Consider the following 92,995-nt stretch of genomic DNA (forward strand, 5'->3'; position numbering starts at 1 on the left):
TGGGGTGGCTCATCAATCTGCTGAGCCCTTGGCTGTTCAGCGGATTCTGACAAGGAGAGAGACCATGAAGACGATCGAAGTTCTGGGCACCGGCTGCAAGAAATGCACGACCACCGCCGAGCAGATGGAGGCCGTGGCCCGCGAGCTGGGCATCGAGGTCGACGTGAAAAAGGTCACTGATCCGACCGCCATCATGGAGTATCAGGTGATGTCGACCCCGGCCGTGGCGATCGACGGCAAGCTCGTGCACAGCGGCAGCGTACCGGACCGCGGCAAGATCGAGACGCTGCTGAAAGCCTAGAGGCTGATTAACACCCCGCCGCCGGCCAGCAGAATCACCACGGCCCAGGCGGGCAGCTTCCATACGCTGAGCAGCAGGAAGCCGGTCAGCGCCAGGGCGAATTCCCGCGGGCCTAGGATGGCGCTGGTCCACACCGGCTGGTAAAGCGCAGCGCCGAGGATGCCCACTACCGCGGCGTTGGCCCCGCGCATCAACGCCTGAGCGCTATCCCAGCGCCGGAAGCGGTTCCAGAACGGCAGCACGGCAACCAGTAGCAGCAGGCCAGGCAGGAAGATCATCACCAAAGCCAGGGCGGCGCCGGCCAGCGGCAGGCCGAGCGGTGTCATCACCGTGCCCAGGTAGGCAGAGAAGGTGAACAGCGGCCCCGGCACCGCCTGGGCCGCGCCGTAGCCGGCCAGGAAATCATCGGCGCCGACCCAGCCCGACTGCACCACTTCCGCCTCCAGCAGCGGCAGCACCACGTGGCCGCCGCCAAACACCAGGGCACCGGCACGATAGAAGGCGTCCATCACGGCCAGGGTGGCGGAAGGAATAAGCCAGACCAGCAGCGGCAGGCCGACCAGCAACCCCGCAAAACCGAAGCCCGCGAGCCACCCCGCCCGAGACGAGACGGGGAAGTACATCGCACGCCGCTCGGGCTCGGTGTGGGCGCGACACAGCAGCAAGCCTGCGGCGACACCGACCAGGATGGCGGCTACCTGCCCCAGCGGGCCGCCCACCAACACCACGGTGATCACGGCGGCCAGGGCGATGCCGGCGCGACGCCGGTCGGGACACAGGTTGCGGGCCATGCCCCAGACAGCGTGGGCGACGATAGCCACCGCCACTACCTTGAGCCCGTGGATCAGCCCCTGACTGAGCGGCCCGTCGAACGCCGCGGCGCCCAAGGCGAAGAGCACCAGCAGCAGAGCCGATGGCAGCGTGAAGGCCGTCCAGCCGGCTGCCGCCCCCCAGGGGCCTGCCCGCATCAGGCCCAGGGCGAAACCCGCCTGGCTGCTGGCCGGCCCCGGCAGGAACTGGCATAGCGCCACCAGGTCGGCATAATCCTGCTCCGACAGCCAGGCCCGACGCGTGACGAACTCGGCGCGGAAGTAGCCCAGGTGGGCGATGGGGCCGCCGAAGGATGTCAAGCCCAGCAGCAGGAAGGCACGAAATACCTCCAGGACACGCCCTGCCGAGCGAGCGGCATCGGTCATGCGGTAATCTCCCGAATCGGACAACTCAGCTCGCGATGGTAACCGGTGAGACGTGACGCGCCCATGTCAACGGCCGCCAGCGCCGCGCATCGGGTCGAAGGTCGCTCTTGCCAGCCGGCGGCGGCCCGGCGACCATGCGCGGATGACCGAACTCCTGCGACGCCATCCACTCCTGCTTATCGTACTGGCCCAGCTGTGCGGCACCTCCCTTTGGTTCTCCGTCAACGGTGTAGGGCTATCGCTCTCCCGCGATCTCGGTTTCAGTGAGGCCGATCTCGGCCGCCTCACGCTCACCGTGCAGGCGGGCTTCATTCTCGGCACCCTGGCCATCGCCACCACCGGCCTGGCCGACCGTTTCCGCGCCAGCCGTATCTTTGCCGCCGCCTGCTTGGCCGGTGCACTGGCCAATGCCGGCTTCGTGCTGGTGGCCGAGCAGATACCCCTGGCGCTCACGCTGCGTTTTTTGACCGGACTGTGTCTCGCCGGCATCTACCCGCTGGGCATGAAGCTCGTCATCGGCTGGACGCCCAAGCATACCGGCGCGGCACTCGCCTGGCTGGTGGGCATGCTGACCCTGGGCACCGCCCTGCCCCACCTGCTGCGCGGCACTACCCTGGGCATGGCCTGGGAGTGGCCGCTGCTCGGCGCCTCGCTACTGGCCCTGGCCGGCGGCGCCATGATCCTGGCCCTGGGCGACGGGCCACACCTGCCGCCGTCGAGCGGCAAGGCGCGGCTGCGCGACGGACTGGCCGCCCTGCGCGAGGCACGCTTTCGCGCCGTAGCCGGGGGCTACTTCGGCCACTGTTGGGAGCTCTACGCCTTCTGGACGCTCACTCCCTTTCTCGTGGCCCACGAGGTGCAGCGGCTGGAGGAGTCGAGCGACTGGATTCCCTGGCTGTCGTTCGGCGTCATCGCCCTGGGCTTCGCGGGCTGCGTGGGCGGCGGAGCCCTGAGCCGACGGCTCGGCAGCCTGTGGGTGGCACGTCGGGCGCTGGCCGCCTCCGGGCTGATCTGCCTCGCCTACCCGCTGCTGCCCTGGATGTCGCCAGCCTTATTGCTGGTGCTTCTGGCCCTGTGGGGCTTGACCGTGATTGCCGACTCCCCGCAGTTCTCGGCACTGGCCGCCGCCACCGCCCCGCGTGAACGCATCGGCTCTACCCTGGCGGTGATGAACGCCGTGGGCTTTGCACTGACCATTCCCGCCATCTCGCTGACCGCCTCACTATGGTCGCTGCAGGGCGCCTGGGTGGTGTGGTGGCTGCTGCCCGGCCCGCTGCTCGGGCTGTGGGTGATGCGGGGCCTGCCAGAGCGTGACGCCCAAGCGCTACCCCAAGCATTGGCCAAGACCCGGAAGCCATGATCTCGATCAGCCCGACGAGCCGGCAGGCCCACTTCCCTCGACGCCAAACGCCTCGCTCAGCGAGCCCTGGAACGACCAACCCTCCGGCGCACGGAGTTCATGGGACTGGCTGCCAGCATGTCGACAGATTGCCACGCAGGGTGGCGTGCCGCCGATGCCAATGTTGACGGTTTCGAAGGCCACCCAATCGCAGGGCGTGATCAGGCCACGCTTCTGGTCGGCAAAGGCGATGTCCTTATAAGGCCCCTCCCAATCGAAACGCAGCCCCGCCGCGACCAGGCGCTCGACAAATGGCGCGATCGCATCCGGACTCTGCAGCAAAACGCTGACCAGTTCGTCATCGGAGCAGAACTGATCCGTCGGCAGACAGTCGCGAAACGCCCGCCAGCCCCCCGTGATGCGTTGCTCGATCACGACGGCTCGTACAATGACCGCCGTTGCCTCCACCAGTACCGGCATTAGCCCCCTAAAATTGATCTGAGACAAACTGTCGCATCCACAGCATTCCACTTTCGGCGAATTTCCCTGAAGGGCGGCTGGCGAGATTCCCACCAATCTGCAAGCCTCTTAGATATACACTAATTCGCATATAACCATAACAATGACCACTAGCGACTCATCATGCAATCCCAGGCTCCCGACAACTCAAGGCTGACACCGTCAACCAATCCGCAGCCGGTGCATCCCGCGATGCCTAGCATCAGCTGGCTGGCATCGCGCTGCCTGGAAGCACCGCCACACCCGCTCGCCTGCGATCGCTGCCAGGCAGCCTGCCCGGCTCACGCCCTGGCCTTCATCGAGGATGCGACCAGCACGAATGGCGGCCCGCGCCTGCTCGCCAGCGACGCCTGCCATGGCTGTGCCCAGTGTATCGCGGCCTGTCCCACCGAGGCCTTGATCAGCCACGATTTCGAAACGCTAACCAATGCAGTAAAGGCGCACGACAGGGACCAACCGCTCAGCCTGGCCTGCCACCGCGTCGCCAGCGAGGACGTCGACCACCAGCGCCATTGCCTGCGCGCATTGGGATCCGACAGCCTGACCTGGCTGAAGGCCCGGGTGGCACCGACCGAGCTCATCCTGCGCCTGCCCGAGGGTTGCGCCGACTGCCCGGCCAAACCGGACACCGCAAACCAGCCTGACGCCTGGCTCGACGAGGCGTGCAGAGCTGCCCGCCTCGTCTCTGCTGAGGCGGGCGCTTTCGCTCCCGCCATGACGCCATCGGTGAGTCGACGCCGCTTCCTGCTCGGGCAGCCGGCCGCCACCCTGCCCAGTATTCCGGCCGATGACGCCGCGCCCCGGGCACGGCGGCTGCAGCGCAGGATCACAGCGGCCCAGACGCTGCATGAGCCCGTGGCGATACCAAGCCTGTCGCTGAACGTCTCGGCCTGCCAGGCCCATGGGGTCTGTGTCCGTGTCTGCCCGACCCCGGCTCTCCAGGAAAGCGACACCGGCGAACTGCGCTTCGCCCCCCTGGCCTGCCTGGATTGCGGTCACTGCCTTTCGGCGTGTCCGGAGGGGGCTCTGGAGATGGCCAGCAGCACCGACACGACACCCCGCACACTGCGCGAGAGCCGAACGGCCCACTGTTTCGACTGTGGTCGCTCCTTCACACCCGAGCCGCAGGCGATACGCCAACCATCCCCCCGATGCCCGGCCTGCCGGCGCGACAAGGCCTTGCTACAGGAGAGCTTTCACGACCTGTTCGGATGACCACGTCATGCCCGACTCACATCGCCACAGCCCGACAACAACACGGATCGGCTGACCACCGATCCACGACCGACGCGACCAGCACCCCGAGGGAGACCCATGAACCTGTTCCAGACTCTAATTAACCGGCGCCGCTTCCTGCAGTCATCCGCGGCCGTGGGCGCCTCAGCCGGCGCCGTGACGGCCGGCATCTCCGGCCTGACCGGCCTGGCCCCCACCAAGGAGGCGCGCGCTCAGTCGCCGCGTGGCGACACCGTGGTAACCAAGAACGTCTGCGCCCAGTGCCCGGCGCGTTGCGGTATCGATGTCTACACCACTGACGGTCGCGTGCACGCCATCTACGGCACCAGCGACAACCCCATCGCCAACGGCAAGTTGTGCCCCAAGGGCCACCTGGGCACCTACTTCCTCTACGACCCGGACCGCTTCAAGGGGCCGATGAAGCGCACCAACCCCAACAAGGGGCGCGACGAGGATCCCGGCTTCGTGCCGATCTCCTGGGAGGAGGCGCTGGACACCGTGGCCGAGCGCCTCAACGACCTGCGCCGTCGAGAGGAGTCGCATCGCTTCGCGATGTTCTACGGGCGCGGCTGGGGGGCGTCGGATGCCGGTATCCAGTACCCCTTCGGCGAGCTCTACGGCACCCCCAACGCGGCCATCGGCCACTCCTCGATGTGTGCCGACGGTTCCAAGAAGGCCAAGCACGTCACCGACGGCAACAACTCCTACAGTTCCTACGATTACGCCAATACCAACTACCTGCTGATCATGGGGGCGAGCTTTCTCGAAGCCTTCCGACCCTATAACTATGTGATGCAGCAGTGGGGGCACATGCGCACCAAGAGCCCCAAGACCCGTGTCACCACCGTCGATGTGCGCATGAGCCCCACCATGGCCGCCTCGGATCGCGCACTCTACATCAAGCCCGGCACCGACGGCGCCTTCGCCCTCGCCGTGGCTCACGTGATCCTCACCGAAGGACTCTGGGACCGTGAATTCGTCGGCGACTTCGAACACGACGGGCAGCGTTTCGTGGCTGGCCGACGTATCGGTGCCAGCGCCTTCGACGAGAAATGGGTGCATGGACTGACCGACTGGTGGAACGAGGAGCTCAAGGATCGCACCCCGGAGTGGGCAGAAGACGTCACCGGCATCAAGGCCGCCGACATTCGCCGCACCGCCATGGAATTCGGCAGCACGCGGCCGGCCATTGCGCTGTTCGAGCGCGGCGCTACCGGCCACTCCAATGGTACCTACAATGGCATGGCGATTCACAGCCTCAACGCTCTGGTCGGGTCGCTGTTCGCCGAAGGGGGACTCGGCTATCAGGTCGGCCCCTCCTACGGCGAGCTGCCCGTCAAGGTGGAGGACTACGCTCGCAATGGCGCCTGGAAGGACCAGCCGCGCCTCGACATGAAGGGCACCGACAAGTGGCCGATGGCGGGCAACATGATGCAGGAGTGTGCTCAGAACCATCTCGACGCCGATCCCTACACCCTGGATACGGCGATGTTCTACTACACCAACCCCATCTGGACGGCGCCCAACCCCCAGGTCTGGGAGGAGGCTCTCAAGGACGTCTTCGTCATCGACACCTCGCCCTTCCCCGGCGAGACGGCCATGTACGCCGACATCGTGCTGCCCGACTGCACCTACCTGGAGCGCACCCAGGACGTGCCCACCTACCCCTTCGAAGGCTGGCCCATGGCCGAGCTGCGCGTCCCCGCCGTCGAGCCGATCTACGACACCAAGATGTACGGCGACGTGATCATCGAGCTGGGCAAACGCATCGAAGGCCCCATGGGGGACTACTACCGTGAACTCGGCAACCTGGAGAACTATATCCGCCATTTGGCGGCGGGCTTCGCCGATGACCCGGGCGACAACGGTGTCGACGGCTTCGATAGCTGGAAGGAGAAGGGCGTCTGGTACAAGAAGCCCTACCGCTGGCGCCTGATCCGCGGCGAGTTCTATGAATGGGACGGCGAGCGCTACGGGCGTCAGATGAGCGAGGAGGAGGTCAAGGAGCACCTGTTCAAGACGCCTTCCGGCAAGTTCGAGGTCAACTCGGGCTACCTGCAGGAACACGCCGAGTACATCGAGCGCGAGCTGGGCATCCCCCGCGATCGCGTCGGCCTGGTGCAGTGGGTCGAGCCGGTGCACACCGGCGGCGACGGCGACTTGCACCTGGTCACCCCCAAGACGCCGATGCATGCCGAGGGTCGCGGCGCCAACCTGCCGCACAACATCGCCATTCACCAGCCCATCGTAGGCGGCAGCGGCACCGTCTACCTGGAAGTCCATCCGCAGACGGCTCGCGAACGCGGCATTGGCAACGGCGACCGCGTTCGCATCGTGTCCGATATCGGCAGCATCGAGGCGGAGTGCCGCTTCGTCGCCGCCCACCGTCCCGACACCCTGGTGTTGCCCTTCGAGTTCGGCCACTGGGCCCAGGGGCGCTGGGCCAAGGGCCGCGGTCCGGGTAACTCTAGCGAGGTCACTGCCAACCGCTCAGACCCCATCTCGGGGCTGGCGAGCTACTACACCGGCAAGGTCAGGCTCGAGCGCGCCTGAACGGAACCCTGACTGAACGACAAGGCTGAGGACAACGACTATGGCAAAGTGGGGAATGGTCATCGACCTGGATAAGTGCACCGGCTGCCAGGCCTGCACGACCGCCTGCTCGATGGAGAACAACACCCTGCCCGGGGAGAGCTGGCAGGACGTGCTCTACTATGTGGAGGGTGAGAACCCCAGCGGCCAGATGAAGTGGCTGCCGCGTCCCTGCATGCAGTGCGAGAACCCCTCCTGCGTGCACGTCTGCCCGACCCGGGCCACCTACAAGGACGAGGACGCCGGCGGCATCGTCTTCGTCGACTGGAACCGCTGCATCGGCTGCAAGTACTGCATGATCGCCTGCCCCTACGGCGTGCGCTTCTACGCCGACGAGAAACCGCTGGTCGAGCCTGATATCCGCGAGGCCTTCCCGGGCGAGAACGGCCAGCTGTGGAGCCCGCCCTACCAGAACCCCGAGGAGGACTATCGCCGCGGCATCGGCATCCAGCCGGCGGGCGTGGTCTCCAAGTGCACCTTCTGCTACCACAAGGTGCGCCATGCGCCGGAAGGCATCGCCGACCTCGACGAGGAGGATCCCGATCTCAAGGAGTACGTCCCCGCCTGCGTGCGCACCTGTGCACCCAAGGCACGCTACTTCGGCGACTTGGACAACCCCGAGAGCCGGGTCAACCAGTTGATCGGCGACAAGCACGGAGTACGCCTCAAGGACCACACCGGCAACAAGCCGCAGGTCTACTATCTCGGCGCCGGCGCCGGCGTACCGGCCTTCACGCCCGCTGACAGGGAGACTGACGCATGATCACTTCAAACTCTCGTCCCAACGCCCTGCAGGGCACGCTCGGCTGGCTGCTGCTGGTCGTGGCCGCCGCGGTCTTGGTAGCCAGCCTCGGCTACGCCTTCTCGCAGCTGGCCGCCGAAGGCCACGCCTCCTTCAATACCAGCTCGCGACTGCCCTGGGGTCAACCCATCGCCACCTACCTTTACTTCGCTCTGGCCTCCTCGGGGCTGGGTCTGGTCGCCTCGCTGCCGCTGGTGTTCGGTTTCAAGCAGTACTACCCCATCGCCAAGCGCTGCATCTTCCTCGCCTTCATCGTGCTGATCTCGGGGATGACGGTACTCGCCATGGAGCTCGGCCACGTCTTCCGCATGCTGTGGGCCATTCCCACCGGCCTGCAGACCCAGTCGGCAATGTTCTGGATGGGCGTCTTCTATGCCCTGGACCTGCTCTTCCTGCTGTGGAAGTTCAGCAAGCTGCAGGGTGGCGAGTGGGACAGCAAGACCAGCAAGCAACTGGGCATCGCCTCCTTCATCGGCGTGCTGCTGGCCAGCGGCAACCTGGCGCTGATCTTCGGCATGATGAGCATGCGCCCTTTCTGGTTCGATGCGCTGATGCCGATCTACTTCTACTTCACCGGCGTGACCAGCGGGGTGGCCGCCCTGGTGTTCTTCGTCTACCTGGCCCACGGCTTCCGGCGTGACGCCATGCCCTCTGCCCTGCAGTCGCTGCTCACGGGCGCGCTGCCCAAGCTCTTCGCGGCGCTCATCGGTGGCACCCTGCTGTTCATCGCGGTGCGCGCCATCACCGGGTTGTACAGCAACAACCCGGAAGTGAATCTGGTGTGGACGGACTACCTGTTCGCCTCGCCACTCTACATTGCCGCCCTGCTGCTCGGGCTGCTGCTGCCGTTCGCTCTACTGCTCAGCAGCTCGATACGCAACCGGGTCGACATTCAGGTACTGACCGCCTGCCTGGTGTTCCTGGGGCTCTTCGCCGAGCGCTTTTATTTCGTGGTCGGCGGCCAGGTAGTCCCGCTGTTCAAAGGCACTTGGGCTCCCGACCTGATCGAGTATGCGCCCTCGACCACCGAATGGGCGTTGACGCTCAGCGGCGTCTCGCTGTGCTTCGTGCTCTACCTACTGGGGGAGAAGCTCCTGAATCTCGGCGACATGCCTCGGCAAGAACCAGATCAGCGACAGACCGAGCAGCCGGCAGTGGCCACCTGAGGCAAAGCGCCTTGGCAAATATCCTTCACGGCCTGTCGAAAGGCAGGCCCTGTTCAATGGAGCGGCCATGACTTCCGATCGCACGCCCCTGGCCTCGGCCGAGCTCTACCTCTGCCTGTCGAGGGCCTTTCTCACGCCGGTGAGACACGTTACGCGGGAGGAACTCCGCGACGCCCTGTTGCCCGACCTGCGCGAGCTGGCCGGGCAACTGCCGGCCATCAGCGACGACTGGCTGGCCCGCTTCACGGCCACGCTCGACGCCGTCGATTCCTCCCAGCAGCTACTGCTGGGCTACAGCAAGCTCTTCCTGACACCGCCTGCCCCGGCGCCCCTGAACCTGGGCGCCCACCTGGACGGGGCCATCCAGGGCCGGAGCGCCCTGCGGATCGAAGCGCTCTATCGGCGCCACGGGCTGGAACGGGCAACCGACTTCCACGACCTGCCCGACCACCTGGCCCTGAACCTGCAATGGCTGGCCTGGATGCTCAGCCGGTGGCTCGAGGCACACCCCAACGGCTCGCCTGCGCCCGACAGCGACACGGCCCCCGAGAGCCGCGACATCGTCCACGACCTGCACGCCATGCTCCAAGAGATCACCCACCCAGGCGTCGCCCGGCTTCGGCAGGCGATCGCCGTAGCCGTGGACGCCAGCCGCCCGGAGCAACAGCTCTGGCAGTGGCTGGTCGAGCTGACGCAGCACCAGTTGGCCCATGACATGGCCTGGCTGTCACCGCTCGCCGTGGCGCAGGCGATGCCGGCCTCTTCACAGGCCCGAGTCGACAAGCAGCCGGTGGCCGACAATGAGCCGACAGACGACAATGCCTATGGCCGGTGCGTCGTCTCTGCCACCGCGATGGACTGTCGAGTGTGCGGGGAACGCTTCCCCCCTGATGCCGTACTGAGCGAAATGCATGAGCGACTGACAACGGCCGGGCTCGATGCCGCCCACCTGGCGCTGTGCTCGCAGTGCCGTGAGGTCGATACCGCCAGCCCTGCCATGACACCGCCAAGCCACGAACAGAGCCCTGCCCGCTCGGCAATGCGGGGGAAAAGCGGATGACGATTCATGACTTGTGCGAGGTGAGGGCCGCCTACCGCATCACCGATGCCGACAGCGGAGAGACCCTTGCCCAGTCCACTCCGGGAACGCCGCTACGCTACGTCCAGGGTACCGGCCAACTGCTACCGGCGCTGGAAGCCGCCCTGCTCGGTCACGAAGCCGGTGATACCCTAAGCATGACATTGCCGCCCGAACAGACCTATGGCCCCCATCGTCCGGAGCTGGTGTTCGAAGCGGTGCGCGAGAACCTGCCCCCGGACCGGGAGATCCGCATCGGCATGACGCTGACGCCGGGCGGGCAGCGTGGCAAGTTCTCGCTGAAAGTGGTGGGACTGACCGAGCGCGGCGCCATGCTCGACGGCAACCATCCACTGGCCGGCAAGACGGTCACCTGGGAACTCGAGGTGCTCGACATCAGGCCGGGACACCCGCCCGTGCAGAGCGAATTCGACTATCAGCCGATCCGCTGGGTGGTCGAGGACTGAGTCGTGGAGAAAGAGTCGCGAGCAGGAGAACCCATGGTTCCTGAATGCAGGGCCTCAGCACATTTCGAGCTGCCGTTCGGGTCGGTTCCCCATCGCTGCCAGGCGCGCCTGCAGAGCGGCAAGCCGCGACGCCTCTGCCGCAGTCGCGGCATCCAGGATGGCGGTCACCCAGTCGGGAAGCGTGGAGGCGAGTCCATAGTAGACCCACTGGCCCTCGCGGCGATCGTTGAGCAGTCCACAGTTGCGTAGCTGGGCGAGGTGGCGCGATACCTTGGGCTGCGACTCTTCCAAGGTATGGGTCATCTCGCACACGCAGAGCTCGCCCTCGTGACGAATCATCAGCATCAGCAGCAGACGTGTCTCGTCACCCAGGCACTTGAAGACCCGGATGGCATCCAATGGCATCAAGGCACTATCCATCCCAATCAACGCGAAGATGACTCGCATTCTACCCTAATGGTCTCGCCGGCACATCACGCGCCGTATCGCCCCCTTCATGGGCTCTGCCGAGGCAGTGCAAAGGCCATCGCCGCGCTGGCCGCCACCAGCGCCGCCGACACCCATAGGCAGGCACTGAGCCCGTAGACCTGATAGATCCAGCCCGAGAGTACCGTGCCGGCGAGGCGCCCCATGGCGTTGGCCATGTAGTAGAAACCCACGTCCATGGAGACGCCGTCGGCTCGGGCGTAGTGCACGATCAGATAGCTGTGCCAGCTGGAATTGATGGCGAACAGCACGCCGAAGGCCAGCAGCCCCGCCACCAACCAGCCGACTTCCGCCAGCGGCAACAGTGCCAGCAGCGCCGGTAGGCCGGCCAGGGCCAGCGCCCAGAATACGGTAATGCCGCGTGCACCGCCCTGGATCAGTCCGGTCAGCCGCGGCGCCTGGGTCTGTACGCCGCCGTAGCCGATCACCCAGACCGCGAGCAGACCGCCCACCGTCCAGTGGCTCCAGCCGTGCTGGTCGTAGAGGAACACCGGCAAGGCCACCACGAACCACACGTCGCGCGCTGCGAACAAGCACAGCCGCGCGGCGGAAAGCACATTGATGGCTCGCGACTTGGAGAACGCCTCCGAGAACTTCGGCTTGCGCTTCTGGCGCCCCAGATCGGCCTTGAGCCTCGCCAACGAGAGCGCCAGCACGCCGGCAAGCATGACGGCCATGACGATCACCGCGCCACGGAAGCCAATCAGCGTGAGCAGCAGCCCACCGAGGAAGAAGCCGGCCCCCTTCAGCGCATTCTTGGAGCCGGTGAGGATCGCCACCCAGCGGTAGAGCGCGCTCTGTGCCGTAGCGCTCTCCTTGGGCACCAGCACCTTGACCGCGCTCTTGGCGCTCATCTTGTTGAGGTCCTTAGCGATGCCGGAGAGCGCCTGAGCCGCCATCACCCAAGGCACGGTCAACGCCACCGCCGGCACCATGAGCATGGCCAGGGCGACGATCTGCAGCCCAAGCCCCACGTTCATGGTGCGGTTGAGCCCCAGGCGCGCGCCCAGCCAGCCCCCCACCAAGTTGGTGACCACGCCGAATGCCTCGTAGAAGAGGAACAGCATGGCCACTTCCAGGGGGCTGTAACCCAACTGGTGAAAGTGCAGCACCACCAGCATGCGCAGGGCGCCGTCGGTCAGCGTGAAGGCCCAGTAGTTGCCGGTGATCAGCAGGTACTGGCGCACCTCGAAGGGAAGCCGTCTAATCCTCTCCGCAAGCGACATCGCTTCAGCCACGGCCCACCTGCGCATTCCCCACCTTCAAGGCCAGCTCGGCGGTGCGGTTGGCATAGCCCCACTCGTTGTCGTACCAGGCGTAGAGCTTGAGCTGGGTGCCATTGACCACCATGGTCGAAAGCGCATCGATGATCGAACTGCGCGGATCGGTACGGTAGTCGATGGAGACCAGCGGGCGCGCCTCATAGCCCAGGATGTCGGCCAGTTCACCCTCGGCGGCGGCCTCGAGCGCCGCATTGACTTCCTCAACGGTGACCTCGCGCTCCAGCTCGAAGACCATGTCGGTGAGCGAGGCGTTGGCCAGTGGCACGCGAATAGCATGGCCGTTGAGCTTGCCGGTGAGCTCCGGGAAGATCGCGGTGATCGCCTTGGCCGAGCCGGTGGTGGTGGGAATCAGGCTCATGCCGCAGGCCCGGGCGCGCCTTAGGTCCTTGTGGGGAGCGTCGAGGATGGTCTGCGTGTTGGTGATGTCGTGTACCGTGGTCATGGAGCCGTGGCGGATCCCGAAGGTCTCGTGGATCACCTTGACCACCGGTGCCAGGCAGTTGGTGGTGCAGCTCGCCGCGGTGACGATGCGGTGCGTCTCAGGATCGTACTTGTCGTCGTTGACCCCCACCACCACGTTGAGCACGCCCTCCTCCTTGACCGGAGCGCTGACCACCACCCGCTCGACGCCCTGGTCCAGATAGGCCTGGAGCTTGGTCTTGGTCTTCATCTTGCCGGAGCACTCGATGGCCACGTCGCAGGCCGACCAGTCACTGTCGGCCAGCTCGCGATTGGCGCTGAAGGGGATGCGCCGGCCGTCGACCACGATGGCCTCGCCCTCGGCACGGATGCCCTGCCCCGGCGCCCAGTGGCCGTGGACGGAATCGAACTCCAGCAGATGCGCGAAGGTCGCCGCATCACCGCCCGGGTCGTTGAGGCGCACCACCTCGACGTCGCCCCGCTGGATGTGAGACCACAGGCCGCGAAACGTCAGTCGCCCCATGCGACCGAAGCCGTTGATGCCGATACGCAAGGTCATGAATGCTCTCCTGAAAAGTGCGGCGCTGTGCCGAGCATGAAGTCGTCGACGTCATTGTATATGGAATTCCATATATAAACGAACCGCGCACTCGATCATGGGCATCGCATGACACACGCGGTGCGACCGCTCAACAGGCCGCCAGCGTATCGCGGCGTGTCGTGCGATGCTTCGGATCTCGGTCGAAAGACTCGCTGTCGGAGAGCGCCAAGGTGAGCCAGGGTGAGGCATCGACGTCGGCGGGCAATGGTGGCCTCTCATTCCCGCTTTCCGCCACGGCCAGCGAGAAACGCCGCGCATAGTCATGCATGCGCTGGGCTTCATCGGCGAGTTCCGCGGCATTGCCGGCCGCGCCCTCCACCAGCCGCGCGCTATCCTGGGTGGCGACTTCCATCTGCCCCATCGCCTGGTTGACCTGTTCGATGCCATATCGCTGTTCGCTCGAGGCCCGGGAGATGTCGTCCATCAGCACGCTGACCCGTTCGATGGCGGTGAGAATCGCTCGAGTGTGCTCCGCCGCTTCGCGCGAGAGCGCATCGCCCTGCTCCACGCTCGTGCGCGACGCCTGGATGCGGTGGCGAATCTCCCGGGCGGCGTCGGCACTGCGTGTGGCCAGGTCGCGCACCTCCGTGGCCACCACGGCGAAGCCGCGGCCCTGGTCGCTGGCGCGGGCGGCTTCCACCGAGGCGTTGAGGGCCAGAATGTTGGTCTGGAAGGCGATGCTTTCGATCAGGGCGATGATGGACTGGATCTCGTCGGAATGGCCATGGATCGCTTCCATGGTGGTGAGGAACTGCTGGATCACCGCATCGCCCTCACGCGCCTTGTCCGACGCATCGTTGACCGACCGGTTCACGTCATGAGCCCGCTCGGCATTCTGCGCCACGGTCGCGGTGAGCTCCTCCAGGCTCGCTGCCGTCTGTTCCAGGGCCGACGCCTGCTGCTGGGTCTGGCTCGACAACGATCGATTGCCTTCGGCCAGGGCCTGGCTGCCGTGCTGAACCCGCTCGCTGCTGGCCAGCACACGGCCGACGGTATCGGTCAGCGATTGCTGCATGGTGGAGAGTTCGGCGAACAGCTGGCCGATCTCGTTGTTGCCGCGACGTTCCACCGGCGTGGCAAGGTCGCCGGCGGCGATACGCTGGAAGTGTTCGACGACGCGGCTCAAGGGCTTCAGCACGTTGACGCGCACGCCCCACACCACGACGGCGATCAACGCCAGCGCCGCCAGCAGGGTGCCGACCACGCCCCCGTTCAACCAGTCCGAGGTCCGTCCGAAACGCTCGGCGAGGTGCTGGCCCAACTGCTGGTTACGCGCGAAGAACGCATCGATAGTCTCGATGAAGCGCTCGCTGCTCTGAGTCACTCGCGACTGTCCGGAAAGATAGCCGGTGACGTCGGCGTCCTGCAGCAAACCCAGCTGCAAGCGCAGATTGTTGTCATGCAACGAGCGGAAGCGCTCTTCCAGCGTCTCGACCAATGCCTGCTGCTCGGGCTCGTGAGATGCCTCGAGAAAGTGTTGGAATGCCTGGTTGGCGTCGTCCAGCAGCGCATCGGCCGATTCGATGATCGGCCCCGGACGGTCGAAGGAAGGAGTTCGCAGCAGTTCGGCAGCGCGATCCATCTCGACGCGCGCGCGCAGCAGGTCGTTATAGGCCGCATTGAGGTCACGCTCCTGGCGCACGTTGGTCTCGTTCAGCATGGCAAAGGCCTCGCGCCCCACCTGATTGGCGGCGAGCCCCAATCCGCCGATGACCAGGATCAGCGCACTGAACGCCACCAGCACGAGGGTCCAGCTCGTCCTGACGGTCATGTTGTCGAGCAGTTTCATGGCGTCTCTCTCTTCGACGGGGTGGGGAACGGCCAGGCCGGCTAACGACGCGCCAGCAGCCACAGCTGAAGTCGGCGGCGTATTTCCTGGAGCGCCTGTTCGTAGGCATCGGTCTTGCCGATCAGGCGCGGGTCGCGAATGTCCCAGTAGAGCCTTTCCTCGGCACTCCCCTGCCAATCGCGGCAGGCCTGCTGAGCCTTGTCGCAGAGCACGATCACCGCATCGAAATGCTCATCGGCGAAATCGTCCAGCGACTGGCTGGCCAGCCCCTCGCAGGAGATGCCCTGTTTGCGCAGGGCCGCCAGGGTGAATTCGTGCGGGTGATCCGGCTCCGTTCCGGCACTGAAAGCCTCGAACCGGTCACCGGCAAGATGGCGAAGCAGCGCTTCGCCCATGAGGGAGCGTGCCGAGTTGGCATTGCAGAGAAAGAGAACGCGCTGGCGCGACATGGGACTCTCCTTATGGTTCATTGCCCAGAGAGTATCGAGCCAGTGTGACGATAGGATTGCAGTCGTCCGCCAGGCGGCGTCGAACCATTCACCAAAAAAACGCGGCAGCGGGTCTCGCCCGCCGCCGCGCGGCTTCCTTCCGGCGGGATCAGCCGTACCGGCCGGTGATGTAGTCTTCAGCCTTCTTGGTGGCGGGGCTCGAGAACATCACCTGGGTATCGTTGTATTCGATGATCTCCCCCAGGTGGAAGAACGCCGTGTAGTCCGCCACCCGGGCCGCCTGCTGCATGTTGTGGGTCACCGTGATGATGGTGAACTGCTGCTTGAGCTTGTCCATCAGGTCTTCGATGGTCGCCGTAGAGATGGGGTCCAGGGCCGAGGTGGGTTCGTCCATCAGGATCACGTCGGGCTGCACGGCAATGGCCCGGGCGATGCACAGGCGTTGCTGCTGACCGCCGGAGAGCGAAGTCCCCGGCTGCTGCAGCTTGTCCTTGACCTCCTCCCACAGGCCGGCATCGCGCAGCGCCTTCTCCACCAGCTCATCCTGGTCGGCCTTGCGGCTCACCAGGTCGTGCATGCGCGGGGCGTAGGCCACGTTCTCGTAGATCGACTTGGGGAAAGGGTTGGGCTTCTGGAACACCATGCCTACCCGGCGGCGCAGGGCCACCTCGTCCATCTTCACGGCGTTGACGTCGCGACCATCCATCTCCACCAGACCGCGGATCGTCACGCCGGGAATCAGGTCGTTCATGCGGTTGAGGCAACGCAGGAAGGTAGACTTGCCACACCCCGAGGGTCCGATCAGCGCCGTGACGTTCTTCTGGAAGATATCGATGTTGAGATTCTTGAGCGCCTGCGACTCGCCATACCACAGGCTGAGATCACGCACGCGAATGCTCAGATCGTGGCAGGCATGCTCGTTGCGCACGTAGGGCTGCCCCAGCTCTGGCTCGGGCGGGTTGACGGCCGCGGTGGGTGTCGTGGTCTGCAGGGAAGTCATGACAATGTCCTCTATCACGGGCTGGCGATTACCAGCGACGCTCGAATTTCTTGCGCAGGATGACGGCGGTGGCGTTGAGGAAGATGAGGATCGCCAACAACACCAGAATGCCGCCGGCCGTCTTCTCGACGAAGGCCCGCTCGGGCTCGCCCGCCCAGGTGAAGACCTGCGCCGGCAACACGGTGGCCGCTTGGGTGAACGATGCCGAGACATCGGGAATGAAAGCCACCATGCCGACGATGATCAGCGGCGCGGTCTCGCCCATGGCTTGGGCCAGGCCGATGATCGAGCCGGTCATGATGCCGGGCATGGCCAGCGGGAGTACGTGGTCGCGCACCACCTGCCAACGCGAGCAGCCCACCCCGAAGGCGGCGTGGCGAATGGAGTCCGGCACGCTGCGCAGCGCCGTGCGGGTGGCGATGATGATCACCGGCAACGTCATCAGCGCCAGCGTCATGCCGCCCACCAGCGGCGAAGAGCGCGGCACCCCGAAGAAGTTGATGAAGATCGCCAGACCCAGCAGACCGAACAGGATCGAGGGGATCGCCGCCAGATTGTTGATGTTGATTTCGATGATCTGGGTGAGCCGGTTGTCCGGGGCGAACTCCTCCAGGTAGACCGCCGTCATCACACCGATGGGGAAGGCGATGGCCAGGGTCACCAGCATGGTCATCACCGTACCCACGACGGCCGCCATGATGCCGGCGCGCTCTGCCATCTTGGAATCGCCCTGAGTGAAGAAGGTGGTGTTGAACTTCAAGGCCACCTGCCCATTCTCGACTTTCTCGTCGACCGCCTGACGCTCGGCGTCGCTGAGCTTGCTGCGATGCCCTTTCAGGTACTGATCCACCTCCCCGTTGGCCAGCTCCCAGCGGGTTTCGGTGGTCCCCAACAGGGCCGGATCGTCACGGATCATACCCGGGATCAGACGTTCGAAGCTACGGCTGACGATTTTGGCATCCTCGGGTTCCATGGCCGCGCGGCCCATCCGCTGCGCATCCTCGTTGTACTCGAGTTCGACCTGCACATAGGCCTGCTGAAAGGCCGGCAGCCCCTTGTTAAGCATGTCGGCGAAGAACAGCACCAGAAACAGGCCAGCCAGGCCCAAAGCACCCATGGAGATCCACTTCAGGCGCGCCGACCGCCGGTGGCGGCCGCGCAACTGGGCGCTGATGTCGTCGAAGGTTTGACTCATCTCGGCGATTCCTCGGCGTTACAGATTGTTGACGCGATACTTTTCGCGGAAGCGGCGAATCATCAGCACCGATACCAGATTGAGGCTCAACGTCACCGCGAAGAGCACCAGTCCCAGGGCGAAGGCAGAGAGTGTCTCGGCGCTCTCGAACTCCAGATCGCCGGTCAGCGCAGCGACGATGCGCACCGTCACCGTGGTCATGTCCTCGAGCGGGTTGGCGGTGAGGTTGGGCCGCATGCCGGCGGCCATCACCACGATCATGGTCTCGCCCAGCGCCCGGGAAACTGCCAGCAGCGAGGCGGAGATGATACCCGGCAGGGCCGCGGGAATGACCACGTCGCGGATCGTCTCTCCCTTGGTCATGCCCAGCGCCAGGGAGCCCTGACGCATGCTGTCGGGCACCGAGTTGATCACGTCGTCGGAGAGCGAGGAGATGAAGGGGATGATCATGATGCCCATCACCACACCCGGCGCCACGGCGTTGTTGAAGGAGGCATCCAGGCCGAAGAAGCCGGCTACGCTGACGATGATCGGGGCGACCGTGATGGCGGCGAAGAAGCCATAGACCACGGTGGGAATGCCGGCCAGCACCTCCAGGGTCGGCTTGGCCAGGGTGCGCACCCGCTGCGGGGCGAACTCGGACATGTAGATGGCGGCTAGCAATCCGATGGGAATCGCCACCAGCATGGCGATCGCAGTGATCATGAAGGTACCGGCGAACAGCGGCACCGAGCCGAACTGCGCAGCGCTGCCCCCTTCCTCCGCGCGTCCGGCCGCAGCCAGGAAGCTGGCCCCGGGGTTCCACACCGTGCCGGTCACGAAATCCCAGAAACTGTGCATCTGGAAGAAACGCAGCGCCTCGAAGACGATGGAGAACAGGATCCCGAAGGTGGTGAAGATCGAGATCAGCGCCGCCGCAACGAGCACCCACCGAATCACCCGCTCGATAGCTCGCCGTGCGTGAAAATCGGGGCGTACCTGAGCAATGCCCACCGTCAGGCCGCCGGCCGCCACGACCAGGCTGGCGGCGAGCAGGTAGGGCACTGGAATCGCCGCCCCCAGCAACAGCATGATGAAAGCGCCCAGGGCGCTGACGAGCAGTGCTGGCCCGGCGGTGGACAGCACGGTGAACCAGGCGTACTGGTCGGGCTGCGCATGCATGGCCATGCCGGCAGCGCGCACCCGTGCGGCCTTGGCGCGCCCCATGAAGAAGGCCACCAGCCCCAGCGCCAGCAGGACGCCGCTGAACAGGGCAAGGAGTTGGTTGGTCTGCATCGGTCTCTCTCAGTCTCTGTCGACGGCAGGCGGTCTGCCGGAACGTGCGACGGCCGGCAGACTGAGGCTGCCGGCCGGATCAGGCTTCCGTGCCTGGTGCTGCCTTACAGGTCGGAGACCTGCAGCTGGGCACGATCGGCCACCTTCTGGCGAGTCTGCTCACGCTCGGCCTCGGGCAGCGGGATCAGGCCGATGTCCATCAGGTAACCGCCCTCGCCGATCATGGTCTCGGAGACGAACATGTCGACGTAGTCGTACAGCGGCGGCACATCGTCGGTGTGCTGATTCTTCACGTAGAAGAACAGCGAGCGGGCGATCGGGTACTCGCCGGCGCTGATCGCCTCGGCCTCGGGCTCGACGCCATCGATAGCGGTGCCGATCAGTGCATCCGGGTTTTCCACCAGGAAAGAGTAGCCGAAGATGCCGAAGGCCTTGGTGTCCTCGGTGAGGCGCTGAACGATCAGGTTGTCGTTCTCGCCGGCATCGATGTAGACACCATCGGCACGGATCTCGGTATAGGCTTCACCGCCATAGGCTTCCATTTCTTCGGAGGGCACTTCCATGGCGAGTTCTTCGAAGGCGTCACGGGTGCCCGAGGTGCTGGGCGGGCCGTAGATGGAGATCTCGCGGTCCGGCAGGGAAGCGTCGATGTCGCTCCAGTTGGTGTAGGGGTTGTCGACCAGCTCGCCACCCACCGGCACCTGGGCGGCCACCGCCAGGAACAGCTGCTCGAGAGTGATGTCCATCGCCTCGTTGGTGCTGGACTGGGCGAAGACGATGCCGTCGGAACCGATCTTGACCTCGGTGACGTCGGTGACGTCGTTCTCTACGCAGCGCTCCAGTTCGGAAGCCTTGATGCGGCGCGAAGCGTTGGAGATGTCCGGCGTTCCTTCACCCACACCGTTGCAGAACAGGCGGATGCCACCGCCGGAACCGGTGGACTCGATGACCGGCGTCGGATACTCGGTGACGGCGCCGAACTCCTCGGTCACGTAGCTGGCGAACGGATAGACGGTGCTGGAACCGACGATGCGAATCTGATCGCGAGCATGGGCTGCAGTGGCGGCACCCATGACCGCAGCGGCGATCACGGTCGTCTTGAAGGTACGGGACTTGAGGATGCGGTTCATGCAAGTCACTCCTGTCAGTGAGGGAATTCATCCTGCGCACGGCATACGTTGCCGCAGGCAGATGACAGCTTCGTGACAGGCGGTGAAATTTTTCAGCGCACTGGAGTGAGGCGGCGCAGCGCCACATTGCCGAACAGCGAGACGATCAACATGGTGGCCACCATGGGCCAGATGCTCTCGATCTCGAAGGCCCCGACCATGAAACCGGCCAGCGCCCCGCTCGAGAACTGGATGCCCCCCAGCAGCGCCGTCGCGGTGGCGCTGATGTGGCTGAAATGCTCGAGCAGCGAAGAGATGGCGTTGGGCGTGATCAGGCCGATCATGCCGGTGAACAGCATCACCAGCGGCACCACCGTGACCAGCGAGGCCGCACCGCTGGCGGCCACCACGGCCAGCCCAGTGGCCGCGATCAGTTGGATGGCCAGCCCCAGGCGCAGATTCTGCTGGGGGGTACGCCAGCGCAACAAATGAATGTTGACGCGGTTGGAGCCGGCGATGACCACCACGTTGACGCCGAACACCACCGGGTACATGGCCGGGCTCAGCCCGAAATGCTCGATGTAGAGAAACGGTGAGGCGGTGACGAAGGCGAATAGTCCGGCAAAGGAGGTCGCCACGGCGCACACGTAGCCCATCCCCTCGCGATGGGTGAGCACGCTGGCGTAGTTGGCCAGTACCTGACGAAACGAGGCGGTGGGTTGGCCGGGCGCGCGGGTTTCCGGCAGTTTCGTCCCCATCAGCCACAGCAGGAAGGCGGCATAACCCGCCAGGAAGACGAAGATCAGCCACCAGTCGGCCAGATAGAGCAACCCACTGCCCACCGCCGGGGCCACCAGCGGTGCCAGCATCATGATCATCGCCATGGTCGACATCACCCGTGCCGCCTCACGACCGCTGAAGCAGTCGCGCACGATGGCCGCCGAATTGACCACGCAGGCACCGCCGCCGAGCGCCTGCAGGAAACGCCAGATCAACAATGCGGCCAACGAGTCGACCGCGGTGATGGCCAGGCTCGCCAGCAGGAAGGCCACCAGGCCCGAGAGTAGCACCGGCTTGCGACCCAGGCGGTCGGAGAGCGGCCCGAACAGCAGCTGCCCCAGGGCGAAGCCGATGAGAAAGGCGCTGATCGACAGCTCCGTATGGTGAATGCTCGCTCCCACCGATGCTGCCAACGCCGGCATGGCCGGCAAATAGGCATCGATGGCGAAGGGCGCCAGCGCCGTATTGGCGGCTACCAGCAGGGCGACGCGTCGTGGATCGAGGCTCAAGGGCCCTCCCTCTTTGCATGATTAGATAGGCCGCTAATGATAGCCGTTTCCGCACCAACTGTCGTGCCCGCGGCTGTTGCACCGCCAGACCGCTTGTTACAGTGTTCAGCCTATTCGATTCCACGGAGTTCCCCATGGCCAGAGACCTGCTGTCCCAACTCAAGGCGATGACCACCGTGGTCGCCGATACCGGCGACCTCGAGGCCATTCGGCGCTTCGCCCCCCACGATGCCACCACCAACCCATCGCTGATTCTGCAAGCGGCGCAGACGGAAGCATGGCGTGCCCGGCTGGCCGGTATCGCGCGGCACAGCACCGACATCGACGATGCCCTGGACGCGGTCGCCGTGGAGATTGGCAGTGAAGTGAGCGAGCTGATACCCGGCTACGTCTCCACCGAAGTGAGCGCCAGGCTGTCGTTCGACACCGACGCCACCCTGGCCCGGGCTCGCTCGCTGATCGAACGCTACGCCCGCCACGGCGTCGGACCGGAGCGCATTCTGATCAAGGTCGCCGCCACCTGGGAAGGCATTCGCGCTGCCCAGCAGTTGGAGCGCGAAGGCATTCGCACCAACCTCACGCTGCTGTTCAGCTTCACCCAGGCCCGTGCCTGCGCCGATGCGGGCGTCACCCTGGTCTCACCTTTCGTCGGCCGTATTCTCGACTGGTACAAAGCCCAGGAGCCGGAAGCCGACTTCAGCGACGACAACGATCCCGGCGTGCAGTCGGTCAAGCGCATCTACGACCACTTCAAGGGCCACGGCTATCGCACCGTGGTGATGGGGGCCAGTTTCCGCAACATGGGCGAGATCCTGGCCCTGGCAGGCTGTGACCGGCTGACCATTTCTCCGGCGCTGCTGGGCGAGTTGGCCGCCAGTGAAGGCGACCTGGAGCGTCGGCTGAGCCCCTCGGATGCCGAAACCTCGCCCCCCGAACCCCAGGACGAAGCGGAATTCCGCTGGGCGTTGAACGAAGACGCCATGGCCACGGAAAAGCTGGCCGAGGGCATTCGCAAGTTCACCGCCGACCAACGCAAGCTGGAAGCCCTGCTCGGAGAACTCCGCCAAGGCTGACAGGACAGTCAACGGCAACGAATCGGACGCCTTTCTGCAAAGGGCGTCCGGTTCGTCGGGGGAAATGGGTTACGCAACCTCAGTCATGAGACGAAGCGGTTTCCTGGGACTCGAGCATCTCGACCAACGGTTGGAACTCTTCGCGATTGTGCTCGTTCATGCGCATCAGAATGCGATGCGCCTCGAGAATGCGCTGACGAGTGGCTTCCAGATCTGCGGGCACTTCGGGAAGATCGTCGCACAACTCGCATACCTCGGTGACCGGCGCCGCCATCATGGTGAAGAACTGAGCGAACCCCATCACTTCGAGCATGCGCTGCACATCGGGGTTGTCCACCACGATGGTGGGCTTGTGGTCGATCTTGTCCTGCACGGCCATGGCCACCTTGGCCAGAAAGCCAAGCGCCGTAGAATCCACGTTGGTCGCCTCACGCAGGTCGATGACCAGCGCCTGGAGCCCCGGCGTTTCGGCCAACTGCTGGGCCTGGGTGTCCAGGGTGGCACACAGGGTCAGTCGCACGTCACCACACAGCTTGAGCACGAAGACACCGGCGTCGAACGCCGCCTTGACGCGACCCTCATTCATGATCATCGGTAAACCCGCTCAGCAACATGATGGTTACATCGTCCAGCAGTTCTTCACCCTCGACTCCCCCTTCGACATCACTTTCCAGGGAAGTGCTCAGAGCCAGGCCATCGCGCAACTGCACCAGCGTCGTACAGGACACGATGCGTCGTTCCAGCTCCTGGAGCCGCGCATCGAGCGTTTCGCCAGGCAGGCACTCCAGAACGCCGTCCGAGCACAGCCATAGGCGGAAATGCGCCGGCAGATCGTATTGCAGGCATGGGTACGTCACGTTCGGAAAAAGCCCTACCGGCATGCCTTCACCGGGCAGCTCGACGGCCTGCTCCTCGCTCACCAGAAGCGGTTTGGGGAGTTGGGCGCCGAGTGAATAGTGAAGAGTCTGGTCGTGATGGTCAATGACCCCGACGAACAGGGTGGCGTGCTTGCCGATACTGGTATCGAGCAGCTCACGGTTGAGCCGGGCCAGCCAACGTGCCGGCAACGCTTCCGGACTCGTCCCGTCCCACTCGGACAGCCAGCGGTTGCACAGCGACTTGAGCAGCACCGTGACGAACGCCGACGAGGCCCCATGTCCGGAAACATCGGCAAAGTAGAACAGCGTAAAGCGCTCATCGAAGCGCTGGAAGTCGAGAAAATCCCCCGACAGGTAGAGCGAGGGCGCCATCCAGTAATCGCAGGTCACGCCGCCCAAAGTCTGTTCGTTGGGCGGTAGCAGCTTGCGTTGGATCTGCCCGCCGGCCTGCTGATCGAGACGCAGCATGCCCAGGTGAGTTTCCAGGCTTTCGTTGAGCTCCTCGAGGTGTTCGTTGAGCTGGGCGAGCCGCTCGCGGTCATGGGCACGCTCGTCTTCCAGACGATGCAGCTCGATGGCCTTGCGAATCATGCGCCGCAGCAGTTGACCATGACGCAGGGGCTCGATCACATAGTCGACCAGCCCCACGTCCACGGCGGTGAGCAGATCCTCATCGAGCCGCGAATCGCTCACCACCAGCGTGGGCAGGCGCTCGGTGAGACGCGACCACTCCAAGCTCGGTACCGCGCGGGCGTGCACCACCACCAGTGCGGTATCCGCTGGCAGGTCGTCGAGGGTTTCCACTGCCATGACTACCAAACCGTCCCGAGCGATGGTATCGGCCAGGGCATCACGGTAGGCGCCGGGCGCGTCGAGCACGCCAATCAGCGGCTTGGCTGCATCCATGGGACCTGCCTCAGTCGGCGAAATCGGCATCGTCGAAATCGGAGTCATTGAATTCGAAGTCGTCGCTGGCGAAGGGGTCGTCGCCCTGCTCGCCATCGCTGACTTCGAAGCGACGCTGCTGTAGATAGGCATCGCGAATGAAGCTGTAGCGATCGCCGCGGATCAGCGACTCCTGATCCAGCAGTCCGGCTCGTGCGTCGACGATGCGCAGCGCAGTCAGGCCGATGCGCGTGGGGTCATCCTCGATGTAGGTCGTGGGATAGGCGTACATGTCCGCCGGCAGAGCCCCGGTGTCACGCACCGTACTCGCTCCCAGCAAGGGCAGCACCAGATAGGGCCCCTCCCCGACGCCCCATACCCCCAGGGTCTGGCCGAAATCCTCCTCGCGGCCGGTAATCTCCATGTGAGTGGCAAAATCCCACAGCCCGCCGATACCCACCGTGGTGTTGATCACGAAGCGCGCGCCGGCGATGCCGGCATTGCCCGGCTTGCCCTGCAAAAGGCTGTTGAGCAGCGTGCGCAGCTCGCCCAGGTTGGAGAAGAAGTTGCCCACGCCGGTCTGCACCGGCTCCGGCGTCACGGTGCGATAACCCTGAGCCACCGGCTTGAGGGCATAGCGATCCACCACCTCGTTGAAGGCGAACACGCGCCGATTGAAGCCCTCCCAGGGGTCGTCGGGGTTGCGCTCTTCAGGAGCCGGCGTGCTGGCACATCCCGCCAGCAGCCCCAGCGCTAGCAGAGCGCCGACTGGGACTTTTCCCTTGCGCCGCTCACCCATTCCGCTGCCTCTCTGCATGTCCCGCCTCCGCTCGCGCCTCATTGTCGGCGCACCACGACACTGCCGGCACTGTAGCCGGCACCGAAGGAACAGACCACCCCCAGCGCACCGGATGTCAGATCGTCGCGGTGCAGGTGGAAGGCGATGATCGATCCCGCCGAACTGGTGTTGGCATAGCGATCGAGGATCACCGGCGCCTCGCGCACCGTCGGCTCACGACCCAGCACGCGCCGGGCGATCAGGTCATTCATGTGACGATTGGCCTGATGCAGCCACAGCCGAGAGAGGTCGTCACCCGACAGCGACAGGCTGGCCAGGTGATCGGTAATCAACGACGACACCAGGGGACACACCTCCTTGAACACCCGCCGGCCCTCCTGCACGAAGAGCTTGTCGACCGCCAACGGGTCGCTGTCGGTCACGCGATTGAGGAAGCCGGCATTGTTGCGTATGGCATTGGAGAAACGGGTCGTGAGCCGAGTCCCCAGTATGCCGAAACGAGCCTCGGCCGTCGTCAGATCGTCGCGCTCGACCACGATGGCCGTGCAGGCATCGCCAAAGATGAAGTGGCTGTCGCGATCGCGGAAGTTGAGGTGGGCCGAGCAGATTTCCGGATTGACCACCAGTGCGCGGCGAGCATTGCCGGCGCGAATGGCGTTGGCCGCGGTCTCGATGGCGAAGGTGGCCGACGAACAGGCCACGTTCATGTCGAAGGCGTAGCCTCCGGCACCCAGCGCCGATTGCATCTCCACGGCCACTGCCGGGTAAGGGCGCTCCAGATTGGAGCAGCCCACGATCACCAGGTCGATGTCGCCAGCCGCCACGCCGGCCGTCTGCAAAGCGTCGCCGGCAGCGGCCAGGCCCATTTCGCACTGGATGGAGGGCTCGTCGTTGCGCCGCTCACGCAGTCGCGGGCGCATCCGCTCGGGGTCCAGGATGCCCTCGGCATCGAGCACGTAGCGGCTGTGGATGCCCGATGCCTTGACGATGAACTCGCTGCTGGAGTGCGCCAAGGGCTCGCGTTCACCGGCGGCAATGGCCTCGGCATTGCGTGCGTTCTCGGCATCCACCCAGGCGTTGAACGCCGTCACCAGTGACGCGTTGTCGATGGCGTGCTCCGGTGTGTAAAGTCCCGTGCCGGTGATCACGACCTCTGTCATGTCTGTCTTCTCCTAACTGGCTCCAGGCCTGGTCCGCAGACCGGCTACGCTCGCCGACGGCTCCGACGGGCCCAAACCCGCGACTTGGCACCGACCGTGCGGTGCTCGTGTTCTGTTCACGCTCGACGCTCATCCGCCGTGGCCGATGAGCTCTGCCCAACGCTTTTCGAGACGCTTGGCGGAAACGGGAAACGCCGTTCCCAGCTGCTGAGCGAAGTGCGACACGCGCAACTCCTCGATCCACCAGCGAAATTCGACCAGCGCCGGCTCCCCGTGCCCGCCGCGGCGCTGGCTCTCACGGCGAGCCGCCAGGCGCTCTTCGAAGGCCTGGACCTCCTGCATGTGCATCTGATCGCGCATGCGCTCCCGCGGCGCCTTCTCCAGACGAATCAGCGCTGCCTCCATGTAGCGCGGGTACTCGGCCAGCCAGACGCCGGCCTCAGTGACGAAGCCGGGGTACACCAGCCGCGCCATCTGGGCCTTCAGATCACTGTATACCAGCGCCAGGGCCAGGTTCAGGTTGCCCTTCAACGCCTTGGTGACCGCAAGGTGACCCTCCAGAGCGCGCTTCAGGTTGGCCACCAACGCCTCGGCGCAAGGCACGAGCTCGGCCCGCGTCGCCGCCAGGCGTGACTCCAGGTCGGATGCCGAACGCGGCAACGGCTCCACCGCCACCACCTGCTGGAAGACGGCGCCGATCACGTCATCGACGAGCTGGCGCTTGCTGCCCACCTTGGCGAACAGCAAGGCACAGGTCTCGAGTTGCTTGATCCGCTCGATCTCGCGTGCCGAATCGGCCAGGCGCTGCCGAGCCAGCTGTACGATTCCCTGGCGATGTGCCGCACTCGCCTTGTCGGGATGGTCGAAGAGCTCGACCCGAAAGCGCTCCCCCTCGGGAACCAGGGCGGGATAGGCTTCCACGCGGATGCCGGCCTGGGAGGTGACCCGCGACTCGGGCAGCGGCGTCTCAGGCAGTGTCTCCACCGGCGCGGCAAGGCGCGCCTCTTCGGCGAGTGCCCGCGTGCCCTGCCCCGCCGCCTGTTCGAAGCGACGCTCCAGTTCGCCAACGTCCCGGCCCTGCCCCAGCGTGCGGCCCTCGTGGTCCACCACGCGCACGTTCATCACCAGGTGCGGTTCGAGCTGGTCCAGACGCCAGTCGTCGGCATGCAGACGCATGCCGGTCTTGCGCCGCAGGAACTCGCCCAGCGCTTCGGTGAGCGGCACGTCGTCGGGCGTGAGAGCCTCCAGCGCCGCATCCACCCAGTCGGGAATCGGCACCACCTGGCGACGCACCGACTTGGGCAACGACTTCATCAGGGCAATGCACTTCTCGCGCCGCAGGCCGGGCACCAGCCATTCGAGGCGGGCGGTGGGCAGTTGCGGAAGCATGGCCGCCGGCACGGTGAGGGTGACGCCATCGTCGGGCGCGCCCGGCTCGAAGCGATAGCCGAGCGGATAGCGCACGCCGTTCAGCACCAGCTCATCGGGATAGTCCGAGGCGGTGACTTCCTCGGCCTCCCGCGCCTGCAGTGCCGCACGGTCGAACTTGAGGATATCGGGGTCGGCGGCTTCGGCCTTCTTGCGCCATGCCTCGAATCCCCTGCCGCTATGGATGTCACCGGGAAGGCGCGCGTCGTAGAAAGCGAACAGTGTCTCCTCGTCGACCAGGATATCGCGCTTGCGGGCCCGGTCCTCGAGCTCCTCGACCTCGGCGACCAAGGCCCGGTTGTGGGCGAAGAACTCACCCTGGGTGCGAAACTCGCCCTCCACCAGAGCGCGGCGGATGAACAGCTCCCGGGCCTCGCCAGGGGCGATGGGCCCATAATGCACCTTGCGCCCGCTGACGATGGGCAGGCCAAACAGGGTCACCTGCTCCTTGGCCACGACCTGACCACGCTTCATCTCCCAGTGCGGCTCGGCGTAGCTGCGCTTGACCAGGTGCCCGGCCACGGGCTCGATCCACTGCGGGTCAATCCTGGCCACGGTACGCCCGAACAGACGGCTGGTCTCGACCAGTTCGAAGGCCATCAGCCACTTGGGCGCTTTCTTGGCCAGGCCCGATCCGGGATGAATGAAGAACTTTCGGTTGCGCGCTCCGAGGTACTCACGATTCTCGGTGAGCAGGCCGAGATGCGACAGGAGCCCCGGCAACAGCGCCCGGTGCAACTGGATGGCATTGTGGCGACGCGCCTGGGCACGGGCCTCGTCGCTCGACTCCCCGTCTGTCGCGGACTCGGGCAACGGCGGCGGCACTTCGATGGCCATGTCGCGCAGCAGCTGGCGCAGCTGGCGGAAGGTATCGTGCCATTCGCGCATGCGCAGATAATTGATGTAGCGCTCCCGGCACCAGCGCCGCAGCTGGTTGCCCGAGAGCGTCTCGCGGGCCGCCTCGAAGCCTTGCCACAGATTGAGCAGCGCGACGAAGTCGGATTCCGGATCCTGCCAGCGGCGGTGCGCCTGGTCGGCGGCCTCACGCTTGTCCGCCGGGCGGTCACGGGGATCCTGCACCGCCAGGCCGGCCACCGCGATCAGCACTTGGCGCAACCCGCCCTGCTCGGCACCGGCCAGCACCATGCGTGCCAGGCGCGGGTCGATGGGCAGCCGCGCCAATTTGCGCCCCATGTCGGTGAGTCGTTGGCTGGCGTCGACCGCGCCCAGCTCGAAGAGCAGCTTGAAGCCATCGGTGACGAAGCGCGAATCCGGCGGATCGACGAAGGGAAAACGCTCGATGTCACCCAGACCCAGCGACAGCATGGAGAGAATCACCGAGGCCAGGTTGGTGCGGCGGATCTCTGGGTCGGTGAATTCGGGCCGGGCGAGGAAATCCTCCTCGTCATAGAGACGAATGCACACGCCCTCGGCCACGCGGCCGCAGCGCCCCTTGCGCTGGTTGGCGCTGGCCTGGCTGATCGGCTCCACCGGCAGGCGCTGGATCTTGGCACGATAGCTGTAGCGGCTGATGCGCACCAGGCCCGGGTCGATCACGTAGCGAATGCCCGGTACGGTCAGTGACGTTTCGGCCACGTTGGTGGAAAGCACGATGCGCCGCCCCTTGTGCGAGGCGAAAACCCGGTTTTGCTCGGCGTTGGAGAGCCGTGCATAGAGCGGCAGGATCTCGGTACCCTTGAGATCGGCGCGGCGCAGGGTATCCGCGGTTTCGCGGATTTCGCGCTCGCCGGGCAGGAACACCAGGATGTCACGCGGGCCATGGAACCAGCGCTTATCGCGCTCGATGCGCTCGATCTCCTCCACGGCGTGGAGAATGCCTTCCTGAAGGGTCCGGTCGGCCTCGTTGTCGGCCTCGCGCACCAGCGGCCGATAACGCACCTCCACCGGATGAGTGCGGCCCGACACCTCCACTACCGGCGCGGGCTCCGGCTCGCCCGTGTCGGCTTCCGTGCCACCACCGGACAATGCAAAGTGTGCGGCGAAGCGCTCCACGTCGATGGTCGCCGAGGTGATGATCACCTTCAGGTCGGGGCGACGCGGCAACAGCCGCTTGAGGTAGCCGAGCAGGAAGTCGATGTTGAGGCTGCGTTCGTGGGCCTCGTCGATGATGATCGCCTCATAGCGACCCAGGTCCGGATCGTGGCGCGTCTCCGCCAGCAGGATGCCGTCGGTCATCAGCTTGACCAGGGTGTCGTCGCCGCTCTGGTCGGTGAAACGCACCTGGTAGCCCACCTGTTCGCCCAGCGGTGTCTCGAGCTCTTCGGCGAGACGCGCTGCCACCGAACGCGCCGCCAGACGCCGCGGCTGAGTATGCCCCACCAGGCCACGCCGCCCGAGCCCCAGTTCCAGGCACAACTTGGGCAGCTGGGTGGTCTTGCCGGAGCCCGTTTCACCGGCCACCACCACCACCTGATGATCCCGCAGAGCGGCGAGGATATCCTCGCGGCGCTCGGCCACCGGCAGGTCGGGCGGGTAGTTCAGGGTGACTGGAAGTGCATGGCGACGTGCCGCCTGCGCCCGGGACGTCTCGATCGCCTCGGCCACCCGGGGAAGTCCGCGATCGACCGGTTTGCCTTCTTTCAGCCGGCGCGCCAGACCACCCAAGCGTTTCTCCAGAGTCGGCCGGTCGCGCAGCATGACGCCGTCGAGCGCCTGCTTCAGGCGCTCGATCTGCACGGTATCCGTAGGCGCGGTAACGGAGCGGGGACGAGTTGTGGTGGTCACGACATCCTCAGGCGCTGAAACGAGCTGCCCGCCCCGGCATGGCCGGTGCGGGCAGCTCATTGTAACGCCGGCAGCGCACCGGCGGCCAATTTCCGCGATTGTCGTTGTCTATCAAACGATCGATCACCGGCTATCGGCGAGATCAGGTTTCGGTCCCTTCGTCATCACGCAGCTGACGGCGCAGCACCTTACCCACATTGGTTTTGGGAAGCTCATCGCGGAACTCCACCGTCTTGGGTACCTTGTAGGCGGTCAGTTCCTTCTTGCACCACTCGCGCAGCGCCTTCTCGTCGAGGCTGTCATCCTTGGCGACCACGAAGAGCTTGATGGCCTCGCCGCTCGCCTCGTCGGGCACCCCCACCGCGGCGGACTCCACCACGCCGGGGTGGGTGGCCACCACGTCCTCGATTTCGTTGGGGTAGACGTTGAAGCCCGAGACGAGAATCATGTCCTTCTTGCGATCGACGATGCGGATGTAGCCGTCGTCCTGCAACACGGCGATATCGCCAGTGCGGAACCAGCCATCCTCGCTCAATACCTGGGCCGTCTCCTCCTCGCAGTTCCAGTACCCCTTCATTACCTGGGGCCCCTTGACGCACAGCTCTCCCGGCTCGCCGAAGGGCAGGTCGTTGCCGTCGACATCCACCACCTTGACCTGAGTACCCGCCACCGGCTTACCGATGGTTCCGAGCTGGATGGCGTCGATGGGGTTGAAGCTGACGATGGGAGAGGTTTCGGTGAGGCCATACCCCTCGGCGACCGCGCAGCCGGTGATCGTTTCCCAACGCTCGGCAACGGCACGGGTGAGTGCCATGCCGCCCGAGATGGTCAGATGCAGTCGCGAAAAGTCGAGCTGTCGGAAGTCTTCTCGGTTGCACAACGCATTGAACAGCGTATTGAGACCGATGAAGCCGGTGAACGGCATCTCCTTCAGTTCCTTGACGAAACCGTCCAGGTCACGAGGGTTGGTAATCAGCACCGAATGATTGCCCGTCTCCATCAGGAACAGGCAGTTAACGGTGAAGGTATAGATGTGATAGACGGGCAGCGGTGCCACCACCAGCTCCCGCCCCTCGTCGAGCCCGGGGCCGATCGCCTGTCGCGCCTGGAGCATGTTGGCCACCAGGTTGCGATGAGTGAGCATGGTGCCCTTGGCCAGGCCCGTGGTGCCTCCGGTGTACTGCAACGCCGCGATGTCGTCCGGCTCGCGTGCCACCTCGCGATGGCTCCGCCCGGCCCCCAACTGCAACACACGGCGCAAGGGCACCGCACCGGGCAGCCGATACGCCGGCACCATCTTCTTGACGTACTTGACCACGGCATTGATCAGTTGCCGCTTGGGGAAGTCGTGCAGGTCCGCCAGCTCAGTGACCACCACATGGCGAATCTCGGTGCGGTCGAGAATGCGCTCGAGCTTGTCGGCCATGTTGGCCAGAATGACGATGGCCTTGGCGCCGGAATCCTTGAACTGGTGGGCCATTTCCCGTTCGGTGTAGAGTGGATTGGTGTTCACCACCACCAGGCCGGCGCGCATGGCTCCGAAAACGGCCACCGGGAACTGCAGCAGATTGGGAAGCTGAATGGCGATGCGGTCCCCCGGCTCGAGCTCGGTCTCGGCCTGCAGCCAGGCAGCGAAGTCGCCGGACAAACGGTCGAGGTCGGCAAAGCTGAGCGTACGACCCATGCAACTGAAAGCGGGATTGTCTGCGTAGCGCCCCACCGCAGCATGGAAGACCTCCATTACCGAACGGTACTCCTCCATGCCATCGATATCGGGACCGACGAGGATCGGGGCTGTGGCGTGCTCACTCATGGCGTCTCTCCGCGGCATCGTCGATCCGACACGGCCGTCGACAATCGACTGTTCTTCTTGTGAAGGTCTGGTCATGCTGGCCACACGATATACCAGGCGGCGCCAGGCTGTAAAACGATCGATTGAAACTTGCGTTTAATCGCTCATCGTGGCGTCGTATCGGGCGACGATCTCGCCCAGCCGCCACACCAGCAGTTCTCCGGGACGCATGGCAACCCACGATTCGTTGCGGGTCAGCGGTTCGGTCGCCACCACGGAAACGATATCGTTCGGCGTGGTGTGCTCGGCGAAATTCACCGTCAGTTCGGCATCGGAGAGTGCCGCCTTGCCGAATGGCGCCCGTCGGGTGATGTGAGCCAGCTTGGTGGCGCAGAAAGTGTAGAGGTAGTCGCCGTCGGCCAGCAGCAGATTGAAAACCCCGAGACCGCGCAGCCGTTCGCAAAGCCGATGCAGCAACCGCCATAGATCCCGCCATGCGTCGTCGCCGACTGGCCGCTCGGGACATCGTTGCCGCAACTGGTCCAGCAGCCAGCAGAAGGCATGTTCGCTGTCGGTGTCGCCTACCGGCCGATAGACACCCAGCGGCAACGTCTCCCAGCCGGTCAGCTGACCATTGTGGGCATAGCACCAGGTCCGCCCCCACATCTCGCGGGTAAAGGGGTGGGTGTTGGCCAACCGCACCTCACCGACATTGGCCTGGCGGATATGACTGATGGCGATGTGCGACTTGATCGGGTAGTCACAGATCAGCCGCGCGATGGGCGAACGCACCGACGGATGGGGGTCGCGAAAATCGCGATACCCGCCCGCCTCGTAGAAAGCGATTCCCCAGCCATCACGATGCGGGCCGGTCCCCCCGCCACGATGCAAGAAACCGGTGAAGCTGAAGCAGATGTCGGTGGGCACGTTGGCGCTCATGGCCAAAAGCTCACACATGTGGCTCCTCCCGGTAATCGGCGCGCGCCCGCCGGCGGCGCTGACGCCACGCCCGCATCATCACGACCAGAATGACCACTCCCATCAGGCCCGCCCAGAACCGGGGGTCTCGCCCATGCGCCTGCACCCAGCGCGTCAGCACCGGCTGCCAGGTTTCCCAGTGCCCCTGCGCCAGCTGCGGCAGCCGATCGAGCAGAGCGATGAAGCGGGCTACGCCGTCGGGGCCGGTATCGGCCGAGGAGGGGCTGGCCGGATCGGGGGCTTCGTGGAAGCGCTCCACCGCCAAGTCCGGACGAACCTCGGCAACGTCGACTCCGGTATCGCCCTCGGGAAACAGCAGCAATCGCGGCAAGCGAAGCTCGCGAGCACGCCCCTCGAGGGTGATCTGCCCGCGCAGCATGAGCGGCTGTGTGAGGCTCTCGTCGAGCACCGGCAAGTTGATCTCCCAGCGCTGGTCATCCAACGCTTGGGCTTCCAGCCGCTGCCCCTGAAGCTCGGCATGCAAGCGAGTGTTACCGTGATGCAATGCCGGGTGCTCGGCGCGCAACACCACCCTGCCACCCTGCACATCGTGTTCTACGGTCACCGCGGGCTGTACGTTCACGGCCTGCACTCGCTGACGGCGGAACCCCCGGCCATCGGCACGCACGGCCAACTGAGCCGTGCCGGTGAGAGCCGGGGCCGGCAACTCGCCGATGAACCGCTGCCCGCGAGCGCCAAGCTCCGTGGCAGCCTGAATGTCGCCCTCCGCATCGCGCAATTCGGCGCTCATGCTCAAGTGGTCCGGCCACTCCTCCTCGGGCAGGACTTCGCCATGGCGAGACAGCCAGGCTTCCACGGGTACGCCGAAGCCGAGGTAGAGCGTCCCCGGCAGCGGTGCCGTCTGCAGCGTCAGCGGCGACACCAGGGTGACGCGACTCTCGCGGCCCACCTCGCCTTCGAGACGCCACTGGCCGGGCTCCGGGTCCGGCACCTGAATCAGGTCGTAACGCTCCTCATGACGCCAGCGGGCGCTTTCGGGCGGACTCTCGCCGGTATAGCGCCGACCATCGGGCCCTACCAGTACCGCCGGCGGCTCCGACGGATCGCGAAACAGCAGGGCACTGAAGCCTTCGAGTCCCGGCTCGATGACGAAGCCACCGTCGCGCAGCGGCGCACGGTCGCTGGGGAAGATTCGATCGACGATATCGAGGAAGGCCCCCATCAGGGCTTCAGGCGTTCTGACCGGTGCCGATAGACCGCCGGTCTGCTGGGAGAGGCGCTCCACCAGCGAGAGGTCCGCTTCGTCGGAAAAGGCGATGGCGTGCACCGTCACTTCCGAGCGCGCCAGACGCGGAGCCAGTTCGTCAAGCAGCTCGCGACGCGAGGCGTCGTCGATCGCCGGCTTGTCGCCCCGCCAGGGAGGCAGGTCGATCATGCCGTCGGTGAGCAGTACCAGGTGCTGTTCGCCGGACGCTTCGGGTGCCACTGTCTCGCGCACGGCAGCCTCGATATCGGTGAAGGGATCGCGCCCTTCCAGACGGGGAGTCAGCGCCATGGCCCGCTCACGCCAGTTGGCATCGACCGAACCCAGCGGCAGGGGGTTCGACACGCCCTCACCGAAGGTCCAGACACCGGCTTGCGTGCCACTCGGCAACAGCGTGACCAGCAGTTCCAGCGCATCGGCGGCCAGTTGGTCGGGATCGTTGTCACGCATGCTTCCCGACACGTCGACGATGACTCGCACCTGCGGCGGCGTCTCCTCCTGGGCAGCCGCCGGCTGGGCTGCACACAGCAGCAGAAAGCCGAGCACTACGACCAGCCGCTGGGTCATACTTCGCGATGCCCTGCCCATGGGTGGCTCCCTAGCCGATCATCGGCTCACGACGTCCTTGCCCCGCCGAGGCGGCCCCGCTGCCATCCTGTCTGGTGCGCGTTTGCGACGCCGCTGGCGCTTCCTCGGAGCGCCGCCAAGCCCACCACTGCAGAAGGCCCAGCGCCACGCCCAGACCGGCGCCGGCCCCCACCAACAGACCAGAGGAAAGCAGTACCTCGGCATTCCTTTCCAGAAACGCGACGCTGGCCACTACCACCGCCGGCGCCATGCCGGTATAGAACTCCCCCTCATCGAGCAGCGGCAGACGAAAACGCGTAGGAATCCACAGCACGCCGGCCACCGCCCAGGTGATCGGCAAGCGCAGCAAGCGCGGCAAAAAGGCCAGGCCCAGATAACCGGTCAGTAGCACGACCAGCGACAAACCCAAATAGGTCAGCCATAGTAGGGTCATCGAATCCGACGTCAGCATCGACACCTCTTTCTTCCTCCACTTCGGTACATCACGGCTCGCCCGATCCCGCGTTGCCGTGCAGTATGGAACTTGCTAATACTCGGTCTCAGTATGGTACACCTGCCACCATGAAAGCACAGCCGCCGCAGCACTCGAGTGCCAACGCTCCCATCTCCCGCTTCCACCGTCCCGACGATCCCGCCTGGCACTGGCTGGAAAACCGCGACGATCCGGATGTCACTGCCTTTCTGGAAGCCGCCAATCGGGAATCCACCGCTTGGTTCGCCCCCTTGGAAAGCCTGGTGGAACGTCTCTATCACGGCCACCTGGCGCGCCGCGAGCTGGCCGTGTCCGGCCTACGCACGCCACTCGACCACCATACCTACTGGAGCGAGACGGCCGCCGACGCCGACTACCCGGTGTGGTGGCGCCACCCCAACGATCAGCCGCAGGCGACCGAACGCTTCCTGGACCTCCAGGCCCGAGCAGCCGCCCATGACTTCTTCGAGGTCGGCGACATGGCGTTGTCGCCCGATGAGGGCTGGCTGGCCTGGACGGAAGACACCCGCGGCGACGAGACCTTCACGCTCTATCTGAAGGCGCTGCCCGATGGCACGCCTCGCGCCCTGCTCGAGGAGATCGGCCCGGAACTCGTCTGGGCCGAGGACGACGCCACGCTGTTGTTCACCCGCTATGACGCCACGCAACGTCCCGAAAGCATCTGGCGGCTGCCGCTGAACGATGGCAATGCCGCTGAGCCAACGCAAGTGCTTCACGAGGCCGATTCGGAATTCTGGCTTGGACTGGGCAAGACACGCTCGCGCGAGTGGCTGGTGCTGGAAAGCGCCTCCAAGGACACTAGCGAGTGCTACTTGATTCCCGCCCGGCAGCCAGCAACGCCGCCCCGCTGCTTCCGGCCACGGGAAGCCGGCATGGAGTATTCCCTGGACCACCGCCCGGGTTACTTCTACGTGCTGCACAACCGCCAGGCCACGCATTTCCGTCTCGACTGGGTGGCAGAGCCGGCATTCGATGCCTCCCCGCAAACGGCACCATGGCACACGCTGACCGGCCATCGCGAGAGCGTGACGCTGGAAGGGGCGGATGCCTTCCATTGGGGCCTGGTGATCACCGAACGGGATCACCACGAGGCTCAGGTCAACCTGCGCGTGATCGAGCTCGATGACGGCCACGCCGTGACCCGTGACGAATTCCTGCCGCTACCCGAGACACCCTGCAGCCTGGCACTGGGTGACATGCCGCACTTCGCCAGCCGCCGACTCTGGTTGCGGGAGGAGTCATTCGTGATGCCGGCCAGCTGGTTCGAACATGACCTGGACAGCGGCGAACGCCGCCTGCTCAAGCGCCAGCCGATTCACGGCGACCTCCGGCCCGAGAACCTCGCCTGCGAGCGGCTATGGGCCACCGCCCATGACGGCGAGCGAATTCCCGTCTCGGTAGTGATGCACGCCGACCGAGTCGGGCACCCGATGCCCACTCTGCTCTACGGCTACGGCGCCTATGGCGAGGTGCTCGACCCCTGGTTTTCGGCCGCCCGCCTGGAACTGCTGGCGCGCGGCGTGGCCTTTGCCGTAGCCCACGTTCGGGGCGGCGGCGACCGCGGCGAACCCTGGTACCTAGCCGGCAAGCTAGAACACAAGGAAAACAGCTTTCACGACTTCCTGGCGGCCCGCGATGCGCTGGCCACTTCCGGCATCAGCGACGGCGATCGTATCGCTGCCTACGGGGCCAGCGCCGGCGGACTGCTGGTGGGAGCAAGCCTCAACCTGGCGCCCGCAGCCTTTTGTGCCGCCGTGCTCGACGTCCCCTTCGTCGACGTGCTGCGTACCATGGAAAACCCCGACCTTCCGCTGACCACGGCCGAATACACCGAGTGGGGCAACCCCCACGAACCCGATGCCCGGCGACGGATTCAGGCCTACTCGCCACTGGACAACTTGACCGCTCAGCCGTGGCCCAGCGTCTTCCTGCAGGGGAGCTGGCACGACACACGGGTACCGTACTGGGAGCCCGCCAAGCTCTATGCCCGACTCACCGAACTGGGCAGCGCGCGTGGCCCGGTGCTGCTCAGAACGGACATGACCGCCGGTCACGGCGGTGCTTCCGGGCGCTTCAAAGCGTGGCACGATAACGCGCGGCAAGACGCCTTCCTGCTCTGGGCACTCGGCTTGGTAGAGCGCGAAACCTAGGCTCACGACCGTCCACACGCGAACGCCCCGGCATCCAGTCGGGGCGTTCGTCGCCTCACTAGCGGACTCGCTCGTGCTCAGTTGCCACCGCCGGTGCCGCCCCCAGTGCCCCCGCCGGCACCGCCGCCGGAACCCGAGCCGCTGCCGCCAGCGGAGCCGCCGCTACCTCCGCTACCGCCAGTGCCACCACCGGAGCCGGATCCGCTACCGCCGCCGGAACCGCCGCCGGAACCACCGCCGGAGCCTCCTCCACCGGAGCCACCACCACTGCCGCCTGCCCCACCTCCACCATTACCGTCACCGCCGCCACCGTTGCCGCCGCCGTTGCCGCCGCCACCGTTGTCGCCGCCGCCGTTGTCGCCGCCGCCGTTGTCGCCGCCGCCGTTGTCGCCGCCGCCGTTATCGCCGCCGCCGTTATCGCCGCCGCCGTTATCGCCGCCGCCGCCGTTGTCGCCTCCACCCGGCGAATCATCGACCACGGCCACCAGGCCGCCGCCATCGCCACCGCCGCCACCGGTACCCGCCTCCGTACCCCCTGCACCACCAGCCGCCGGTGGATTGCGTAGCAGCAGCTGCTCGAGATCTTCACGGGTAGCCAGCCACTCGAGCAGCAAGCTGACCTCGGCCCGATTCAACACCGCTCCGTTGTTCATCAAATCGTCGTAGATCTGCGCCAACTCGCCCTCGCTGAGCGGATCGGACCGCCAAGCGGACGCCTGTGTGGTCGACTGCCCCCAGGCCACCGACGATGCCAAGGCACTGATGGCCGCCGCCAAAACCAGCTTATGCAAAACGTTCATACTGTTTCTCCCAGCGCACTGCGCTCGTCAGCCGTCAACCACCGCAACGTCTCGCCAACATTTCGTTACAGTTCAGCATCAAGCATTGCACGTGCAACGCCCGGCGCCATGGGGCAGGAGAATGATTCGCAGGATGAAAACCGTCAGTCGTCGATCGGTAGAATGGCAATGATATGCTCCTCAAGCTCAGTCTCAGGCACGTCATGCTGGGATATGGCAAAACTGCGCACGCTGATGCCCTTGCGATGCACACGCTCGGGATCGCCGGACAGCAGCGGGTGCCAGCGTGCCAGCTTGCGTCCTTCGGCAAGCCGCCGATAAGCACAGGAGTGGGGAAGCCAATGGAATTCGGCGATGCGCTCGGGTTTGAGTTGGGTGCAGTCCGGCACCCGGGCGAAGCGGTTTTCGTAGTCGCTACAACGGCAGCTGGAAATGTCCAGCAGCTCGCAGGCAACGCCGAGCACCGCCAGCTGGCCGGTATCGTCGTCCTGGAACTTGAGCAGGCAGCACTGGCCGCAGCCGTCGCAGAGCGCTTCCCACTCCTCGGTGGTGAGCTCCTCCAGGGGAAAGCGCTCCCAGAAGCGTTCTCTCATGATTCTCCAGGGCAATCGGTTTGGGCATCGAGCTTCGGGCTTCGGGCTTCGGGCTTCGGGCTTCGGGCTTCGGGCTTCGGGCTTCGGGCTTCGGGCTTCGGGCTTCGGGCTTCGGGCTTCGGGCTTCGGGCTTCGGGCTTCGGGCTTCGGGCTTCGGCAGCATGATGCGCCGGCGCCGCCATCTTGCAACTTCCCGCTCGTGGCTCGTAGCTCGCAGCCCGTGGCTCGCGGCTCTCCCTCAATATTTCGCTTGCGTCGGCGTACGATACAGGTCGAGAAGATACTCCTCCTTGGCCGGGGGCATCTGCAGGTAGTAACCCTTGTCGCGAATCGCCGCCATGACGTCACCGGCCCGGGCACGAGCCAGCCGCTTGTCCGCCGTCAAGATCATCGTCATCGTGGAAACCGGCTTGCCGAAGCGCTCGAGCAAAACTTCCGGCACGTCGACGAGGCCACGTCGCTTGTCCACGTAGAGATACATTTCCTCGTTACGGGCGCTCTTGAATATTTCGCAAAGCAGCTTGTCGTCGGTCATCGGTCGCTCACCTCGCCAAGGGCTCGGGTCAGGTCGGCGGTCAGCCGCTCGCCACGCCAACCGGTGGGCAACGGCAAGGCCTGGTCGGCCAAGTCGGCCACCACCAGGGCTTCCAGGTCACGGCGGCGCAGCAACACCTCGGGAGCCAGACCGAGCCGCTCAGCCTCGGCATTGACCACTCGCTTGAGCGCCTTGAGACGCTGCTTGAAGGCCGGCGTCATGGGCGAAGGCAGCGCCGCCGGCAGCGACTCGGCATCGCGCTGCCGAGCTTCCTGGACCAGAGCCAGCAACGTATCGCCGTCACGCTTGATCAGGCTCGGCTTGATGTCATCCACCTCGGCCAGCTGGTGCCGGTTCTCGGGCAGCCGCTCGGCCACGCTGTAGAGTACCCGGTCGTTGACCAGCCAACCACGCGGCAGGTTGCGCCGCCGCGCCTCACCTTCTCGCCAGGTGGTCAGCAGCCGATACGCTTCGATGCCCCGCGGCGGCAGGCGCCACAGCTGGCGGTGACGGCGGTACCACTGGCCATCGGCGGCGTCGCTGCGCAGCGCTTGGGCGACCAGCTCACGGCAGTCCTCGAGGAGCCAGGCGAAACGCCCCAGCCGCTCCAGCTCCGCGCGCTGCCGCTCCCATACTTGCAGCAGAAAGGTCACGTCCAGGGCCGCATACAGGCGCTGCGACTCGGAAAGCGGGCGCGCCAGCCAGTCCGAACGGGTCTCGTCCTTGGGCAGGTTCATTCCGGTCCAGTGCTCTACCAGCCGCTGGTAGCCCATGGCCGGGTCGTCGCCGAGCAGCGCCTGCGCCACCTGGGTATCCACCAGCGGAGCCACACTGACGCCGGCCCAGTGCGCCAGCACTTCGAGGTCTTCGCTGGAGGCGTGCAGCAGCTTGAGCGGCCCCTCGGCAAGCAGATCGCGAAACGCTCTCGTGCACTCGACGTCGAGCGGGTCGACCAGATAGGCAAGGCCACCCGCGGAGAACTGGATCAGTGCCGGAACCGGATGGAATGTCTTCTCGCGAAAGAACTCAGTATCCAGTGCCAGGGGCGAAGCGTCGGCCACGTCGGCGCAGGCGGCATCGAGTGCCTCGGGGGTGTCGATCCAGCGTATCTCGGGGGTCAGAGTCATGCATCAATCCGGCAGGAAGAAATAAAGACGGCGTCACTCGCCACGAAACGGCAGGCGACCGCTGAAAGCGCGGGTCAGGGTACCACCATCGACGTACTCGAGCTCGCCGCCCATGGGCACGCCATAGGCGAGCCGCGATAGCCGTACGCCGTAGGTCTCGAGCTGGGCAGCGATATAGTGTGCCGTGGCTTCGCCCTCCACCGTCGGATTGGTGGCCAGTATCACCTCTTCCACCCCATCCTGGCTGACCCGGGCCTCGAGCTGATCGAGGCCGATGTCCTCGGGACCGATGCCGTCCAGCGGCGAAAGGTGACCGTGCAGCACGAAGTAGCGGCCGCGATAGCCGCCCGCTTCCTCGATGGCCAGCTGGTCGGCAGGGGATTCCACCACGCACAGCACGCTGTCGTCGCGCCGTGCGCTCGCGCACAGCGTACACAGCGGCTCTTCGGTGAGGGTGCGGCACCGCTCGCAATAGCCGACCCGTTCCAGCGCCGCGCCCAGCACCTCGGTCAGCCGCCGACCGCCATCGCGATCACGTTCGAGCAGATGCAAGGCCATGCGCTGGGCGGTCTTGGGGCCGACGCCGGGCAACACCCGCAACGACTCCATCAATTTCTCGACGAGGGGAGAAAAACTCATAAACGGTCTCTGGCCGGCTCGTACTGAAACGCCACTACGCCCTTTGCTCGAGCGCAGCCGGTTTCAGTCGAGTCAGAAGGGCATCTTGAAGCCGGGCGGCAGAGTCAACCCCGCGGTGGCTTCTTCCATCCGCTCCTTGGTGTTGGCCTCGACCTTGCGCACGGCATCGTTCACCGCCGCGGCCAGCAGATCCTCGAGCAGCTCCTTGTCCTCTTCCATGACGCTGGGATCGATGTCGACCTTGCTGACGTCATGGCGACCGTTCATGGTCACCTTGATCATGCCGGCACCGGCTTCGCCGGTCACTTCTGCGCGGGCGACTTCTTCCTGCGCCTGCTGCACCTTTTCCTGCATTTCCTGGGCCTGCTTCATCAGGTTGCCCATTCCACCCTTCATCATGGTGATTCCTCTTGGGTTGGGGTCGTTACCGTCAGTGACCGGCGGTCACGTCGAGAGGTTTGACCGTTGACTCGATCAGGCGTGCACCGAAGACCTGCTTCAGCTGCTGCACGTGAGGGTCGCCACTGAGCGCCTCGACCGCCTCGGCATGGCGCGCGGCCGCCAGGCGGTCGGCTCGTTGGCGCGGCGTCTCGACATCGGCCGGCAGCTCACCGGGCTCCAGCGCCAGGCGGCGCTCGACTCCCTGGGCAGCCAGCGCTTCCTGAATCCGGCGCACGTGGACCTCGGCGTTCATCGCCGACTGGGAAGGATCGAGTCGCAGCACGAGCCGCTCGCCATCGTCGCTTTCGACCACGCAATGGGCGGCCAGGTTGCGTGTCAGCCCGCCCAGCCCCAGCGCATCGAAGCGTTCCAGCCAGTCGGCATGGGCAAGGCGCTGGCCCGCGGCACTCTCGCTGGGAATCTCGCCGACGGCGGAATCCGGGGCACCGGGCGCGGGCGTTTCCGCCGCTTGCGGTGCCGCAGATGCGGCAGGGGGAGGCTCGTCCGCCGGTCGAGGCCTCGTCGCGCCAGCCGACGCCGGGGCGTCGGCGGAATCCCCCGAAGCCATCGGCTCGGCAGCAGCGGCATCCGGCAGCGGCTCCCAGGGCGGCGGTTCTGCTCGGGGCGGTTCATCGACCGCAGGCGGGGTCTCCGACACCGGCGCCACGGGTGGCGAGTCGGGCGAATCCAGGCTGGCGGCCGAAGGCGCTTCCGCGGCCGGCGTAGAGGCAGGCCCAGCGCCGCCGGTCGGCGGCGAACGCTGCGACTCGTTCGAACTCCCCTGCGCACCGGGGTCGCCGCGCATGGGCAGCGGGGTCTGCGGCGGCTTGGGGACGCCCTGGGGGCGGAAGGCCAGCATGCGCAGCAGCGTCATTTCCAACGCCGTGCGCAAATCCGGCGCATGGACCATGTCGCCCCGTCCCTGGAGTCCGATCTGATAGTAGAGCTGAACGTCCTCGGCGGCGAACCGACCCGCCAGGGCCAGCAGGGTGTCACGGTCGCCGTGACCGTTGTCCAGGGCATCCGGCACCATCTGCGCCACCGCCAGGCGGTGCAGCACGGCGGTCAGGTCGTCGAGCACGGCAGCGAAGTCCGGGCCCTGCTCGGCCAGGGCGGCCACCTCGGCGAGCAGGCGCTGTGCATCCACCTCGGCCAGCGCTTCGAGAAGCGCCAGCACGTGGCGATGGTCGAGAGTGCCGAGCATCGCCGCCACGTCGACGTGGCGCACCTCACCCTGGCCGAAGGCGATGGCCTGGTCGGTCAAGCTCATGGCGTCGCGCATGGAGCCTTCGGCGGCCTTGCCGAGCAGCCACAGCGCTTCCTCTTCGTAATTCACGCCTTCGGCGTCGAGCACTTGGGTCAGGTGGCCGACGATGCGCTCCGGGGGCATGTGCTTGAGGGTGAACTGCAGGCAGCGCGACAGCACCGTCACCGGCAACTTCTGCGGATCGGTGGTGGCGAGCAGGAATTTCACGTGGGGCGGCGGTTCTTCCAGGGTCTTTAGCAGCGCATTGAAGCTGTGGCTGGAGAGCATGTGCACCTCGTCGATGAGGTACACCTTGTAACGTCCCTGGGTCGGCGCGTACTGCACGTTGTCGAGCAGCTCGCGGGTATCCTCCACCTTGGTGCGCGAGGCGGCGTCCACTTCGATCAGGTCGACGAAACGCCCCTCGTCGATGGTCCGGCAGCTGTCGCACTCGCCGCACGGCGTAGAGGTCACGCCTTCGTCACCGCGCCCCTTGGCCGTGCAGTTCAGGCACTTGGCCAATATTCGCGCCAGCGTCGTCTTGCCCACGCCGCGTGTGCCGGTGAACAGGTAGGCATGGTGCAAACGGCCCTGGTCCAGGGCGTTCACCAGCGCACGCTGGACGTGCTCCTGACCGACCAGCTCATGGAAGGTGCGCGGTCGCCACTTGCGGGCCAGAACCTGATAGCTCATGCGGCGTGGGATCCTTGCAGCGTAGGGTGGCGGGCTCGGGGCCCGAGAATCGACGATCGCCTGCCATTCTAGCGACTGGGGGCGACGGCGGAAAGCAAGGCGGCTGAAAAGACACCTGTTCCGATGTACAGTGTACGCACTACCCTGCATGAGCCCCCGGAGGCGTCCATGACCTTCTCTCCCCCGCTTCTGGCAGCTCTCGGCGGCGCGCTGGCGCTGCTGCTCGGCATCGGCATCGGCGTGCTGCTGGGCGCGCGCCGCCACCGCCTGGCGCGCGCCCACCATGCCGAGGCCCTGGCCACTCTGGAGGCCAGGCTCGCCGAGACCCGCGAGGCGCTCACCGCCGCCCAGGCGCACCAGGAAGCCGCCCGGGAGACCCGTGACCGCTACCACCAGTGGTGGCAGGAGGAGAAGGCCGCTCGCGAGCGGGTGGCGGCGGAGCTCGGCGAGCTGAACGCCCGCCACGCCGAGCTCGCCACCACGCTCGAGCAGAAGCAGCACCACTTCGCCGAGCAGCTCAAGCTGCTGCGCGAGAGCCGCGACCAGCTCAAACAGGAGTTCGAGACCCTCGCCAACGATATCCTCGAGCGCAAGGGCAAGGCATTCTCCGAGCAGTCTCAGCAGCACATCCAGGGGCTGCTGCAACCGCTGCACAGCGAAGTGAAAGGGTTTCGTCAGCAGGTGGAGACGCTGCATCGCGCCGACACCGAACAGCGCGCCAGCCTGCGCACCGAGCTCCAGCACCTGCAGGCGCTCAATCGCGAGATCACCGGCCAGGCGGGCCGACTCACCGAAGCCCTGCAGGGACAGAAGAAGATCCAGGGCAACTGGGGCGAGCTGATGCTCGAGAACGTGCTGGAAGGCTCCGGGCTGCGCCCCGGCAAGGATTACCAGCGCGAGCCCAGCTTCGCCACCGATGCCGGACGCCGGCGCCCCGATGCCATCGTCTACCTGCCCCAGGGCAAGCACCTGGTGATCGACGCCAAGACCTCGCTTGCCGCCTACGTGCGCTACGTCAATGCCGAAGACGAAGTCGAGCGCCACCGGGCATTGGCCGATCATGCCCGCGCGGTGAGCGAGCGCATCACCGAGCTGGCCGACAAGCACTATTATGCCCTGCCGGGGCTCAATTCACCCGAGGTAGTGGTGATGTTCATCCCGGTGGAGTCGGCCTACGTCGAGGCGCTGAAGCACGACGAGGCGCTCTACCAGCGCGCCATCGAGAGCAACGTGCTGGTCGCCACGCCCACCACCCTGCTGACCAGCCTCAACATCGTGCGCCAGCTGTGGCGCTTCGAGGACCAGAGCCGCCACAGCGCCGAGCTCGCCGACCGTGCCGAGAGGGTCTACAACAAGCTGCGCCTGTTCGTGGAGAGCCTGCAGGAGGTGGGCAAGAAGCTCGACGGCGCCCGCGAAAGTTACGACGAGGCGATGAATCGCCTGGTCAGCGGCCGCGGCAACCTGATCAAGCAGGCCGCCGAGTTCCAGGAACTCGGCGTGGCCGTCAAAAAGGAGCTGCCCGGCGAACTGGTGGAGCGCGCCGAGCTGGAACTCGACACCCGCCGCGAGCGCGAGACCTCACGCAACGAGGAGTGACGCACCGGCTTACTGCACCGTCTCCTGCTCGCCGAAGCACCCCTCGAAGAGCGCCGTGGAGAGGTAGCGCTCGGCGCTGTCGGGCAGGATCACCACGATGTTCTTGCCGCGGTGCTCGGGCTGCCGACCCACGCGCACGGCAGCCGCCACGGCAGCACCGCAAGAAATGCCCGCCAGAATGCCCTCCTCCTGCATCAGGCGGTGTGCCATGGCCATGGCGTCCTCGTTGCTCACCGTCTCGGCCTGGTCGACCAGCGACAGATCGAGGTTGGCGGGAATGAAGCCGGCGCCGATGCCCTGAATCTTGTGGGGAGCATGAGTCAGCGCTTCGCCCTTGCGCGTCTGGGTGATCAGCGGCGAGTCGCTGGGCTCGACCGCCACGGTGGTGATCGCCTTGCCCTGAGTGTGCTTGATGTAGCGCGAGACGCCGGTGAGCGTGCCGCCGGTACCCACGCCGGACACCAGGATGTCCACCGCTCCGTCGCTGTCCGCCCAGATCTCCGGCCCGGTGGTGGTTTCGTGGATCCGCGGGTTGGCCGGATTCTCGAACTGCTGCGGCATGAAGTAGGTTTCCGGCGCGCTGGCGGCGATCTCCTCGGCCTTGGCGATGGCGCCCGGCATGCCCTTGGCCGGCTCGGTGAGCACCAGTTCGGCGCCCAGCGCCTTGAGCACCTTGCGCCGCTCCAGGCTCATGGAGGCGGGCATGGTCAGTACCAGCGGATAGCCCCGGGCCGCAGCCACGAAGGCCAAGGCGATGCCGGTGTTGCCGCTGGTGGGCTCGATGATGCGCATGCCGGGCCTCAGCACACCGCGTTCCTCGGCGTCCCAGATCATAGCCGCGCCGATGCGGCACTTCACGGAGTAGGCCGGGTTGCGCCCCTCGATCTTGGCCCAGATGGTCACCCCCTCGTTGACTCGATTGAGCTGGACCAGCGGCGTATTGCCGATGGAGCGGGAATTGTCGGAATGGATTCTTGCCATGAAAGTTCTCCAAGCGGAATTGGGGTGGGTGGGAGCGAGCAGGCCATCGACGCCTGATTCGGCGATGGTAGCACTGGCTTTCGCCGCCTGCTCCGCCCGCCTGGCCATGCCCCATGCCCGACAGGTGAGATCTGGCGTTCGAGGCTGGCGAGTACTCACTCTGCCTAAAGAAGACCCGCCATTCGCCGAAAGAGGTATTGATGGCGCGCCCAGGCGTGCGTCGCACAACAAAGCAAGGGGTACCTCGATGCCCCAGACCACACAAGACCGGACACGCAGAGGCCCACACATGCTCGAGAAACTGCACCGCATCAACGTCAAGTATACGCTGGCTTTCATCGGCGTCGCCGTGGCCCTGGTCATCGTCGTGATCGCCGATGCCCTGCTGGTAGGCAGCGTGCGACAACGCATGACCGAATTCAGCGGTGCCTTCAACCCGGCCGTCTCGGCCGTGCTCAACGCCGACCGCGACCTCTACCAGGCCCGCGTGGCCGAGTTCGCCGTGCTCGACGCAGAGCCGGGCAGCGACGCTGCCGAAGCGCACTATGCCGACTATCGGGAGAACGCCGAGCAGGCCTACGACCGCATGCACGACTTCATGGCCCATCTCGACGCCTACCCCGACGTCATGCAGGGACTCGACGACTACGAGGCACGCTTCGATAACTGGCGCTCCGCTTCGCAAGCGGTCTTCGAAAGGCATCGCGACGGCGATATCGAAGCCGCCCAGGCCCAATTGATGGGCGAGTCGCAAGCCACCTTCGGTGCACTGCGCGACCTCTACGACATCGCCGGACAGAACGCCGACGCCCGCGGCGAGCGGCTAGAGGCAGACACCATCGCCACCGTGCGCGTGCAGCAGCGCTGGGTATTCGGCTTCGTCGGCCTGGTGTTCATCACCGCCCTGGCCATCGCCCTGGTCGGGCCCAATCTCATGTCGCGCTCCCTGCGTGATGTCAGTCGTCGCATCCGCGACATCACCGAAGGCGAAGGCGACCTGACCGCCCGCATCCACAGCCAGCGCAAGGACGAGATCGGCGAGCTGGCCACCGAATTCGATGCCTTCATCGCACGCATGGACCGCAGTTTCAGCGCGGTGAGCCGCAGCGCCCAGAGCGTACGCGTGGCCTCCCGCGAGATCGCCACCGGCAGCGAGGACCTGGCCTCGCGCACCGAGCAGCAGGCCTCGGCCCTGCAGCAGACGGCTTCCAGCATGGAGGAGATGTCCTCCATCGTGCGCCAGAACAGCGAATCGGCCGCTTCGGCCGACACCCTCTCCACCCAGGCCGCCGACCAAGCCGAGTCGGGCACCCAAGAAGTACGCCGCACCGTGGAGCTGATGCGCGAACTCGAGGCCAACTCGCGCCAGGTGGCCGAGATCGTCGAGGTGATCGACGGCATCGCCTTCCAGACCAACATCCTGGCGCTCAACGCCTCGGTGGAGGCCGCTCGCGCCGGCGAACATGGCCGCGGCTTCGCCGTGGTCGCCGAGGAGGTGCGCAAGCTGGCTACCCGCACCACCGAGTCCTCCCAGCAGATCCGCACCATGATCGAGGGAATCACCCAGCGCATCGCCCAGGGTGCCGAGCAGGCCGTACGCAGCGGTGAAGGCATCGAGGAGACCGTCGAGGCCATCCGCCGGGTCTCCGGGCTGATGAACGAGATCTCCGCGGCGGTGAGGGAGCAGGAGTCGGGCATCGGTCAAGTAAGCACCGCCGTCAACCAGATGGACTCGGCCACCCAGCAGAACGTCTCGCTGGTGGAGGAAACCAGCGTCTCCGCCGCCTCGTTGCGCGAGGAGGCCGAGCGCCTGACCACCCTGGTACAGGCCTTCCGCCTCAGCGAAGGCCAAGACGAACGGGATCCGACCCCGCACACGGCGCGTGCCGCCAGGCCGCAACGCCATGACGCGGCACGCCCTGCCAAGCCACGGCAGCTGACCCACGCCACCCAGGAAGAGGGCGAGTGGCAGGCCTTTTGAGGCCACGCCACTTGGGCCGTGCCGTATGGCGCGGCCCTCAGTACTCTGCCAGCAAGGCGCGTCCCCGGTCGCGCACGAAGTCGAGCACCCTGGCGTGCTTCCAGTTGTCGCGGTACACCAGCCCGAAGCGAAACGCCATGGCCGGCGCGAAGGGGCGCATGACCACTTCATCGTGCGGTGCGAGCTGATCCTTTGCAGTAATGGGGTTCATCACCGTGATGCCCACTCGGTTGGCCACCAGCGCCGCGATGGTACCGATGTTGGCCTCGGTCTTGCCGGCAATGTGTACGCCGTGCTGGGCGATGAGCTCGAGCAGCGGATTGTTGCCCAGGCTCGGCTGGTTGCTGATCACCACATGCTGCTCGGCAAGGTCGGCCACCTCGATGCTCGCGCGCTTAGCCAACGGATGTCCGCCGGGCAGCAGGCACACCGCCTCGGTTTCCAGCCACGGCTCCACCCGCAGCACCGGCGAGGCCACCGGCAGGGTCACGAAGCCGATGTCGGCGTGGCTCGACTCCACCGCCATCTGCACCTCATGACTCGAGAGCATGTCGAGGCTGGCGCTGACGCTCGGGTGACTGGCCAGCAGCCCGGCCACCAGCCGCGGCACGAAACCGAACGACAGCCCGGGAATCGCCGCGATGCGCAGCCGCGAGGTGCCGAACTCCTTGAGCGCCAGCACGCTGTGACGCAACTCCTCGATGTTGCCCATCAGGCGCAGGATCTCCTCGTAGAGCTCCTTGGCCTCGGGCGTGGCGACCAGCCGGTTCTTCTCGCGCAGGAAGAGTTGCAATCCCAGGTTGTGCTCGAGCTGCGACAGCGAACGGCTCACCCCCGACTGCGTGATGCCCAGGGTGCGTGCCGCCTGCGAAGCGCTGCCCGCCTCGTATAGCGTCTTGAACACCGCCAGCGCCTTGAGCGAATGGATGTTGACGTCAGCCATGATTAAAAATCATCAAATTCGTAAAAAAGATCATATATTGAAATACACTGTCCCCCCTACCTAGACTGCAGTCAACCGCACGGGATCGTTTCCCGACGATAACGACAACACGGACACTGCCATGAACCACTCCCCCCTGTTCTATCAGGCGGGCCCGGCCCTGCCCGAAGTGAGCCATGCCGATGGCGTGAGGCTATGGGACGCCAGCGGCCACGAGTATATCGACGGCTGCGCCGGTGCCATCGCCTGCAACCTCGGCCACGGCCGCCGCGACATACGCGACGCCATGCTCGCCCAACTGGACCGAGTCGCTTTCACCTACCGCACTCAGTTCGAGAACGCCCCGGCCGTGGCGCTGGGCCGGGCGCTGGTCGAACTCACTGCGGGCCAGCTCGACAAGGTGTTCTTCGTCTCCAGCGGCTCGGAAGCGGTGGAGTCGGCGCTCAAACTCGCCCGTCAGTATTTCGTGGCCCGCGGCGAGACGCAGCGCCGACGCTTCGTCTCGCTGCGCCCTTCCTATCATGGCAGCACCCTGGGCGCCCTGGGCGTGACCGGCTACCGGCCGCTCGAGGCCCCCTTCGACGCGCTCATCGCAGCCTCGCTCAAGGTGGCCGGCCCCGACTTCTACCGCCACGGCGACGCGGACGACGCCAGCCATGTCGAGCGCGTGCTGGCCGAGACCCGCCAGGCCATCGAAGCCGCCGGGCCCGAGTCGATCGTCGCCTTCGTACTGGAACCCATCGGCGGCGCCAGCACCGGGGCCCGGGTGCTCGGGCAGCACTACCTGCAGGGCATTCGCGCCCTGTGCGACGAGTTCGGCTGCCTCTTGATTCTCGACGAGGTGCTCACCGGCGTCGGCCGTACCGGCGACTGGTTCGCCTATCAGCACGACGCCATCACCCCCGACTTGCTGGCCACCGCCAAGGGGCTCGGCGCCGGCTACTACCCGGTGGGCGCACTCCTTGCCCGTACCGATATCGTCGACGCGGTGATGGCCGCCGGCGGCTTCCAGCACGGCCACACCTATGCCGGCAACCCGTTGGCCTGCGCTACCGGGCTCGCCGTGATCGAGGCCATGCAGCGCGAGAGCGTGCTCGACAACGTGGCCGCCCGCGGCCGCGAACTCGAGGCCGGCCTCGCTTCGCTTCAAGCGCGCTTTGCGTGGCTCGGCGACGTGCGCGGCCGCGGGCTCCTGTGGGGCGTGGAGCTGGTGGCCGATCCCGACACCAAGGCGCCCTTCCCCGCCGAGGAGAACCGCTTCGCCCGGATCACCGCCCTGGCCAGGGCTGAAGGTCTGCTGATCTACCCGCGGCGCACGCTCGACGGCGTGGCCGGTGACCATTTCCTGGTGGCGCCGCCGCTGACCATCGATGCCGATGATACGGCCGAGCTGCTCGAGCGGCTCGCGCGCGCCCTGGTGCGCTTCGACCGCGAGGTGGCCGCGCCGGCCTCGACCGAGGCGCTCGGCGTCGCCCGCTGACACTGCCGAATGAACGCGACAAGAAAGGCTCTACATGACACTACTCACCCACAAGCATCGCACCATCGAGGCGGCCATCGCCGCCATTCCCCATGGCGCCTCGATCATGGTCGGCGGCTTCGGCTCGCCAGGCACTCCCTTCGCCCTGATCGACGAATTGCTGGCCCAGGGTCAGCGCGATCTCACGCTGATCAAGAACGACGCCAACGAGCCGGGCATCGGCATCGGCAAACTGATCGAGGCGAACCGCGTGGCTCGGCTGATCACCTCCCACATCGGCCTCAACCGTCGCGCCATCGACGCCATGAACCAGGGCACGCTGGAAGTGACGCTGTTTCCCCAGGGCCTGCTGGCGGAGAAGATCCGCAGCGCCGGCGCCGGCCACCACGCCTTCTTGACCGATATCGGCCAGGGCACCGAGATCGCCGCCGAGCGCCGCGAGATCGAGCTGGACGGTCGCGTCTGGGGCATCGAACCGGCGCTCTACGCCGATTTCGCCCTGGTCCACGCCGAGCGCGCCGACCGCTACGGCAACCTGGCCTATCGCGCCACCGCCAGCAACTTCAATCCGCTGATGGCCATGGCCGCCGACACCGTCATCGCCCAGGCCTACCGCGTCGACGAGCCGGGCAGTCTGGCGCCCGAGGCGATCCACACGCCCTGTGCCTTCGTCAGCCTGGTGGTTCGAGTCGACCCTACCACCGCCGAGCAGGGGAGGCGCGCCCATGTCGGCTGATCAAGCACGCATTCTCGCCCGCGCCGCCCGCGAGGTTCTTTCTGGGCAGATCGTCAACCTGGGCATCGGCCTGCCCACCCGGCTCTTCCACTACCTGCCGGCAGAAATGGAGGTGCTGGTGCATTCGGAGAACGGCGTGCTGGGCTGTCGCCCGCGGACCGAGGTCGAAGCGCCGGACTACGACATGATCGACTCCGGCGGCGCCTACATCGCCACTCGCCCCGGCGCCAGCGTGTTCGACAGCGCCACCTCTTTCGCCATGATCCGCCGCAGCCGCGTGGATCTCACCTTCATGGGCGCCTTCGAGGTGGACGCCGAAGGCAACCTGGCCAACTGGAAGATCCCCGGCAAGTTTTCTCCAGGGATCGGCGGGGCCATGGAGCTGGCGCAGAAGGTCAAGCGCCTGGTGATCCTGTGCTCGCACAACGACAAGCACGGCAACCCCAAGATCCTCACGCGCTGCCGACTGCCGCTCACCGCGCCGCACTGCGTATCGCGCATCATCACCGACAAGGCGGTAATGGACGTGACACCGCAGGGGCTAGCCGTGGTGGACATCGCCGAGGGGCTGAGCGTTGCCGAACTGCGCGAGGCGACCGAAGCCGATCTGATCATCGACGAGCAGCGGCTGGGGAGGTTCTGATGCTCACCGACACCGAGAAACGCATCGTCGCCGAGTGCGAGGCACTGATGGACGAGACCCTGACGCTGACCCGCGACCTGGTGCGCGACTACAGCGTACTGGGCCACGAGCACGGCGCACTGGAAACCATGGAGCGCTGGTTCGAACGACTCGACCTGCCGGCGACCCGCGTGCCTCTGGATGCCCCCGGTTTCGCCGAGAATCCGCACCGCGCCCCCACCGAGTGGGACGCCACCGGACGCTACAACCTGGTGTCGCGGCTCAACCCCGAGGCCAGCGGCCCCCATCTGGTATTCAACGGCCACCTAGACGTGGTACCCGCCGAACCCACCGACATGTGGACCCGGCCGCCCTGGGAACCCTGGGAACGAGACGGCTGGCTCTACGGTCGCGGCGCCGGCGACATGAAAGCCGGCATCGCCGCCATGACCCTAGCCGTTCAGGCCGTGCGCCGCGCCGGCGAAACCATCGACTTCCCGCTCACCCTGCAGACGGTGATCGAGGAAGAGTGCACCGGCAACGGTGCCCTGGCCTGCCTGCACCAGGGTTACGGAGGCGACTTCGTGCTGATTCCCGAGCCCTTTGGCGCGCAGATCTACAGCGGCCAGGTAGGCGTGCTGTGGTTCCGCCTGCGCCTCGACGGCGTACCGGCCCACGTGCTCGACACCAGCGCCGGCAGCAACGCCATCGAGGCGATTCTCGACTACCTGCCCGCCCTCAAGGCGCTGGAAGCGGAAATCAACGCCCTCCCCCGCCCGGCGGCCTACGCCGAACATCCGCACCCCTTTAACCTGAGCATCGGCAAGATCGAAGGCGGCAACTGGGCCTCCAGCGTACCGGCTCATGCCGTGCTCGAAGGCCGAGTCGGCTTCCCCCCGGACATGACGCCAGACGACACCATGGCACGGGTCCGGCAAACCGTCGAACGTCGACATGCCGAGCTCGCCAATGGCAGCCCGCTGCCGCGACTCGATTTCCACGGCTTCCGCTCCGAGGGGCATCAAGTCGATCTCGTCACGCCGGGCATCCGCCTGCTCTCGGCGTGCCACGAGGCGTTGCTCGGCGCCCCACCGGCCCACTACCTCTCCACCTGCACCACCGACCTGCGGGCCTTCCACGTCAGCGGCGGGATCAACGGCACCTGCTACGGCCCGGTGGCCGAGCGCATCCATGGCGTGGATGAGTGCGTCTCCATCGACTCGATCCGCCACGTGCTGACCACCTACGCCCTGTTTCTGCATCGCTGGTCACGGCTGGCCGACTCCGGAGAACGCGACGCATGAAAGACGTCTATCTCGCCGACTACGCCCGCAGCGCCTTCACCCGCGCCCATCCGCGCAAACCGGAGGTGGACGGCTGGGCCGACACCCGCGGCGACGCGCTGCTCGCCCAGGTGATCGACGGCCTGCTGGCACGCTGCGGCATGCCCCCCGAACGGGTGGAAGATCTCAGCGCCGGCTGCGCTCTGCCGGTCAAGGAGCAGTGGAGCTTCGGCGGACGCTACCCGCTGTGGCTATCGCAGCGCCTCGGTCCCGGCGGGCGAGGCTGCGCCACCCGCCAGCTCGACCAGCAGTGCGGCTCGGGGCTTGCCGCCCTGCGCAGCGGCATCCGGGAGATCCAGGCCGGCGGTGTGGAAGTGGCCATCGCCGGCGGCTACGAAAACATGAGCCGGGTGCCCATGGGCCCCAGCCTCTTCAAGGAAGGCGTTCTGACCGCCCCGGCGGCGCTGCAGGAGGCTCCCTGGCTCGAGCTCGAGGTGGCGCTGAACATGGGCCTCACCGCCGAACGCCTGGCCAAGGCTGCCGACATCGAACGCGATACCATGGACGCCTTTGCCCTCGAATCCCACCGCCGGGCGGCACGCGCCGAGGCCGAAGGGCACTTCACCGGAGAGCGCCTGGCGCTGGCCAATGCCGCCGGCGAGCGCGTGGCACAGGACGCCAACGTCCGCCCCGATACCAGCCTCGAACGCCTGGCGGGCCTCGATCCGGTGTTCGTCGAGGGCGGCCGCGTGACCGCCGGTAACAGCTCGCCACTCACCTCCGGGGCCACCGCAGCGCTGCTGATGTCGGCAAGCGCCCTGGACGATCACGGCCTGTCGCCGCTGGCACGCATCATCGACATCGCCGACATGGGCGTGGCACCGGAACGGATGGGCGCCGGCGCGGCCGCGGCGGCCGAGCTGGCACTGGCCCGCAGCGGTCTCAACGTGGACCAGGTCGATGTCTGGGAAATCAACGAAGCCTTCGCCGCCGTGCCGCTGCATGCCATCGGCAAGCTCGGACTCGATCCCGAGCGGGTCAACGTCTGGGGCGGCGCCCTGGCGCTGGGCCACCCGCTGGGCGCCACCGGAGTACGCCTGGCCGGCACCCTGGCGCGCATTCTCGCCCAACGCAGCGGCCGCTATGGCTGTGCCACGGCCTGCGTGGGAGGCGGGCAAGGCATTGCCGTGATCCTCGAACGCATATGACGCCACCGGTAATGCTTGCTAGTGTCGAACATTAGGTTCAAGAAATTTAACAGGAGGTGATGACTCAGCAAGGCTCGGATCCGCTTCGAAAGCGTGAAGCATCAATGCGACATGCCGCGACACGGAACGTGTCGCAAGCCCCACAAAAACGAACCAACATTGAGCAGGAATCGACATGACAAATCACAAAAAGTTGTTTCATCGTCCCCTCATCGGGATCATGGCGATACTCGGCGCCATGTCTCTGGCAAGCTTGCCGGCCCAGGCTCGAGACTTTGCCGAGATTCAGGATGACGTCTTTCAGGTCGCCAATTCCGGTGCCTACCCTCCTTTCAGCTATGTCGACACATCGGGAAACCTGGTCGGTTTCGATGTCGATATAGCCGAAGCCCTTGCCGACAGGATGGGAGTCGAGGTCAACATCCAAACCTCTCCGTGGAACGGCATCGTTGCAGCCCTTGCCGGCGGCCGCTTCGACGCCTGCATCTGCAGTATGAGCGTAACGGAAGAGCGACAGAAAGCCGTCGACTTCACCGACAGCTATTATAGCTCAGGACTCTCCATCTGGGTTCAGGAGGGTACCGATGACGTCAACAGCATCGATGACTTCTCCGGCAAGCGAGTGGGCTCTACCCTTGGCGAGACAGGCAATCAATGGGCCACCGAGAACGGCGAAGGAAAATGGCAAAACCAGACCTTCCAGGGTTTGCCTGATATGCTCAATGCGCTCACCACAGGGCGAATCGACGTAATGATCGCCGATGACGTCCCCGTCTATGTAGCGCTCAACGATGAAGACCTCGCTATCAAGCAGGTCGATGTGGGCGAACTTCCCCGCTGGCCTGCGGCAATTTCCATTCAGAAGAACAAGCCACAACTGAAGGAAGCCCTCAACACGGCACTGGCCGATATCAAGGCAGATGGAACCTATCAGGAGATCGTCGACGAATGGATCGGCGAAGGGGTCGAGTTCGACTGAAGAACCCTGAACCAGCAGGGCGAAAGCCCTGCTGACCTCAATCATTCTCGAATCACAATAACAGGGTAAAGAGGGATCATGGACATCAGCCTGATGATCGAGATAACGCCGCTGCTGGTCAGGGCGGCCTGGGTCACAGTCGACATATCGGCTCGTGCCCTGTTCTTCGGTTTCTTCATCGCCTCCGCACTGGTAGCGATGCGAACCTCACGAATTCCGCCCATCCGCTGGCTCTCTCGAGCCTATATCAGCGTCGTTCGCGGCACTCCCTATTTCGTGCAGCTACTGCTGGTCTTCTACGGCGGGCCCGCGATCGGCCTGCGCCTGGACCCGTTCACCTGCGGCGTGGTAGTCGGCGCCTTCAACATTGGCGCCTACATGAGCGAGGCCATTCGCGGCGCCATCGAATCCGTCGACAGCGGGCAGGGCGAAGCGTCTCGGTCGCTCGGGTTCGGCCGCTTCGCAACGCTACAGCACATCGTTCTACCCCAAGCAGCCGGCTTGATGATTCGCTCCATTGGCGTGCTCGCCATCATCCTGGTCAAGAACTCGTCGCTGGTATCCATCATCTCGGTGGTCGAACTCACTTACCAGGCTCAGCGCCTGATCGGCTCCACCTACAAGCCCTTGGAAGTCTTTTCGGTAAGTGCCCTGATGTACATCGTCATCATCTATGCCGTCATGGGCATCGTTGAGTTCCTCTATCGTCGCGCCACGCGATACACCTATCTGTAGAACTGCCAGGCAATGACACAACCAGGGTAAGCCATCATGGAATTCGACTTCAGCCCCGTCATCACCTACTTTCCAACCCTTATCAAGGGTATAGGATCCACGCTCCTGATTGGCCTGGTGGTTGCCATCATGTCGATCATCGGCGGCCAGATCGTCGCCGTAATCACCCTCTACACGAAAAAAACCGTTAACTGGCCACTGCGTTTTTTCATCTGGCTCTTCATGACGACGCCGCTCCTTCTACAGCTTTACTTCCTGTACTTCGGCATGGGGCAATGGATATTGATCCCGGCCATCGTGGTAGGCGTTCTGGGGCTAGGCTTCCACTATATGGCTTACAACGCCGATATCTTCATTGCCACCATAAAGTCGGTATCGAGCGGACAGTACGAAGCCTCGCGATCATTGGGGTTCGGCCATATCGCCACCCTCTTTTACATCATCATTCCGCAGGCCTTCTATCGCGCCATTCCCCAGCTCGGCAACAACATGATCATCATGGTCAAGGACATCTCGGTACTCTCTGCCATCGGCATCGCCGAGCTGGTCTATCTCTCGCAGTACGCCATCAGCGTGACGTTTCGCCCCTTCGAATTCTATATCACGATCGCGGTCATCTATTACCTGATCAACGTTCTGATGGAAACCGGTCAAGCCTGGGTAGAGCGTCGTGCCGCCATTCGCCGCTAACGAGGAACACACATGACACAAGCGACAGACACTCCCATGGTCGAGCTCCAGGGAGTCAAGAAACGTTTCGGCGACCTCGAGGTGCTCAAGGGCATCGATCTCCGGGTCGACCGCGGTAAGATCATCTCCATCATCGGCCCGTCGGGATCGGGTAAAAGCACGCTGCTACGGTCCATCAACAACCTGGAAGCGATCGACGATGGCCGCATCTTGCTGGATGGCGTCCAGGTCAACCGACCCGATTTGAAGGGGCTCGCCTTCGAGCGACACATCAACCATATCCGCCAGAACATGGGCATGGTATTTCAGCACTTCAACCTGTTTCCCCACCTCTCGACGCTGGAGAACGTGACGCTGGCGCCCAGGAAGCTGAAAGGAATGGATGCCAAAAGCGCGCGGGAGCTGGGCATGGAACTCCTGGAGAGAGTGGGGCTGGCGGACAAGGCCGCGGTCTACCCCAGCTCCCTGTCGGGAGGGCAAAAGCAACGCGTCGCCATCGCCCGCGCCCTGGCCATGCGCCCCAAGGTCATGCTCTTCGACGAGGCGACCTCGGCGCTGGACCCCGAGCTGGTGGAAGAAGTCAACCAGGTCATGAAGGGCCTCGCCGAAGAGCACATGACCATGCTCATCGTCACTCACGAGATGGCCTTTGCTCGCGACGTGTCCGATTGGGCGATGTTCATGGACGGTGGCGTGGTGGTGGAGGCCGACACCCCCGACAGGCTCTTCTCGGACCCCGAGCAGGAGCGCACCCGCCACTTCCTGCGCAAGCATCTGGGAGCCCAGGCATGAGCCCCCCGATGTCTACCACCAGGCGCTATTTCCGTTGACGCAGCACGACCCGGCCATGGGGATCCAGATACACATAATGGGCGTCGTCATAGTGGGGAAGGCCGAAACCGAAGGCGCCTTCACCACAGCTTTCCCCGTCATCCGCCACCAGCAGACGCAGCAGGCCGTTACGGAACTCCTGCAACCGTCCGGTGTGGCAAGGGGCTAGGCCGGGCAGCCGCTCGGGCACGAAGGCCACCTCGCCCTGTCGGTCGATATAGGCCAGAACGGACTCCTCCAACGTCACCTTCACGGGGGCCCGGCCGCTATGGAAGACACCGCCCATCTCGATCTCCACCTCCTTGCCGGTTTTCTGATCCCGGGCCTGCGTGATGACGACATCGCTCTTATCCATGTACACCGTGCTGAAGGCTTCGACGGAGACCGGCGCCAAGCCTTCTGAAAAGGGTCTTGCCGATTCCAGCGTCCATTTGCGCGGCAGGGTCAGTCGCCCCTCGGGATCGATGAAGCCGGCACCGCCCCGCCGTGACGTTGCCGGCGCCAGGCCTTGTGAGAAGTCACCGGCATCGGCGAATTCCGCCGGAATGGCGACCTTGCCCTGGCTGTCCAGCCAGCCGTAATGCCACTCCAGATCCTCGCTCCAGGAGAACCAGGCCAGCCCCTCCGAGAAATTACCCAGTCCGGCCACCTCCTTGCCGTTTGGCAGGGTAGGACGATAGAGGTCACCGTCGCGATCGACGAAAAGATAGTCGGCCTCCTGGGTAAAGATTTCGGCAGCCGCACACCCCTCAGAGAACCTTTCGAAGGGCGAGGAGACGATCCGTCGCTCTTCCAGGGTGGCATAGGAGGAGCTCTCATACTCCAGGGGCAACACGAACTGTCCGGAACGATCGATGATGCCCCAGCGCTGCCAGCTGCCGACGGCGGCACGACCTTCGGAGAAATCCTCCGCCTGATCCCACTGGGGCTCGATGACCCAGTCACCCTTGCGATCGACATAGCCCCACTTGCCTTCGCGGGGCATCGGATGGAGGGGCTCACCTTGTGAGGCTACGGGCTCCCCGCACGGCAGAGGACCTCCTGTTGCGACCTGTGCCACCGCCTCCCCCGCAGCGGCACCCAGCTCGCGGTGAAGCTCGCCCTGGCAGCCGCCTTCGCGTCCGCCACCTTCGAGGCAAGCACGTAGCTGCTTCTTCACTTCGGCCTCCAAATCCGTGGACGATGGGTCAACGACAAAGGTGAGAGACTTCTCCTCCAGCCGCGGATTGGGGTTGTGGAGATAGGTAAAGCGCAGCCGACACCCCTCTTCCTCCTCGCCGACCACCTCGTAACGCACGACGGCGCCAGCGGCCTCGCTGGTCGTGAATTCGCCGCTCTCGCAAGCCGCCACCCTCTCCAGATAATACGCCTGGGTCGCATGCCAGGTGTCGTCCGCATCCTGGGCGGTGGCGGCGCCCCAAGCACCCAGACAGCATGTGGTGGCGGCGATTAGTGGCCAATTACGCATTCGCAACTCCCCCTGTGATCCAGTGACTGTGGGATACCGATCATCATGTCCTCGCAGGGACAAGAGCCTCGGCATCTAGCCTGGATCACGAGAAGGTACAGCGCCCTATTCATACGCAGGGGAATGGAGATTGGAGAGGCGGAAAACGCAAGCGGGGAGGCCAGTGGCCTCCCCGCTTGCATGACAGGAATCGAAACGTACGTCAGGCGCAGTCCGCCGCCCCTTCACCGAACATGTCGAACAGCAACTCGCGCCCCATGGGAGTGAGAACGAGCCGCCCCTGGGCGTTGTAGGTGGCTGCCTCGCTACGCTCGAGAACCTGCTGACAAGTATCCCACTCGGCGGCGTTGCGGCGTAGCTGGCGAAGGGCGTCGCGATCCAGGCCGCGGTGCGACACCGTCACCGTCTCCAGCACGTGTCCATTGTGGTAGAGCAACGCCGCCACGTTCGACAGGCACTGACGGAGGCTGCGCTGAATGCCTGCTGTGCTGGAGGTATCGATGGCCATGCGTCGTTTCTCCCTGTCGCCGTGTATTTGCTGCAGTGCATGATAACACCACCACAAGAATTAGACAAAGGTAGAATATCGACGAAAGGATAAGAGGAGGGGAGTTCAGGGGGACCAAAATGGAGGCAGCCCCGACAGCCACATCCCGGCACACGCGGCCACCGCTACCGTTGCTCCCTTCCGGGCCTGGCGGGGTTCGCGGTTTAGCGTTGCGGGAGGACCGACGGGGCCACCACAGCGCGATGCTCTCGGCATCGAACTCGGCCTGCCTTCAACGACTTGCCGAGCGCAGCGCACTATACCAGTGCCGCCACTGGCCAGCAACAGCCAGCCGATCCTCGAAGCGGTCGTCGCCCGCACGCCGTTGTCCAGCCAACGGACGCTACCATACTACCCTGCCGTTTTGATGAACCGGCATTACCGGCAGACGATATGCCGCCCGGGCATGAAGCCCCACCCCTCCTGGTGTATGGTTACTGGCATACCCATCGCCAATCGCTGGAGGCGCCCCATGAAGAAGGATCCGAACAAGGGCTACATCGCCCTGCTGGGCTGGAGCCTCAACGCCATCGAGGCCGCCGAGGATTTCGACCGACGCTACGTAGTGGTCGCACCGGACTGGGCGGAGGAGTACTGCCAGAAGCACGACATCCCCTACGTTTCCTGGAACTTCGAGCGCCTCAACGACCGTTCCATGGAGATCGCCGAGACCCTTCAGGAGATGGGCGTCGACGTGGCGATTCCGCTGTTCGAGGAAACCGTGGAGTGGGCCGGCGCCATCAATTCGCTGCTGCTCGACAACCCGCGTCTCTACGGCCAGTCGCTGCTGCTGCGCGACAAGGCGCTAATGAAGCGCCGTGCCCAGTTGGGTGGCATCCGCGTGGGCATCTTCGAAGAGGCCCACGACAAGGAAGACGTCATACGCTTCCTCAAGCGGGTCAACCAAACCCTGCTGAAGCTCGACGGCGACCCCAACGACCCCATCCACCTCAAGGCCTTCGACAAGGCCGGCTGTCTGGGGCACCGGGTGATCCGCACTCCGGACGAGGTCGACACCATTCCCGAGGAGGAATTCCCGGTGCTGATGGAGTCGCACCTGGACGGCTGGGAATTCGCCGTGGAGGCGTGGATCCACAAGGGAAGAATCGTCTTTCTCAACATCTCCGAGTACGTGACGCTGGGTTACTCAGTGTTCGTGCCGGCCTCGCCGGAGCTGGAGCAGTACCGCCCGCAGATCACCGCCCAGATCGAGAAGCTGATCAAGGCATTCGACATCGAATTCGGCCTGATCCATCCCGAGTACTTCGTCACCAATGACGGCGAAATGTACTTCGGCGAGGTGGCCTACCGGCCGCCCGGCTTCAAGGTGTTCGAGCTGCTGGAGCGGGTCTACGGTTTCAATGCCTACCAGGCTTCCATGCTGGTGTTCGACCCGAAATCCACCGCGGAGGAGGTCGAGACCTTCTTCCCGAAGGAAGTGGAGGATGCCGACGGCTATGCCGGCTGCTTCGGCGTCTATCCGCGCCGCCGCGTGGTCAGCAAGCTGGAGATTCCCGAGGAGGTCGAGGACGACCCCTACTTCGAGTCCCACGAACTGACGGCGCCCATGGAGGAGACGGTGACCAAGCGGACCGCTTTCGGCACCCACTGGGGGCTGATCTACTTCAAGGGCGACGAGGCAGCGCGCATGAAGGAGCTGCTCAAGCACATGGAAGACCTGGATTTCTATATCTAAGCTTGATTTCCCTAGCCGTCCAAGGCGTCATGACGACAATGACAGCCTGACGACGAGGAGTCGGTGTGACGACGCATGATGAAACGAGCCCGGGCAGCGCCGCCGATGATGGCAAGCTGCTCGGTCTGCTCGACAAGCTGGACGAGGCGATCAACCTGCTGGCGCAGGCTCGCGAATTCGCCAAGCCCGGCAAGCTGCCCCGTGTGCTCGACACCGCCCGGCGAGTGATGCTGCAGGCCGGGGGGTGTGCGGCCATCGAACAGCGGGCCCGTACCCTCGAAGAGGCCGGGGTGTTCCTGGGCTCGGACTGGGAGACCCCACAATACCTGGTGCCGACCCTGACCACCCATGCGCTGAAAAGCCCCGACCCCAACACCGTGGTGATCGAGGCGCTCAGCGAACTGCGGCTATTGGCAGTCGCCAAGGGCGATTACCTGCACCCGCAGATGTCGGCGGAACAGGCGCACCACTACCTGACCCAGACGCTGGCCATCAACCTGTGGCTACTGTTCGGCGCACCCACCGAGGCCGAACGCGAGACCCAGGGTCGTCTGGCCCAGCTGCCGCGCAACCTGTTTCAGCACCTGGCCGAGCGCATCGGCTACGAGCACGTAATTGACCGGCTGATCGAGGAGATCTGGCGCATCCTCGAGCAGCGCCCCATCCAGGTGGAACCGGTCAAGCAGATGATCACCCAGATCGCCATCTGTCAGACCAACCCCGAGATCGACCTGGGCGCCAGCGGCCAGGGTGCCGACCGCCTGGTCAGTTCGCTGTTCGGCCCGACTCGGGCCTGCCGGGAAGACCCGGGGCTGGAGGTCTACCGCGAACGGCTGTCGAGCATGGACGCCACTGCGCTGCAGGGCGAGGCCACCGGCTTCGCCCGCGCCATGCACGACACCGGGCTGGTATCCGCCTATCACCCGGTGCTACTGCGCCACCTGCTGGACCACAGCGATCATCTGCTTTCCGAGGCGCTGGGGCTCTCCTCCACCGGCCGCGACTGCCTGATGTGCTACCGCGAGCTGACCCACGCGCTGATTCGCAGCGGCGTGCATCCCAGCACGCCCCAGGCCGCCTACGGGCTGGCGCTGATGCTGGAGCGCGGCATCCTCTACCAGCCGCCGGTGGCACCAGCCATGTGGCGCCAGTTGGGGCTGACGCTCTCCGAGTGGTCCCAGGCACGCCTCAACCTGGCCTACGGCGAGGCCGTCTCGCCTCGTGCCCGCCTGCTGGAAGGCGTGCTGTGCATGCTGGGGTTGCCGCTGGGCGTGGGCCAGGGCAACAACCCCACCTGCCAGTCGGCCCGAGCGCTCTCCATGTGGGCCTACAACGACCCCGACTACCTGCTGCAGATGGTGGCCTGGGCGGCACGTGACGACGAAATCATCATGCACTTCGAGGGCATGCCGCTCTCCTCCATGGCCAGCCTGTCGGGCGTCGCCCAAGCCCTGCCCATGGACCTCGACCCGGTGTCGCTGATCGTGGTGCCCCACCTCGACCGCATCTACGCCGAGATGGGGCGGCGTTGCATCGGCCGCGAAGGCGACCCGCACCGCTGGGTCAACCCGGAGTTCCACGGCTGGTGGGCCGGTCGCGGCTTCCGCATCAACGTCGACGTGGCCACCGGCCAGTTGGAAGACCTGGACGCTTTCCTGCGCCACTTCTACGCCAGCTATCACCCCTACTACAACGGCAACCAGCCGCTGATTCATCCGCAGCCGGCAGGCATTGCGGTGACCGACAGCGCGGCGCGTTTCATCGGCTGGCACGCCATCACCATCCTGCGGGTCAACCTCGACCCCCAGGACACCATGCGAGTTTACTTCTTCAACCCCAACAACGACAGCGGCCAGGACTGGGGAGACGGCATCCAGGTGAGCACCGCGGACCACGGTGAGCGCTTCGGCGAATCATCGCTGCCCTTCGAACAGTTCGCCTCGCGGCTCTACATCTTCCATTACGACCCGCTGGAGCGCGGTGAACTGGCCCAGGTCACCCAAGAGGAGCTCGACCGGGTCACTGGCTACCTCCAGCGCAGTTGGGGCGCCGACCGGATTCCGCCGACCGGCCTGCAGGCGGATGCCGGCCAGGATTCCAGGGAGGAGTGATCACCTGCCGCGCGCATGGCGGCGCTGCAGGAATCGCGCCCAGAAGGGCGCGAACAGCATCAGCGCCACCATGCGTAGCAGATGATGGAAGGCAACGAAGACCGGGTCGATGTCCAACGCCACGGCGAGGATCGCCATCTCGCCGATCCCCCCGGGGGCCAGCGCCAGCAGTGCTACATCGCGCGGAACCTCGAGCAGTTGGTGGATCAACTCGGCGAACGCCGCCAGTACGGCCAATGCCACCAACGTCGCCACTCCGGCCTGAAACAGGTACTTGCCGAAGCGCCCACGCGACAAGCCCTTGAACCGCGAACCGATGGCACTGCCCAGCACCCACAGCATCAGGTTCATTCCCCAGTCGGGTAACCTCAGGCTAGCGATATCGAAGCCGGACAACAGGGCCGCAACGGCCAGCGGCGCCAGTAGCCCCGGGCTCGGCAGTTTCAGGATACGCCCCACGGGTATCAGCACCGGCAGCGCCAGCAGCAGCCATGGATCCTGCATCGTTGGTACCAGCGTCTGGCCATTCCCCGCCCCGCCTTCATAGGCCCAGAACAGTGGCGGCAGAATCATGATCACCAGCACGATGCGCAACGACTGGGCAATGGCGATGCGTTGAGGCTCGCCACCGCACTTGTCGCCCAGCATGATCATCGCGGTCATCGCCCCGGGTGCCGAGGCGAACCAAGCGCTCACCGGATCGAACCCACAGCGCCGATACCAGGCCGCCGCGGCAGCCGTCGAAGCCGCCACCCCGGCCAGCAGCAGTGCCGCCGATAGCGGCCAGTCGAGCACTCGCTCGGCCAGTTGCGGCGTCACCTGGCTGCCCAGCACCAGACCTAGCACGCCCAGAAAGGCCTCCCGCAACGGTTCGGGCACCCGCACGTCGACGCCCCGGGCCGAAACGATCAGGTTGGCCACCAGCGGCCCCAGCATCCAGGCCAGCGGCAGACCCGTGAAATGGAATACCACTCCGCCCACGGCACCCACTGCCAATGCCGTGCCCAGTGCCCGCACCGTGGCCTGCCGCACATCCCACCCCTTCGTTAACCGGCTAATCAATCCATTGTGCCACAGCTCATGGCAGCAGCGGATCGCCCAACCCAAAGCGCAGCGGCTTACCCGCCACGTTCATTTCGATCCGCAGCACGGTGCCTGTCGTCGACTCCGTCATGTACAACGTCTTCCGGTCTTCGCCTCCGAAGGCAAGATTGGTCAGGGTCCGGCCCTGGGTCGGCGACCGTAACCTCCAGATCGGCTCACCGTGCCGATCGAATACCCACACGCAACCATTGCCCGCATCGCAGACATAGAGATTGCCTGCTTCGTCCAGCGCCAGACCATCGGCACCGGATACCCCGCCCGCAAGCGCTACGAACAACCCGACCTTGCCCGCCGGTCCGTCCTCCTTGAGCGGCAGTCGCCATACCCCATTGCCTCGGGTCATGGCAACGAACAGCGCCTTTTCGTCGAGGTCACAGACGAGGCCATTGGGGCTAATGCCGTTGTTCAACAGGCATTCCAAACGTCCTGTCTCGACATCGGCGCGATAGACACGGCCAGAGGGATCCTGCAAGCCGGTCTGCCCCTGGTCGGTGAAGTAAAGTCGCCCGCGACTGTCGAAGAACAGGTCGTTGATGCCCTTGAAGCTCTCGCTGCCCACATGGGTAATGATGGGTTCTGGCTCGCCGCCGGCCGGGTCGAGAGCAAGGATGCCGAGACGATAATCGGCGATCCATAACCGGCCGTCGGGACCGAACTTCATGCCGTTGGGCCAGCCATCGTAGTGGCTGATCGCCAACCACTCGCCGCCTGCTGTCACTCGCAGAATGCGGCCATGCGGGATATCGGTGAGGTAAAGGTTTCCCGCCCTGTCGAAGACCGGCCCTTCGAGAAAGCTGGGCACCGACTGCCCTGGCTTGTTGGCATCGATCCAGCCAGAGCGCGCCTCGTGCAAGCGCAGCGAGTCGGGCACCTCACTGAAGACTTCGCACCAGCGCGTTTCGGGAGGCGGATACAAGCTCATGACGCCCTTCCTTTGGTTTTTGCCGTAAGTGAGCCGATAGCCGGCGTACGCCGCGCATTGAGCATCAATCCAACGATCGTCACACAGGCAATCGTCGATACCAGTATCCCCTGAGTGAGAGCCACTACACCGGCTACGGCAATCGCCAGACGCTCGACGAGCTTGAGCGGACGGCGAAAGAAACCGACATTGGCGGCACTGATCCCCACAGTGGCGACGATCATCAGCAGTACAGTGACTGCGACTCCCGGCAAGGTGTCGACCGACAGTTCCTGGAGATTGATTTCCGGGTGATAGACCCAGGCGAACGGCAGCAGAAACGCCACTACCGACAGTCGCAGTGCGCTCAGGGCGATACCCAGGGTACGTTCGCCGGTGATCGCAGCGGCGGCGAATACCGCCAGGGCCACCGGCGGCGTGATGGCGGAGAGCACAGCGTAATAGAAGACGAACAGATGAGTCTGCAGCAGTCCGATTCCCAACTCGAGAATGGCCGGTCCGGCCACGAAGATCACCATCAGATAGGAGGCGGCGGTCGGCAGCCCCATTCCCAGCAGGATCGAACAGAAAGCCGCCAGAATCAGCGCCAGTAACAAATTGTCCTCGCCGAGCCCGACGATGGCCTGATTCAGGGTAACGCCCAGGCCAGTCACGCTCACCGCTCCGATGACGATACCGATCGCGGCACACGAAACCAGCACCGCCAGGCCGTCGCGGCCACCATCGACCAGCACGTCGCGAACCCCGGTCAGCGACAACCGTGTCCCCGGCAGCAACATGGCAACGACCAGCACCACGGCGGCGGCGCTCATCCCGCACCAGGTTGGGGAATAGCCGACCAGCAGCAAGCCGATCAAGGTCACGAACCCCGACAACAGCACCAGTCCCTGAGACATCCGTTGCCTGTCGAAGGGGTCGTCGTCGGTTTCTTCGGGAGCGAGCCCCAGGCGCCCCGCTTCGAATGCCACGGCAGCCGAGAGAGCCAGCAAATAGAGGAAGGCCGGCACGATCGCCGCCAGCAGAATGCTGGGGTAGGGAATGCCGGTGATCTCGGCCATGATGAAAGCCCCCACGCCCATGATCGGCGGCAGCAACTGCCCCGAGCAGGACGCCACGGCTTCCACGGCGCCGGCGAAACGGCCGTGATAGCCGGCACGCTTCATCATCGGAATGGTCAGCACACCGGTAGACATGACGTTCGCCGGTGCCGAACCGTTGATCGATCCGAACATGGCCGAGCCCAGAATCGCTGCCTGCGCCGCTCCGGAACGCCGTCCATGTGCCAGGCGCAAGGACAGGAAGTTGAAGAAATCTCCTGCCCCGGTATGGCGCAATGCCGCTCCGAGGATCACGAACATCAGCACCACGTCGACCACGGCTCCCAGCGCAATGCCGTAGATGCCTTGATAGCTGTAGCTGACCTCGAATACCTCATCGAGATACAGTCCCCGGTGCCCCAGCGCCCCCGGCAGCCACTCACCGAACAGCAGGTAGAGAATGGCGCCACCGCTGATCGCCACCAGCGCCCACCCTTCTACACGTCGAGCGCCTTCGAGCACCAGCAGGGTACCGACGACATAGCAGAGCATGTCCTGGGTATTGGGCAATCCTTCACGAAAAGCCGCAATATTGGCGTACTCCCTGAGATAGTAACCACTGCTGGCCAACGTCAGGGCGATCAGCAACCACGAAATGCCCTGGTCGACGGCCGGGAGACGCCGTGCCACAGGGCCTGGCTTGAGGGCAAAGGTCGCTATCAATCCCAGCATCAGGCTAACGCCATACATGACCTGAGAGGGATAGCGCACTGCCACCGTGGTCCACAGGATGAACAGCGTCAGCGCTGCGCAGGCCACGAGCCCAAGGCCCCGCAAAGCGGGGCTCGGGCGCCAGGTCGGCTGATTGACGATTGAAGACGTCATACGGATCTCCGAGGCCTGCCGCGGCCGTTACTCTATCAACCCGATTTCACGGAAATAGCGTTCCGCACCAGGATGCAAATCGGTGGTTAGGCCGGTAACCGCCTCATCCCTGCGCAGCAGAGAGAGTGCACTGCTGGTCTGCTTGATGGAGTCGAGGTTGTCCCACAGTGCACGGGTCAACGCGTAGGCGGCATCCTCGTCCATGTCGGCACGAACCGCGAACATGAACGGGAAACTCCAGAATTGGGTATCGCCATCGGCCTCGACCCGCCCTTGATAAGCCTCTTCGATTTCCTCGGCCGGGACGTTCTTCAGCAGATAATGCTCACCGGCGGTCATATACTCGCGGAACGCATCCATCTTGTCCTCGGCGGGAGAGATGAAACGCAGGTCCATGGTACGCGAGGCATTGTCGATCGCCGCCTGAGGCAGACCGCCCCACACGAAGGTGCCATCGAGGCGATTGTTGCTCATCTGAGTGAAGGCATCGCTGTAATCGATGAACTGGGTATCGACATCCTCATCGGGCGTCAGGCCATAGGCTTCGAGAAAGGCGCTGCTGACGCGCCCGGCATTCCCGCCCGGGCGGCCGATGGCGATGCTCTTGCCGGCGAGATCCTCGAAGGTCTCGATACCGCTGTCTTCGCGTACCACGTACTGGCCGGCGCTGGTACTGATCGCAAACAGTGCATTGAGATCATCATAGGATTCCCGCAATCGTTCGGGATCTTCAGCGAAATTGCCGCTGCCGTTGACCGCATCCAGGTAGTGGGGGGCGCCGATGACCGAGATATCGACGCGTTCGGATGCCAGCATGCGCAAGCCACGCACGGTGCCATTGTCCACCACGGTCAGTTGGTGATCGGCGTCTTCCCGCGCCAACAAACTGGACCAGGCCACCGCCAGTGCATAATCGTCCGAAGTCTGGGACACGGCACTGATCACGAAATCGTCGGCCTGAGCGCTGGCCATGGAAAGCCCCGTGGCTGCCAGACCGGTGGCAAGCATGCGAGTGAAGGTCTTGGTTTGCATGATGTGCTCTCTCTTTTGCGGCTGTTGTGGTTGTCGTCGTGCTGTCACGACTCGGCTGTTGAAGGTGGAACTTCCCGCGGCGGATGGCCACGGTAGTCCCATAGCCAGCCCTTGGGCATCGGCCCCTTGTTGCGCCCACCCTGGCACTGCTGTTCCCAGGCATGGGCGAGAATGCCCACGCTGCGGGAAAGACAGAAAAGTCCTCGCGCCAGTGGCGCTGGAAATCCGAGTTCGGCGTAGATCACGGCAGTGGCACCGTCGATGTTCAGAGGAATCGGCTTGCCCTTGTCCACCCGCAACTGGCGTTCGATCTCGCGCGCGATCCGGGCATGACGACCGTTCACTTCACCTCGCCCAGCGGCCTCATCCACCAGGGCAAGAAGACGCGGCGCCCGCGGATCGACCGGATGAAAACGATGCCCGAAACCCGGCACGATCTTGCCATGGCGTTCCCGCCATTCATCCAATTCCTGCCGAGTGGCATCCTCCAGCGCACTGCCCGTCTCGAGTCGTCCAGCAATCATCTGGTAGAGCCCCACCGCCTGCTCGCCGGCACCGCCGTGGATGTCATCGAGCACGTTGACCGCCGACGCCATGGCGTTGTTGAGACTACCGCCACAGGTCATGGCCATGCGGGCAATGGCAATGCTCGGCGCTTGAGGGCCGTGATCCACCGCCCCAACCAGCGTGGCCTCCAGCAGTCGAGCCTGGGTTTTCCTGGGCAGCTCGCCGCGTGTCATCAGCCAGACCATCTCCACGAAGCCGATACGACCGATCAGCTCTTCGATGGGATAACCCCGGTAACGGATCTCGCCGGGGCGCATGTCGATGATCTCGGTCTGCCACCAGTCGGCGGCCCTGGCGTCGAGCGCTTGAGCGTCTGGCATCATTTATCTCCGGTCTCTCGGTCACACACGGGAGCCGCCTTGGCTGTCTGCAGCAAGGCGTCGTTATCGGCTCCCAAACGGGGTGGCGGAGTCATCACGCGCGGGGCCTGGCCATCGATGCGATAACCGCCGCTGACGATTTCCAGCGGGCGACCGAGGCCACTGTCGTCGAAGCGTTCGATCAGGCCACGATCACGCACCTGGGGATGGTCGAGCGCCTCGGCTACGCTATACACTGGCCCAGCCGGCACTCCGGCAGCCACCAGCGCCTCCCACCAATGTTCGGTGGTATCGTGTTCCAGTGCCGATTCGATCAGCTCGGCCAAGGTGCGACGATGCAGGAGACGCTCCTGACGTTCGCAGAAGCGCGAATCCGATATCCACTCCGCATGCCCGACCACGCGACACAACGCTTCGAATTGCTCCTGCTTGTTGGCCGCGATGTTGAGCAGGCCATCGGCGGTGCGGAAGGTTCCGGAAGGACTGGCGGTGACGTTGTCGTTGCCCAATGGACCCGGAGCGCGACCGGCAACCAGCAGGTTCGATACGGCCCAGCCCATGGTCGAGAGCACCGACTCGAGCATCGAGACATCGATGAAATGCGCCTGGCGCTGCTTCTCGGCGAGGGCAGCATTGATCGCCATGGCCGCCGTCAAGCCACCGATGGTATCCGCCAGGGGATAGCCGACCCGATAAGGAGCATTGTCAGGGGCGCCGGTGATGCTCATCACCCCGGACATGCCCTGGATGATCTGATCGTAGGCGGGAAAGTTGGCCAGCGGACCGTCCTGGCCGAATCCAGAGATGGCGCAATAGATCAGGCGATCATTGACCCTTTTGAGACACTCGAAATCCAGACCCAGACGTTGCATGACGCCGGGGCGAAAGTTTTCCACCAAGACGTCGGCGCTGGCGACCAGATCGAGAAACCGTGTTCTATCCTCTTCCAACTTGAAATCCAGCGTCACCGAGCGTTTACCGGCGTTTTGCGCCAGGAACGAGACTCCCATCAGCTCACGGTTCAGCTCGGCATCGGCACCGAGTTGGCGCGCCAGGTCACCGCCTTGCGGTCGCTCCACCTTGATCACCTCGGCACCGAGATGCGCCAACTGGTGACAACAGAAGGGGCCCGCCAACACATTGGTCAAATCCAATACGCGGACACCAGCGAGTGGCATGGACATCTTATTCCCTCTAACAGAACGCGTTTCGATAGAGGGAATATAAAGCAACAATTCTGCTTTTTGCAACGCGTTCTATCTGGCGATATACTAAAGTCTCATCAGGAGGAGAGAATGCGATGGCGGAGCAACGCGTGGAATCCGTGGAACGCGCCTTGACCCTGCTCAATGTCTTCCGCCCCGGCAAGGAGACTTGGAGTCTTGCCGAACTGGCCAATGAAACCGGCTTCTACAAGAGCACCATCCTGCGCCTGATGGGCTCGCTGGAACGGTTCGCTTACGTGCAGCGCGACCGGGACGGTATCTATCGCCTGGGTCCGGCCCCGCTGCGGCTGGCCAGCCTCGGACGTCACAGCATCGACATGGAAGCCCTGGTCAGGCCGGTGCTGGAGAGCTTGCGAGACCTCACTCGTGAAACGGCATCCTTCTATATCCGTGACGGTGACGAGCGAGTATGCCTGTACCGCGCAAACGGTCGTCATGAGGTTCGCCATCACCTGGAGGAAGGGGCGCGACTGGCTCTCGGACAGGGCGCGGCTGGACGCGCACTCGCTCAAGCCCCCCCCCGACGTGGTGAGATATTCCAATCCTTTGGGGATCGAGAACCTAGCCTGGCCGCAGTTGCCGTTCCGGTCATCGACTCCCAAGGCAAGCGACACGGCGCCCTGGCGGTTTCGGGATTGATTGATCGGTTCAGTGGTGAGGCATGCAAACGCTACGGGGAAATATTGCAAGAACTGGCCCAGCAACTGGAACGCAAGCTGGGTTAGCCGTCCATCCTCCTCTCGACCGGTGCCGCCATGCCATGCGTGGAGTATCATGCAGTCGATACGTCACCCGCTCTACGAGAACGATCCATGCCGCGCCTCGACCAATTGCTCGTCGCCCAGGGCCTGGCCCGCTCGCGCACCCGCGCCCAGCGGCTGATCCGCCACGGCCGGGTCAGCCTGGCCGACACGGGCCGGGTGCTCGCCAAGCCCGGCGAGAGGCTTCCCGAGGAGGCGGCGCTCAGCGTGGCGGTGGACCCGGAGGAGCGCTACGTCTCACGCGCCGGGCTCAAGCTCGAGGCGCTGATCGAGGCCCTTGACCTCGACCTCGCCGGCCAACTGGTGCTGGACGTCGGCCAGTCCACCGGCGGCTTCACCGACTGCGCCCTGCGCGCCGGGGCCCGCCACGTGATCGGCGTGGAGGTGGGCCACGACCAGCTCGACGCCGAGCTACGCACTGACCCGCGAGTCACCTGCCTGGAGGGGCTCAATGCCCGGTCCATGAGCATTGATCCGCACCTGCGCGAAGCGCTGACGGCCCAACACGCCGACGGGCCCGATCTCGCCGTGATGGACGTCTCCTTCATCTCCCAGACGCTGATTCTGCCCGAGCTCGCGGCCTTGCTGCCGCCCGGCGGCGCGCTGGCGAGTCTGGTCAAGCCACAGTTCGAGGTGGGGCCGGAAGGCGTCAACGCCCGTGGGTTGGTCATCGATCCCGCCCGCTACGCCGAGGTTGAGGCGCGCATCCGCGCCGACTGCGCGGAGCACGGCCTGGAAATCCGCCACTGGCAGGAGAGTCCGCTGCGCGGTGGCGATGGTAACCGCGAGTTTCTGCTGCACGCCGTGAGAGGGCGCTGACAAACGACTGCGCTCGTAACGCGTGTAAAGCGCCCTCTGAACTTATCGGCGCCCTCCGCCCCTGTACCCGCTTTCCGACGCAATCAACGCCCCGCATCCCCCGCATCGATGTCGCCGGGATCGCCCTTGGCGCCGGGCGGTGGATGGGCCGGATCGATCACCTGCCCGCTGGGCGAGCTTTTCACGCGCTTGGCCGTACCGTCGGCTCTGTGCAGCCAGACGTCGAGCTGGTTGAAGGCGATGTCGATGCCATGCTCGGCGAACAGCTCGCCCACCCGGCAGTTGATCTCGTCGGTGGCGAAGAGTCGGTCGCCGAGGCTGTTGACGAAGATGCGTAGCTCGAAGTCCAGGGTGCTCTCCCCGTAGCTCATGAAGAATACCTGCGGCTCCGGGTCGCCGAGCACCCGCGGGTTCTCGTCGGCGGCCTCACGCAACAGACGATGCACCAGGCGATGATCGGAACCGTAGGCCACGCCGTAGTTGAGCACCACGCGGGTGATGGTGTCCGACAGCGACCAATTGATCAGTTGGTCGGTGACGAAGGTCTTGTTGGGGATGATAATCTCCTTGCGGTCGAAGTCGGTCACCGTGGTGGCGCGGATGCGGATCTTGCTCACCGTACCGGTGAGGTTGCCGAGCGTGATGGTGTCGCCGATACGCACCGGCCGCTCGAAAAGGATGATCAGCCCCGAAACGAAGTTGGCGAATATCTCCTGCAGGCCGAAGCCCAGCCCCACGCCGAGTGCCGCCACCAGCCACTGCAGCTGGCTCCAGGCCACGCCCAGGGTGGCCAGCGCCGTGACCACCCCGCTGCCGACGATGGCATAGGAGAGCAGCGAAGTAATGGCGTAGGCGCTGCCCTGCTTGAGTTCGAGACGCGACAGCACGCTCACTTCGAGCAGACCCGGCAGGTTGCGCGCCATCATCAGCGTTAGCAACACGACCAGCAGCGCCGTGAAGAGGTCGGCCACCGAGAGCATGCTGTCGATCACCTCGGGCCCCTCTCCCGGTGCGGGTTCGAGCAGGGTGACCTGCTCGAGGTAGCCCAGCACCGCCAATAGGTCGGACCACACCAGATAGAGCACCACGAAAAAACCGATCATCAGGATCAGTTTCGACAGCCGCAGCGACTGCTGATTGACCTGTTCCATGTCCAGCGGCGGTTCCTCGACCACTTCCAGGCCCCCTTCTGCTCCTTCCTGTACCTGGGCACGCCGCCTCGCCAGCGCACGGCGGTAGGCCAGGCGCCGCGCCGCCACGGCCAGCCCGCGCACCACCGACGCCTCCACCAGAATCCACAGTGCCAGCAGATAGAGCGTGATGACGAAGCGCCCGACCAGGCTGAGGGCGGTGTACTCGTAGCCATAGGCGATCAGTCCAGCCAGCACCAGAGGCACTGCCGCCATGGCAAGCCCGAGCACCAATCGGAACAGCTTGACGCCGAAGAAGGGCGTATGGGCGAGGATCAACTTGGCCAGCACCACGCTCAGTGCAACGAGGCCGAGGAACAGCAGCCCAAGCGCCACGGGTCGTTGGGAGAGTTCGATCTCGGCCCCACGCGACAACGGCGCGATGAGCAGCACCGGCACCAGCGCCATTGCCAGCCACAGTAGCCACCGACGCAGGGCGGCCGCATAGCCGGCCGGCCAGTAGAAGTGCCGTGTCGCCACGCCGTCGGCCACCAGCAAACGACGCGCCCAGGCGATCACCGCCCAGGCCAAGGCAAGGTGCAACAGCGCTTCGCCGATTCCGGTTGCCAGCCCCTGGCCGCCCAACAGCAGTCCAACCCCTGCCGCCAGCAGGCCGAGCGGACCGGGCAGTGCCAGTAGCGCATTGAGGACGATCGCCTGAGGCGTATGCCCCTGGGAGTCGCGCTTGAGGTGTCCGACCTCCTGATGCAGCCGGGCCAGCCGACGCTGGATGCGGCCCCGACTGAACGCCAGAAGCACCGCCAACAGCAGGGCAGGCAATCCCGCCAGGCCACCGGCATCGGGCACTCGCCAGTGGGCGGGAAGTACGCCACGCCACTCACCCTCGCGCCACTCCAGCAGGAGCTTGTCAGGCAGGCTGCGCAGCCAGGCGAGATCCAGGGGCCTCGCATTGGCGATCCAGAACAGCTGCTCGTCGATGGTGGTACGCAGCTCACGACTCGTGTCCAGCAACTGTTGCTGGTTGAGCTGCAAGTCGATGGCGGCGCTGAGCATTTCGCCATACGCCTGCTCGAGTTGATCCACCAGCTCGCGGCGCCCTTGATACAGCGTCAGCAGGGATTCGATCAGCACCGGCGAGGCTTCGGCATCGGCCTCCTCCAGCCGCTGCCGGGCCAGCTGTTCGCCCTCGCGCAGCCGATCGCGCTGACGGCCGAGCTCGAACTGCTTGAGCCGCAAATCGGCGATCTCGTCTTGCAGCTCGCTGCGCACCTCCACCCGGGGCAAAGACTGGCGCTGCTCACGCAAAATGCGAGACAGCAGGATACTGCCGCGAATGGCTTCGATCTGCTCGTTGAGACTGCGTTGCAGCTGACGCACCCGCTCGAGCTGACGGCGTATCTCGAGCCCCTCACGCATCATGCGATTGCCCCGTTCGGTGGCCTGCAACAGGTCGAGGCTCATGTCGCGATTGATTTCCTGGGCGCGGGCCACCACCGGGTGCCCGACCACGCCGTCTTCGTTGCTCACCGCCTCGGCAATGGCCTGCTCCGACTGCTCACGCTGGCGCCGGTCGATGATTCCTTGCAGCAGCGTCAGCCGCGCCTCCTGGCTGGCCACTCGCCGTTCCAGCAGGTTGCGGTGCTCCTGATCCAGCTCGCGCACACGCGTGTTGGTCGCCAGTTCCCGCTGATGCAACTGCAACATCTGCTCGGCGAGCTCGCGCTCGATGCGCAGGCGCACACGCCGCGGGTCGTCTTCGGCCACCTGGCTCTCGCCCAATTCCGCCAATCGACGACGCACCTCATCCTGGCGCTGCATGGCCTTGCTGATCGCCTGCTGAGCGCGTTCCGGCAGCGTTTGTGCGTTGAGTAGCCGCGACGAGACGTTCGCCAACTTGTCCTGAAGCCGCGACAGTTCGGCACGGGCCTCCTCGCGACGGGACTGCAGCTCCTCCAGAGAGAGCGACTCCAGTTCCTCTACCGTCTCATCCTGCGAACTTTGCTCCATGCTGCGCAGCTCCTGCTGCAGCCGCTGCAGTTCGTCGGGTGCCTCACGGACTCGCGTCTCCAACTGCTCGCGCTGTTCGCGCACTGCCTCAAGACGATCCAGGGCTTCCAGTGCCGCCTGCAGGGCATCGATGTCGGCCTGGGTCGCTTCGCTCGGCGTTTCGCCCTCTTCCGGCTCAAGTGACTCGAGGCGCGATGTCAGGGAGTCACGGGAGGGCAATTCCTGGGCCAGTACTCCGGTAGCGGGAACGAGCCCGGCAAGGACGACGAGCGACACTACGAGAAGCCACAACGAGGGCAAATGGCGTAAGATGAGACGAGCGTTCAAACAGGCAACCTCGAGCGGGGATCACGGCACTACGATTCTCGACCCGTTGAGCCGGAGAGGCAATCACCCTTCACCGCACTCGTACGGTTGACTTGACTCACCGGCATGTTAGAACGACATTTTGCCGCACGGAGGCATATGCCATGGCTCTCGCTCGTTCTTACACGCTTGCCGCCGTGATGCTCGTCGCGACCGCTGCCGTGCAAGCCGCTGAAACGCCCCTAGGGAACGAGCGGGCCGAGATCGAGGCCCGCATCGAAGCGCTCAATGCCGAGCTTGCCGAGCTGAACCGTCAGCTGGAGGCCTTGCCCGAGGAAAGCGTGGTTCCCGTGGATCTGGAGGAGCAGGCGGCTCGTGCAGAGGCCGCCCAGCGCCGTCAGCTCGAGGAAGAGTCGACACGCAATCCCCTGGCAATCACCGCCCACCGCCGTAACTACCTGCTGCCCTTCAGCTACAACCGCAATCCGGATACCGACAACTTCGCTGCCGTAGCCAACGGCAGCGACCCCAATGATTTCGAGGTCAAGTACCAGTTCAGCGTCAAGGTGAACATCCTCGAAGATATCTTCGGCAACCAAGGCGACCTGCATTTCGCCTATACCCAACGCAGTTGGTGGCAGGCCTACAATGCCGATGCTTCATCGCCGTTTCGCGAAACCAACTACGAACCGGAAATGTTCCTGTCGTTCGACAACGACTGGCGCTTTTTGGGCTGGACCAATGCCAACAACCGCATCGCCTTCAATCACCAGTCGAACGGCCAATCGGGCGATCTATCGCGCAGTTGGAATCGCCTCTATCTGGAAAGCGTGTTCCTGCGCGGCGACTGGGCGATCAGCATCGCTCCGCACTGGCGAGTGCCCGAATCGACGGAAGATGACGACAACCCCGACATCCACCGCTACATGGGATATGGAGACATCACGGTGGCGCGCCGCTTCGCGGACGACGCCGAAGCCAGCTTGATGGTGCGCGGCAACCCCGAGGCCGGCAACATGGGGGCCCAGGCCGACTATTCATGGCCCCTGTTCGGCAACATCCGCGGCTATGTGCAGTATTACCACGGGTATGGGGAGAGCCTCATCGACTACGACCAACGCAACCAGCGCCTGAGCCTCGGCTTCAGTCTCAACCCGCTGTTCTCGGGCAGCCGCTCGGTGCGGTGAGGTCGATTGAACTCGTTATGGCGGCTGCTATGCTGAGGACGTCATTCATCGTCACAGGAAGACTGTCATGGCATCACGTACCCCCAACACCGACGCGACCACCCAGCAGTTGAAGGACGATCTGCATCACCTCTCGCGTACCGTCGAGGAGCTGGTCAGCGCCACCGCCGACGATTCGCGCAGCAACATCAAGGAGTTGCGCGAGCGAGCCGAGAAACGTCTCAAGGATACTCGCGAGCGACTCGAAGCTCGTGGCGAGCGCTTTTACGGCGAGGCCCGCGATACCGTCACCCACCAGGCCGACGCCTGCGACCGTTACGTTCACGAAAATCCCTGGACCAGCATCGGCATCGGCGCTGCCGTGGGCATGGTCATCGGTATGCTGATCGGGCGGCGCTGATGGCAGCCAGCCAAGGACCGGCACAACGGCTGTTCGAAGCCGCCAAACGGCTGCTGGGCAGCCTCATCGCCGCCGGCGAGACGCGTCTGCGCCTCGCCGTCCTCGAACTCGAGGAAGAGCGAGCCCGTCTGGTCACCCTCCTGCTACTCATCGGGGCGAGTCTGGTCATGCTGCTACTCGGCTTGGCCGTACTCGCCCTGCTGGTGGCGGTGATATTCTGGGACAGCCACCGCCTGGCGGCGATGGGCATCAGTGCCGGCGTGCTGCTGGGCGGCAGCCTGCTCCTGGCCCTGCTGGCACGCTACCAGGCTCGCCGCCACACATTGCTCAAAAGCACCTTGACCCAGCTCGCCACCGACCGAGAACTGGCGGAGAGACGCCGTGACGACACGCCTTCCCGCTGAGGCCTCTTCCCGACACCCGACACCTGACCGTGCCGCACGCAAGGCCCAGCTCATCGCCACCATCGAGCAGCAGCGCATCGATATCCTGGTGGATGCCCATCGCTGGCGCGAGGCCAGCCGCCCTCTGGACGACGGCTGGCATCACCTGATGCGCTTCAAGACGGCCTTCATCGCGGCGGGTGGCGTGGCGCTGTACCAGGGAACCCGGCATCCGCACTCACTGATCCGGCTGGTACGCCGCGGGCTGGCGGGCGTGCTGCTGGTCAACCGCGCACGACGCCTGCTTCGACTCGTACGCTGATCATCCAGGAGGCCGCCCATGCCGCTTGCCATCGCGCTGCACCTGACCGCTGCCGTCATCTGGGTGGGCGGCATGTTCCTGGCCTGGATGATCCTGCGACCGGTCGCGGCCGGGCTGCTCGCCCCGCCCGAGCGTCTGGCGCTGTGGTCACGCGTTTTCCAGCGCTTCTTCCCCTGGGTATGGGCGGCGGTGGCCGTGCTGTTCGGCACTGGACTGTGGATGCTGTTCGCCGTATTCGGCGGCATGGCGAGGGCAGGCTGGCACATCCATCTGATGCTCGCCATCGGCGTGGTGATGACGATGATCTTCGCTTACATCTGGTTCGTACCCTACCCACGCCTGCTTGCCACGGTGCAAGCCGAAGCCTGGCCGGAGGGCGGCAACCATCTGAGCCGCATCCGTCGGCTGATCGGCACCAACCTGATATTGGGACTGGCGACCGTGGTGATCGCCAGCGCCGGCCGCTACCTCTGAGTGGGACTTACACACGACGGCGCTCGGTCTACAGCATCGCTGAGGTCGGCGTTCGCGCCTTGTGGAAAGGCATAGGCACCCACTTCATGCAACGCTCGCCATGGGCCAGCCGCTTCGCCACGAACCGCCGCGTGCGGCGCTGGCCTTCGCTATCGTCGTTGGCCCACACGCCGAGGGTGGCTAGAAACAGGCCGGTCAGCGCCACTTCCTCGGCCTGGGCACGGCGGGTACCGTAGCGTGCCTCGAGCCGTGCCGCTTCGCGCAGCCACTGCACGGTGCGCGACAGGTCGAATGGCAGAGGTAACCAGGTGTGGATGTGTGGTAGGTGAGCCTTGGTGCGCAGCATTTCCAACGTGACGCGACGATGTGCGGCGAAGGTATCGAACCACGCCATCAGGCAGTGCTCGATGCGCACGCGTTCGGGCCAGTCGGCGAAGGTATCCGGTTTCTCGGCGAGCATCGCCCGCCAGCCACGCTGAAACCAGGCATTCGCCACGGCATCCAGGTCGCGGAAAGTTTCTAGCACCACCGACATCGGCAACTCGAGCGCCTGGGCGACCTCGGTCAGGCGCACTGCCTGCCAACCCTGGGTTGTGGCCTGGTGCACTGCCTCGTCGACGATCCTCTCGGCCAGGGATGCCGCCTCGGCACTCGACGCCCGATCAACGGCGATCATGGTCATGGCTTGGTTCTCCCTCGCGTGTGACTCTTCCTGATGAAGAGCATAGACCAGAGAGCTGGCCCAGCTACACGGCATTACCGCAAGCCACCCCACTGGCCCATGCCCACTGGAAGTTGTGGCCGCCCAGTTCGCCGGTGACGTCCAGCACCTCGCCGATGAAGCGCAGCTGTGGCAGTCCATTGACGGCAAAGGTTTTCGACGATAGCTCGCGGGTATCGATCCCGCCCAGGGTCACTTCCGCGGTACGCCAGCCCTCGGTACCGGCCGGCTTGATGCGCCAATCGCTCAGCGCCGCAGCCCAGCTCTGCAGGCGGGCATTGCCGTAATCGGCCAGGGCGCCGTCGTCGTCGTGCCATTCGACCAGCGCCTGCGCCAGGCGCTTGGGAAGCCACTCACCCAGCCAGGAGGAGAGACGACGCCGGGGCATTTCACGCCGCGCCCGGCACAGCGCGTCGAAGACCGCCTCGCCGGGCAGCAGGTCGATGGCCAGGGTGTCACCCGGCTGCCAATGACTGGATATCTGCAGCATTGCCGGACCGGACAAGCCGCGATGGGTGAACAGCAGCGGTTCGCGATAGTGACCCTCGCGACAGCTGACGGCCACCTCGCAGCTGACGCCGGCCAGCGAGGCGACTCGCTCTTTCCAGGGCGAGGAGAGGGTGAACGGCACCAGCGCCGGGCGGGTCTCGGTCACCGGAAGGCCGAACTGCCGGGCAAGATCGTAACCGAAGCCGGAGGCGCCCAGCGTGGGGATGGAGAGTCCCCCGGTGGCCACCACCACGGCCCCGGCCTGGATCCTGCCCAGCGAAGTGACCAGGCGCATGCCATCGCCGAGGGGTTCCACTGCTTCGACGGCGGTCTTCAAGCGCACCTGGACGCCGGCCCAATTGCACTCGGTGAGCAGCAACCCCAGCAGTTCCTTGGCGGAGTGGGCGCAGAAGAGCTGTCCCGGGGCTTTCTCTACGTGCTCCACTCCATGACGCTCCACCAGCTCGACGAAGTGCTCGGGGCGATAGCGCTTCAACGCCGAGATGCAAAAATGTGGGTTGTCGGAGAAGAAGTTGGCCGGCGTGCACGCGAGGTTGGTGAAATTGCACCGACCGCCGCCGGACATCAGAATCTTCTTGCCCGCCTTGTTGGCATGATCCACGACCAATACCCGCCGCCCGGCATGGCCGGCCGTGAGCGCACACATCAGCCCTGCCGCTCCGGCACCAATGATCACCACGTCATACGTCACGCAGCCCATCCCCGCTGTGTCTGAAAGGCGCGCATTGTAGCAGCCCAGCATGGGGAAGCGCGCCGACAGGAAACTGGCCATATATGTACAAAAGTTGTACGTTGAAATGGCTAGGACAACTTGTGCATTCTTGTCACACTTCTCCACGGCATAACCGTTAGGCTGTGAAGATTCCCGACGGACCGGCCATCAACCATCGCACACCGACGACATCGCACCCATGCCACCCGTACTTCACTCTGTGCTACTACGCTGCGCGTTCGGCCTGCTCATGCTGGCCTGTTCCGCTCCCCTCTTGGCGCAACAGCCCACCGCAGTGATCGCCGCTCGGGCTTCACTGATGCCCTGGTCCGACCCGCTGTCGTCGCTGGGCACCTTACGCGCCGATGAAAGCGTGACCCTCTCCGCCACGGTGACCGAAACCGTGCGCGAGCTGAATTTTCAGGATGGTCAGGCTGTGGTGGCCGACCGGCTGCTGGTGCGACTGGCCGACGACGAAGCCCAGGCCAACCTGCGTGCCGCCGAGGCGCAGCGTGACGAAAGGCGCAATGCCGTGAATCGCCTTTCTCAACTGCAGGACCGCAACCTTGCGCCACGCGCCGATGTGGAGGACGCCCGGGCACGATTGCGCCAGATCGAAGCGGAAATACAGGCGCTCGAGGCCCAGCTCGCCGACTACCGCATTCATGCCCCCTTCGACGGCGTAGTGGGCTTTCGCAACGTCAGCGTGGGTACCCTGGTCACCCCTGGCACGGAACTGGTGACCCTGGACAAGTTGGACGTCATGAAACTCGACTTCACGCTGCCCGAGATCGCCCTGGGCCAGATCGCCCCCGGCCTGCCGTTGACGGCCACCAGCGCGGCCTATCCGGACACCATCTTCGAAGGCGAGATCGCCAGCATCGGCACCCGGGTCGACCCGACCAGCCGCAGCGTCACGGTGCGGGCCGAGCTGGACAACCCGGCGCTACGGCTGCGCCCCGGCATGCTCATGAACGTCGAGGTGCTGCGCGAGCCCCGCGAAGCGCTGGTGATTCCCGAATCGGCACTGATCCCGGAGGGTCGCCGCCAATACGTCCTGGTTCTCGACGAGGCCGACCAGTACCGCGTGGCCCGCCGCGAGATCGCCATCGGCGCTCGCCGCGAGGGCGAGGTGGAAGTTCTCGACGGGCTGAGCGCAGACGACCTGGTGGTGGCTCACGGCACTGAGCGAGTCCGCGACGGACAGCCGGCCCGGCTGCTGGGCATCCTCGACGACGACACCAGCGTGCCGGAGCTGCTTCGCCAAGACCGCGAGCGCGATGCCATCAACGACGAGGAGGTGGGCGGCTGATGCGTCTGTCGGACATTTCGGTCCAGCGGCCCGTACTGGCCACGGTGCTGGCCGCACTGATCGTCGCCTTCGGCCTGTTGGCCCTGCAGCGCTTACCGCTGCAGGAGTATCCCACCATCGATCCACCCATCGTCAGCGTGAATACCGAGTACCCGGGCGCATCGGCCAGCATCGTGGAAACCCGCATCACCCAAGTGCTGGAAGACCGCATCGCCGGCGTCTCCGGTATCGAGGCGATTGCGTCGTCCAGCGAGGATGGAGACTCCAGGATCACCATCGAATTCGGCCTGGACCGGGACATCGACTCAGCAGCCAACGACATACGCGACCGTGTTTCGGATGCCATGGGCAACCTTCCCGAAGAAGCCGATCCGCCCGAGGTCGAGAAAGCCGACTCCGGCTCCGATGTGGTGCTGTGGCTCGCGTTGACCGGCGAGGGCTACACCATGGCCGAACTGACCGACTACGCCAACCGCTACCTGGTCGACCGTTTCTCGGTGCAGAACGGCGTGTCGCGGGTCATCATCGGCGGGGGGCGCGACTACGCCATGCGGGTATGGCTGGACGCCGACGCCCTGGCCGCCCGCGAGCTCACCGCCGGCGATGTCGAAGATTCGCTGCGCGCCGAGAACGTCGAACTCCCAGGCGGTTCCATCGAGTCCGACTCACGCCAGTTCATCGTGCGCTTGCCGCGCGGCTTCTCGACCCCCGAGGACTTTCGTCAGTTGGCCCTTGCCGAGGGAGGTGACGGCTATCTCGTGCGACTGGGCGACGTGGCCCGGGTGGAGATCGGCGCCGTGGAAGAGCGCACCATCTTCCGCGGCAACGGCGTGCCCATGGTGGGGCTCGGCATGATGAAGCAGTCCACCGCCAACGTGCTGGAGATCTCCGACGGGGTGCTGGCGGAGATGGAGCGTATCCGGGAAACCCTGCCGGATGGCATGGACCTGCGCCTGAATTACGACTCCTCGGTCTTCGTCTCGGGGGCCATTTCCCAGGTGGTGCAGACGCTGTTCATCGCCATGGGGTTGGTGGTAGTGGCCATTTTCGTCTTTCTCGGCAACCTGCGCACCACGCTGATTCCCGCGGTCACCGTGCCCATCGCCCTGATTGGTGCCTTCGCCGCGCTGGCCCTGATGGGCTTCACCATCAATCTGCTCACCTTGCTCGCCCTGGTGCTCGCCATCGGCCTGATCGTCGATGACGCCATCGTGGTGCTGGAGAACATCCATCGCCGCATGCACGACCACGGCGAAACGCCACTGGTGGCCGCATTCCGCGGCACCCGGCAGATCGCTTTCGCCGTCATCGCCACCACCCTGGTACTGATTGCCGTCTTCGTACCGCTGAGTTTTCTACAGGGCGATATTGGCCGGCTGTTCTCGGAATTCGCCCTGACGCTGGCGGCTTCTGTGGCCATTTCCAGCCTGTTGGCGCTGACGCTGACGCCGATGATGGCCTCCAAGATTCTCCGTTCGAACATGACCGAGGGCCGCCTGGCCCGCACCGTGCAGTGGGCCCTGGAGCATTCGCGTTGCGTGTACCGCCGCCTGCTGGTACGCGTTCTCAAGTTGCGCTGGCTGGTGCTGGCACTGTTCCTGGGAGTCGTTGGCGGCATGGTCTGGCTCAACGAGCAACTGCCCAATGAGTACACGCCCAGCGAGGACCGTGGCAATTTCTGGGTACTGGTCAATGGCCCTCCCGGCGCGACTTACGACTACATGCTCGACTACATGGACGAGATCGAAGCGCGTCTGCTATCGATGACCGACGAGGGCGACATCGAGAAGGTCGTCGTGCGCGCTCCACGCGGCTGGGGCAACATCGAGACCTTCAACAGCGGTTTCGTCATCGTCAACCTGGCCGACTGGGACAGCCGCCGCGACGCCTGGACAATCATGGACGATGTCCGCCAACAGCTCGCCGACCTGCCCGGCGTACGCGCCTTTCCGGTGATGCGGCAGGGATTCGGCGCCAGCGTGGAGAAGCCCGTGCAATTCGTTCTAGGGGGCGGCACCTACGAGGAACTGGCCGAATGGCGCGACACTCTGATCGGCCACGTTCGCGAACACAACCCGCGCATCACCGGCCTGGACAGCGACTACGAAGAGAACCAGCCCCAGCTGCAGGTCGACATCGATTACCGGCGCGCCGCCCAGCTAGGCGTCACCGTCAGCGAGATCGGACGAACGCTGGAAACCCTGCTGGGCGGGCGCATCGTGACGCGCTATGTCGACGACGGCGAGGAGTACGACGTCATTCTCGAAGGCGAACCCGGCGCCCGCCCCAGCCCTGCCAGTCTCGAGAGCCTGCGTGTACGCTCCGAGCGCAGCGGTGAGCTGATACCGCTGGCCAGCCTGGTCTCCATCAGCGACTTTGCCGGACCCAGCACTCTCAACCGCTTCAACCGGCTGCGTGCCATCACCATCCAGGCCGACCTGGCCGATGGCTATGCACTGGGCGAGGCGCTCAGCTACCTGGAAAACACGGTGGCCGAGATACTGCCCGCCGAGGCGCAGACCGACGTGAAGGGCGCCTCCCGGGACTACCGGGAAGCCAGCGGCGCCACCGTCTTTCTTCTCGGGCTGGGCATCCTCGTGGTCTTCCTGGTGCTGGCCGGGCAGTTCGAGAGCTTCGTCCACCCCTTCGTGATCATGCTCACGGTACCGCTGGCGATCTGCGGCGCCCTGCTGGGGCTCTACCTGACGGGACAATCCCTGAACATCTACAGTCAGGTCGGCCTGGTCATGCTGGTGGGTCTGGCCGCCAAGAACGGCATCCTGATCGTGGAGTTCGTCAATCAGCTGCGCGACCAGGGGCATGCCTTCCACGAGGCCCTGGTAGAAGCCGCCGTGACCCGCCTGCGCCCCATCGTCATGACGGCCGTGACCACCATGGCTGGCGCCGTGCCGCTGATCGTCTCCAGCGGCGCCGGCGCCGAGACCCGTCTGGTGATCGGTACGGTGATCCTCTGCGGCCTGGCGGCCGCCACGCTGTTCACCCTATTCGTGGTGCCGGTGGCCTATGATCTGCTGGCCCGCCGCACGAGCTCGCCGGGCGAGGTGGCACGCCGCCTGGAGCGCGAAATGAGCAACGCGCCTGCCGGCCATTGATGGTGACCCGACTGGCGTGCGGTGCGGCTCAGGAATCGAGGGGCGATGGCAGCACTCCCAGCACCAACTCGCCGATGGGCACGGGCCGACTGTAGAGATAGCCCTGGAAGGAGTGGCAGCCCTGCCCCTTGAGCCACTCGTGCTGCTCGACGGTCTCCACGCCTTCGGCAGTGACCTCGAGACCCAGACTGTTGGCCAGAGTGATGGTAGTCTCGACGATGGCCGCGTCCACCGGGTCGACGAGCAAGTCATGGACGAAGGACTGGTCGATCTTGAGCTGATGCAGCGGCAGACGCTTGAGGTAGTTGAGCGACGAATAGCCGGTACCGAAGTCATCGAGGCCGAAGCGAATGCCCAGCTCGCTCAGCGCCGTCATGGTATCGCGCACGCGCTCGGGGTCATCCATGAGCAGACTTTCTGTCACCTCCATGATCAACCGCTCGGGGCATGCCCCCGTCTCGTCGAGCAGGCGCTTCACCTGAGCCACGAAGTCGGCCTGCTGGAACTGCACGGAACTCACGTTCACCGAAATCGTCAGCGCCTCGGTCTCCTGCGCTTCGGCCCACACGGCCAACTGACGGCAGGCGCTCTCGAGCACCCAGTGACCGATGGGAAGTATCAGCTGGCTGGACTCGGCCAGGGGAATGAACACCCCCGGCGAAACCATGCCCCGCCGCGGGTGATGCCAGCGCAGCAGCGCCTCGACCCCGGTGACATGGGTGTCGCCGTCGACCTGCACCTGGTAGTGCAGATCCAGCTCATCGCGCTGCAGGGCCTGATGCAGATCGGCTTCCAGATGAACCCGTGCCATCACCGCCGATTGCATCTCGCTGCTGAAAAAGCGCAGGGCATTGCCGCCCGCATTCTTGGCCTGCTGCAGCGCTATGTCCGCCTGCTGCATCGCCGTATCGACACTGGCCTCCCTGCCGCTGAACAAGGTGATGCCGATGCTCCCCGTGGTGGGCAATCCTCGACTGTCGATGTCACGAGCGTCCAGAATGGCGGCGAGCAGCTTTTCCGCCACGCGCTCGGCCGCACTCGCCGCACGAGACATGTCCTCACCCAGGTCGTGGAGCAGCAGCACGAACTCATCGGCTCCCAGGCGGGCCAGGGTATCGCTCTCCCGCACCGCGTCGCTGAGCCGCTCGGCTACCCGGTGCAAGAGCTCATCGCCTCGATGCAGGCCCTGCAGATCGTTGACCACCTTGAAGTTGTCCAGATCGATGAACAACAGCGCCGCATAGCGGTTGGAGCGATGAATGGATTTGGTGACCAGTTCCAGATGGTCGAGCAACTGGCGGCGGTTGGGCAGCCCGGTGAGAGGGTCGTAGAAGGTCAGGCGGTGGTTGTGCGCCTGGATCTCGCGATAGTCGGTAATGTCGGTGGAGATCCCGCACAGCGACTGGATGTTCCCCTGACTATCGCGCAGCGGCAGCTTGGCGGAGAGAAAAGTGAACGCTCGGCTACCACGCTTGAATATCTTGACCTCCTCGGTCACGACCTTCTCGCCTTGGTCGATCACGCGCAGGTCATTGCGGTGCAGGCTGGCGACGGTTTCGGTGTCGAAGAAATCGCTGTCGCGCTTACCGATCACCTGCTCGGCCGGCAGCTCGAGAAACTCGCACACCTTGCGGTTGGCGTACTCGTAACGCAGGTCCGGCGTCTTGATGTAGATGTAGGCCTCTACGCTATCGAGGATGGTCGACAGGCGGTCTTTGACCTTTTCGAGATCGGCGGTGCGTGCCGCCACACGACGCTTGAGCAGGAGACTTCCGCCCAAAGCGACGGCCAGCAGCAGAACGAGCGCCGCCATGCCCCACCATATCATGGGCGGCACTAGCGCCTTGCCCGACTCGGGCCCCCGCCAACGCTGCAAGGCAGCGTAGTAGGGAGAGTGGCCGTCGGCCTTCCAGCGCTCGAGGTAGCCATCGATGCTCGCCAACACCTGCGACTGCCGCCCTCCGCTACTGGCGTAGAACAGACGCGCCGGCTGGAACATGATCGGCGTGTCGCGCAGACCGTACTCCGCGGCCTGCCAGCCGCCGAAGAAGTGGTTGCTGACCGCGACATCGGCCTCGCCATCACGTACCGCTTCGAACGCGGCAGCATACCCCGATACCGTCACCCAGGCAGCTTCAGCACCGAAGCTGTCCAGCAGTTGCTGCAGATAGCCGTGCTGCATGGAGCCCTGCAACACGGCAATGCGCTTACCGCCCAGATCCAGCGCCGCCTCCACTGTCTCGCCACGGCCCTGATACACCTGCGACCAGCTGTGCAGCGCCGGCACCTCATGAAAATCCAGGCGCTCCGCGCGTGCTTCGCTCCAGCCCACATCCGGCAACAGATCGATCTCACCGCGCTGCAGGGCTTGCAGGCAGGCCTGCCAATGGCAAGCGACGGGATCCAGTTGCCAACCTTCACGGCTCGCCATCGCCGACAGCAGGTCACCCAGAATGCCCGACACACGCTCGGTATCATCCAGCTGCAGTTTGGGCGGGTTGTGGTAGACCCCCACCCGCAACGTATCGCCGGCCGCCGTCAACGACAGAGCCAGCAGCGCCACAAACATCGCTCCTTGTCGCAGGCGCGACAGGCTAGCAGGGGGAAAGGGCATCCCGTCACCAATCCGAAAAGTCCCCCACACTTATAGCAGATTGTGCCGATTTACCACACCGGGGGGGGGGCATTAGCCGCATGCCTGATCTCCTGGGTAGCGTTCGGAGATCGGGCCAATAGCCGGACAGGTTGCCCGCGACGCTTACGATACGACAGCCCACCCGGTAAGACATGACGATCGGGGCTGGCGCAACCGTCCCTGGGCCATTGCTCACATACGAAGAGGCCGCCGATCATGGATCGGCGGCCTGGGTCTTGCGTCAGTGCGGCCCGCGGGCCAAGGCTTACTTGGCCTTGGATGCGGTTTCCTTGACCGTCTTGGTCGCGGTCTCGGTGGCCTGCTGAAGGCCTTCCTGGGCCTGCTTGACACTGCTCTCGGTCAGCTTCTGGCTTTCCTGGACGAAGTCCTGCTGCAGGGCCACGACCTTCTCGGCATCGCCCTGCAAACGCTCGGTGAGCTCCTTGGCGACGGCCTGCTGGCCTTCCAGGTAGCTCTTCAGGCCCGCGGCGTCCTTGACCTCAACCAGGCTGCGCAGCTGCGCCAGGCCGGTGTCGGCATAGGCCTTGGTGGCCTCGAGCTGGGCATTGACCAGTTTCTCTGTGACGTCGACGGACAGGGCGGCGAAAGCGCGAGCCGGGGCGCAGAACATGGACTCGAACTGAGCGGTGTCAAACTGCTTGGCGTCGAATGCGAATGCGTTGGTCATGATGAGAACCTCCGGGTTCTGGATAGCATGGAACGGGAGATTCCCGCTCTGTTGCAATGCACAATAACAGAGGTCTTTGTGCACTGCAACATGCGTCGAGTCACCTGACCACCGCCGCACACTCATGGGATCAGCCGCCGAGGGGCATGGCATTGACTAGGTGCGAAGCCCGGAATAGATGGATGAAGGGGGAGCCGCGTCTCATCAGACGAATCATTGACTCTCGAACTTTACAGCGTTGCAGAGCTAGACAAATTGTAAGACAGCAGTACAATCGACAGTGCGGCACGGTTGTACAACAATTTTCGCTCAGCTCCAGCTCAACCCTGATAGGTATCGAAATGACGACTCCGGCTTTGTGGAGTGCCCAAGCGCACATGCCCTCGGTGATCGGCCGACAGATCCAGGTGGTCTCCGCGGAAGGCTCCTACCTCACCACGGATACGGGCGCCAAACTCTTCGATGGTACTGCCTCCCTGTGGTACGCCAACATCGGCCACGGGCGTGAAGAGATGGCAAGCGTCGCCTACGAGCAGATGAAGACGCTCGACGCTTACCATGTGTTTGGTCGCTACACGAACGACCGGGCCGTATCGCTCGCGGAAACGCTCGTCAGCCTGGCCCCCATCGACGATGCCAAGGTGATCCTGAACAGCGGTGGTTCGGACGCCATCGACGTCGCGCTGAAGTTGGCGCGTCGTTACTGGAATCAGATGGGCCGCAAAACGAAAACGGTCGTGATCAGCCGAGAGCACTCTTACCATGGGCTCCACGCTTACGGCACCAGCGTCGCCGGCCTCGACTTCAACCGCGAAGGTTACGGCACGGATTCTCTGGTCGACGGCACCGAACGGGTCGACAAGCATTCGACTACGGCCTTTGCCGAGGCCATCGAACGCATCGGCGCAGAGAACATCGCCGCCTATATTGCTGAACCCGTAATGGGTACCGGTGGCGTGCATCCCCCTCGCGACGGTTACTTCGCGGAGATTCAGCGGCTGTGCCGCGAGAACGACATCTTGTTCATCGCCGACGAGGTCATCACCGGTTTCGGGCGTACTGGCGACATGTTCGCTTCGACCCGCTATGCGCTTCAGCCGGATATCGTCACTTTCGCCAAGGGGGTGACCTCTGGCTACGCCGCGTTGGGCGGTATCTTCGTTGCGCCCCGCGTATGGCAGTCTTTCTTCGAGCAGGGAGCCGCATCGCCGGTCTATCGCCACGGCACCACCTATTCGGGCCACCCCGTTACCGCCGCCCTAGCGATGAAGAACCTCGAGATCCTCGAGCGCGAGGGCCTGGTCGAGCGCTCGGCGGCGTTGGAGCGAGTGCTGGCCAGTGAGTTGGCGTCGATCGAATCGCATGAGCTCGTGGCGACCACGCGCGTGGGCGGCTTCTTGGGTGCGATCGAGCTGTGTGATGAGGCTCAGGCTGAGTGGGTTACCGACCAGATTCTGGACCTTGGCTTCATCACGCGCCCACTGCGGGGTAACACCGTGCAGATCAGCCCTCCCTTCATCACGACGGATCAGGAAGTGCGCGACCTCGTCGGTGCGGTGCGGCACGTACTGGACGACGTTCGGTCCGGCAAAATCCGGGCTTCGGCATAAGTTCAACGAGTAGAGGGAGACACCATGAACCTACCCACCCCATCACCGGAGCGCCTCGCCGCTTCCGATGAAGCCCTGCAGAGTTTGCCGGGTTATTGCAACCATGCGCCCGGCGACAAGGAGTTTGCCGTACTCGACCCCTCGACGGAGCAGCGCATCGCGACCCTGCCCAGTATGACGCCACAGGAGGCACTGGCCGACGTGGAGACGGCCGACAAGGCGGGCCGCACCTGGGCGAAGACGACGCCACGCCAACGTTCCGACACGCTGCACAATGTCTATTCGGTGCTGATCGCCAACCGGCAGCGCTTGGCCTATGTGATTAGCCGCGAGATGGGCAAGCCGCTGGCCGAGGCCCAGGGCGAGGTGCAGTATGCCGCCGACTACGTACGCTGGTATGCCGAAGAGTTGCTGCGCCCAGCCGGGGGGTATCGGGAGAATCCTGCTGGGGGCTCGACGATCCTGACACGGCGAGCTCCGGTCGGCTTGGCCTTGCTCATCGCACCGTGGAATTTCCCCATGGCGATGATCACCCGCAAGATCGCCCCGGCAATTGCCACCGGTTGCGCCTCGGTGATCAAGCCAGCCGCCCTGACGCCGCTGACCACCCTGCTGACCGTCGAGCTGATGGCAGAAGCCGGCGTACCGCGCGAGCTGATGCGCGTGGTGACCACCACGGACCCCGCCGCTTTCAGCGAAGCCGTACTCTCGGACCCGCGGGTCCGCAAGCTGTCGTTCACCGGCTCCACCGGTGTGGGCAGCACGCTCATGGGGCTGGCGGCGAAGCATATCGTCAAGAGCTCGATGGAGCTGGGGGGCAACGCCCCGCTCATCGTGTTCGACGACGCCGACCTCGAGCGTGCCGTCGAAGGCGCCATGCTGGCGAAGCTGCGCAATGGGGGGCAGTCCTGCGTGGCGGCAAACCGCTTCTACGTGCAGGACGGCATCGCCGACGACTTCGTCGAGGCCTTCAGCAAGCGGATGTCGGAGGTCGTCGTCGGAAACGCCATCGCCGAGGGCGTCGGCCTCGGTCCGGCGATCAACCGTAGCGCCGTCGACAACTTTCAGCACCTCGTCAACGATGCCGTTGCGCGCGGTGCCGAGCTGCGCGCCGGTGGACAAGCCCCGGCGGGCAAAGGCTACTTCTTTGCCCCCACCGTGCTCGATAACGTGCCGCCCGAGGCAGACATCGCCAACACGGAAATCTTCGGTCCTATCGCAGCCATTTCCCGCTTCTCGACCCAGGAAGAGGTGGTGTGGAAAGCGAACGATACGCCTTTCGGGCTTGCTGGTTACATCTTCTCGGAAAATCTCGACCGGGCTCTCAATGTGGCCGACGAGCTGGAAACCGGCCTGGTTGGCATCAACAACGGCGTGCCCTCCAACCCGGCAGCACCGTTTGGCGGTATGAAGCAATCCGGTCTTGGCCGCGAAGGCAGCCACGAAGGCCTGGAGGAGTACCAGGAGATTCGCTACTACAACATTGCACGACGCCACACCGAGTAACCGGGGAGAGTCAGCCGTGCTCAGGGCTCTGACTGTGAGCGAAGCCTTGCGCATGCCGCCTGGGTCTGATGCCACCTCCCTTACTCAAGGCAACATGGGAGCAATGCACCAAGTTTCGATTTGCCCCACCCCAAGCGTGGAAGCGGCGTCGATTTCATGGATGCAAGGCTATGCCTAAGCCCGCTATCATCTAGCATCATTCACCCAGGAAACAGGAGAAGGGAGACCGCGCCACTGCCGTCCAGAGGGGATTGGCATCCCAACCTGGTTCCATGCAAGGTATCCCCCACCCGCCATGAGTACACCCAAGCTTCGTACGATCTCAGTCGTGGATGCAGTTGCCGAGCAGCTCAGCGAGGCAATATTCGATGGTACCTTTCGCCCCGGTGACGTGTTGGTGGAGTCCCAGCTCGCGGATCGTTATCAAGTCCCACGCCAAACGATTCGCTCGGCGGTCGTGGTGCTGATACATGATGGCATTCTACGGCGTGAGCCCAACAAGAGCGTGTACGTTCCGCAGTTCTCGGAGGAGGATCTTCGCGACCTCTTTGCCGTACGCCGGCTGCTCGAGATCGAAACGGCACGCATTCTGGCATCGCGCAACATCGTCCCCAAGGACGCTGAGAGTGCCGTACGCTTCATGGAAGTGCTATGTGACGAAAACGATTGGGATGAAGTCTTGAAACTCGATTTTCAGTTTCATCAGGCACTCATCGCAGCGACCGGCAGCCCACGTCTGCAACGATTTTACCGCAGCATCTCGGCCGAAAAGCGCCTGGCACTGTGCTATTACCGCTCGGCAAACTCATCTCCCCAGCTGATTGCACAGGAACATAGAGTGCTGTTGGATGCTCTTCGTACGGGAGACCCGGAAACGGCCGCAGAGGCGAGCCGCATCCACATCGAGGAGTCAGAGGCTTTCATCAACCGGGCGATACAAGCGCAGCGGAAGTCGCGAACGGAAAGCCAAGACGAACGAGACTCCTCTGGGTAAATGTCCCTGAAGTCACACCCGCACGCAACGCATCTTTATAGCCTTTATCGCTTGAAACCAGCCTGTCGAGCTGGCTCCAGATGTGGCTGGCCGGCAGCCAGCCACATCCTTCAGCCCATGCTTTATCAGCCTAGCCAGTTTGGCAAGAATAGTGAGATTTGGGGCACATAAGCCACCAGAAACAAGATGGCAATGAGCGCCGCCACGAACGGCAGCGCCGCAATACTCACTTTTTCGATAGACAGGCCGCTGATGGCACTCGCCACATTGAGGTTGTCGCCCACGGGCGGGGTGGCAAACCCAATCATCGACGCCATGATCATCACGATTCCGAAATGCACCGGGTCCATCCCCATCTGCATGACCACCGGCACCAGAATCGGAGCCAGCAGGATGATGCCTGCCACCGTCTCCATGTATGCGACGTCAACTACTTTGACCGGTCGGCGACAATTAAAATGACCGGTTGGGGGTAGTTGTCGTCAGCCTGACGACACGGCTTTTCCTCCTTGTAGTTGACGCTGGTAGGCGCGTTTCCGATAGC

The 92,995-nt window shown here is 64.8% G+C and carries 80 protein-coding genes and 1 other RNA gene (1 of these 81 only partly in view); 36 read left to right on the forward strand and 45 right to left on the reverse strand.

The window, feature by feature from the left end; genetic code table 11:
- Together GFD32_RS11200 and GFD32_RS11205 are read left to right on the forward strand one after the other, a co-directional pair.
- Nucleotides 1-50: the 3' portion of a permease gene (locus GFD32_RS11200; RefSeq protein ID WP_163576652.1), read on the forward strand. Its footprint begins 958 nt before the window's first position; 50 of the gene's 1,008 nt are visible here — the last part of the coding sequence; its start codon lies off the left edge, out of view; it ends in the stop codon at nucleotides 48-50.
- 14 nt (nucleotides 51-64) lie between these two features.
- Nucleotides 65-301, forward strand: a complete 237-nt coding sequence (locus GFD32_RS11205; protein WP_163576653.1) for a thioredoxin family protein — start codon at nucleotides 65-67, stop codon at nucleotides 299-301.
- On the opposite strand, the gene chrA is transcribed toward GFD32_RS11205, so the two are convergent.
- Complete coding sequence (gene chrA / locus GFD32_RS11210; RefSeq protein ID WP_163576654.1) at nucleotides 298-1,497, reverse strand: chromate efflux transporter; 1,200 nt, start codon at nucleotides 1,495-1,497, stop codon at nucleotides 298-300. The genes GFD32_RS11205 and chrA overlap by 4 nt on opposite strands.
- Nucleotides 1,498-1,639: 142 nt before the next feature.
- Between chrA and GFD32_RS11215 the strand changes: the two genes are divergently transcribed.
- Nucleotides 1,640-2,857 carry an MFS transporter gene (locus GFD32_RS11215; protein ID WP_163576655.1) on the forward strand — a complete coding sequence of 406 codons (1,218 nt, stop codon included), beginning with the start codon at nucleotides 1,640-1,642 and terminating at the stop codon, nucleotides 2,855-2,857.
- A 6-nt stretch (nucleotides 2,858-2,863) separates the two neighbouring features.
- Here GFD32_RS11215 and GFD32_RS11220 read toward each other — a convergent pair whose 3' ends face one another.
- Entirely contained in the window at nucleotides 2,864-3,316 is a 453-nt protein-coding gene (locus tag GFD32_RS11220; RefSeq protein ID WP_163576656.1) for a hypothetical protein, read from the reverse strand.
- 231 nt (nucleotides 3,317-3,547) lie between these two features.
- Between GFD32_RS11220 and GFD32_RS11225 the strand changes: the two genes are divergently transcribed.
- The 6 genes from GFD32_RS11225 to GFD32_RS11250 all read left to right on the forward strand — a co-directional run bounded on the left by GFD32_RS11225 (nucleotide 3,548) and on the right by GFD32_RS11250 (nucleotide 10,696).
- Nucleotides 3,548-4,570, forward strand: a complete 1,023-nt coding sequence (locus GFD32_RS11225) for a 4Fe-4S dicluster domain-containing protein (protein WP_163576658.1) — start codon at nucleotides 3,548-3,550, stop codon at nucleotides 4,568-4,570.
- 99 nt (nucleotides 4,571-4,669) lie between these two features.
- Nucleotides 4,670-7,144, forward strand: a complete 2,475-nt coding sequence (locus tag GFD32_RS11230; RefSeq protein ID WP_163576660.1) for a molybdopterin-dependent oxidoreductase — start codon at nucleotides 4,670-4,672, stop codon at nucleotides 7,142-7,144.
- A gap of 40 nt (nucleotides 7,145-7,184) precedes the next feature.
- The gene (locus GFD32_RS11235; protein WP_205599104.1) at nucleotides 7,185-7,946 is read left to right on the forward strand and encodes a 4Fe-4S dicluster domain-containing protein; all 762 of its coding nucleotides are present in this window, start codon (nucleotides 7,185-7,187) and stop codon (nucleotides 7,944-7,946) included.
- On the forward strand, nucleotides 7,943-9,151 hold the full coding sequence (nrfD, locus tag GFD32_RS11240; protein WP_163576662.1) for an NrfD/PsrC family molybdoenzyme membrane anchor subunit: 1,209 nt from the start codon (nucleotides 7,943-7,945) through the stop codon (nucleotides 9,149-9,151). Before GFD32_RS11235 ends, nrfD begins: the two co-directional genes overlap by 4 nt.
- Before the next feature lie 67 nt (nucleotides 9,152-9,218).
- Nucleotides 9,219-10,211: a TorD/DmsD family molecular chaperone gene (locus GFD32_RS11245; protein WP_163576663.1), complete on the forward strand. Its 993-nt coding sequence runs from the start codon at nucleotides 9,219-9,221 to the stop codon at nucleotides 10,209-10,211.
- On the forward strand, nucleotides 10,208-10,696 hold the full coding sequence (locus GFD32_RS11250) for an FKBP-type peptidyl-prolyl cis-trans isomerase (protein WP_163576665.1): 489 nt from the start codon (nucleotides 10,208-10,210) through the stop codon (nucleotides 10,694-10,696). Before GFD32_RS11245 ends, GFD32_RS11250 begins: the two co-directional genes overlap by 4 nt.
- 54 nt (nucleotides 10,697-10,750) lie before the next feature.
- On the opposite strand, the gene GFD32_RS11255 is transcribed toward GFD32_RS11250, so the two are convergent.
- From GFD32_RS11255 to GFD32_RS11300, 10 genes are all read right to left on the reverse strand, one after another.
- Nucleotides 10,751-11,101 carry a metalloregulator ArsR/SmtB family transcription factor gene (locus GFD32_RS11255; protein WP_163576667.1) on the reverse strand — a complete coding sequence of 117 codons (351 nt, stop codon included), beginning with the start codon at nucleotides 11,099-11,101 and terminating at the stop codon, nucleotides 10,751-10,753.
- Nucleotides 11,102-11,190: 89 nt separating this feature from the next.
- Nucleotides 11,191-12,408, reverse strand: a complete 1,218-nt coding sequence (arsJ, locus tag GFD32_RS11260; RefSeq protein WP_163576783.1) for an organoarsenical effux MFS transporter ArsJ — start codon at nucleotides 12,406-12,408, stop codon at nucleotides 11,191-11,193.
- 4 nt (nucleotides 12,409-12,412) lie between these two features.
- A complete protein-coding gene (locus tag GFD32_RS11265) occupies nucleotides 12,413-13,444 on the reverse strand; it encodes an ArsJ-associated glyceraldehyde-3-phosphate dehydrogenase (RefSeq protein WP_163576668.1) in 1,032 nt (343 codons plus the stop codon).
- 130 nt (nucleotides 13,445-13,574) lie between these two features.
- Nucleotides 13,575-15,275, reverse strand: a complete 1,701-nt coding sequence (locus GFD32_RS11270) for a methyl-accepting chemotaxis protein (RefSeq protein WP_163576670.1) — start codon at nucleotides 15,273-15,275, stop codon at nucleotides 13,575-13,577.
- A gap of 41 nt (nucleotides 15,276-15,316) precedes the next feature.
- Complete coding sequence (locus tag GFD32_RS11275) at nucleotides 15,317-15,724, reverse strand: arsenate reductase ArsC (RefSeq protein WP_163576671.1); 408 nt, start codon at nucleotides 15,722-15,724, stop codon at nucleotides 15,317-15,319.
- A 148-nt stretch (nucleotides 15,725-15,872) separates the two neighbouring features.
- Nucleotides 15,873-16,724 (reverse strand): phosphate ABC transporter ATP-binding protein PstB, encoded by an 852-nt coding sequence (pstB, locus tag GFD32_RS11280; protein WP_240455614.1) that lies wholly within the window; start codon nucleotides 16,722-16,724, stop codon nucleotides 15,873-15,875.
- Nucleotides 16,725-16,752: 28 nt separating this feature from the next.
- The gene (pstA, locus tag GFD32_RS11285) at nucleotides 16,753-17,919 is read right to left on the reverse strand and encodes a phosphate ABC transporter permease PstA (RefSeq protein ID WP_163576672.1); all 1,167 of its coding nucleotides are present in this window, start codon (nucleotides 17,917-17,919) and stop codon (nucleotides 16,753-16,755) included.
- Between the two features lie 18 nt (nucleotides 17,920-17,937).
- Nucleotides 17,938-19,194 carry a phosphate ABC transporter permease subunit PstC gene (pstC, locus tag GFD32_RS11290; RefSeq protein WP_163576673.1) on the reverse strand — a complete coding sequence of 419 codons (1,257 nt, stop codon included), beginning with the start codon at nucleotides 19,192-19,194 and terminating at the stop codon, nucleotides 17,938-17,940.
- Nucleotides 19,195-19,298: 104 nt separating this feature from the next.
- Entirely contained in the window at nucleotides 19,299-20,324 is a 1,026-nt protein-coding gene (locus GFD32_RS11295) for a substrate-binding domain-containing protein (RefSeq protein WP_163576674.1), read from the reverse strand.
- A 92-nt stretch (nucleotides 20,325-20,416) separates the two neighbouring features.
- A complete protein-coding gene (locus GFD32_RS11300; RefSeq protein WP_163576675.1) occupies nucleotides 20,417-21,592 on the reverse strand; it encodes a multidrug effflux MFS transporter in 1,176 nt (391 codons plus the stop codon).
- A 134-nt stretch (nucleotides 21,593-21,726) separates the two neighbouring features.
- On the opposite strand from GFD32_RS11300, the gene tal reads away from it, so the two are divergent.
- Nucleotides 21,727-22,665, forward strand: a complete 939-nt coding sequence (gene tal, locus GFD32_RS11305; protein ID WP_163576677.1) for a transaldolase — start codon at nucleotides 21,727-21,729, stop codon at nucleotides 22,663-22,665.
- Between the two features lie 79 nt (nucleotides 22,666-22,744).
- Here the strand turns inward: tal and GFD32_RS11310 are convergent, their stop codons facing one another.
- From GFD32_RS11310 to GFD32_RS11350, 9 genes are all read right to left on the reverse strand, one after another.
- Nucleotides 22,745-23,257, reverse strand: coding sequence for an STAS domain-containing protein (locus GFD32_RS11310; RefSeq protein ID WP_163576678.1), 513 nt, complete (start codon nucleotides 23,255-23,257; stop codon nucleotides 22,745-22,747).
- Nucleotides 23,244-24,449, reverse strand: coding sequence for a PP2C family protein-serine/threonine phosphatase (locus tag GFD32_RS11315; protein WP_163576679.1), 1,206 nt, complete (start codon nucleotides 24,447-24,449; stop codon nucleotides 23,244-23,246). The genes GFD32_RS11310 and GFD32_RS11315 overlap by 14 nt, the downstream gene beginning before the upstream one ends.
- A 10-nt stretch (nucleotides 24,450-24,459) precedes the next feature.
- Nucleotides 24,460-25,245 carry an MlaA family lipoprotein gene (locus tag GFD32_RS11320; protein WP_163576680.1) on the reverse strand — a complete coding sequence of 262 codons (786 nt, stop codon included), beginning with the start codon at nucleotides 25,243-25,245 and terminating at the stop codon, nucleotides 24,460-24,462.
- A 20-nt stretch (nucleotides 25,246-25,265) separates the two neighbouring features.
- The gene (locus GFD32_RS11325) at nucleotides 25,266-26,387 is read right to left on the reverse strand and encodes a beta-ketoacyl-ACP synthase III (protein WP_163576681.1); all 1,122 of its coding nucleotides are present in this window, start codon (nucleotides 26,385-26,387) and stop codon (nucleotides 25,266-25,268) included.
- Between the two features lie 129 nt (nucleotides 26,388-26,516).
- Complete coding sequence (gene hrpA / locus GFD32_RS11330) at nucleotides 26,517-30,473, reverse strand: ATP-dependent RNA helicase HrpA (RefSeq protein WP_407081076.1); 3,957 nt, start codon at nucleotides 30,471-30,473, stop codon at nucleotides 26,517-26,519.
- Between the two features lie 229 nt (nucleotides 30,474-30,702).
- Nucleotides 30,703-32,373, reverse strand: a complete 1,671-nt coding sequence (locus GFD32_RS11335; RefSeq protein WP_163576684.1) for an AMP-binding protein — start codon at nucleotides 32,371-32,373, stop codon at nucleotides 30,703-30,705.
- A 135-nt stretch (nucleotides 32,374-32,508) separates the two neighbouring features.
- Nucleotides 32,509-33,309 carry a class II glutamine amidotransferase gene (locus GFD32_RS11340; protein ID WP_163576685.1) on the reverse strand — a complete coding sequence of 267 codons (801 nt, stop codon included), beginning with the start codon at nucleotides 33,307-33,309 and terminating at the stop codon, nucleotides 32,509-32,511.
- The gene (locus GFD32_RS11345) at nucleotides 33,302-35,122 is read right to left on the reverse strand and encodes a vWA domain-containing protein (RefSeq protein ID WP_163576687.1); all 1,821 of its coding nucleotides are present in this window, start codon (nucleotides 35,120-35,122) and stop codon (nucleotides 33,302-33,304) included. Before GFD32_RS11345 ends, GFD32_RS11340 begins: the two co-directional genes overlap by 8 nt.
- 31 nt (nucleotides 35,123-35,153) lie before the next feature.
- The gene (locus tag GFD32_RS11350) at nucleotides 35,154-35,594 is read right to left on the reverse strand and encodes a hypothetical protein (RefSeq protein WP_205599105.1); all 441 of its coding nucleotides are present in this window, start codon (nucleotides 35,592-35,594) and stop codon (nucleotides 35,154-35,156) included.
- A 110-nt stretch (nucleotides 35,595-35,704) separates the two neighbouring features.
- On the opposite strand from GFD32_RS11350, the gene GFD32_RS11355 reads away from it, so the two are divergent.
- On the forward strand, nucleotides 35,705-37,786 hold the full coding sequence (locus tag GFD32_RS11355) for a S9 family peptidase (protein ID WP_163576688.1): 2,082 nt from the start codon (nucleotides 35,705-35,707) through the stop codon (nucleotides 37,784-37,786).
- Between the two features lie 77 nt (nucleotides 37,787-37,863).
- Here the strand turns inward: GFD32_RS11355 and GFD32_RS19815 are convergent, their stop codons facing one another.
- The 7 genes from GFD32_RS19815 to dnaX form a co-directional block, all read right to left on the reverse strand.
- Nucleotides 37,864-38,586, reverse strand: coding sequence for a hypothetical protein (locus GFD32_RS19815; protein ID WP_205599106.1), 723 nt, complete (start codon nucleotides 38,584-38,586; stop codon nucleotides 37,864-37,866).
- 143 nt (nucleotides 38,587-38,729) lie between these two features.
- A complete protein-coding gene (locus tag GFD32_RS11365) occupies nucleotides 38,730-39,179 on the reverse strand; it encodes a YcgN family cysteine cluster protein (protein WP_163576690.1) in 450 nt (149 codons plus the stop codon).
- Between the two features lie 238 nt (nucleotides 39,180-39,417).
- A complete protein-coding gene (locus GFD32_RS11370) occupies nucleotides 39,418-39,714 on the reverse strand; it encodes a YcgL domain-containing protein (protein ID WP_163576691.1) in 297 nt (98 codons plus the stop codon).
- Nucleotides 39,711-40,841 carry a ribonuclease D gene (gene rnd / locus GFD32_RS11375; protein WP_163576692.1) on the reverse strand — a complete coding sequence of 377 codons (1,131 nt, stop codon included), beginning with the start codon at nucleotides 40,839-40,841 and terminating at the stop codon, nucleotides 39,711-39,713. Before rnd ends, GFD32_RS11370 begins: the two co-directional genes overlap by 4 nt.
- Before the next feature lie 33 nt (nucleotides 40,842-40,874).
- Nucleotides 40,875-41,480, reverse strand: a complete 606-nt coding sequence (gene recR, locus GFD32_RS11380; RefSeq protein ID WP_163576694.1) for a recombination mediator RecR — start codon at nucleotides 41,478-41,480, stop codon at nucleotides 40,875-40,877.
- A 72-nt stretch (nucleotides 41,481-41,552) separates the two neighbouring features.
- Nucleotides 41,553-41,879 carry a YbaB/EbfC family nucleoid-associated protein gene (locus tag GFD32_RS11385; protein ID WP_163576695.1) on the reverse strand — a complete coding sequence of 109 codons (327 nt, stop codon included), beginning with the start codon at nucleotides 41,877-41,879 and terminating at the stop codon, nucleotides 41,553-41,555.
- A gap of 31 nt (nucleotides 41,880-41,910) precedes the next feature.
- Nucleotides 41,911-43,860, reverse strand: a complete 1,950-nt coding sequence (gene dnaX, locus GFD32_RS11390) for a DNA polymerase III subunit gamma/tau (protein ID WP_163576697.1) — start codon at nucleotides 43,858-43,860, stop codon at nucleotides 41,911-41,913.
- 168 nt (nucleotides 43,861-44,028) lie between these two features.
- Between dnaX and rmuC the strand changes: the two genes are divergently transcribed.
- A complete protein-coding gene (gene rmuC / locus GFD32_RS11395; protein ID WP_240455615.1) occupies nucleotides 44,029-45,456 on the forward strand; it encodes a DNA recombination protein RmuC in 1,428 nt (475 codons plus the stop codon).
- Nucleotides 45,457-45,465: 9 nt separating this feature from the next.
- On the opposite strand, the gene cysK is transcribed toward rmuC, so the two are convergent.
- On the reverse strand, nucleotides 45,466-46,437 hold the full coding sequence (cysK, locus tag GFD32_RS11400; protein ID WP_163576699.1) for a cysteine synthase A: 972 nt from the start codon (nucleotides 46,435-46,437) through the stop codon (nucleotides 45,466-45,468).
- Between the two features lie 289 nt (nucleotides 46,438-46,726).
- Here cysK and GFD32_RS11405 point away from each other — a divergent pair, with 289 nt between their 5' ends.
- Entirely contained in the window at nucleotides 46,727-48,418 is a 1,692-nt protein-coding gene (locus GFD32_RS11405; protein ID WP_163576700.1) for a methyl-accepting chemotaxis protein, read from the forward strand.
- A 37-nt stretch (nucleotides 48,419-48,455) separates the two neighbouring features.
- Here the strand turns inward: GFD32_RS11405 and GFD32_RS11410 are convergent, their stop codons facing one another.
- Nucleotides 48,456-49,361, reverse strand: a complete 906-nt coding sequence (locus tag GFD32_RS11410) for a LysR family transcriptional regulator (protein ID WP_163576702.1) — start codon at nucleotides 49,359-49,361, stop codon at nucleotides 48,456-48,458.
- A 121-nt stretch (nucleotides 49,362-49,482) separates the two neighbouring features.
- Here GFD32_RS11410 and GFD32_RS11415 point away from each other — a divergent pair, with 121 nt between their 5' ends.
- The 9 genes from GFD32_RS11415 to GFD32_RS11455 all read left to right on the forward strand — a co-directional run bounded on the left by GFD32_RS11415 (nucleotide 49,483) and on the right by GFD32_RS11455 (nucleotide 57,886).
- The gene (locus GFD32_RS11415; RefSeq protein WP_163576703.1) at nucleotides 49,483-50,841 is read left to right on the forward strand and encodes an aminotransferase family protein; all 1,359 of its coding nucleotides are present in this window, start codon (nucleotides 49,483-49,485) and stop codon (nucleotides 50,839-50,841) included.
- A 34-nt stretch (nucleotides 50,842-50,875) separates the two neighbouring features.
- Nucleotides 50,876-51,577 carry a CoA transferase subunit A gene (locus GFD32_RS11420; protein ID WP_163576705.1) on the forward strand — a complete coding sequence of 234 codons (702 nt, stop codon included), beginning with the start codon at nucleotides 50,876-50,878 and terminating at the stop codon, nucleotides 51,575-51,577.
- On the forward strand, nucleotides 51,567-52,220 hold the full coding sequence (locus GFD32_RS11425) for a 3-oxoacid CoA-transferase subunit B (protein WP_163576707.1): 654 nt from the start codon (nucleotides 51,567-51,569) through the stop codon (nucleotides 52,218-52,220). The genes GFD32_RS11420 and GFD32_RS11425 overlap by 11 nt, the downstream gene beginning before the upstream one ends.
- Entirely contained in the window at nucleotides 52,220-53,503 is a 1,284-nt protein-coding gene (locus GFD32_RS11430; RefSeq protein ID WP_163576708.1) for an ArgE/DapE family deacylase, read from the forward strand. Before GFD32_RS11425 ends, GFD32_RS11430 begins: the two co-directional genes overlap by 1 nt.
- Entirely contained in the window at nucleotides 53,500-54,690 is a 1,191-nt protein-coding gene (locus tag GFD32_RS11435) for an acetyl-CoA C-acyltransferase (protein WP_163576710.1), read from the forward strand. Before GFD32_RS11430 ends, GFD32_RS11435 begins: the two co-directional genes overlap by 4 nt.
- Nucleotides 54,691-54,865: 175 nt before the next feature.
- Nucleotides 54,866-55,669, forward strand: a complete 804-nt coding sequence (locus tag GFD32_RS11440) for a transporter substrate-binding domain-containing protein (RefSeq protein WP_163576712.1) — start codon at nucleotides 54,866-54,868, stop codon at nucleotides 55,667-55,669.
- A gap of 78 nt (nucleotides 55,670-55,747) precedes the next feature.
- On the forward strand, nucleotides 55,748-56,404 hold the full coding sequence (locus GFD32_RS11445; protein WP_163576714.1) for an amino acid ABC transporter permease: 657 nt from the start codon (nucleotides 55,748-55,750) through the stop codon (nucleotides 56,402-56,404).
- A 36-nt stretch (nucleotides 56,405-56,440) separates the two neighbouring features.
- A complete protein-coding gene (locus GFD32_RS11450; RefSeq protein ID WP_163576716.1) occupies nucleotides 56,441-57,094 on the forward strand; it encodes an amino acid ABC transporter permease in 654 nt (217 codons plus the stop codon).
- 12 nt (nucleotides 57,095-57,106) lie between these two features.
- Entirely contained in the window at nucleotides 57,107-57,886 is a 780-nt protein-coding gene (locus tag GFD32_RS11455) for an amino acid ABC transporter ATP-binding protein (RefSeq protein WP_320416215.1), read from the forward strand.
- Nucleotides 57,887-57,911: 25 nt separating this feature from the next.
- Here GFD32_RS11455 and GFD32_RS11460 read toward each other — a convergent pair whose 3' ends face one another.
- The 3 genes from GFD32_RS11460 to ffs all read right to left on the reverse strand — a co-directional run bounded on the left by GFD32_RS11460 (nucleotide 57,912) and on the right by ffs (nucleotide 60,127).
- Nucleotides 57,912-59,393 (reverse strand): WG repeat-containing protein, encoded by a 1,482-nt coding sequence (locus GFD32_RS11460; protein WP_163576717.1) that lies wholly within the window; start codon nucleotides 59,391-59,393, stop codon nucleotides 57,912-57,914.
- A gap of 202 nt (nucleotides 59,394-59,595) precedes the next feature.
- Complete coding sequence (locus tag GFD32_RS11465; protein ID WP_163576718.1) at nucleotides 59,596-59,901, reverse strand: hypothetical protein; 306 nt, start codon at nucleotides 59,899-59,901, stop codon at nucleotides 59,596-59,598.
- A gap of 129 nt (nucleotides 59,902-60,030) precedes the next feature.
- An RNA gene (ffs, locus tag GFD32_RS11470) (signal recognition particle sRNA small type) lies at nucleotides 60,031-60,127 on the reverse strand.
- Nucleotides 60,128-60,412: 285 nt separating this feature from the next.
- Between ffs and GFD32_RS11475 the strand changes: the two genes are divergently transcribed.
- Nucleotides 60,413-61,636 (forward strand): carboxylate--amine ligase, encoded by a 1,224-nt coding sequence (locus GFD32_RS11475; RefSeq protein ID WP_163576720.1) that lies wholly within the window; start codon nucleotides 60,413-60,415, stop codon nucleotides 61,634-61,636.
- A 65-nt stretch (nucleotides 61,637-61,701) separates the two neighbouring features.
- Nucleotides 61,702-63,747 carry a transporter permease gene (locus GFD32_RS11480; protein ID WP_163576722.1) on the forward strand — a complete coding sequence of 682 codons (2,046 nt, stop codon included), beginning with the start codon at nucleotides 61,702-61,704 and terminating at the stop codon, nucleotides 63,745-63,747.
- Here the strand turns inward: GFD32_RS11480 and GFD32_RS11485 are convergent, their stop codons facing one another.
- From GFD32_RS11485 to GFD32_RS11510, 6 genes are read right to left on the reverse strand one after another with little or no spacing between them, the layout of a single operon-like run.
- Nucleotides 63,748-64,779 carry an AbrB family transcriptional regulator gene (locus GFD32_RS11485; protein ID WP_163576723.1) on the reverse strand — a complete coding sequence of 344 codons (1,032 nt, stop codon included), beginning with the start codon at nucleotides 64,777-64,779 and terminating at the stop codon, nucleotides 63,748-63,750.
- A gap of 46 nt (nucleotides 64,780-64,825) precedes the next feature.
- Nucleotides 64,826-65,773: an SMP-30/gluconolactonase/LRE family protein gene (locus GFD32_RS11490; RefSeq protein WP_163576725.1), complete on the reverse strand. Its 948-nt coding sequence runs from the start codon at nucleotides 65,771-65,773 to the stop codon at nucleotides 64,826-64,828.
- Entirely contained in the window at nucleotides 65,770-67,695 is a 1,926-nt protein-coding gene (locus tag GFD32_RS11495; protein WP_163576726.1) for a TRAP transporter permease, read from the reverse strand. Before GFD32_RS11495 ends, GFD32_RS11490 begins: the two co-directional genes overlap by 4 nt.
- Before the next feature lie 27 nt (nucleotides 67,696-67,722).
- On the reverse strand, nucleotides 67,723-68,727 hold the full coding sequence (locus tag GFD32_RS11500; protein ID WP_163576728.1) for a TAXI family TRAP transporter solute-binding subunit: 1,005 nt from the start codon (nucleotides 68,725-68,727) through the stop codon (nucleotides 67,723-67,725).
- A gap of 44 nt (nucleotides 68,728-68,771) precedes the next feature.
- Nucleotides 68,772-69,614 carry a citryl-CoA lyase gene (locus GFD32_RS11505; RefSeq protein WP_205599107.1) on the reverse strand — a complete coding sequence of 281 codons (843 nt, stop codon included), beginning with the start codon at nucleotides 69,612-69,614 and terminating at the stop codon, nucleotides 68,772-68,774.
- Nucleotides 69,614-70,798, reverse strand: coding sequence for a CaiB/BaiF CoA transferase family protein (locus GFD32_RS11510; protein ID WP_163576731.1), 1,185 nt, complete (start codon nucleotides 70,796-70,798; stop codon nucleotides 69,614-69,616). The genes GFD32_RS11505 and GFD32_RS11510 overlap by 1 nt, the downstream gene beginning before the upstream one ends.
- 116 nt (nucleotides 70,799-70,914) lie before the next feature.
- On the opposite strand from GFD32_RS11510, the gene GFD32_RS11515 reads away from it, so the two are divergent.
- Nucleotides 70,915-71,565: an IclR family transcriptional regulator gene (locus tag GFD32_RS11515; protein WP_163576733.1), complete on the forward strand. Its 651-nt coding sequence runs from the start codon at nucleotides 70,915-70,917 to the stop codon at nucleotides 71,563-71,565.
- Between the two features lie 87 nt (nucleotides 71,566-71,652).
- On the forward strand, nucleotides 71,653-72,420 hold the full coding sequence (locus tag GFD32_RS11520) for a TlyA family RNA methyltransferase (RefSeq protein ID WP_163576735.1): 768 nt from the start codon (nucleotides 71,653-71,655) through the stop codon (nucleotides 72,418-72,420).
- Nucleotides 72,421-72,503: 83 nt separating this feature from the next.
- On the opposite strand, the gene mscK is transcribed toward GFD32_RS11520, so the two are convergent.
- Nucleotides 72,504-75,890 (reverse strand): mechanosensitive channel MscK, encoded by a 3,387-nt coding sequence (gene mscK, locus GFD32_RS11525; protein WP_163576786.1) that lies wholly within the window; start codon nucleotides 75,888-75,890, stop codon nucleotides 72,504-72,506.
- A 158-nt stretch (nucleotides 75,891-76,048) separates the two neighbouring features.
- Between mscK and GFD32_RS11530 the strand changes: the two genes are divergently transcribed.
- The 5 genes from GFD32_RS11530 (at nucleotide 76,049) to GFD32_RS11550 (ending at nucleotide 78,650) form a co-directional block, all read left to right on the forward strand.
- Entirely contained in the window at nucleotides 76,049-77,071 is a 1,023-nt protein-coding gene (locus tag GFD32_RS11530; RefSeq protein ID WP_163576737.1) for a phospholipase A, read from the forward strand.
- A 67-nt stretch (nucleotides 77,072-77,138) separates the two neighbouring features.
- On the forward strand, nucleotides 77,139-77,471 hold the full coding sequence (locus tag GFD32_RS11535; RefSeq protein ID WP_163576739.1) for a DUF883 family protein: 333 nt from the start codon (nucleotides 77,139-77,141) through the stop codon (nucleotides 77,469-77,471).
- Nucleotides 77,471-77,875, forward strand: a complete 405-nt coding sequence (locus GFD32_RS11540; RefSeq protein WP_163576741.1) for a phage holin family protein — start codon at nucleotides 77,471-77,473, stop codon at nucleotides 77,873-77,875. Before GFD32_RS11535 ends, GFD32_RS11540 begins: the two co-directional genes overlap by 1 nt.
- A complete protein-coding gene (locus GFD32_RS11545; RefSeq protein ID WP_163576743.1) occupies nucleotides 77,853-78,176 on the forward strand; it encodes a YqjK-like family protein in 324 nt (107 codons plus the stop codon). The genes GFD32_RS11540 and GFD32_RS11545 overlap by 23 nt, the downstream gene beginning before the upstream one ends.
- An 18-nt stretch (nucleotides 78,177-78,194) precedes the next feature.
- Nucleotides 78,195-78,650, forward strand: a complete 456-nt coding sequence (locus GFD32_RS11550) for a CopD family protein (protein WP_163576745.1) — start codon at nucleotides 78,195-78,197, stop codon at nucleotides 78,648-78,650.
- 28 nt (nucleotides 78,651-78,678) lie between these two features.
- Here the strand turns inward: GFD32_RS11550 and GFD32_RS11555 are convergent, their stop codons facing one another.
- Complete coding sequence (locus GFD32_RS11555; RefSeq protein ID WP_163576747.1) at nucleotides 78,679-79,332, reverse strand: TetR/AcrR family transcriptional regulator; 654 nt, start codon at nucleotides 79,330-79,332, stop codon at nucleotides 78,679-78,681.
- A gap of 64 nt (nucleotides 79,333-79,396) precedes the next feature.
- The gene (locus GFD32_RS11560; protein WP_240455617.1) at nucleotides 79,397-80,572 is read right to left on the reverse strand and encodes a BaiN/RdsA family NAD(P)/FAD-dependent oxidoreductase; all 1,176 of its coding nucleotides are present in this window, start codon (nucleotides 80,570-80,572) and stop codon (nucleotides 79,397-79,399) included.
- Nucleotides 80,573-80,792: 220 nt separating this feature from the next.
- On the opposite strand from GFD32_RS11560, the gene GFD32_RS11565 reads away from it, so the two are divergent.
- Entirely contained in the window at nucleotides 80,793-81,905 is a 1,113-nt protein-coding gene (locus GFD32_RS11565) for an efflux RND transporter periplasmic adaptor subunit (protein WP_089682118.1), read from the forward strand.
- Nucleotides 81,905-85,018 carry an efflux RND transporter permease subunit gene (locus tag GFD32_RS11570; protein ID WP_163576749.1) on the forward strand — a complete coding sequence of 1,038 codons (3,114 nt, stop codon included), beginning with the start codon at nucleotides 81,905-81,907 and terminating at the stop codon, nucleotides 85,016-85,018. The genes GFD32_RS11565 and GFD32_RS11570 overlap by 1 nt, the downstream gene beginning before the upstream one ends.
- Before the next feature lie 28 nt (nucleotides 85,019-85,046).
- Here GFD32_RS11570 and GFD32_RS11575 read toward each other — a convergent pair whose 3' ends face one another.
- Complete coding sequence (locus GFD32_RS11575) at nucleotides 85,047-87,587, reverse strand: EAL domain-containing protein (protein ID WP_163576788.1); 2,541 nt, start codon at nucleotides 87,585-87,587, stop codon at nucleotides 85,047-85,049.
- Nucleotides 87,588-87,918: 331 nt separating this feature from the next.
- Nucleotides 87,919-88,341 (reverse strand): phasin family protein, encoded by a 423-nt coding sequence (locus tag GFD32_RS11580; protein ID WP_163576751.1) that lies wholly within the window; start codon nucleotides 88,339-88,341, stop codon nucleotides 87,919-87,921.
- Between the two features lie 377 nt (nucleotides 88,342-88,718).
- On the opposite strand from GFD32_RS11580, the gene GFD32_RS11585 reads away from it, so the two are divergent.
- The 3 genes from GFD32_RS11585 to GFD32_RS11595 all read left to right on the forward strand — a co-directional run bounded on the left by GFD32_RS11585 (nucleotide 88,719) and on the right by GFD32_RS11595 (nucleotide 92,451).
- Nucleotides 88,719-89,951: an aminotransferase family protein gene (locus GFD32_RS11585; RefSeq protein WP_205599108.1), complete on the forward strand. Its 1,233-nt coding sequence runs from the start codon at nucleotides 88,719-88,721 to the stop codon at nucleotides 89,949-89,951.
- 24 nt (nucleotides 89,952-89,975) lie between these two features.
- Nucleotides 89,976-91,457, forward strand: a complete 1,482-nt coding sequence (locus GFD32_RS11590) for an NAD-dependent succinate-semialdehyde dehydrogenase (RefSeq protein WP_163576755.1) — start codon at nucleotides 89,976-89,978, stop codon at nucleotides 91,455-91,457.
- Nucleotides 91,458-91,752: 295 nt separating this feature from the next.
- Nucleotides 91,753-92,451 (forward strand): GntR family transcriptional regulator, encoded by a 699-nt coding sequence (locus tag GFD32_RS11595; protein ID WP_163576757.1) that lies wholly within the window; start codon nucleotides 91,753-91,755, stop codon nucleotides 92,449-92,451.
- Nucleotides 92,452-92,576: 125 nt separating this feature from the next.
- Here GFD32_RS11595 and GFD32_RS11600 read toward each other — a convergent pair whose 3' ends face one another.
- On the reverse strand, nucleotides 92,577-92,867 hold the full coding sequence (locus tag GFD32_RS11600; RefSeq protein WP_240455618.1) for a TRAP transporter large permease subunit: 291 nt from the start codon (nucleotides 92,865-92,867) through the stop codon (nucleotides 92,577-92,579).
- Between the last annotated feature and the right edge of the window lie 128 nt (nucleotides 92,868-92,995).

The sequence above is a fragment of the Halomonas faecis genome (genome assembly GCF_010993975.1).
GTDB classification, from domain to species: Bacteria; Pseudomonadota; Gammaproteobacteria; order Pseudomonadales; family Halomonadaceae; genus Halomonas; species Halomonas faecis.

What these genes read in the sequence shown, in the direction of transcription:
- GFD32_RS11295 (WP_163576674.1), bottom strand. Translation starts at nt 20,324, where the DNA reads ATGAACCGCATCCTCAAGTCCCGTACCTTCAAGACGACCGTGATCGCC.
- GFD32_RS11405 (WP_163576700.1), top strand. Translation starts at nt 46,727, where the DNA reads ATGCTCGAGAAACTGCACCGCATCAACGTCAAGTATACGCTGGCTTTC.
- pstC (WP_163576673.1), bottom strand. Translation starts at nt 19,194, where the DNA reads ATGCAGACCAACCAACTCCTTGCCCTGTTCAGCGGCGTCCTGCTGGCG.
- GFD32_RS11350 (WP_205599105.1), bottom strand. Translation starts at nt 35,594, where the DNA reads ATGCTGACGTCGGATTCGATGACCCTACTATGGCTGACCTATTTGGGT.
- GFD32_RS11315 (WP_163576679.1), bottom strand. Translation starts at nt 24,449, where the DNA reads ATGGATGCAGCCAAGCCGCTGATTGGCGTGCTCGACGCGCCCGGCGCC.
- GFD32_RS11255 (WP_163576667.1), bottom strand. Translation starts at nt 11,101, where the DNA reads ATGCCATTGGATGCCATCCGGGTCTTCAAGTGCCTGGGTGACGAGACA.
- arsJ (WP_163576783.1), bottom strand. Translation starts at nt 12,408, where the DNA reads ATGTCGCTTGCGGAGAGGATTAGACGGCTTCCCTTCGAGGTGCGCCAG.
- GFD32_RS11385 (WP_163576695.1), bottom strand. Translation starts at nt 41,879, where the DNA reads ATGATGAAGGGTGGAATGGGCAACCTGATGAAGCAGGCCCAGGAAATG.
- GFD32_RS11320 (WP_163576680.1), bottom strand. Translation starts at nt 25,245, where the DNA reads ATGCAGAGAGGCAGCGGAATGGGTGAGCGGCGCAAGGGAAAAGTCCCA.
- GFD32_RS11575 (WP_163576788.1), bottom strand. Translation starts at nt 87,587, where the DNA reads ATGTTTGTGGCGCTGCTGGCTCTGTCGTTGACGGCGGCCGGCGATACG.
- cysK (WP_163576699.1), bottom strand. Translation starts at nt 46,437, where the DNA reads ATGGCAAGAATCCATTCCGACAATTCCCGCTCCATCGGCAATACGCCG.
- tal (WP_163576677.1), top strand. Translation starts at nt 21,727, where the DNA reads ATGGCCAGAGACCTGCTGTCCCAACTCAAGGCGATGACCACCGTGGTC.
- GFD32_RS11595 (WP_163576757.1), top strand. Translation starts at nt 91,753, where the DNA reads ATGAGTACACCCAAGCTTCGTACGATCTCAGTCGTGGATGCAGTTGCC.
- GFD32_RS11225 (WP_163576658.1), top strand. Translation starts at nt 3,548, where the DNA reads ATGCCTAGCATCAGCTGGCTGGCATCGCGCTGCCTGGAAGCACCGCCA.
- GFD32_RS11550 (WP_163576745.1), top strand. Translation starts at nt 78,195, where the DNA reads ATGCCGCTTGCCATCGCGCTGCACCTGACCGCTGCCGTCATCTGGGTG.
- GFD32_RS11535 (WP_163576739.1), top strand. Translation starts at nt 77,139, where the DNA reads ATGGCATCACGTACCCCCAACACCGACGCGACCACCCAGCAGTTGAAG.
- GFD32_RS11250 (WP_163576665.1), top strand. Translation starts at nt 10,208, where the DNA reads ATGACGATTCATGACTTGTGCGAGGTGAGGGCCGCCTACCGCATCACC.
- GFD32_RS11590 (WP_163576755.1), top strand. Translation starts at nt 89,976, where the DNA reads ATGAACCTACCCACCCCATCACCGGAGCGCCTCGCCGCTTCCGATGAA.
- GFD32_RS11415 (WP_163576703.1), top strand. Translation starts at nt 49,483, where the DNA reads ATGAACCACTCCCCCCTGTTCTATCAGGCGGGCCCGGCCCTGCCCGAA.
- pstB (WP_240455614.1), bottom strand. Translation starts at nt 16,724, where the DNA reads ATGACTTCCCTGCAGACCACGACACCCACCGCGGCCGTCAACCCGCCC.
- GFD32_RS11475 (WP_163576720.1), top strand. Translation starts at nt 60,413, where the DNA reads ATGAAGAAGGATCCGAACAAGGGCTACATCGCCCTGCTGGGCTGGAGC.
- GFD32_RS11530 (WP_163576737.1), top strand. Translation starts at nt 76,049, where the DNA reads ATGGCTCTCGCTCGTTCTTACACGCTTGCCGCCGTGATGCTCGTCGCG.
- GFD32_RS11465 (WP_163576718.1), bottom strand. Translation starts at nt 59,901, where the DNA reads ATGGCCATCGATACCTCCAGCACAGCAGGCATTCAGCGCAGCCTCCGT.
- nrfD (WP_163576662.1), top strand. Translation starts at nt 7,943, where the DNA reads ATGATCACTTCAAACTCTCGTCCCAACGCCCTGCAGGGCACGCTCGGC.
- GFD32_RS11340 (WP_163576685.1), bottom strand. Translation starts at nt 33,309, where the DNA reads ATGTGTGAGCTTTTGGCCATGAGCGCCAACGTGCCCACCGACATCTGC.
- GFD32_RS11435 (WP_163576710.1), top strand. Translation starts at nt 53,500, where the DNA reads ATGAAAGACGTCTATCTCGCCGACTACGCCCGCAGCGCCTTCACCCGC.
- GFD32_RS11265 (WP_163576668.1), bottom strand. Translation starts at nt 13,444, where the DNA reads ATGACCTTGCGTATCGGCATCAACGGCTTCGGTCGCATGGGGCGACTG.
- GFD32_RS11565 (WP_089682118.1), top strand. Translation starts at nt 80,793, where the DNA reads ATGCCACCCGTACTTCACTCTGTGCTACTACGCTGCGCGTTCGGCCTG.
- chrA (WP_163576654.1), bottom strand. Translation starts at nt 1,497, where the DNA reads ATGACCGATGCCGCTCGCTCGGCAGGGCGTGTCCTGGAGGTATTTCGT.
- GFD32_RS11310 (WP_163576678.1), bottom strand. Translation starts at nt 23,257, where the DNA reads ATGATCATGAATGAGGGTCGCGTCAAGGCGGCGTTCGACGCCGGTGTC.
- GFD32_RS11500 (WP_163576728.1), bottom strand. Translation starts at nt 68,727, where the DNA reads ATGCAAACCAAGACCTTCACTCGCATGCTTGCCACCGGTCTGGCAGCC.
- pstA (WP_163576672.1), bottom strand. Translation starts at nt 17,919, where the DNA reads ATGAGTCAAACCTTCGACGACATCAGCGCCCAGTTGCGCGGCCGCCAC.
- GFD32_RS11505 (WP_205599107.1), bottom strand. Translation starts at nt 69,614, where the DNA reads ATGCCAGACGCTCAAGCGCTCGACGCCAGGGCCGCCGACTGGTGGCAG.
- GFD32_RS11555 (WP_163576747.1), bottom strand. Translation starts at nt 79,332, where the DNA reads ATGACCATGATCGCCGTTGATCGGGCGTCGAGTGCCGAGGCGGCATCC.
- GFD32_RS11540 (WP_163576741.1), top strand. Translation starts at nt 77,471, where the DNA reads ATGGCAGCCAGCCAAGGACCGGCACAACGGCTGTTCGAAGCCGCCAAA.
- GFD32_RS11370 (WP_163576691.1), bottom strand. Translation starts at nt 39,714, where the DNA reads ATGACCGACGACAAGCTGCTTTGCGAAATATTCAAGAGCGCCCGTAAC.
- GFD32_RS11230 (WP_163576660.1), top strand. Translation starts at nt 4,670, where the DNA reads ATGAACCTGTTCCAGACTCTAATTAACCGGCGCCGCTTCCTGCAGTCA.
- GFD32_RS11215 (WP_163576655.1), top strand. Translation starts at nt 1,640, where the DNA reads ATGACCGAACTCCTGCGACGCCATCCACTCCTGCTTATCGTACTGGCC.
- GFD32_RS11600 (WP_240455618.1), bottom strand. Translation starts at nt 92,867, where the DNA reads ATGGAGACGGTGGCAGGCATCATCCTGCTGGCTCCGATTCTGGTGCCG.
- GFD32_RS19815 (WP_205599106.1), bottom strand. Translation starts at nt 38,586, where the DNA reads ATGAACGTTTTGCATAAGCTGGTTTTGGCGGCGGCCATCAGTGCCTTG.
- GFD32_RS11520 (WP_163576735.1), top strand. Translation starts at nt 71,653, where the DNA reads ATGCCGCGCCTCGACCAATTGCTCGTCGCCCAGGGCCTGGCCCGCTCG.
- GFD32_RS11270 (WP_163576670.1), bottom strand. Translation starts at nt 15,275, where the DNA reads ATGAAACTGCTCGACAACATGACCGTCAGGACGAGCTGGACCCTCGTG.
- GFD32_RS11235 (WP_205599104.1), top strand. Translation starts at nt 7,185, where the DNA reads ATGGCAAAGTGGGGAATGGTCATCGACCTGGATAAGTGCACCGGCTGC.
- GFD32_RS11445 (WP_163576714.1), top strand. Translation starts at nt 55,748, where the DNA reads ATGGACATCAGCCTGATGATCGAGATAACGCCGCTGCTGGTCAGGGCG.
- GFD32_RS11580 (WP_163576751.1), bottom strand. Translation starts at nt 88,341, where the DNA reads ATGACCAACGCATTCGCATTCGACGCCAAGCAGTTTGACACCGCTCAG.
- GFD32_RS11515 (WP_163576733.1), top strand. Translation starts at nt 70,915, where the DNA reads ATGGCGGAGCAACGCGTGGAATCCGTGGAACGCGCCTTGACCCTGCTC.
- GFD32_RS11355 (WP_163576688.1), top strand. Translation starts at nt 35,705, where the DNA reads ATGAAAGCACAGCCGCCGCAGCACTCGAGTGCCAACGCTCCCATCTCC.
- recR (WP_163576694.1), bottom strand. Translation starts at nt 41,480, where the DNA reads ATGAGTTTTTCTCCCCTCGTCGAGAAATTGATGGAGTCGTTGCGGGTG.
- hrpA (WP_407081076.1), bottom strand. Translation starts at nt 30,473, where the DNA reads ATGCTGCGCGACCGGCCGACTCTGGAGAAACGCTTGGGTGGTCTGGCG.
- rmuC (WP_240455615.1), top strand. Translation starts at nt 44,029, where the DNA reads ATGACCTTCTCTCCCCCGCTTCTGGCAGCTCTCGGCGGCGCGCTGGCG.
- rnd (WP_163576692.1), bottom strand. Translation starts at nt 40,841, where the DNA reads ATGACTCTGACCCCCGAGATACGCTGGATCGACACCCCCGAGGCACTC.
- GFD32_RS11420 (WP_163576705.1), top strand. Translation starts at nt 50,876, where the DNA reads ATGACACTACTCACCCACAAGCATCGCACCATCGAGGCGGCCATCGCC.
- GFD32_RS11365 (WP_163576690.1), bottom strand. Translation starts at nt 39,179, where the DNA reads ATGAGAGAACGCTTCTGGGAGCGCTTTCCCCTGGAGGAGCTCACCACC.
- GFD32_RS11510 (WP_163576731.1), bottom strand. Translation starts at nt 70,798, where the DNA reads ATGTCCATGCCACTCGCTGGTGTCCGCGTATTGGATTTGACCAATGTG.
- GFD32_RS11425 (WP_163576707.1), top strand. Translation starts at nt 51,567, where the DNA reads ATGTCGGCTGATCAAGCACGCATTCTCGCCCGCGCCGCCCGCGAGGTT.
- dnaX (WP_163576697.1), bottom strand. Translation starts at nt 43,860, where the DNA reads ATGAGCTATCAGGTTCTGGCCCGCAAGTGGCGACCGCGCACCTTCCAT.
- GFD32_RS11220 (WP_163576656.1), bottom strand. Translation starts at nt 3,316, where the DNA reads ATGCCGGTACTGGTGGAGGCAACGGCGGTCATTGTACGAGCCGTCGTG.
- GFD32_RS11410 (WP_163576702.1), bottom strand. Translation starts at nt 49,361, where the DNA reads ATGGCTGACGTCAACATCCATTCGCTCAAGGCGCTGGCGGTGTTCAAG.
- GFD32_RS11490 (WP_163576725.1), bottom strand. Translation starts at nt 65,773, where the DNA reads ATGAGCTTGTATCCGCCTCCCGAAACGCGCTGGTGCGAAGTCTTCAGT.
- GFD32_RS11205 (WP_163576653.1), top strand. Translation starts at nt 65, where the DNA reads ATGAAGACGATCGAAGTTCTGGGCACCGGCTGCAAGAAATGCACGACC.
- GFD32_RS11450 (WP_163576716.1), top strand. Translation starts at nt 56,441, where the DNA reads ATGGAATTCGACTTCAGCCCCGTCATCACCTACTTTCCAACCCTTATC.
- GFD32_RS11495 (WP_163576726.1), bottom strand. Translation starts at nt 67,695, where the DNA reads ATGACGTCTTCAATCGTCAATCAGCCGACCTGGCGCCCGAGCCCCGCT.
- GFD32_RS11585 (WP_205599108.1), top strand. Translation starts at nt 88,719, where the DNA reads ATGCCCTCGGTGATCGGCCGACAGATCCAGGTGGTCTCCGCGGAAGGC.
- GFD32_RS11345 (WP_163576687.1), bottom strand. Translation starts at nt 35,122, where the DNA reads ATGACCCAGCGGCTGGTCGTAGTGCTCGGCTTTCTGCTGCTGTGTGCA.
- GFD32_RS11275 (WP_163576671.1), bottom strand. Translation starts at nt 15,724, where the DNA reads ATGTCGCGCCAGCGCGTTCTCTTTCTCTGCAATGCCAACTCGGCACGC.
- GFD32_RS11430 (WP_163576708.1), top strand. Translation starts at nt 52,220, where the DNA reads ATGCTCACCGACACCGAGAAACGCATCGTCGCCGAGTGCGAGGCACTG.
- GFD32_RS11335 (WP_163576684.1), bottom strand. Translation starts at nt 32,373, where the DNA reads ATGAGTGAGCACGCCACAGCCCCGATCCTCGTCGGTCCCGATATCGAT.
- GFD32_RS11460 (WP_163576717.1), bottom strand. Translation starts at nt 59,393, where the DNA reads ATGCGTAATTGGCCACTAATCGCCGCCACCACATGCTGTCTGGGTGCT.
- GFD32_RS11245 (WP_163576663.1), top strand. Translation starts at nt 9,219, where the DNA reads ATGACTTCCGATCGCACGCCCCTGGCCTCGGCCGAGCTCTACCTCTGC.
- GFD32_RS11455 (WP_320416215.1), top strand. Translation starts at nt 57,107, where the DNA reads ATGACACAAGCGACAGACACTCCCATGGTCGAGCTCCAGGGAGTCAAG.
- GFD32_RS11440 (WP_163576712.1), top strand. Translation starts at nt 54,866, where the DNA reads ATGACAAATCACAAAAAGTTGTTTCATCGTCCCCTCATCGGGATCATG.
- GFD32_RS11325 (WP_163576681.1), bottom strand. Translation starts at nt 26,387, where the DNA reads ATGACAGAGGTCGTGATCACCGGCACGGGACTTTACACACCGGAGCAC.
- GFD32_RS11570 (WP_163576749.1), top strand. Translation starts at nt 81,905, where the DNA reads ATGCGTCTGTCGGACATTTCGGTCCAGCGGCCCGTACTGGCCACGGTG.